The organism is Comamonas sp. w2-DMI, from assembly GCF_040187735.1.
Taxonomy (GTDB): Bacteria; Pseudomonadota; Gammaproteobacteria; order Burkholderiales; family Burkholderiaceae_C; genus Comamonas; species Comamonas terrae.
The window spans coordinates 1-112,569 of record NZ_JBANEL010000018.1 but is presented as its reverse complement, the minus strand read 5'-3'; the positions used below and the strand labels follow the sequence as shown (position 1 = coordinate 112,569).

Here is a 112,569-nt window from a genome sequence, read left to right as displayed (position 1 = left end):
GGCTGGCGCCTTTGAACCTGCGCATCGAGGCGGGCGAGCATGTGGCGTTGTGGAGTCCCAGCGGCAGCGGCAAATCGGTGCTGCTTGCGCAACTGGCAGGCATGCTGCCTGTACTGCAGGGCCGGGTGGAGATCGATGGCCGGCCGCTGAATGCCGAGAATGCGCCCGCGTTGCGCGCGCGCATGGCCTGGATGGGCCAGCAGCGCCATGTGTTCGCCGGATCGGTGCAACGCAATGTGGCGCTGGGCCGCGCACAGGTGAGCGCAGCAGACGTGCAGGCTGCTGGCGAGCAGGCGGCGCTGGGCGCCGTGCTGCAGGCCCGTGCGGGCATGAGCCTGGGCGAGGGCGGCAGCGGATTGTCGGGCGGGGAAGCAGTGCGCCTGGCGCTGGCGCGCCTGGCAGTGAACCGGCAGGCCGGGCTGCTGCTGGTCGACGAGCCGACGGCACACCTGGATCCGGACACCGCAGCACAGGTCGCCGAAGCCCTGCTGCGCATCGCCGGGGACCGTACGCTGATCGTGGCCACCCATGATGCGCAACTGGCGCGGCGCATGGGCCGCATCATCGATTTGCCGCTGCAGGGCGATGCCGGGCCTGCCGGGGCCTTGCCAGTGCTGCAGGAAAGGACTGCTGATGCGTGAAGGCCTGGATCGCCATCCGCGCTCCGGCAAGGGGGCATGGACCCTGCTGCGCGCGCTCGATGCCATGGCGGGGCGCAGGCTCTGGCTGGGCGGAGCGTTGCTGGCGGCGCTGACCGTGCTCATGGGCATGGCCTTGCTGGGCCTGTCCGGCTGGTTCATCACGGCCACGGCGCTGGCCGGGCTGGTGCCGGCCACGGCCCTGGTGTTCGATGTATTCATGCCCTCGGCAGGCATCCGCCTGCTCGCCGTGGGCCGGACCGGCGCACGCTATGCGGAGCGCCTGGTCACGCACGATGCCACGCTGGCCGTGCTGGCCGCGCTGCGCGAAAAGCTGTTTCGCCACTGGTCCCGGCCCCAGGCGGCGCGCCTGCTGATGCTGCGTCCCGCGCGCCTGCTGCAGCGGCTGACCAGCGATGTGGATGCGCTGGACAGCCTGTATCTGCGCCTGCTGGTGCCCGGCATGGCGGCGCTTGGCGCCGCGCTATTGGCCGGGCTGTCGTTCGGCCTGATGCGCTGGTGGCTGGGACTGCTGGCATTGGCATGGCTGCTGCTGGCGGGCTGGGGCATTGCGCTGTGGCACGGGCTGCGCACCCGCCAGGCGGCCGTGCGCCGCGCCATGGCGCTGGAGGCGCTGCGGCTGCAGAGCGTCGACCTTGCTGCCGGGCAGGCGGAACTTCTGATGGCGGGGCAGCTGCCGGCCCAGGTGGCTGCCGTACTGGCCTGCGATGCGCGCGCTGCGGTGGCCGACGACCGCCTCTATCGTGCCGAAGCCCGCGCCGCGCAGGCCTATGGCGTGGCCGGCGCGCTGACCCTGAGCGCCGCGCTGCTGGCCATGGGCAGTCTGGTGGAGCGCGGACAGATCGGCGTGGCCGTGGCCGCGCTGGGCATTTTGCTGGCGCTTTCGGCCATGGAGCCGTTTGCCGCGCTGCGCCGCGGTGCAGCGGAGGCCGGCCGCACCTGGCTGGCGGTGCGCCGCATCGGCAAGGCGGCAGTGGAGGAGGGGCCGCAGCAGGCCGGGCGCCAGCCGACGCCCGGGGCCGGGCTGGCAGTGCAGCTCGACAGCGCATGCGCGGCCCATCCGGGGCAGATGGCGGCTCTGGGGCCGCTGGATCTGCATATCCGCGAAGGCGAGCGTGTGGCACTGATAGGCCGCAGCGGTGCAGGCAAGAGCAGCCTGCTGTCGCTGATCGCGGGCGAGCTGCCTCTGGTGTCGGGACGCGCCGCAGCCGGCTTCTGCTGCTGGATGACACAGCGCACAGAACTGTTCCAGGACAGCCTGCGCGACAACCTGCGCCTGGCCGCGCCCGAGGCGGACGACGACGTACTGTGGCAGGCGCTGGAGGCAGCCGGGCTGGCGCAGGATGTCCGTGCCATGCCGCACGAGCTCGATACGGTGCTGGGCGAAGGGGGGCTGGGACTGTCGGGCGGGCAGGCAAGGCGGCTGGCGCTGGCGCGGCTGCTGCTGCATCCGGCCCGTTGCTGGCTGCTGGACGAGCCCACCGAAGGGCTGGATGCGGCCACGGCCGGCGATGTGCTGCAGCGGCTGGCCGTGGCGGCCCGGGGGCGCACCCTGGTGCTGGCTTCCCACTGGCAGCGCGAGGCGCGGCTGGCGGACCGGTTGCTGTGGCTCGAAAACGGGCGCATCTGCGGCCAGGCGCTGCGCGGTACGCCGCAGTTCGATGAAGCCATCGGGCGGCTGAGGCCCGATGCCGGGAATTGAAGATCAATGTTTGAAAGTCCAAGAGAAAGGAATTCGTCATGGACCTCGATATCGTCGATTTGTCGCGGCTGCAGTTCGCGATAACGGCGCTCTACCACTTCCTGTTCGTGCCGCTGACGCTGGGCCTGTCCATACTCGTCGCCATCATGGAGACGGTGTACGTGATGACGGGCCGGGCGATCTGGCGCGACATGACCAAGTTCTGGGGCGTGCTGTTCGGCATCAACTTCGCCATGGGCGTGGCCACGGGCGTGGTGATGGAGTTCCAGTTCGGCATGAACTGGAGCTACTACAGCCACTATGTGGGCGACATCTTCGGTGCGCCGCTGGCCATCGAAGGACTGATGGCCTTCTTCCTGGAAGCGACCTTCGTGGGCCTGTTCTTCTTCGGCTGGGACCGGCTGAGCAAGGTCAAGCACCTGGTCGTGACCTGCCTGATGGCCATCGGCACCAATTTCTCGGCGCTGTGGATTCTGGTGGCCAATGGCTGGATGCAGAACCCCGTGGGCGCTGCGTTCAATCCGCAGACCATGCGCATGGAGGTGACCGATTTCTTTGCCGTCATCACCAATCCCGTGGCCCAGGCCAAGTTCGTGCACACGGTGTCGGCCGGTTATGTGATGGCTTCGCTGTTCGTGCTCGGCGTCTCGGCCTGGTATGTGCTCAAGGGGCGCCATCTGCACCTGGCCAAGCGCTCGATGACCGTGGCCGCCTCCTTTGGCCTGGCCGCCTCGCTGTCGGTGGTGGTGCTGGGCGACGAGAGCGGCTATCTGTCTTCGGAGCACCAGAAGATGAAGCTCGCGTCGATCGAAGCCATGTGGAACACCGAAAAGGCTCCGGCCTCGTTCACGGCCTTCGGCTTTCCCGACCGCCAGGCGCGCGAGACGCACTTTGCCGTGCATATTCCCTGGGTCATGGGCCTGATCGGCACGCGCTCGCTGACGACCGAGATTCCCGGCATCAACCAGCTGGTGCAGAACGCCGAGGGCCACATCCGCAGCGGCATCGATGCCTATGACGCGCTGCAGAGCATACGTGCCGCCAAATCGGAAGCCCAGATTCCCGCCGAGGCGCGCCAGCGCTTCGAGGACAAGGGTGCGAACCTGGGCTATGCACTGCTGCTGATGCGCTATGTGGACGATCCGCGCAAGGCCACCGATGCGCAGATCCGCCAGGCCGCCATGGACACCGTGCCTCCTGTGGGGCCGCTGTTCTGGACCTTCCGCATCATGGTGGGGCTGGGCATGTTCTTCATCGTGCTGACGGCCACCTTCTTCTGGCTGTCCGTGCGCCACCGGCTGGACGCCTATCCGTGGCTTCTCAAGCTGGCCGTGCTGTCCATCCCCTTGCCCTGGATTGCTGCCGAATGCGGCTGGATCGTGGCCGAACTGGGCCGCCAGCCGTGGATCATCGAAGGCGTGCTGCCCACGGCCATGGCCGTATCGAATCTGGGCGCGACCACGCTGCTGCTGACCATCATCGGCTTTGTGCTGATCTACACCGTGCTGCTGCTGATCGAGATGAAGCTCATGCTGCGCGCCATCCGCAAGGGGCCCGAGCACGAGAGCGAGCCTCACCTGAGCTTTTACGAACCCATGATCGAAAAGCTGGCCGGCGCCCGCGGCTGACGGACAAGGAGTACGAAAAATGATCCTGCATGAATTGATTGCATATGACGTGCTGCGCGTCATCTGGTGGCTGCTGCTGGGCGTGCTGCTCGTGGGCTTTGCCGTGACCGACGGTTTCGACCTGGGCTCCATGGGCCTGCTGCGCGCCACGGCCCGCACCGATGTGGAGCGCCGCGTGGTCATCAACTCCGTGGGCCCGGTCTGGGAAGGCAACCAGGTCTGGCTGATCCTGGGCGGCGGCGCCATCTTCGCGGCCTGGCCCCAGCTGTACGCCGTGTCGTTCTCGGGCTTTTACCTGGCCATGTTCGCCGTGCTGGTGCCGCTGATCCTGCGTCCCGTGGCCTTCAAGTTCCGCAGCAAGCGCGAGGACGCGGCATGGCGCAACCGCTGGGACTGGGTGCTGTGCATCACGGGCCTGGCACCCGCGCTGCTGTTCGGCGTGGCCGTGGGCAATGTGATCCTGGGCGTGCCCTTCCGCCTGGGCGAGGACATGCGCATCTACTACGAGGGCTCTTTCTTCGGCCTGCTGACACCGTTCGCGCTGCTGTGCGGGCTGGTGTCGCTGTCCATGCTGCTCATGCACGGCGCGGCTTGGCTGGTATTCAAGACGGAAGGCGAAGTCTCGGCCCGCGCCGCGCGCTATGGCTGCATTGCCGCCGTGGCAACCACGCTGCTGTTCGCCGTGGCCGGCATCTGGCTGGCCACCGGCATCAACGGCTATGCCATCACCAGCGAGATCCAACCGGCCGGCCCCTCCAACCCGCTGAACAAGACCGCCGTGGTGGCCGCCGGCGCCTGGATGTCCAACTTCAAGGCCCAGCCGCTGCTGTGGCTGGTGCCGGGCCTGGGCCTGGTCATGCCGCTGATCGTGGCCCTGGGCTTGCGCGGGCGCCGCGAGTGGCTGGCGCTGCTGGGCAGCGGCCTGGCCGTGGCCGGCATCATCCTCACCGTGGGCGCGGCCATGTTCCCCATGATCCTGCCCTCGACCATCGATCCGCGCTTCAGCCTGACGGTCTGGGATTCGTCCTCCAGCCATGTGACGCTGTTCATCATGCTGGTGTGCGTGCTGATCTTCCTGCCGCTGATCCTGGCCTACACCAGCTGGGTGTACTCGGTGCTGCGCGGCAAGGTGGATCCGGTGGCCATTGCCACGGGCCAGGGACATTCGTACTGATTCGGGGAAAGGAGAAAACTATGTGGTACTTCGCCTGGCTGCTGGGCCTGCCGCTGGCCGCGGCATTTGCGGTGCTCAATGCGATGTGGTTCGAACTGATGGATGACGAGGCAACGCGCCGCCGCATCCTGCAGCGCACCGGTTCGGCGCCCGACGCCTGACCGGATTCCGGCCCTTATGTGAAAGCCCGGCCTGCCTGTGCAGGCCGGGCTTTTTGCCGGCTGCAGTTGCATTGCGTTGCAACAAAGAAACCGTGCGCGCCGCAGATGGCCGCTCCCGCATGGCAAATGCCTTTAAGGTAGGCGGCGTCTGCTGTTTCTGGAGGAAAACCGATGGAAGAGGAAAACGGGTCCATGGAACCCATTTCCCGTCAATATCAGCGCGAGCGCAGAAGCGGGGGCAAGGGCAGGGCGGCCGTGCTGGTGCTGCTCGTGGCCGTGGCGGGTTATGGCGCATGGCGCTACGTGCATCGTGCCCAGGCGCCGGCACCTGCGGCTGTGCCTTCGGCCGAGCCGGCATCTCCCGCAGTGATGCCGCCCCAACCGGCCGACAAGGCGGCGCCGGCGCAGCCCGGGGAAGAGCACCATCCTCTGCAACCCGAGGCCGACAGCAAGGGCAATCCTCCGCTGGCTCCCGGTGCCGATGCGGCGCTGGAGGATGCGGTGACGCAGTGGCTGGGCAAGGAGCGCAGCCTGCGCTTCGTGGCGACGGACGGGCTTTCGCGCCGCATCGTTGCCACCATCGACAACCTGCCGCGCAGCCAGGCCGCTTCGCGCCTGTGGCCGCTGTTCCCGGTGGGTGGGCGCCTGGCCGTGCAGGAGACCGGCGCCGGCCTGCAGATCTCGCCGGACAATGCCGCGCGCTACGACGCCGTGGTCGGCTTTGTCAGCGGCATCGATCCGGTGCAGGCTGCAGCACTATACAAGCGCATCTACCCGGTGCTGCAGCACAGCTACGAAGAACTCGGCTATCCGGGCAGGCAGTTCAACGACCGGCTGGTCGCCGTGATCGACCATCTGCTGCAGACGCCGGAACCGGACCGGCCGCTGGCCCTGAAACTGGTGCAGGTGCAGGGCCAGGTGGCGCCACAGCAGCCCTGGCTGCGCTATGAATTCGCCGACCCCCAGCTGCAGTCGCTGTCGGCGGGGCAGAAGATTCTGCTGCGCATGGGGCGCGAGCATGCGCATCGCGTCAAGGCCGTGCTGCAGGCCGTACGCGCGCAGATCGCCGCGCCAGGGCAGCCTTCGAGCTGAGGAAAAAAGTGCGCGGCGCACAAAAAAAGGCTTGCATCTGCAAGCCTTCTGGCGGGGCGCGGCGGAAAAGGGGCGGGATGGCTCAGGAGGCCGCGGGCTCTCGCGGTTCCCTGCTGCGCGAGGCGCCCGTGATCTTGTCCTTGAGATCGAGCAGCCGCGTGACGGCCGTGCCCATGCCCATGAGCTGCATGGCGGTCTCGGGCGAGAGGCGCTGCACGTCGTCGAACCAGCTCATCAGCCGGTCGATGAGCTCGTGCATCTCGCGCATGCGCTGCTGGGCATAGCGGTCCTCGTCGGTGGTCGCTTCTTCGAGCATGGCCGCGCGCAGCATGGATTGCGTGGGCTCGATTTCGCGGCGGCGGCGCTCCTCGGCCAGCCGCTTGAAGATCTCCCAGACTTCCTGCGGTGCCTGGAAGTATTCGCGCCGGTCGCCGGGCTGATGGCGCAGCTGCACCAGCCGCCATGCCTGCAATTCCTTGAGGCCCATGCTCACATTGGAGCGCGAGAACTCCAGCGTCTCGGCAATCTGATCGGCATTGAGCGGCTCTGGCGACAGGAACAGCAGCGCGTAGATCTGCCCTACGGTGCGGTTGATGCCCCAGCGGCTGCCCATTTCCCCGAAATGTGAAACAAACTGCCGGCTCAGCTCCGAAAGTGGTTTGGCTTGCGTCATGGCCTCCATTGTGCCTTTGCCCGGCGGCGCGGCCGGATGCGCCACGTCAAGCGCAGGCTTGCCGGCCAGGGGTGGATCGCTGTTGCAATGAAATCACCGGCTGCCGGTTTGATTTACAAAAAGTTTAATGCTCGTCAGCAAATTGTTGGCAATAGGCGCAAAATCGCGTCCTTGCTGCATTTTTACCGCCGGGCATGACATGCATCCTGGGTCCGGCCTTGCCGCTGGAGCTGTTGCAGGCGCCGCGGCCACGATTACATGGCAAACAGTTCAACCTCCTCCGCGTCCCGCAGTGCGCTGATCGACTGCACCAAGGGCCTGGCCTGCGCGGCCATCGTCTGGCACCACCTGGCTTTCTACGGCCCTATGTCCGATGTGGCCCACCCCGCCATGCCCGAAGTGCTGGACTGGCTCTATGAATATGCGCGCATGGCCGTGCAGGTCTTCCTGGTGCTGGGCGGCTATCTGGCCGCCGCCAGCTTGGCACCCATGGGGTCGGCCAAGTTCGATGCGCCTTTTCCCAAGATCGGCAAGCGCTTTGTGCGCTTGGTCGTGCCCTATGCGGTGGCCCTGGTGGTGACCATCATCGTTTCCGCCGCCATCCGTCCCTGGTTCGACCACGAATCGGTCTCGGCCGATCCCGGCCTGTGGCAGCTGCTGGCCCATGCACTGCTGCTGCAGAACATCGTAGGCGAGGAATCGCTGTCGGCCGGCGTCTGGTATGTGTCCATCGATTTCCAGCTGTTTGCGCTGAGCACCTTGCTGCTGGCCGGCGTGCGCTGGGCCGGCAGGGCCGCATCCCGGCGCTGGGGCCGGCAGGCCGTTGCCGCCTGGTGGCCCTGGGCGCTGACGGGCGCGCAGGCCCTGGTGGTGCTGGGCGTGGCCGCATCGCTGTACGGCTTCAATCGCGATGCCGACTGGGACGTCTGGGCCGTGTACTTCTTCGGTGCCTACGGCCTGGGCATGATGGCCTTCTGGGCCGTGCAGGCCGACAGGCGTTCCACGGCCTGGAGCTGGGCCATGCTGATCGCGGCCCTGGTGATCTCGGCGCTGGTGCTGGAGTGGCGCGATCGCATTGCGCTGGCCGGCGCCACGGCGCTGCTGCTCATCGTCGCCATGCGCACCCCGGCGCTCGCCCGGTGGCCGGGGCTGGCGCTGCTGCGCCGCCTGGGCCAGATTTCCTATTCGGTGTTCCTGATCCATTTTTCGGTCTGCCTGCTGGTCAATGCCGTGGAAAGCCATTTCTGGCCGACCTCGATTCCCGCTGCGCTGGTCGGCATGGTGTCGGCATTCGTGCTGTCGATTGCGGCCGGCTACCTGCTCTACCAGAAGATCGAGCGCCATGTGCCGTCCTGGCACGAGGCGCTGCGCTGGCAGGCCGGCCTGATCGGCGCGGGCCTGCTGACGGCCGTGGTGGCAGGCTTGCGCTGAAGGCGCAGGCTTGTTGCCTGATGCACAAAAAAAGCAGCTTTCAAAGCTGCTTTTTTTGTTGAGAGGCGGGGTGCAGGCCTTCAGCGGTGCAGCTCGCCGGCGCTCTCGGGCTGGAAGTCGATGCCGTCCACGCGCACCGTGACCTGGCCCGTGGGGCTGGGCATCTGGAACTGGTCGCCCACCGACAGGCCCAGCAGCGCAATGCCCACCGGTGCGAACACGGACACCTTGTCGGGACTGCCGTCCATGTCCTTGGGGTAGACCAGGGTCAGCGTGTTGGTCTTGCCGGACTCCAGCAGCGTGAAGCGCACGGTGGAGTTCATGGTCACCAGATTGGCCGGAATTTCCGCCGGTTCCAGCACGTCGGCGCGGTCCAGCTCGGCCTCCAGCGCGGCGCGGCCCGGAAAACTGCCGGCCTGCTTTTCCAGCAGGGCTTCGATGCGCTCCAGATCCAAGGACGACAAAGTGATGTGGGGCTTGCGCTCCATGATGTGACTCCCTTGCAAGGTGGTGTGATCCTGCGGGCGCGGAGAAAACAGCTTGCGCCAACGGAAAAAAGCCCGGGCAACGGGGTTGTCCGGGCCAAGGCATTTGAAAAGCACCAAGTTGGTGCATTGCAGCCATTGTGTGGGCAGCGGCCATGAAAGCCAAGGCTTCTCGCACGGCGCCAGTGCGGATTGCTTGCCATTTTGGCGGTTTTGCTCTAGTTAAGTGAGCTGGCTTCGCTTGACCGGTGGGCGCTGGCGTGGAATTCGGTACGTGGCCGCAAAAATGTTTGCCATGGTTGGCGCGGCAGTGTTTGCAGATTTAACTGTATTTATATACAGTTGAATTATGCAAAGCCCCTATTCATCCGCTCGCCCAGGGCGCCATGCCGAGTGCTTGCCGGACGAAGGGCAGGGCGAGCCCGTGCGTCTGCTTCAGCCCTTGCAGGCGCTCAAGGGCAGGGGCTCGGCCAGTTTCATCGCGCACCGTTTTGCCCGGGATGCCCGGGAGGCCTTCGACGACGGCTGGGAGGAGGCAGGCAGCGAAGAGGCGCTGGCAGCGCTGCAGACCACGCTGGAATGGGAGCAGGCCCGCTCGGCGCTGAGCCGCCATGATTCGCCCGACCTCCCCTTCCATTTCGGGCTCAATCCCTACAGGGGGTGCGAGCACGGCTGCATCTACTGCTACGCCCGGCCCACGCACAGCTACCTGGGCTATTCGCCGGGTCTGGATTTCGAGACCCGGCTGATCGCCAAGGAAAACCTGCCCCAGCTGCTGCGCACGGAACTCTCGCGCCCCAGCCATGTGGCGGAACCCGTCATGCTGGGTTCGGTCACCGACTGCTACCAGCCCATAGAGCGCGAGGTCGGGCTCACGCGCCGGCTGATCGAGGTGCTGGCCGAGGCGCGGCATCCGTTTTCCATCGTCACCAAGGGCAGCGGCGTCGAGCGCGACCTGGACCTGCTGGCGCCGCTGGCCAGGCAAGGGCTGGTGGCCGTGTATGTCACCATCACCACCTTGCAGCCCGAGCTGGCGCGCCGGCTGGAGCCGCGCGCGGCCGCGCCCCATCGGCGATTGCGCACCGTGCGAACGCTGGCCCAGGCCGGTATTCCCGTAGGCGTGAGTCTGGCGCCGCAGATCCCGTTCCTCAACGACGATATGGAACAGGTGCTGGCTGCCGCTGCCGAGGCCGGCGCGCGCCAGGCGTTCTACACCGTGCTGCGCCTGCCCTGGGAAGTGGCGCCGCTGTTCGAGCAGTGGCTGCAGCTGCACTATCCCGACCGCGCCGCACGCGTGATGGAGCGCGTACGCGATCTGCACGGCATGGACGCGCAGGACAGGGCGCAGGGCAGAAGCTACCAGAGCCGCTTCGGCCAGCGCATGAAAGGCACGGGCCTCTGGTCCGACATGCTGGCCCAGCGCTTTGCCCTGGCCTGCCGCCGGCTGGGCCTGAACCGGGAGCGCGTGCAGCTGGACTGCGGCCAGTACCATCCGTCGCTGCTGCAGGCCCAGCGCAGCCTGTTCTAGATCCTCGGATCGCCGACACGCTTCTGCAAGGCGTCCATGAACGAGCGAACCAGCAGGCTGTCGCCGCGTTCGCGCATGCAATACACATAAGTGGTGGTGCTGGCCGGATCGCCCGCGATGCGCACGGGGCGAAAGCGCGGGTCGGGCACGAACTCGGCCTCGCAGATCACGCCCAGGCCCAGGCCGCGTGCCACGGCCTCGCGTATCGCCTCGCGGCTGCCGATTTCCAGCGTGGTCACGGGCTGAACGCGGGCGGCCGCGAGCACGGCCTCCAGAGCCGAACGCGTGGTGGATCCCTGTTCGCGCAGGATCAGGGGCTGGCCATGCAACTCCTGCAGCGCCACGCTGGCACGGCGCGCGAACGGGTGGTCCACATGAGCGAACAGGATGATGGGATGGCAGGCATACTCGCGCGCCAGCAGCCCGGACTTGTCGTGCAGGCCGGCCAGCACGGCGACATCGGTGCTGTAGTTCTCCAGGTCCTGCAGCACCTGCTGGGAATTGCCCATGCGGATCGACAGCTTCATGCCCGGATGGCGGGCACGATAGGCGGCAACCATCTCGATCACATGGAACGGCCCCACGGCGCCGATCTGCAGCTCGCCCTGGTTGAGCTCGCCCGCGTCACGCAGGAAGAAGGCGACTTCCGATTCGAGGGATAGCAGCTTCTGCGCAAGTGGCAGCAGCCGGGTGCCCGCCTGGGTCAGCGACATGCGGTAGCCGCGGCGGTGGAACAGCTCCACGCGGCTTTGCTGCTCCAGCGCCGCGATCTGCGTGGAAACCGTGGGCTGGCTCAGGCCCAGTGCCCGCGCCCCTGCGCTCAGGCTGCCGTGGTGGGCCACGGCGACGAAGGCGCGGTAGCGGGAAGTGCTCATGCGGAAGAAAGACGGGAGGCCGCTGGCGGCATCTCAAGCCATGGACTATGGAAGCTGACGCAATCCATTGTGGATCTTTCACATGACAGAAATATGTCGTCCCTAGCATGGAGAACAGTGCATGGCGCATTGCACAGCGTCGCGGCAGCTATGGATAAATGAGCTGCCTGCGCTGGATGTGTGGGCGCCAGAGCATGATTCGACTGTTGAAACCTGTGGAGGGGCGCGTATCCAGGGCGCGGCTTTCCATGCAACCCATCCGCATTGCCATGACCTCGTTCGATACCACTCCCGCCCGCCTGTCACCCCTGCAAGCCGTCATCTTCGACTGGGCTGGCACGCTGGTGGACTTCGGCTCGCTGGCGCCCACGCAGATCTTCGTGGAGGCCTTTGCCACCTTCGGCATCACCATCACGCTGGCACAGGCGCGCGGACCCATGGGCCTGTCCAAGTGGGACCATATCCATCAGCTGCTGAAGGAAGAGAGCATTGCCGCGCAATGGCAGCAGGCCTTTGGCCGCGCGCCGGCCGATGCCGACGTGGACGCCATCTACGCGCGCTTCATGCCCATGCAGATCGCCAAGGTGGGCGAGTTTTCCGCACCCATTGCCGGTGCCGTGGAAACGCTGCAGTGGCTGCGCGCCAACGGCCTGAAAGTGGGATCGTGCTCCGGCTACCCGCGCGAAGTGCTGGACCAACTGCTGCCCCGGGCTGCGGCGGCAGGCATTGCGCCCGACCATGTGGTGGCCGGCGACGAACTGCCCGCCGGCGGACGTCCCGGTCCCTTCATGGCGCTGGCCAATGTGCTGGCGCTGGGCATTGGCGACGTGCGCGCCTGCGTGAAGGTGGACGACACCGTGCCCGGTATCGCGGAGGGCCGCAATGCCGGCATGTGGACCGTGGGCCTGAGCCTGTCGGGCAACGAGGTCGGCTATTCGCCCGAGGAATTCGCCAAGGCGCCGCAGCAGGAGGTCGAGGACCGCGTAGCCGCTGCCCAAGCCCGGTTGAAGAACGCCGGTGCGCACCATGTGGTGCGCAGCGTGGCCGAATTGCCCCGCGTGCTGGCGCAGATCGCGGCCGGCATGCGCGCGGGCCGCATGCCCGGATAGGCGGGGCAGCGGCCCGCGCGGGACCGGATTCCGTTCCTGGCGCCATGGTGTCCGTTGATGCTGCCGGTACCTCGTGCGCCTGGTGGTTTCGGCGCCATGGGGTGCAGGATATTTGCATTTGCCACACCGTGGGCGGGCTGCCCGGCCGCTAGCATGGGAGCCTGCCTGCCGGTGGCCGGCAGGCGTTTCATTCCAGAAGGACCCATCCCATGCTGCTGATCGTCGGAACCGTGCGCCTGCCCGCCGAAAACCTGGAGCGCGCCAGGCCTGCCATGCGGGCCATGGTGCAGGCCTCGCGTGCCGAGCCGGGCTGCCTGGAATACGGCTATGCCGAGGATGTGCTGGTGCCGGGCCTGATCCATGTGAAGGAGCTGTGGCAGGACCAGGCCGCGCTCGATGCGCATTTTGCTTCCGCCCATATCGCAGCCTGGCGTGCCGCCTGGCCCGGCCTGGGAATTGGCGAGCGTGATCTGCGCGTGTACGAAGTGGGCGCGCCGCGCAAGACCTGAGCGCCTAGGCGCCCGGGCCGCCGTCCTGTGCAAATTCGGCCAGTACCTGCAGCACGCTCTCCAAGGCCTTGCCAGGAGCGGGCGAATTCCGGTGCGCCACGGCCATGGGGCGCATCAGCGCGGGCTGCAGATGGCGTATCTGGACGTGGGGCGAATCCCGCAGCTCTTCCACCTCCTCCAGCGGCAGCAGGGCCGCGCTCTGGCTGGCCGCCGCCAGGCTCTTGAGCGCGCCGGGATAGGTCAGCGTCAAAAACGGGCGCGGGTGAAAGCCCGCCTGGCCGAACCAGGCCGAGATCAGCCCATGCATCTGCGTGGCCGGCGCGAACGAAGCCCAGCGGCGGCTGGCCAGCCATTCGGGTGTCACCCGCTGCGGCGCTTGCCACGATGAAGGCAGCAGTGCCACCATGGGGTCGTTGCGCCAGGGCGTGAGGCGGATTTCGGCGACGGCGGGTTGCGGGCTGGCGACGATGGCCATATCCAGCGTGCCGGCCTTCAGGCGCAGCATGGCATCGGCCGAGCCCACGGCTTCGAGCTTGACCTCGACCCCTGGGCTTTGCCGGCTCAGCGTCTCCAGCATCAGGGGCAGCAGCCGGGTGCTGACACCGGCCGAAACGCCCACGCGGACCCGGCCCTCGAGTCCGCTGGCGCAGCGGCGCACCCGCTCGATCAGATCGTCGCTGGCCGCCAGCAGCTTGCGGCCTTCCTGCACCAGGGCTTCGCCGGCCGGCGTCAGCTCGGCCTGGCGCCGGCCGCGCACCACCAGCTCGGCGTGCAGGCGCGACTCCAGCTCCTTGATATGCAGGCTGACGGTGGGCGGCGCCAGGTGCAGCGCCTGCGCGGCCGCGGCAAAAGTGCCGAGGTCCGCAATGGCGATCAGCGTCTGCAGCTGGTCGAGGTTCAGGTTGCGCATCAGGATTTATGAATTTGATGGTCAGTTAATTCAACTTTACAGATGTCTGGCCAGGCACGAGCATCGCCGTGCAATGTCCCATCCACTCCATTCCATCGAACCCCCTAGCTCCGCGCAAGTGCAGCAGCACAAAGGCCTTGTGGCCGCCGCATCGAAGAAAAAAGGCTGGCTGCTGCGCTGGCTGGAGCGGGCGGGAGATGCCCTTGAACGGGCCGAGCAGCGCATCACCGCCAGTTTCCGCGTGCCGCCCGGTGGCGGCTGAGCGTGGGTCTATCCCCGGCCCACGAAAGGCATCTTGGTCGCCATCACCGTATGGAACAGCACATTGGCCTCCAGCGGCAGATTGGCCATGTGGAGCACGGATTGCGCCACGATGCCGGTATCGATCAGGGGCTCTGCCGCAATCGTTCCATTGGCCTGGGGCACGCCTTTGGCCATGCGGTCGGCCAGTTCGGTGGAGGCGTTGCCGATGTCGATCTGGCCCACGGCGATGTTCCAGGCGCGTCCGTCCAGGGCGGCGGTCTTGGTCAGTCCCATCACCGCATGCTTGGTGGCGGTATAGGCTGCGGAATTGGGACGCGGCGCATGGGCCGAGATGCTGCCGTTGTTGATGATGCGGCCGCCCTGGGGCGTCTGGTCGCGCATCGCGCGAAAGGCTTGCTGCAGGCAATAGAACATGCCATTGAGATTGGTGTTGACCACGTCCTGCCAGTCCGACGGCGACCAGTCCAGGAAGGACCCAGGCGGATTGCCGCGCCCGGCATTGTTGAACAGCAAATCCAGCCGGCCGAAATGCTTCACCGTCCGGGCAAACAGCTGCTGCACGGCAGCAGGGTCGGTCACGTCGGTGGGGATGGGCAACAGGCGTGGCCCCGCGCTCCAGCGCTGCTCTGCGATATCCCGCACCTCGTCAAGCAACTGGCTGCGGCGGCCGGCCAGCGCCACGCACCAGCCGTCCTGCGCCAATGCCAGTGCCACGGCCTTGCCGATGCCCGAGCCGGCCCCGGTCACGATGGCTACTTTGGGGGTGTGCATGCGTTCTCCTTGGACTGCAATCGATGCAGGGCATTGTAGAAAGCAGCGCTCCGAAGCCATGTCGCGGACATCGATGCCGCAGCCGCGCAGCTGCATGGCCGGAGCAACCGGGTTGCAGGCATGCAAAAAACCGCCTCATGGCGGTTGCTCAGGCGGTCGTGGATGGCCGGTCAATGTGCTGTGACAGCGATCGGGTTTCCATGCGCAATGCCGCATCCCGTTTTGCCAGCGCCTGCACAAGATATTTGTCGAAGAGCGCCTATCCGTTGCAGTCTTTGGATTTCGCGCGAAGGGAAAACAGGGCCGCCGGCATAGCCGGCGGCATCCGATGCCCACGGCTTGAGAGAGCCCAAGCCGTGGGCATTCAATTACCGCTCCTGGCGGTTGCCTTCATTGCGGTTGCTGTTCTGGCCGCGGTTGGAGGATTGCTCCTGTTGACGCTGCTGCCCGCTTTCCTGCTTCTGCGAGCCGGCATTCTGCTGTTTTTCCTGTGCAGTGCTGTCTTGCTTCTTCTGGCTAGCATCATTGCGATTTTGCTGTGTCATGGTGAACTCCGAGAAAGATAAGCCGACAACAGTGTCGACACATGGCATGAGCAATCAGCGTTCCAGGCCGGCCGACCTCCATGCCGGAAATCGCGGTGCTTTCAGCGGAAAAAAATACAGCACTTTTTTCGCCGCTGCTCCATGAAAACCATCGACCGGAAATATCCCTGCAGCTGCGCAAGGAACGCAGGTTGCCGCGTTGCGCCCGTCTTGTCGAATTCTTTCGGTGAACGCATAAAAAGGAGCATTTATGCAAACCACGACTGCGGAAAACCGGACGGGCGAGCAAGCCTGCCTGGTGGGAACAAAGGCCATGGAAGAGGCGGTGCAGCAACTCAGTCCACCTTCCATCATCGATACGGCGCTGGCCGACCAGCTGCGGGAAACCTGCGCGATCGAAGCAGACCCCCTGGGCAGCATTCTGGCGCCCAGGGACGCCAGGGGGCTGCCGAAGCCGGGCCTGGAAAAGCGCAAGGGCAACGACCCCGAAACCTTCGTCGACAAGATGGGCGAGCGCATTGCCTTCGAGCGCGGCGGGGTGCGGCTTTACGACGCACTGATGGTCAAGTATCTGGCCATGGTGGAAAAGGGCATTCTTCTTCCCAATGCGGCCGAATGCCTGCAGTCGATGAAGGAGGAGAGCGCCGGCATCGATGCCGATGAAACAGCGCTGTCCACGATGCAGCGCATCCGCAGCGAGGAGCTGGCCCACTTCCAGATGCTGTGCGAGGCCGCCAAGGAGATGGGGGCCGATCCCAGCGCCCAGACACCCTGTGCAGATGCGACGGCAGTCGCGGCATTCGGGCTGGCCCAGGTGGTCAGCGATGCGCGCACTACGCTCGCGCAGGCCCTCAATGCCATGCTGACGGCGGAACTCACCGACAACGCGGGCTGGGAGCTGCTGATCCAGCTGGCCGAGCAGTCGGGCAAAAAAGAGCTTGCCGAGCGCTTTCGCCTTGCGCTGGGCGAAGAGGCAGAGCACCTGCGGATCGTCCGCGCCTGGCATTGCGCTCTGGTCACCATGGCGGACGGCGTTTGAGCGGCCCCTGCATCAACGGGAGAAGAATATGAGCATCAATCTCTTTCATGACAAGGGCCTGCCCCTGGAACGCCAGCGCATGAGCTGGAAAGACATGGTGGGCAAGCCCATCAGCAAGCTGGACGACGACGCCTTCACGCGGGTCAGGGTCATTCTGATGAACGGCCTGGAGCTGGACTCGCTGCGCACCAAGCAGGTGGCGCTGCGCTGCAATGCCAGGCTGCGCGAGCCTCTGGCCCAGCTCATGCGGGTCGAGCAGCATCAGGCCACCACCATCAACTGGCTGCTGGGCGCGGACCATTCGCCCATAGAGACCACCATCGGCTATGAGCAGACCGCCATCGAGGTGACCGCATCGGTGGCCAAGCTGGAACCCGATCCCTATCTGGCGCAAGGCTACCGTTATGCCCTGCTGGAGGACTTCGACCACCTCTACCGCTACAGCGCGCTGCTGGACCGCCTGGAAGGCAAGGACGCCAACAACATCACGCAAGGCTATACGGACATCGTGCCCGCGCGCGAGACCTGGTTCCACCACCGTGCGCCCGAACATGACCTGCTGCGGCCCTACGCAGCGGATGCGGCGCTGGCCACCAAGCTGCATGCGCTGACGCTCACGGGCGGCGAATACCAGACCCATGACTACTACATGAACATCGGGCCGATCTTCGCGGACCCGCTGGCGCGCCAGCTCTATGCCGAGATTGCGTCGGTGGAGTCGCAGCACATCACGCACTATGGCTCGATGATCAATCCCGGCGAATCGCCGCTGGAAAAGCTGCTCATCAGCGAAGCCTGCGAGGTCTGGAACTATGCCGGCTGCGCCAGCCAGGAAGGCAACCCCCGCGTGCGCGCGATCTGGGAGCGTTTTCTCGATTACGAACTCGGGCATTTCCAGATCGCCCTGAACCTGTTCAAGGAAATCGAGCGCCGAGACCCCGCGGAAGTATTGGGCAACGGATCGCTGCCTGAATTCATCCAGTTCGAAAGCCACCGGGACTTCGTGCGCAAGGTCATCGAGGAAGAAACCGAATTGCGGAAAAACGGCACGGAATTCACCATCGACGAAGGCAAGACCTCGTTCGACTACAGAAAGGCCGTCAATGCCGACGGTTCGCCGTCCCAGGCGGTGTCCGAGACCTATTCCTGGGCCAGCGGTACGGAGCTGATGCGCGTATCGCCCGAGGCAGCGCGCTGACGTCCGGGGCGCGTTGCAGGCAACGGCAGCAGGTCAGGGAGCGCGGAAGCATGGCGGTGCCATGCCTTCGGGAAACGGCGCCATGGCCTGTTTGCGCGCCGCCTGGCAAACGCATGGCTTCATGAGGCGGGCAATGGCAGATTCTTCGACGGCACGGCTCAGGCGCGCGGGATTTTTCCTCGGGTTTGCGCTGGGCGGGTTCTTCGACGGCATTTTGCTGCACCAGATCCTCCAGTGGCACCACCTGCTTTCCAATGTGGAGGGCGTGGACGACATGCGGCTGCAGATACTGGCCGACGGCCTTTTCCATGCCCTGATGTACCTGATTGCGGCGCTGGCGCTGGTCCAGCTCTGGAGGGCGCGCAAGGCCGCGCTGCAGCCGGGTGCCGGCCCTGCCCTTTGGGGGTGCGCCTGCATGGGCTTTGGCTCCTGGCATATTGCGGACGGCCTTTTGTCGCACTGGCTACTGGGCATTCATCGGATCAAGGTCGATTCGCCCACCCCTTTGGTCTGGGACCTGGCCTGGTTTGCCGTGTTCGGCCTGCTGCCTTTGGCCATCGGCTGGCGCATGGCGCGAAACCATGGCGGCCGCGGTGGAGAGGGAGGCGGTGGTGGAGAGGGAGGCGGTGGTGCGGCCGCGGCGGCCGTGCTGTCCCTTGCGGCGTTGCTGGCCGGCCTGTTGGCCGCCTTGCCGGCCGCAGGCGGTTCGACACAGGTGGCGGTGCTGTTTGCCCCGGGCGTCGGCAGCGGCCGGGCGTTCGACGCCCTGTCCCGGGTGGATGCCCGGGTACTGTGGGCGGACCGCTCGGGAAGCCTGTGGATCGTGGACATGGCCGATCCGGTCATCGCCTGGCAGCTGTACCGCCAGGGCGCGCTGCTGGTGGGCAACAGCGCGGTGGCGGCCGGGTGTTTCTCGTGGATCAAGGCGCCTGCAGACCGGCGCACCTGAACCTGGCGTCTTTTTATCCGGGGCGGCAATGCCGGCCGGACCGCGGCATCCCGGTTCGGAAGCCGTCAGCAAAACGCCAGCCCGGCTGACAGGGTGTTACAGCCGTGCCGCTCTTCGCTGATAGATTGTCCAGGCCTGTAATTTCACCGATAGCGAGATGAAGCCAAAAATCAACTTTATAGAGAGGGAGCGCCTGTTCAGGCGCGAGCTGAAGCGGCGCCGGGTGAAGTTCCTGCCCATGCAGGTGCTGCGCCGCCTCTTCAGGGAGGCGGGCATCTGAGCCGGGCTGGCCTTTGCCTCAGCCCTGCAGCTGCTGCGCATGCCAGCGCAGATGGTCGTCGACAAAGCTCTGGATGAAGTAGTAGCCGTGGTCGTAGCCCGCGTGGCGGCGCAGCGTGAGGGGCTGGCCGGCCTTTTGGCAGGCGGCCTCGAAGGCTTCGGGCAATAGCTGCTTTTCGATCAGGAACTTGTCGGCCAGGCCCTGGTCGACGAGGATGCCGGCGGGATACGGTGCCTGCTTTTGTGCCGCCATCAATTCACTGGCGTCGTGGCCGGCCCAGGCGGCCTTGTCCTCGCCCAGGTAGCCGGCGAAGGCCTTCCGGCCCCAGGGGCAGTTGACGGGGTTGGCGATGGGCGCAAAGGCCGAGAGGCTCTTGAACTGGCCCGGATGGCGCAGCGCCAGCGTGAGCGCGCCGTGGCCGCCCATGCTGTGGCCGAAGATGCCCAGGCGCTCCATGTCCACGGGCAGCCGGGCGCGGACCAGCGGCAGCAGGTCATTCAGGATGTAGCTTTCCATGCGCCAGTGCAGCGCCCAGGGTTTGGCCGTGGCGTCGAGGTAAAAGCCCGCGCCCACGCCGAAGTCCCAGGCGTCCGCCTCGCCGGGCAGTTTGGCACCGCGCGGGCTGGTGTCGGGGCAGAGGAGGGCGATGCCCAGCTCGGCTGCCAGGCGCTGGGCGCCGGCCTTGACCATGAAGGTTTCCTCGGTGCAGGTCAGGCCTGCCAGGTACAGCAGGGCAGGCACCTTTTCGCCTGCCACGGCCTTCGGCGGCAGGTAGACCGAGAACTTCATGGGCAGGCCGATCTCGCTGGAGAAGTGCTCGTAGTAGCGCTGCGCGCCGCCAAAGCAGGCGTGGGCGTTCTTGAGTTCCAGGGTGGGCTGGTCGGTCATGGATGCTCCAAAATCGGAAGCTGCAAGCGCTTTCCGAGCAAGCGCTTGCAAATTGTTTCTTAATGAAAATGGCGCCTGTCCGGCGCCATCAGCTCTCTTGTTGATAGCTTCGGATGCCGAAGAATCACGCTTGGGCGTAGTTCACCACGCTGCGGATGGACTTGCCTTCGTGCATCAGGTCAAAGGCCTCGTTGATGTCCTTCAGGCCCATGGTGTGGGTCACGAAGGGTGCGAGCTGGATGCGGCCGGCCATGGCGTCTTCCACCATGCCGGGCAGTTCGCTGCGGCCCTTGACGCCGCCGAAGGCCGTGCCCAGCCACTTGCGGCCGGTCACCAACTGGAATGGGCGGGTGCTGATCTCCTGGCCCGCGCCGGCCACGCCGATGATCACGCTCTGGCCCCAGCCGCGGTGCGCGCATTCCAGCGCAGCGCGCATGACGTTGACATTGCCTATGCACTCGAAGCTGTGGTCTACACCCCAGTCCGTCATCTCGACGATGACCTGCTGGATCGGCTTGTCGAAATCCTTGGGGTTCACGCAGTCGGTGGCGCCGAAGGTGCGGGCCAGGTCGAACTTGCCGGGGTTGGTGTCGATGGCGATGATGCGGCCGGCCTTGGCCAGCTTGGCGCCCTGGATCACGGCGAGACCAATGCCGCCCAGGCCGAACACGGCAACCGTGTCGCCTTCCTGCACCTTGGCGGTGTTCTTGACGGCGCCCAGGCCCGTGGTCACGCCGCAGCCCAGCAGGCAGACCTGCTCGGGGTTGGCGTCGGGGCTGATCTTGGCTAGCGAGACCTCGGCCACCACGGTGTACTCGCTGAAGGTGGAGCAACCCATGTAGTGGTAGACGGGCTGGCCGTTGTACGAGAAGCGCGTGGTGCCGTCGGGCATCACGCCCTTGCCCTGGGTGGCACGCACGGCCACGCACAAGTTGGTCTTGCCGCTCTTGCAGAACAGGCATTCGCCGCATTCGGCGGTGTACAGCGGGATCACGTGGTCGCCGGGCTTGACGCTGGTCACGCCTTCGCCGACCTCGACCACGATGCCCGCGCCTTCATGGCCCAGCACGGCGGGGAAGATGCCCTCGGGGTCATCGCCGCTCAGGGTGAAGGCGTCGGTATGGCACACGCCGGTGTGGGTGATCTTGACCAGCACTTCGCCCTTTTGGGGCGGTGCCACGTCGATCTCGACGATCTGCAGGGGTTCTCCGGCCTTGAAGGCCACGGCGGCGCGTGATTTCATGTGGGTCTTTCTGGATTTCTGGAAGAGGGGGCGAGGCCTGGCCTTCGCTTTGCGAAACCATGAATGTAGGCCAGGCGGGCGGTGAAAAGGGGCGGTTTGGCCGCTGCCCGAGGGGCTTTGGCCGAATATCGATGTAATTGAGTGCTTCGGCCATGGCCTGTGCTTCAGCCCCTGGCCATGTCGCCGGTCGGGGGCTGGTGCTGCGCACGGATCTGCGCGGCAGTTTCCCTGAACCACCGGGCAATGGCCACGTTCTGCTCGAACAGCGAATACCGGGTGCCGCCGCCGTAGTCGGGCATGTCGATCATGTCGGTGGTGATGTAGCGCAGCGGGCTGCCCGGCGTGCGGTAGTGGTGATGCAGCGCGCGCCGCACGATCTCCTTGCAGGGCTCGACGCGCCAGGCCGTCCAGGGGGCGTGCCACTGGCCCGGGGGCGGGCGCGTGAACGGGTACTGGCAGGCGCGGCCGTAGTGGCCGTTGTCGGTGAGCTGCCAGACGTTGCGCGGGCCGTTGGGCGAGACCGGGCGGATCTGCAGCCAGTGCACCATGTTCTGGGCGATCCAGTCGTCGATGAGGTTGCCGCTTTCGTAGGGGTCGATGACGACCTCGCCCGATTCGACCTGCGCGCGCATGCCGACCACATCCTGCTCCTCGGGGTTGTCCAGCTTGAGCAGCACATGGCTGTGGTCGAGCACGAACTGGAACGGCAGGCCTTGCGCGCGCACGCGCTGTGCAATCGGCGTGATGCGGCGCGGGTCTTCGCTCCACATATAGATGTGGTTCTCCATGCCGATCTCCATGCCTATGCGCTGGCCCAGTTCCCAGGCGTGCAGGGAGAAGGCCACGATGTCGTCGTCGGTGACCACGTGGCCGGCGGCGTGGCGCGTATAGAGCATGATGTTGTGGAACTCGGCGCCGGCCTCCTTGCACACGCGCAGGTTCTGCTCGAGCGCGGCTTCGTCGCGCCCCGCGGTGTACGACCACAGGCCGGTGCGCAGCGGCATGCCGTACTTGTTGGCCAGCCTTATGTATTCGCGCTCCTCGCCCGGCTGGGGCATGCGGTCGAAATGGTCGAAGACCTGGCTGTCGCGCAGCATCCTGAATTGGTCTTCGAGCGGCAGCGCCTCGCAGTGGCGTATGCCGCGGCCGTTGCAGCCCAGGGAAAAATCTTGCATGGATGGCCTTGTGTGTGGTTGGTGGTTGGTTGGGGAGTCAGGCGGCGGCCTGCTCGGCCTCTTGCGCTTGCTGGCGCGCGATCAGCCGGCGGATGCGCGCGGGTGCGTTGTCTATGCCCAGGCGCACGAACTCGCGCACGCCGGTGCGCTCCTGCTCGCGCTGCACCCGCGCGAGGAGGGCGGCGTCCTCGAGGAAGGTGTCGGTCATCAGCCGCGCCACCCGGGCGCCGGCCTCGGCGCTGTCCACGTGGTAGTTGCGCAGGTGCAGCCAGAAGTAGTGGGTGGTGGTCTCGGTCTCGGGCGTGAGGAAGTTGTACGAGAACGAGCGCAGGCCCGCGTCCATCTCGTGCTCGCTGTGCTCGCGGCCCGCGGCGATGCTGCCGAAATCCACGCAGGACACCGAGGGCAGGTGCAGGTGGTAGTACTGCCAGCGGTCCACCGGCCCCGCGAAGCTGCCCATGGCCTGGACCAGCGGCACGGGCTCGGAGTCGTTGACCCAGCGGTAGGCCAGCACGTGGTTGTCGCCTTGCTCGACCTTCACGCCCACATCCTCGGCCGCCGCGTTGCCTATGGTGTTCCTATGCACATAGGTGGTGTGCGCCGGATCGACCAGGTTGTCGGTGATGTTGAGGTAGTTGCAGGCAAAGTGCAGGTACTGCCCGTCCACCAGCGCCCAGCCGGGCTCGCCATGGCGGCGCACTTCGACGATGCGCGCGGCATCGGCCAGGGCCGGGTCGCCCATCCAGATCCAGACCGCCCCATAGCGCTCGGCCAGCGGAAAGGCGCGCGCGCAGGCCGACGGCGGAATGGCCGCCTGGCCGGGGATGCGCACGCACTGGCCGCTGCCGTTGAAGGTCATGCCGTGGTAGCCGCACTGCAGGTCGTCGCCTACCAGCGTGCCCAGGGACAGCGGCGCCAGCTTGTGCGGGCAGCGGTCGACGAGCACGGCGGGCGTGCCGTCCTCGCGGCGCCAGAACACGAGGTTCTCTCCGAGGATGGTGCGGGCGGTCAGCTGGCGGCCGATCTCGCGGCTCCACGCGGCCACGTACCACGCGTTCCTGACAAAGCTGCTCATGGGTGTCTCCTTCCGATTTTTGTGGGTGGGGCTCAAAGGTCTAGCGTGATGCTCGGGCTGCGGGCGCGCGAAACGCAGAGGCAGACCATGCCTTCGGCATGCTCCTCGTCGGACAGCGCGTAGTCGCGGTGCTCGATCTCGCCGTCCAGCATGCGTACCGCGCACACGCCGCATTCACCGCGCCGGCAGTCGAACAGGGGATCGCAGCCTGCGGCGATCAGGGCGTCGAGGATGGAGGTGCCGGCAGGCACCTCGAGCTGGCGGCCGCTGCGCGCCAGGTGCAGGGTGACGCCGCGGTCCGCCGCGGTGGCGGCGGGCGCCGCGAAAAGCTCGAAGTGGATGTGGCTGCGCGGCCAGCCCAGCCGCTGGGCCTGGTCCAGCGTAGCGTCGATCAGGGCGCGCGGGCCGCAGACATAGACATGGCGCGAGGCCTGCGGTGCGCCGAGCATGCTGGCCAGCTGCATGCCGCGCGAGGGATCGCCGCCGTCGAAATACAGATGGGCCTGGGCGCCGGCCACGGCTTCGATCTCGGTGCGATAGGGCATGAGCTCTTCGCTGCGGGCGCCGTAGTGCAGGGCATAGGGCCTGCCCGCCGCCTGCAACTGCCGGGCCATGGACAGAATGGGCGTGATGCCTATGCCGCCGGCGATCAGCAAGGCCTCATGCGGCTCGGCGTGCAGCGCGAAGTCGTTCTTCGGCGGATCGGCCGCAAGGCGGTCGCCCGCCGCCAGCTGGTGCATGAAGCGCGAGCCGCCGCGGCCGGTGGCTTCCAGCTTGACGGCAATCTCGTAGGTCCGGCCGTCGCTATCGCTGTTGACCAGCGAATAGCAGCGCGTGGGCTCGCCGCCGGCGCCCGGCGTGTGCACGCGGATATGGGCGCCGGCAGAAAAAGCGGGAAGTTGCCGGCCGTCCGGGCTGCGCAGGCGCAGGCGGCGCACTTCAGGCGTCAGCGCCTCGGCCGAAGCCAGCTCCAGCACCAGGGTGCCGGTCGTGGGGATGGGTGATTTAGAGGATGGCATGGGCCCATGCTAGGACCCGGTGCCGTTGTTGGAAATGGCTGAATTTGCACAGTCCCGTGGCCGAAAATGCAGCGGCTTGGCACGACGGAACTACCGCCGCTTTGGCCGCGTTTCCTGCGCGGCCAGGCGCTGGATGACCTGGCTTGCGCATTCGACGAAGGCCGCCGTGGCCGGCGGCAGGCTGCGCCCGCTGCGCACGTGGATGCCCAGCGTGCCCAGGATGGGAACGCCTTGCGCGGATTCCAGCGGCACGAACCTAGCGGCAGGTGTGGCGGCCGATGCCGTGGCTTCCAGCCCCAGCCGGGTCTGGAAGGCGATGCCGTGGCCCGCAGCGGCGAGCCGCTTCATCAGCTCGACCGAGGTGGCGCGCACCACGGCCCGGGGCGGCGCCGGCAGGGCGCCCAGCTCGCCCTGGATGAGGGCATACGAGGCCAGGTCCTCGGTGCCGAGGATGAAGGGCCAGGGCGTGCATTGCGCCAGCGTCACGCTGCGCCTGCGGGCCAGCGGATGCCCGGCGGCGACCAGCGCGCCCAGGCGAAAGCGCCCGCTGGCCGCATGCGCCACGTCTTCGTGCTGCGGCATGTCGAATGCCATGCCCACGTCCGCGCGGCCGCTGGCCACGTAGTCGGCGATGTGGCCCGAACTGGCGGAGCTGACCTGCAGCGAGATGCCCGGGTGGCGCTCCAGCATGGTGCCGATCACCTCGGGCAGCAGCGCGCCGTGCAGGCTCTCCACGCCCACCACATGCACCTTGCCGCGCTGCAGGCCGCGCAGCATGTCCAGCTCGTTCTCCAGCCATTCGGCATCCTGCAGCACATGGGTGGCGTGGCGGGCGAACAGCTCGCCGGCCGGCGTGAGCTGCAGGCCGCTGCCCAGGCGCTCGAACAGGGGCAAGCCCAGCTCCTGCTCCAGCTGTATCAGCTGGCGGTTGACGGCCGAGGCATCGATGAACAGCTGGCGCGCCGCGCCGCGTATCGAGCCGTTGCGGCGGATGGCGTCGAAATAAAGCAGGCCGCGGGCATGGATGTGCATGGAGGCTTATTGTGAGCGCTGCATGCCGTGGCGGCACGTATAGTCGGCGCAATCGCCTGCCTTTCCCGCCTGCCTGCCCGATGGAACACCGCCACGCCCACCCCCACCGCATCGATCTGGTCGTCTACCCCGGCTTCAAGTCGCTGGAGGCCATAGGGCCCATGTCGGTATTCGACTACGCCAATGTGCACCTGCGCGCACGCGGGCAGAGCGACGGCTACGAGGTGCGCATCACGGCCGCGCGCAAGGGCCTGGTGAAATCGGACACGCTGATGGCATTGGAGGCCACGCAGTCGCTGGCCGGGCTGCGCGAACAGGGCACGGGCTGCACGGTGATCGTGGTCGGCTCGCGCCATATCGAGCAGGTGCTGGGCGCCTCGCAGGAGCTGGTGCAGTGGCTGCAGGCCGTGGCGCCCTCGGTGGCGCGGCTGATCGCGCTGTGCTCGGGCAGCTTCTTCCTGGCCGAGGCCGGCCTGCTCGACGGCCGCCGCGCCGCCACGCACTGGAGCGTGGCCGGTGCGCTGGCCCAGCGCTACCCGCGCGTGCAGGTGGATGCCGACGCCATCTATGTGCATGACGAAGTCGTGGACGATGCTGGCACACGGCAGCTGTGGACCTCGGCCGGCGTGACGGCCGGCATCGACCTGGCGCTGGCCGTGGTGGAGCAGGACTTCGGCCACGCGCTGGCGCTGGAGGTGGCGCGCGACCTGGTCATGTACCTCAAGCGGCCCGGCGGCCAGTCCCAGTTCAGCGTGCCGCTGGCGGCACAGGCCACGCGGCACAGCGGCGTGCAGGCCGTGCAGCAGTGGGTGCTGGCGCACCTGGCCGAGCCGGTGACGCTGGCCCGGATGGCCGAGCAGGCGGCCATGAGCGAGCGGCACTTTCGCCGCGTCTTCCAGCAGGAGACGGGGCAGAGCCCTTCGGCCTTCGTGGAGCACGCGCGGCTCGAAGCCGCCAAGCAACTGCTGGAAAGCCGCGGCCACTGGCCGCTCAAGACCGTGGCTGCGCACGTGGGCCTGGGCTCGGAGCAGGCGCTGCGCCATCTGTTCGTGAAAAAGCTGGGCATCACGCCCGTGGCCTACCGCGAGCGCTTCGGGGATTGAGCTGCGCCGTTCATCTGCATCTCCGGAACAATGCCTCCCGCATCGCCCTGCGGCGGCCAGCGGTCCGCCGCGGCGCCTAGGGCGTCGTACGCTGCGAAGTGCGGTCGGAAAAAGCCTGAACGGCGCGCCCAAAGGCCTGCGCCTTCGGCTGGCCTCCCCAATGAATATTCACCTCTGTCCCCATTCCGATATGACCCACTTTCCGCTGGAAGAAGTCAGCTGTCTGCTACGCCAAAAGGCAAAAGAGCTGATCGTGCCAAGATGGCAGCAATTGAGGGATGAAGACATTCAGCTGAAGGCGCCAGGCGAATGGGTGACTGCGGTCGATCGAGAGGTCGAGGAGGAACTCACTTTCGGGCTGTGCCGGCTGGTTCCCGGATCGACGGTGATAGGCGAAGAGCAGTGCGCAACCAAGCCGCAACTGTTGGACGGCCTCGGCGAGGGCATTGTGTGGCTGCTTGATCCGGTGGATGGAACGCGGAATCTGGTCGACGGCATGGGACCTGTCTCTGTCATGGTGGCGCTGCTCAAGGAGGGCGAAACGCTGGCGAGCTGGATGCTCAATCCTTTGACGGATGTGATGTGCCGCGCGGTCAAGGGGGCAGGCGCCTGGGTCGATTCCCGGCGCGTCGCCATCGACACCCATGCCATACCGAAAGGGCAGGGCATTGTCCGAAAGCGCTTTTTGCCCGAAGCCGTCAAAGCAGCGCTCGAAAGCGCAGCGGGGAATTTTGTGCTGCAGCCTGGTAGCAACTGTGCAGGGGACGACTATCCCGGCATGGTGCTCGAAGACCATGAGTTTGCGCTTTACTGGCGGGCACTGCCGTGGGACCATGCGCCCGGTGCGTTGTTCATCAGCGAGGCGGGAGGCGTGGTTGCACGTCTTGATGGAACTCCCTACCAGCCAGGGCAGCAGATGAAGGGCCTGCTTGCTGCCCGCAGTCAGGCGATCTGGAACACGGTTCGGAGTTTGCTTCCTGACGTTTGTTCGCCTCCCTAGGGAGGCCCAGGCTCGCCTGTCCGCGAACGATGGCGAAGGGCCGCTGTCTGCGGGGGCGAAGCCGAATCTGTCGTGAAAGGCTTCTGATGTTCGGCGCCTGCCGCCGATAGCCTCTCGGGTCCATGCCAGTTCTGGGGCGCGCGCCCAACGGGCCGAGGCATCTGGAACAGCGAGCCCGTTGCCTGCGCATCGTTCCGCCACACCACGGCCTTGGGCGATCGGTCCGCACCCTTGCCGGGATGCCGGCATTCCAGCGTCGACAAGGAGTGCCATAGCGTCAGGCGCAAGGCCCAGCGGACGTTGTGCTGTTCAGTTCGAAACCTTCATCGAGCCAGCCGGTGACACCGCCGGCCATGATCTTCACGGGCCTGCCCAATCTCGCCAGGCGCAACGCCCCGCGTGCCGCACCGTTGCAGTGAGGGCCGGCGCAGTAGGTGACGAAAAGCGTCTCCTTCGGCCAGGCCGCCAGCTTGCTTTCCACGATCTTGCCGTGAGGCAGATTGATGGCTCCGGGCACATGGCCCTGGGCGAACAGCTGCGGGGAGCGTACGTCGATGAGCACGAAATCCGGGCCCTTGCGGAGTCCGTCATGCACATCCCAGCAATCGGTCTCGAAACTGAAGCCGGCCGCGAAATGGGATTCAGCGGCGGAAGGCCGGGCGGCAGGAATTGCGGTCACGTGGGTGCGGGAGGAATGCATGGCAAAAAGAATGTGTTTGTGGCAACGAAGCTGATCTTGCCGGGGGAGCGGCCGGGTCACAATTGGCGCATATGACATCTATCGACAAGATTACGCCAATCGCCGAAGCCACCTGCGGCCCGCTGGTTGTGGCCCCGGTCTACGACGGTCTGTGCACTTTCGAGTTCTCCATCGTGGCCGAAATCTTCGGATTGGCCCGGCCGGAGATGGGGCCGGGCTGGTACCGCTTCGCCAGCGCCGCGGTCGAGCCCGGCCTGCTGCGCGCCCATGGAGGCCTGCGGGTCATTGCCGACGGCCAGGCCGATTTGCTGGAGCGGGCCGACCTGATTGTGGTGGCCGGGTGGAAAGGCGCGCATGTACCCGTGCCCGGGGAGCTGGCGCTACGCCTGCGTCTGGCGTGGGAGCGCGGCGCCCGCCTGGCGTCGATCTGCTCCGGGGCCTTCGTGCTGGCTGCCACGGGTTTGCTGGACGGACGGCGGGCTGCCACGCACTGGCGCTACGCCGAGACGCTGAGCCAGCGGCACCCCGCGATCGAGGTCGATGCCAGCGTGCTCTATGTCGAGGAGGACCGTATCCTGACTTCGGCGGGAAGTGCCGCCGGCATAGACCTGATGCTGCATCTCGTACGCAGCGATTTCGGCGTGGAAGCCGCCAACAGCGTTGCCCGGCGTCTGGTGATGCCACCCCATCGCAGCGGCGGCCAGGCCCAGTTCATCGAGCGCCCCGTGCAGCCGGATCGACTCAACCGGCTATCGGACGTGCTGGAGCAGATGCGGGCGGATCTTCAAGGCGACTGGACGGTCGATCGCATGGCGCAGAGCGTGCTGATGAGCCCCAGAACCTTTCTGCGCCGTTTCATCGCGGCGACAGGCGTTCCGCCGGGGCAATGGCTGATCGCCGAACGCGTGGCGGAGGCCCGGCGCCTGCTTGAGAGCAGCGCAATGCCGGTCGAGGACATCGCGGCGCGTGCGGGATTCGGCAGTGTCCAGGTACTGAGACATCACTTTCGCGCCAAACTGGGCTTGTCCCCTCGGGACTATCGCGCTACGTTCGGCGCTGTACGGGCGAACGCCAGCGGAACCTCGGCCCGGCCTGGAGGATGATGTTCCTGGACCGGCAGCAGCCGGTCCGGATCGTCGGCCTGCTGCGGCCCGTCATTCCTGCCTTGCTGTGCGCCGCTCTGGATGCCGTGGGCGGCCTGCGCCAGATCTGCCGGGGCGCTGACCGCATAGCCAGAACCTTTTCCTCCGCCACGCAGCCCTCCACCTCGTCATTGATGAGTCCCGGCACGGGCAGGCAAGTGTGCGTACCGCCCCGGCTGGGGCGCCCGCCCATGGCTGCTCTCTCAGGCGGCAATGGTCTGGCCGCCTCCCCTGGGCTGCGTTCTTTGCTGCCCGATCCGGAAGCTGCCGGGCATGAGCATGCTGGGCAACAGGCGGGTTTCCCGCTCACGAGCTAGCGTTTCACCTCAAGGGAAAGCACCAAGAAAAAGTACGGCTTTCTTTCTTGAGTTGGTTATGAAAAATAACCAAAATCCACTGCTAGGTTGATTATGAGAAATAACGAAAAACGTGCCAGAAGAAAGCAGCTCATGACAAGTACAGACATCCGGTTCCGGCCATTTCCTGACCGGCAAAAGTTTTCGCCCGGCCCGAACCAGGGCGCGTCAGGTCGAATGCCGCGATAGCTTCCGGCAGAGATCTTCTCCATAGGTTTTCCGACACACGCTTTAACTGTGCCCGATGGCACGGCAGGGAGGTGCTGCGCCTGAAAAAAACATCCATCACTCCACGACATGAGACGGGAGCTGCCTCTTCGCGCACTGCGGCGCGGCAGCCTTCCACATACGGTCCGCCCACAGGTTTCAAGCACAACAAAAGGAGACATCGTGTACATGCATCGCCGCAATTTCATTCACGCATCAGGCTGCGCTGCCGTTGCTGGATGGCTAGCCCCTTCAATGGTCCTGGCCCAGACACTGGAGCAAGTCAAAGTCCTCTATGGTTTTCCGGCCGGCAGCGCCGGAGATAGCGTTGCGCGCCGGGTCGCGGAAAAGCTGGGAGGCACGTCCTATACCAAGAATCCTGGCTACGTCGAAAACAAGCCCGGCGCAGGCGGGCGCATTGCGGTGGAGACGCTGAAAAACTCTGCCCCCGACGGCTCCGTGCTGGCGCTCGCCCCCGTCTCGGCGTTCTCGGTCTACCCGCACATCTATCCCAAGCTCACCTACAAGCCCGAGGACGCGGTCCCGGTGTCTATCGGCGCCATCATGATCCACGGCCTGGCAGTGGGACCCATGGTGCCGCCGGAAGTCAGGACCCTGAAGGATTTCCTGGCATGGGCCAAAGCCAATCCCGGCAAGGCCAGCTATGGCTCCCCCGGTTCGGGGTCGCTGCCGCACCTGCTCGGCGCGCTGCTGGGCTTGCGGGCCAATGTGGAGCTCAAGCACGTGCCCTATCGCGGCGTGGTTCCCAGCATCACCGACCTGGTGGGTGGGCAGGTCGCTGCCACCGTGAACCCGAGCGGGGACTATCTGCAATACGTGAAAAACGGCCGCCTTCGCGTATTGGCCACATCAGGGAAACGGCGCTCTCCGTTCCTGCCCGATGTCCCAACGTTCACGGAACTGGGCTATCCCGATGTCACGGCGGAAGAATGGTTTGGGTTCTACGCCCCCGCCAAGGCCACGGCGGCCACGGTCGCCAGCGCCAACGCCGCGATTACCGCAGCGCTGAAGGACAAGTCGGTCATCGACTCCCTGGCCGTCACCGGCCTTGTGGCCCACGGCAGCACGCCTCAGGAGATGGCGGCCGATCAGAAGGCCGAATACGAGCGCTGGGGGCCTCTGGTCAGGCAAATCGGCTTCACGGCCGAGTCCTGAACCGCCACCGGCAGGTATTTCGGTAGGCCAGGAACGGCAATCGGCGGTCGGCCGACATTCCGGGGCCGGCGATTGCAGCATTCGCCGCTGGCGGCTGTCCCGTTGCATGGCAACGGTTTATTGCCACCGGGCGGCAGGGCGCGCGGCTGTTTTGCGCACTGCCGCCTGCCTGTACCCAATGAAGCCGCAAGAGAGGAGTGCGTCACCACGAATACCACCGCATGAAGACTTCCTGAAATCCAAAAATTCATAACGGAGACAAAGTTGTTTAAAAAAATAGCAAGCACCATTGCATTGATGGGCCTGGGAGGGCTCGCACAGGCTCAGTCATCTGTCCAGATCTACGGGATCATGGATACGGCTGTTGAAACCATGAACAACGTGGGCGCGAGCAAGTCCAGCCTCACGCGCATGCCCAATCTGTCGGGCAGCGTTCCTTCGCGCCTGGGTTTTCGCGGACGCGAGGATCTGGGCGGCGGATTGAGCGCCGCCTTCACGCTGGAAATGGGGATCGGCCCCGATACCGGTGCGTTCAACCAGGGCGGCCGCGGCTTTGGCCGGCAGTCTTTCATCAGCCTCAACGGCTCCTGGGGCTCGCTGGGCCTGGGCCGCCAATACACCATGCTGTTCTGGTCCGTGCTCGATGCCGATGTGATCGGCCCCAGCCTGCACAGCATGGCCAGCCTGGACAACTACTTCCCCAATGCACGTGCCGACAATGCCATCTCCTACAAGGGGACGTTCTCGGGCCTGACGGTGGGCGCAACCTATAGCTTCGGCCGCGATGCCGTCAATGCCGGACCCAGCCCGGCCGGCACCAACTGCGCGGGCGAAAGCAGCACGGATGCCAAGACCTGCCGCGAGTGGTCGGCCATGCTCAAGTACGATGCGGCCTCCTGGGGCGCGGCGCTGGCGCATGACGAACTGCGTGGCGGCCCGGGTGCGTTCGCCGGTCTGACCAGCAGCGACAAGGTTGACAAACGTACCATGCTCAACGGCTACGTCAGGCTCGGCGGCGCAAAGATCGGCGGTGGCTACATGCGCCGCAAGAATGATGGCTACGCCGCCTCGCCACGCAACGACCTGTGGTTTTTGGGAGTCACCTACCCGATGGGCCCGTGGACGCTGGATGCCCAGTACAACCAGCTCAAGTACAAGGACAACGCGGACAAGGGGCAGATGGTGGTTCTGCGCGGGACCTACAACCTGTCCAAGCGCACAGCGGCATACGCTTCGCTGGGTTACATGAAGAACAGCGGCAACGCGGCTTTCGGCGCCAGCAGCGCCCAGGCGGGAGGGACTCCGATGCCCGGTGTCAACCAGACAGGCTTTGGAGTGGGCTTGCGCCATACGTTCTGACACCGGCGCCAATACGGCGAGCGCGGGCAGCCTGGTGGCCCGTCTCGCCTGTTGCGGGGGCGCCGGCTTTCCGGCGCCTCTCTTGTGCAGAGGCATCGTCATGGGATATACGGTGCAGCGCGCTGGCGCCGCCATCGGAGCAGGCTGCTGCGCCATGCGTTGCAGGCATTCATCGCCAAAGCCCGAATGGCCGCAACGGATTTCGGGATGCTGAAAGCCAGGCAGATCCAGGGCACAACGGCCTGCCAGGCGCCATGGCCGCCCATGGTGCGTGGATCGCATGCAGCTGCTCTTGCGGCACACTGGGGCGATGACTGCCGCCAAATCCGCCACCGCACCCGACACCGCCCCGATGTTGTTCAGGAGCGCCAAGGCTTTCGAGGCCTGGCTGAAGAAGCATCACGCCACGTCCGGCGGCCTGTGGCTCAAGATCGCCAAGCGGGGCGCCGCTGAGCCCAGCGTCAGCTATCCCGAGGCGGTGGAGATCGCGCTCTGCTGGGGCTGGATCGACGGCCAGAAGAAAGGCCTGGACGAGCAGCACTTTCTGCAGCGCTTCACGCCGCGGCGTGCGCGCAGCATCTGGTCGAAGATCAATGTCGACAAGGCCGAGGCGCTCATTGCGGCAGGCCGCATGCAGGCGCCGGGGCTCGCGCAGGTCGACGCCGCCAAGGCCGACGGGCGCTGGGCCCGGGCCTACGACGGCGCGCGCACCTCCACGGTGCCCGGGGACCTGACGGCGGCGCTGGAGGCCGAGCCCCGGGCCAAGGCCTTTTTTGCAGCGCTCAATGCGTCCAATCGCTATGCGGTGCTGTGGCGCATCCAGACGGCCGTGAAAGCCGAGACGCGTGCCAGGCGTATCGCCCAGTTGGTGCAGATGCTCGCGCGCGGCGAAGCCATCCATCTCTTCAAGCCCCGGGACAAGGGCTGACGGCCGGGTGGCAGGATCAATGGGGGGCCTCGGACCCCGGGCCGCGAAGAGCCGCTGCGAAAGGCCGGCTCAGAGCAGCGGACTTTTGAAAAAATCCAGTGCGGCCTTGGCGCTGGCGAAATTGCGCTCGATCTGTGCCTGCTGTTCCGGGGTGGCGGCCATCTTGATGCCGAGATCCAGCGGGGCCTTCGAACTCTTTGATTCGCCGGCCGGGCGGGCGGCCACCGCATCGCTGCCCGCCGCCTGCTGGGGAGGCGGCGCAGCTGCGAGCAGCCGGGTCAGATCCAGCGCGGGATTGAGCTGCCACAGGCAGGACACATAGGTGGCCATGGCCACGGCCGGATCGCCGCGCTCTATGCGCGCCATGGTGGGCTGGGAAATGCCCAGCCTGGCGGCCCACTGCGCCTGGGTCTCGCCCCGGCTCTTGCGTTGCTGGACGATGCGCTGTGCCAGTTGCTCGATCTGCGCAAGAATGGCGGGCGGAAACTCTGCGGGACTGGTGTTCTGACGGGGCATGGCGCCAATGGTAGTGGCGCGGCAATGCGGCAGCCCGCGCATTGCCGCAATTTCCGAGGTTTTCCGCCGGTTGCCGGCCGAATCGGCGCCGTCTGCCCAATCAGCCCGGCAGCCGGTACAGCGTGCCGTTGAAGTCCACGGCGGCGCTGGCATGCAGGGCATCGAGCTGGGCCAGCACCAGCTCGCGCACCGGGGCCGTCACGGCGTTCAGGCCCAGCAGCCGGGCCACGGCGGCGGGCAGCTCGTCGCGCTGGCCGCCCAGGCTGGCCTTGAGCGCCTGCACAATGGCCTGGCGGATTTCGGATGGCGGCAGGCAGTCGGGGCGGCGCAGATGGGCCGAGGCCGCTGCGGCCCGGTTGCGCACCCGCACCGTGCGGCCGGGCAGGTCCAGGAACCCGTTCTCTGCGGTGATGGTCCGGTCGGCCAGCAGGGCATCGCGGGCCTGCTCCAGCGCCTCGCGGATGCGGCTGCCCGCGCGTTGCAGGCCCCAGAGCGTGCGCATGCGGGTGACCAGCTCGTCGAAGTGCACCGGCCCTTCCTGCTCCACCACCTGCAGTGCCAGCTGGGCCAGGCGCGAGGTCGGCACGCTGTGCAGCTCCTGATCGGGGGCCTCGAAATAGGCCTCCGTGTACGGCATGCCGGCAGGGGCAGGCGACGCGGCCTCGGCCAGAGGTGTGCGCTCTATTGTTTCGATAGCGGCTGGCGCCGGTGCAATGGGGGCTGGCGGCGGATCCTGTTCAAATTCCAGCCTCGCGGCCTGTACCGCGGCCAGCACTTTCTCGGTCTCGGCTTGCGGCTGGCGGAACCAGTCGCAGCTCCAGATGCGGTGCAGCTTCCAGCCATGGCCTTCGAGCACGGCCTGGCGCAGGCGGTCGCGGTCACGGGCCGAGCGGCTGCTGTGGTAGCTGGCGCCGTCGCACTCGATGCCCAGCAGATAGCGGCCCGGCCGCTGCGGATCAACCACGGCCAGGTCGATGAAGAAGCCGGCAATGCCGATCTGGGGCTCGACCTGGAGTCCGTGCGCAGTCAAGGCCTGGAGCACGTCTTCCTCGAGCGGCGACTCCGGCGCGCGCCCGCTGCGGCCGGCCAGCGCCAGCTGGCCGGTGGCCGCGTATTGCAGAAAGACCTTGAGCGCCGCCACGCCCTTGCCCTTGCCGCGCTCCAGGTCGATATCGTCGGCCGTGATGGACGAAAACACCTCGCAGCGCTGCTTGGCGCGCGAGATCAGCACGTTCAGGCGGCGCTCGCCGCCATCGGCGCTCACCGGGCCGAAGCGCATGGGCAGATAGCCCTGGGCATTGCGCGCATAGGCGACCGAGATGAAGATCACGTCGCGCTCGTCGCCCTGCACGTTCTCGAGGTTCTTGATGAAGAAGGCTCATTGGGATGAGCCACGAAGAAAGGCTCGGCCTCGGGCTGCTGGCGGCGCAGCAGCTCCAGCTCGTCCTGGATGGCGATTTTCTGCTGCAGCGAGAACGCGGCCACGCCCAGGCTCAGCTGTGGCGTGAGCAGCGCATGCTGCATGATGGCGCGGGCAATGGTCCGGGCCTCGACGCGGTTGACGCGCGTGCCGCCGCTGTCGAATCGCCCTTCGGGCAGATGGTTGAAGCGCAGCCCCATGCCGGCGCGGGCCGTGTAGGGGCTGGGCACGATGAACAGCGCGCTGTTGTAGAACTGCTGGTTGGACACGGCGATCAGCGACTGGTGGCGGCTGCGGTAGTGCCAGCGCAGCATGAGCTGGGGCATGCCCTTGGCCAGGCACAGGCTCAGAATGCTCTCGACATCGGCGGCGCCGGCGACCGGCGAATCGCCTTCCTCGTCGTCGAATTCGTCCTGCTCGCTGGTCATGCGCGAGAAAAAGCGCGTGGGCGGCAGCTGGCGGTCGTCGCCCACCACCACGAGCTGCCTGCAGCGGGCCATCGCACCCAGCGCATCCACGGGCTCGATCTGGCTGGCTTCGTCGATCACCAGCAGGTCGAACTCCACGGCGCCGGGCTCCAGGAACTGGGCCACGGACAACGGGCTCATCATGAACACGGGCTTGATGGCCTGGACGGCCTCGCCCGCATGCTTGAACAGCTTGCGCAGCGGCATGTGGCCGCGCTTGCGCGCTATTTCTCCGTTGAGCACGCCCATGGGACCCATGCCGCCGGCCCCGCGCGGCACCTGCTCGTAATGGGCGAGGGCGGACTGGGCGCGCGCCAGCTCTATGCGTTCGATGTCCAGGGCGCGGAAGCGGCGCACCTTCTGGCTGTGCTGATCGCCGTTGAAACCCACGAGCTGCGGCGCGCTCTGCGTGGCCTGGCGCAGCAGGGCCTCGTAGTAGGAGCGCTCGAAAGCGGGGGCGAGCGCATCCGGCGCCAGGGCCTGCTGCTCCAGCTGCTCCACCAGGGGCGCCAGACCGGCCTGGCGCGCCTGGACGCGGATGGCATGGTATGAGGTCCAGTCCAGCAGCGCTGCCGGCCGGGCCAGCCATTGTTCCAGGCGCTCCTCCAGTGCTTGCAAAGGGATAGCGCTCAGCGCTGGTGCGCCAAAGGATTCCTCGATGTCCAACTGGTAATTTGCAAGTACGGTCTGCGCAATAAGCTCTAGTTTCTGTAGCGATGTGGCGGCCGTCGCGGCCAGCTCGGCGCAATGCGCGGGCGACGGCAATCGGGCATAGAGCTGGCGGAAGGCCTCGCTGCGGCCCTGGCCGTCGGTCCCCTCCATCCAGCGCAGCACGGTGCGCAGCTGCTCCCAGTCGCTTTGCTCGCCGTGCCAGAGCTGGCCGAAGGCGGCGGCGCCATCCGCGTCCTGCCGGGCCAGAGCCTGGCGCAGGGCCTGGGCCTGCATCAGGCTGTCCAGCAGCTGCAGGCGCTCGGTTCTTGCCGCAGGCAGCGCCGCCTTGAGGTGGGCCTTGACGCTGGCGACCGCCTGGCGGTAGCTGCCGTTGAAGATGCGAAACAACGAATCGCCATGGGCGGCAATGCGCTGGCGGGCGCCATTCCAGTCTTGCTGCCAGGCCGATGCCGCAAAGCGGCTGTCAATCTCGGCGGCCAGGCTGCCCAGCTGCGTGCCGCATTCCAGCAGCTTTTGCAGCTGGCCCAGGCCGTGGCTCCAGATCCCATGGGCGACGGCCTGCCGGTCCAGCGCCGGGGCCGAAGCCAGTTGCCGCGCCAGGGCGATCTGCTCGTGGATCGCCTGCATGTCTTCGGGCGGTGGCGCCTGCAGCGATTGCGCCAGCTGCCTGCTGTCTTGCAGCAGCTGCTGCAACGCCTGCCGCAGCGCCGGCAGCTGCTGCTGGAAGCGCTCTGCATCGAGCTTGAGCAGGGCCGGGTGGGCCACGCCGCGCCAGGGGTGGCGGGCAACGGGCGCCACCTTGGCGGCGGCCTGGTGCAGGGCCTGCACGGTCTGGCGGCGGTCCTGGAATTGCTGGGGCGTCCAGCCGGCGGCGCCTTGCAGCAGGTCGGGCAGATGGGCGATCTGCACCGCATCCAGCCGGGCCAGCTGGCCGAGGATCTGGTAGGGCGTGAGTGCGCAGGGCGCCAGCGGAGCATGCATGGTCTCGCTGTGCGCATTGAGCTGCTGCTGCACGCTGGTGAGCTCGCCGATGATCTGGTCGCGATGCTCCACGCGGGGGCGGCCCAGGTCGCGCGTGGCCTTGAGCTCCTCGAGCACCTTGCGCTTGTTGGCATGGTGGCTGTGCAGCTCCAGGCAGGCCGGGCCCAGGCCCACGGACCCGAGGCGGCGATTGACCACTTCCAGCGCCGCCATCTTTTCGGAGATGAACAGCACCTTCTTGCCGTCGGCAATCGCGGCGGCGATCACATTCGTGATGGTCTGGGACTTGCCGGTGCCCGGCGGACCCTGGATCACCAGGTTCTCGCCGCGGCGCACGGCCTCGATGGCCAGGGACTGCGAGCTGTCCGCATCGACCACATGGCGCTGGCTGTCCACGGGAACCAGGCGGTCCACGTCGGCATCCTCGGGAAAGATGCGTTCGCGGGCCTCGAAGCCGTCATGCAAGGCCGCGGCAATCAGCGAGTGCCGGTCGAGGCGCTTGCCGTCAGGCCAGGTGCCCGCGTCCAGGTCGCGGTACATGAGGAACTTGGCAAAGCTGAAAAAGCCCAGCGTCATGGCATGGGGCAGTACCTGCCATCCGGGCTGGGAGGCGGCCACGGCGGCGACCTGTTCCAGGTACCCAGCCGGATCGAAGTCTTCGCCTGCCTTGAATTCGGGCAGTTCCAGGCCGAAGTCGGCCTTGAGCTTGGCGGCCAGCGACAGGTTCTCGGCCGCGTCCTCCTGCAGCCAGGAAAGGGTGAAGCGCTGGGCCGCGCTTTGGCGCTCCAGGGCCACGGGCAGCAGGATCAACGGGGCAAGGCGCGGCTTGTCGGGCGCGTTGCGGTCGAACCACTGCAACTGGCCCAGGGCCAGGAACAGGATGTTGACGCCTTGCTCCTCGATGAAGGTGCGGGCGTCGTAGTACATGTCCAGCAGGCGGCGCTGCAGCTTGTCCGTGGTCAGCCGTGTCTGCAGCCCCAGGTCGCGGTGGCGCTGGGCTATGCCGCGCTCGTCGGGCATGTCGCCCGCGCCGTCGGCACCGTCTTCAGGCTGGGGCAGGGCAAGCGACGCCAGGCCTGCCGCATCGGCATCGGCATCGGCATCGGCATCGGCATCGGCATCGGCATCGGCATCGGCATCGGCATCGGCATCGGGGGCCTGGGCCGGCTCGTCCGCCTTGGCGGGCACAAAGCGCATGGCCCTGTTTTCTTCGACCATCAGCCGATAGATTTCGGGTGTGAGCTCGTCGGCGAAATGCAGCAGCCTGGCGCTGCCGGACTGGGGCAGGCTCAGCAGCCGGTTGCGGGTGGACAGGTCCAGCAGCGTCTTGCGGCTTTTTTCGAGCTGGCGGGCGACGGGGCAAGCGGGCGCAGCGGCGCCGGCAGGCTCCGCGCCTGAAAGCGCTGGCGCGGAGCTGTCGTCGGCGCCGTGATTCAGATTCACATGGGCGGACATGGATTTTCCGGGTCAATCAGTTGGCACTGACTGTACTGGGAAATCCGGCCCGCCCTCAGCTCTGGCCAGGCTTGGCGGAAGGCAAAAGCCCCGCGGCCCGCAGCTTGTCCTTTTTGCTGGGGCGGCGGCCCTTGATGCCGCCGTTGCCGTCCTGCGCAACAGGTGGCGGCGGAGCTTCTTCGGTGGGCTCGAACCCGGGAAGCTGCTCCAGCGCGATATCGAGCTGGTTGCGCTTGCAGATCAGCTTCCAGTGCGCGGTGTCGGCCGGCGTGACGAAGCTGATGGCTGTCCCCGCATGGCCGGCGCGGCCCGTGCGGCCGATCCGGTGGATATAGTCGGCCGGCGAGCGGGGCAGGTCGTAGTTGACGACAGCGGGCAGCTGCGCAATGTCGATGCCGCGCGCGGCCAGGTCGGTGGTGATGAGCAGCTGCCAGCGCTTGGCCTTGAACTGCTCCAGCACCTCCTTGCGTGCGCCCTGGCTCATGTCGCCGTGGAAGGTGGTGGCATAGATGCCGGCGCGGTACAGCTTGTTGGCCAGCATCTCGGCCGTGTGGCGCTTGGCGACAAAGACCAGCGCGCGCTCCCAGTCCGGGCTGTCCTTGCCGTCCTCCAGCAGCTGGCGCAGCAGTTGCATGCGGCGGCTGCCGTCGACGGCGATCGCGCGCTGGACGATGTTCTCGGGGCTGCTGGCGCGCTCTGCGCCGGCATCCGAATCCACCTGGACTCGCACGGGTTCGTGCAGCAGCCCGTCGGCCAGGGCTTCCACGTGCTGGGGATAGGTGGCGGAGAACAGCAGGGTCTGGCGCTGGCGCGGCAGCAGGGCCAGCACGCGGTTCAGCTCCTCGGCAAAGCCCAGGTCCAGCAGGCGGTCGGCCTCGTCCAGCACCAGGTGCTGTACGGCACTGAGGCGTATGGCGTTATGCGCCGCCAGATCCAGCAGGCGGCCGGGCGTGGCCACGAGGAAATCGGCACTGCCGCGCAGCTGCATCATCTGCGGATTGATGGACACGCCGCCGTAGACGACGCGGCAGCGCGGGCTGTGCGGCAGGTGGCGCACCAGATCGCTCAGTGTCTCGTGCACCTGCAGGGCCAGCTCGCGCGTGGGCACCAGGATCAGCGTGCCCAGCGTGCGCACAAAGCCGGTGCGGGCCCGGGCGGCGCCTGATGCCTGCCATTGCTGCAACAGCGGCAGCAGATAGGCCGCTGTCTTGCCCGAGCCCGTGGGCGCGCAGGCCCGGAGGTTGCGCCCGGCCAGAACGGCCGGCACGGCCTGCTGCTGGATGGGCGTGGGCTCGGCCAGCCCCAGGTCTTGGGCCGCATTCACAAGTTCGGAGCGCAGGCCGAGGGTGGCAAAGGACATGGTGGACAAGAGAAAAAGAAGAAGAGGGGGCACGCCGGCGCGCGCAAGGAATGCGGCGGCAGGGCAGGTGGCGCATTGTGCGTGAATTGCGGCATCGCAGTGCCGCACAAGGGAAAAGCCGTGGACGCTACATTCGCAGCAGGCGGGCATGTGCCCGATGCACAGCAAGGAGACGTTCATGGCACAGGCCATTGTGATCACGGAATACGGCGGCCCCGAAGTGCTGCAGATCGCCACGGTGGAGCCCCGGCCTGTCGCGCGCGGCCAGGTGCGCGTGCGGCACACGCGCATCGGGGTGAATTTCCACGACATCTATGTGCGTTCGGGCCTGTACAAGACGCTGGCGCTGCCGGGCACGCCCGGCATCGAGGCCGTGGGCGTGGTGGCCGAGGTGGGCGAGGGCGTGGCCCGCTGGAAGGCGGGCGACCGCGTGGCCTATGTGTCGTCGGCCTACGCCATCTATGCCACCGAGCGCGTGATCGACGCCGAGGAACTGATCGCGGTGCCCGACGACCTCGGCGACGATCTCGTGGCGTCCAGCCTGCTGCGCGGCCTCACGGCCGATGTGCTGCTGCACCGCGTGGCGCAGGTGGCCGAGGGGTCGCGCATTCTGGTGCAGGCCGCGGGCGGCGGCATGGGCCAGATCCTGAGCCAGTGGGCCACGCAGCTGGGCGCCATGGTCATCGGTACGGCGGGCAGCGATGCCACGGCCAGGAAGGCCGATCAGGCCGGCTGCGTGGAGGTGATCCGCTACCGCGGCGAGGGTGCGCAGGACGTGGCCGCGCGCGTGATGGCGCTCACCCGGGGCCATGGCGTGGACGTGGCCTACGACGGCGTGGGCCGCGACAGCTTCGACGGTTCGCTGGCCAGCCTGGCCTTCGGCGGCCAGCTGGTGATGTACGGCCAGTCTTCGGGGCCCGTGCCGCCGCTGGAGATCGCGCGCCTGGCGGCCCGCTCTGCCAGCGTGTGCCGGCCCATGGTGTTCCATTTCGTGCGGAGCCCCGCAGAGCGCGAGGCCATGGCCGCGCGCGTGTTCGAGGCGCTGCGCAAAAAGCATTTCCGCATGGCCGAGCCAAGGGCCTTTGCGCTGGCCGATGCGGCGGCCGCGCACCGCGAGCTCGAGGCCCATGGCGCCGTGGTACCCATTGTGCTGGTGCCTTGAGATGCTATGAAAACAGGGGCTGCTGGCGCCTGCCGGCCAAAGATTTGGACGCGAAATCAGCTTGAAATCATGGCAAGACGCGCGTGAAATGCTCCTTTTTTTGCAAGCGCCATGGCTTGCATGGCCGCAGGCATGCGGCCACGGCCCGTAAAAAAAAAAGCCCGCAGGACTGGCGTCCTGCGGGCTTTTTCATTCAGGTCCGGCGAGCCGGGCCTGGCCGGGCGATCAACGCTGGGCGATGGGCTTGACGTCGCGCGACACGGAGCCGGTGAACAGCTGGCGGGGGCGGCCGATCTTGTATTCGGGGTCGGCCATCTGCTCGTTGAGCTGGGCGATCCAGCCCACGGTGCGGGCCAGCGCGAAGATGCCGGTGAACAGGTTCACGGGGATGCCGATGGCGCGCTGCACGATGCCCGAGTAGAAGTCCACGTTCGGGTAGAGCTTGCGCTGAACGAAGTAGTCGTCTTCCAGGGCGATCTTTTCCAGCTTCTTGGCCAGGGCGAACAGGGGGTCGTTCTCCAGGCCCAGCTCGGCCAGGATCTCGTTGCAGGTTTCCTGCATGAGCTTGGCGCGGGGGTCGTAGTTCTTGTAGACGCGGTGGCCAAAGCCCATCAGCTTGACGCCGCTGGTCTTGTCCTTGACCTGTTCCATGAACTCGCCGACCTTCTCGATGCCGCCGTTGGCCTGGATGCTTTCCAGCATGTTCAGGCAGGCTTCGTTGGCGCCGCCGTGGGCAGGGCCCCACAGGCAGGCCACGCCGGCGGAGATGGCGGCAAACGGGTTGGTGCCCGACGAGCCGCACAGGCGCACGGTGGAAGTGGAGGCGTTCTGCTCGTGGTCGGCGTGCAGGATGAAGATGCGGTCCAGCGCGCGCTCGACCACGGGGTTGACCTTGTATTCCTCGCAGGGGTTGCCGAACATCATGCGCATGAAGTTGCCGGCGTACGACAGGTCGTTCTTGGGATACATGTAGGGCTGGCCCATGCCGTACTTGTAGGCCATGGCGACCAGCGTGGGCATCTTGGCGATCAGGCGGATCGCGGCGATGTTGCGGTGCTCGGGATTGTTGATGTCGGTGCTGTCGTGGTAGAAGGCCGACATGCCGCCCACCAGGCCGGTCAGCACGGCCATGGGGTGAGCGTCGCGGCGGAAGCCGCGCAGGAAGAACTGCATCTGCTCGTTGACCATCGTGTGCTTGGTCACGGTGTCTTCGAATTCGGCCTTCTGCTTCTCGTTGGGCAGCTCGCCGTACAGCAGCAGGTAACAGGTTTCCAGGAAGTTGCAGTTCTTGGCCAGCTGCTCGATGGGGTAGCCGCGGTACAGCAGCTCGCCCTTGTCGCCATCGATGTAGGTGATGGCCGATTGGCAGGCAGCGGTAGAGAGGAAGCCCGGGTCATAGGTGAACATGCCCGTCTGGGCATAGAGCTTGCGGATGTCGATCACATCCGGGCCGATGCTGCCCTGGTAAACGGGCATCTCGACACTGGGAGCACCGTTGCTGAAAGACAGCGTTGCTTTGTTGTCAGCGAGTTTCATTTCCAAACTTCCTTCTCTAGTTTGCCTAACCTACCGGGATTGGGCGCCGGGCTGGCGCTTGCGCACCATCTCCAGCACTTCCCTGACTTCTTGGGTATCGAGTTGGCCTTCAGGTTCCTTGCGGCGCAGGAAAAGATCCATCAGGTCGTTGTCTGCCAGATCCATCAAGGCAGACAGGCCGGCTGCATGCTGCTGCGTGAGCCGGTTTCCGTAGGTGGCGAAGAACTGCTCGATGAACAGATCGTTCTCGACCAGGCCGCGGCGGCAGCGCCACCGCAGCAGGTCGCGCTCACGTTCTTCGAGCAGGGCATTCGTCATACGCATCAGATGGTTCGACGAACCATCAGCTCCTTGATCTTGCCGATGGCTGCAGTGGGGTTCAGGTGCTTGGGGCACACGTCCACGCAGTTCATGATGGTGTGGCAGCGGAAGAGGCGGTACGGATCTTCCAGGTTGTCAAGGCGCTCGCCGGTGGCCGTGTCGCGGCTGTCCGCGATGAAGCGGTAGGCCTGCAGCAGGCCGGCCGGGCCCACGAACTTGTCGGGATTCCACCAGAAGCTGGGGCAGCTGGTGGAGCAGCTGGCGCACAGAATGCACTCGTACAGGCCGTTGAGCTCTTCGCGCTCTTCGGGCGACTGCAGGCGCTCCTTGCTCGGCGATGCATACAGATCGCTTTGCAGGTAGGGCTTGATCGAGTGGTACTGCTTGAAGAACTGCGTCATGTCCACGATCAGGTCGCGGATCACCGGCAGGCCGGGCAGGGGCTTGAGAACGATCTCACCCTTGAGGGTGTTCATGTTCGTCAGGCAGGCCAGGCCGTTCTTGCCATTGATGTTCATGGCGTCGGAGCCGCACACGCCCTCGCGGCAGGAGCGGCGGAAGGCGATGGACGGGTCCATCTTCTTGAGCTTGACCAGCGCATCCAGCAGCATGCGCTCATGGCCGTCCAGCTCGACTTCCACGGTCTGCATGTAGGGCTTGGCATCCTTGTCCGGATCGTAGCGGTAGATTTTGAAAGTACGCTTCATTTTGATCTTCTCTCGTGGGCTGCTGGATTAGAACGTGCGGACCTTGGGCGGCACGCTGTCAACGGTCAGGGGCTTCAAGTTCACCGGCTTGTAGGACAGGCTGTTGGTGGCGCTGTCCCACAGGGTGTGCTTGAGCCATTCCTTGTCGTTGCGGCCCAGCGGGAAATCGGGGTGGTCGGCAGGGTGCTCGTAGTCGTACACGGTGTGTGCGCCGCGGCACTCGTGGCGGGCGGCCGCCGAGGTCATGGTGGCCTGGGCGACTTCGATCAGGTTGTCCACTTCCAGCGCTTCCATGCGCGCGGTATTCCAGACCATGGACTTGTCCTTCAGGGTCACGGAGCCCACGCGTTCGCGGATGGCGTTGATCTTCTCCACGCCCTCGTCCATGCCCTTTTGCGTGCGGAACACGCCGGCGTGCTGCTGCATCGAGGAGCGGATGTCGTTGGCGATGTCCTGGGCATAGATGCCGTCCTTGGATTCCTGCAGCTGGTTCAGGCGTGCCAGGGTGCGGTCGGCGCCGTCGGCCGGCACGGCATGGTGGTCGCCGAAGTCCCTGACGAACTGCACGATGTGCTTGCCGGCGGACTTGCCGAACACCAGCAGGTCCAGCAGCGAGTTTGTGCCCAGGCGGTTGGCGCCGTGCACCGACACGCAGGAGCATTCGCCCACGGCGTAGAGGCCGTTGACCACGCGGTTCTGCTGGCCGTCCCAGGTCACGACCTGGCCGTTGATGTTGGTGGGGATGCCGCCCATCTGGTAGTGGATGGTGGGCACCACGGGGATCGGCTCCTTGGTGATGTCCACGTTGGCGAAGTTGTGGCCGATTTCTTCCACGGAGGGCAGGCGCTTGCGGATGGTGTCGGCGCCCAGGTGGTCCAGCTTCATCAGGATGTAGTCCTTGTTGGGACCGCAGCCGCGACCTTCCTTGATTTCCTGGTCCATGGAGCGGGACACGAAGTCGCGCGGTGCCAGGTCCTTCAGCGTGGGCGCGTAGCGCTCCATGAAGCGCTCGCCTTCGCTGTTGAGCAGGATGGCGCCTTCGCCACGGCAGCCTTCGGTCAGCAGCACGCCCGCGCCTGCCACGCCGGTGGGGTGGAACTGCCAGAACTCCATGTCCTGCAGCGGGATGCCAGCACGGGCTGCCATGCCCAGGCCGTCGCCGGTGTTGATGAAGGCATTGGTCGATGCCTGGAAGATGCGGCCGGCGCCGCCCGTGGCCAGCAGCACGGCCTTGGCGTGCAGCTCGTACAGGTCGCCGGTCTCCAGTTCGATGGCGGTCACGCCGACCACGTCGCCCTGGGTGTTGCGGATCAGGTCCAGGGCCATCCATTCCACGAAGAAGTTGGTCTTGGACTTGACGTTCTGCTGGTACAGCGTGTGCAGCATGGCGTGGCCGGTACGGTCGGCCGCGGCGCAGGCGCGCTGCACGGGCTTTTCGCCGTAGTTGGCCGTGTGGCCGCCGAAGGGACGCTGGTAAATCGTGCCGTCGGGATTGCGGTCGAAGGGCATGCCGAAGTGCTCGAGCTCGATCACGACGTTCGGCGCTTCGCGGCACATGAATTCGATGGCGTCCTGGTCGCCCAGCCAGTCGGAGCCCTTGATGGTGTCGTAGAAGTGGTAGTGCCAGTTGTCCTCGCTCATGTTGCCCAGCGAGGCGGACACGCCGCCCTGCGCAGCCACGGTGTGCGAGCGGGTGGGGAAGACCTTGGACAGCGAGGCGACCGACAGGCCGGCGCGCGACAGTTCCAGCGCGGCGCGCAGGCCGGAGCCGCCGGCACCGACGATGACGACGTCAAACTTGCGCTTGGTGATGTTTGCTTTGGTATAGCTCATTCTTAACCTTCAATCGTGGAGACTGTGTCTCGATCAGAGACGCCACAGAACCTGAACGCCCCAGCCGACGCAGCCGACCAGCCAGACAATGGTGAAGACCTGGAGCAGGAAGCGCAGGCCCGCGGGCTTGACGTAGTCCATCCAGATGTCGCGCACGCCGATCCAGGCGTGCCAGCCCAGCGCCACGAAGACGGTCAGGGTCAGGAATTTCATCCACTGGGGCGCGAAGATGCCGGCCCATTGCTCGTAGCCGATGGGGCCGCTGGTGGTGAGAAAGCGCACCAGCAGGACCACGGTGTAGATGGCGATCAGCAGGGCGGTGGCGCGCTGGGCGAGGAAGTCGCGGGTACCGTAGTGCGCGCCGACGACGATGCGCTTGGAGCCGTAGTTCACGGACATGGTTTTTCCTTATCGTGAGGTGTTATCGACTGGCGGCTGTATCTCAGTACAGGCCAAACAGCTTGGCGCCCAGCACCACGGTCAGGACCAGGCTGATCGCCAGCACGGTCAGCGCCGTGCTCTTGCCGGTCTGCTTGTTGACGGCGTGATGGTTCACATCCATGACCAGGTGGCGGATGCCGGCGCAGAAGTGGTGCAGGTAGGCCCAGATCAGCGCCAGGCACACCAGCTTGGCGAACCAGCCAAAGCTGCCGCCGAACACGGCGGTGAATCCGTCATACGAAATCTCCGAGGACACCGACCTGTCGAACATCCAGATGATGAACGGCAGCAGCAGGAACATCAGCAGGCCGCTGACGCGGTGCAGGATGGACACGATGCCTGCGGGCGGCAGGCGGTAGGTCGTCAAGTCCTTGAAGAGATGGATGTTGCGGAACTCGGGCCGCTGTTTGGCTTGTTGCTCTGTCATGGCAGGGTACTTTCGTGGATGTAACTGCGTTGTAATCGCTAGTGCGAAGCGATACAAAATTCTATTGCAATGCAGCACAAGTGGTTTACCGGGAAATGCGTACCGGGCACGTAGGTTTCGGTGCAATGGGTTATTTTCCCAGGAGATTCAGCTCAATGCATTGCGGTAATGATGGGTATCGGTGCGGTAGAGGCCGCGGCGTAACTCCATGGGAACATCGTTGTAGGTGAAAGCCGTGCGCTCCACGCTGAGCAGGGGGGTGCTGCAGGGGACATTGAGCAGCTGGGCCTGTTCGGCGTCGGGCAGGACGGCGCGGATTTTTTCATCGGCACGAACCATGCGAACCCCGTAGTCGAGTTCGAACATGGCGTAGGTCGGCCCCTGGTAGCTGGACATCTGCTCGACCGTGAGCCCCTTGAAGGCGTGGCCGGGCAGCCAGATGTCCTCGAGAATCGTGGGCACGCCGGCAAAGGACAGGATGCGGCGCACATGCATGACCGCATCGCCCGTGCGCAGCGCCAGGGCGCGGGCCACTTCGGCGGGGGCGCGCAGGCGGCGGCAGTCGAGGATGTGGCGCTCGGCACGGCCCTCGCCCTGCAGGTCGCCGGCATCGGGGTGCAGTTTCAGGAAGCGGTACTGGACCTGCTGGGCCGCATGGGTGGCCACGAAGGTGCCCTTGCCCTGGCGGCGCATGACGAGGTTTTCGGAAGCGAGCTCGTCGATGGCCTTGCGCACCGTGCCCTGGCTGACCTTGAAGCGGGCAGCCAACTCCATTTCACTGGGGATCAGCTCTCCAGGGCGCCATTCGCCGGCTTCCAGGCTTTGCAGGATGAGCCCCTTGATCTGCTGGTACAGGGGGCTGAATGCCGGAGTGGAGACGCCAGTACCGCCAGTCGTGGTGGCAGGGGATTCTGGGGCTGTGCTGTGAAGGGTCGGCATAGGGGTGGTGAAGGGGTGCCTCCGCGGTGCGACGCGTAAAGTCTGTCGTGTTTTTGCTAGTGTAGCTCTTTGCCGATCATATCTTATATAAGACATAAGACAAATTGACCGAGCTTTCAAATCGGCAGTACACTTTCGCCATGTTTGCGGAGCACGGGCTGCTGGTGATGGACGCTGGTGCAACCTGGCGCCGGTAACATCTCAATTTTTTCCAAAACTGGAGTTTCACCATGAGCAAGAAGCCCATTCGTGTCGCCGTCACCGGCGCCGCTGGCCAAATCGGTTACGCCCTGCTGTTTCGCATCGCCTCCGGCGAAATGCTGGGTAAGGATCAACCCGTCATTCTGCAACTGCTCGAGATTCCCGACGAGAAGGCACAGAACGCCCTGAAGGGCGTGATCATGGAACTGGAAGACTGCGCCTTCCCCCTGCTGGCCGGCATCGAAGCCCACAGCGACCCCCTGCAGGCCTTCAAGGATACCGACTACGCCCTGCTGGTCGGTGCCCGCCCCCGTGGCCCCGGCATGGAGCGCGCCGACCTGCTGGCCGCCAACGCCCAGATCTTCACCGCCCAGGGCAAGGCCCTGAACGCCGTGGCTTCGCGCAACGTGAAGGTGCTGGTCGTGGGCAACCCCGCCAACACCAACGCCTACATCGCCATGAAGTCGGCTCCCGACCTGCCGGCCAAGAACTTCACCGCCATGCTGCGCCTGGACCACAACCGCGCTGCCTCGCAACTGGCAGCCAAGGGCGGCTTCAAGGTCGGCGACATCAAGAAGCTGACCGTCTGGGGCAACCACTCGCCCACGATGTACGCCGACTACCGCTTCGCCACCGTGGACGGCAAGTCGGTCAAGGACATGATCAACGACCAGGAGTGGAACAAGGACGTGTTCCTGCCCACCGTGGGCAAGCGCGGCGCCGCCATCATCGCGGCCCGCGGCCTGTCGTCGGCTGCCTCGGCTGCCAACGCCGCCATCGACCACATGCGCGACTGGGCCCTGGGCTCCAACGGCGAGTGGGTCACCATGGGCGTGCCTTCCAACGGTGAATACGGCATTCCCGCCGGCATCGTGTTCGGCTTCCCCGTGACCACCGAAAACGGCGAATACAAGATCGTCGAGGGCCTGGAAATCGATGCCTTCTCGCAGGAATGCATCGACAAGACCCTGGCCGAGCTGCAAGGCGAGCAGGACGGCGTCAAGCACCTGCTGTAAGCAAGCATCATGCAAGACTGGAACCCCGCGCTGTATCTGCGCTTTGCCAATGAGCGTACGCGCCCGGCCGCGGAGCTGCTGGCGCGGGTGCCTCTGGTCGCGCAACCGGACCGCAGCCTCCACGTCGTGGACCTGGGCTGCGGGCCCGGCAACTCCACCGAGTTGCTGGTCGAACGTTTCGCCGGTGCCCAGGTCCTGGGCATCGACAATTCCGAAGCCATGCTGGAGGCGGCGCGCCAGCTGCTGCCCCAGGCCCGCTTCGCATACGGCGATATCGCCACCTGGGCGCCTGAAGCAGGCCAGCCCGCCCCCGACCTGATCTATGCCAACGCTTCCCTGCAGTGGGTGGGCGGGCATGAGCAGCTGATTCCCCGTCTGCTGTCGACGCTGGCCCCTGGCGGCGTGCTGGCCGTGCAGATGCCCGACAACCGCGAGGAACCGACGCACCGGCTGATGCGCGAGGTCGCCAGCCTGCCGCAGTTCGCGCCCCATATCGGCGAAGCGGACAAGGTGCGCACCGAGATCCTGCCCATACGTGCTTATTACGATCTGCTGGCCGCGCCCGGGCGCGGGGTGCAGAGCGTGGATGTGTGGCACACCGTCTACCAGCACCCCATGGACTCGGCCGCCGCCATCGTGCAATGGCTGCGCGGCACCGGACTCAAGCCTTTTGTAGAAGGCCTGCCCGCCGGGCTGCAGGCCGAGTTCCTGGCCGAATACGAGCGCCGCGTGGACGCCGCCTATCCCGCGCGTGCGGACGGCAAGCGCCTGCTGGCATTTCCCCGTCTCTTTCTGGTGGCGCAGCGCAAGCCATGACTGCCCAACTCGTACATCCCGCCCGGGTCCTGCTCGATGCGCAGGGCGGCGCCCGGCGCCTGCCCGTCTGCGATCACTACAGCGGCGTGGAAGCGCGCATGCGCAAAAGCCTGCAACTGCAGGCCGAGATGCTGCAGGAGTTCGGTGCCTGCGTGTTCGACGTCACGCTGGACTGCGAGGACGGCGCTCCCGTGGGACAGGAACTGGCACATGCCCGCTTGGTGGCCTCGCTGGCCAATGGCGCCGTGGCCGCCACACCCGGCGTGCGCGTGGCAGCCCGCGTGCATGCGGCCGACCATGCGGCCTTCCAGCAGGACATGGACATCATCGCCGGCGAGTCCGGTGAGAGCCTGTGCCACATCATGGTCCCCAAGGTGGAAAGCGTGGACGATGTGCTGGCTGCCGAAAAAGCCCTGCAGCGCGCATCCGGAAAGCGCATACCGCTCCATGTTTTGATTGAATCGCCGGCGGCCGTGCACCGTGCCTTCGACATTGCCGCGCATCCGCTGGTGCAGAGCATCTCGTTCGGACTGATGGACTTCGTCTCGGCCCACGGCGGCGCGATTCCCGCGTCGGCCATGACGGCCCAGGGCCAGTTCGAGCACCCGCTGGTGGTGCGCGCCAAGCTGGAGATCGCCGCGGCCTGCCATGCCCACGGCAAGGTGCCTTCGCATTGCGTGGTCACCGAATTCAGGAATCCCCAGGCCCTGGAGGCCTGTGCGCAGAAAGCCGCGCGCGAACTGGGATACACGCGCATGTGGAGCATCCACCCGGACCAGATCCGTCCCATATTGCGCGCTTTTGCGCCTGCCGCTGACGAGGTGCGACAGGCGGCACAAATTCTTACCTCTGCGGCAGTGCAGAATTGGGCCCCCATCAGTTTGGATGGGGTATTACATGATCGCGCGAGCTATCGCTATTTCTGGCAGTTGCTGGAGCGCGCTCACCAGACAGGGCAGGCCTTACCGGATGCGGTGCAGCCGTGGTTTGCTCCTGAACCAACCCATTGAACCTCAAGCAAAGTCTGCAGGAGCCTTTCCTATGAAGACCCTCATCGCCACTCTTTTGATCGCAGCCCCCCTGGTTGCAGCCAGCTCCTTCGCCCAGGCCCAGGGCACGACCCCGGCCAAGGCCACTGCCGCAAAGAAGACGGTTCAAAAGACGGCCAAGAAGCCTGCTGCCAAGAAGGGCGCCAAGGCTGCGGCCGGCGCTGCAGCCGCCGGCACAGCAGCCGCTGCCGTGGCTGCGGCTCCTGCCGCCCCGCTGTCCACCGAGGAGCTGGCCGTATCCGAACGCGTGTTCAAGGGCCGCATTCCCTGCGAACTCGGCGCCTATGTGAACGTGACGGCCGACAGCACCAATCCCGGCTACTTCTTCGTGGACGGCCGCGGCTTCAAGTACCACATGTCGCCCGTGAAGACCACCACGGGCACGGTGCGCCTGGAGGACAAGGCCGCCGGCGCCGTGTGGCTGCAGATCGCCAACAAGTCCATGCTCATGAACCAGAAGGCCGGCCAGCGCCTGGCCGACGAATGCATGAGCCCCGAGCAGCAGCAGGTGGCAGAAGCCATCAAGAAGAACCCGCCTCCCAGCCTGCTGGACGCGCCCAAGCCCGCCCAGTAAGGCGATAGAGCGCAACGCGCGCAGCCGCAGAGCCGCCATGCCCGCCCGTGGCGGTTCTGTGTAGCGTGCCTGGCGCACAGCCTTTTTCTAAAAACCATTGGAGAGAACCCATGTTGAAAGCCTACCGTGACCATGTGGCCGAACGCGCCGCATTAGGCATCCCCCCGCTGCCTCTGGATGCCAAGCAGGTCGCCGAGCTGATCGAGCTGATCAAGAACCCGCCCGCCGGCGAGGAAGCGTTCCTGCTCGACCTGCTGACCCACCGCGTGCCTCCGGGCGTGGACGACGCGGCCAAGGTCAAGGCTTCCTTCCTGGCCGCCGTCGCCCACGGCGACATCCAGGTGGGCCTGATCTCCAAGGCCAAGGCCACCGAGCTGCTGGGCACCATGGTCGGCGGCTACAACGTGCATCCGCTGATCGAGCTGCTGGACGACGCCGAAGTCGCCGCCATCGCCGCCGAGGGCCTGAAGAAGACCCTGCTGATGTTCGACTACTTCAATGACGTGGCCGCCAAGGCCAAGGCCGGCAATGCCAAGGCCCAGGAAGTGATGCAGTCGTGGGCCGACGCCGAGTGGTTCACCTCGCGCCCCGAAGTCGAGAAGAAGATCACCGTCACCGTGTTCAAGGTGCCCGGCGAGACCAACACCGACGACCTGTCGCCTGCGCCCGATGCCTGGAGCCGTCCCGACATCCCGCTGCACTACCTGGCGATGCTCAAGAACACCCGTCCCGATGCGGCCTTCAAGCCCGAGGAAGACGGCAAGCGCGGCCCCATCCAGTTCATCGAGGACCTGAAGAAGAAGGGCCACCTGGTCGCCTACGTGGGCGACGTGGTCGGCACCGGTTCCAGCCGCAAGTCGGCCACCAACAGCGTGATCTGGGCCACGGGCGCCGACATCCCCTTCGTGCCCAACAAGCGCTTCGGCGGCGTGACGCTGGGCGGCAAGATCGCTCCCATCTTCTTCAACACGCAGGAAGACTCGGGCTCGCTGCCCATCGAAGTCGATGTGTCGAAGATGGAAATGGGCGACGTGCTCGACATCTTCCCCTATGACGGCAAGATCGAGAAGAACGGCGAGAAGATTGCCGACTTCGCGCTCAAGAGCGACGTGCTGCTGGACGAAGTGCGCGCCGGCGGCCGCATCAACCTGATCATCGGCCGCTCGCTGACCGCCAAGGCCCGCGAAGCCCTGGGCTTGCCCGCATCGACCGCCTTCCGCCTGCCCCAGGCGCCTGCCGAGTCCAAGGCCGGCTTCACGCTGGCCCAGAAGATGGTCGGCCGCGCCTGCGGCCTGCCCGAAGGCTTCGGCGTGCGCCCCGGCACCTACTGCGAGCCGCGCATGACCACCGTGGGCTCGCAGGACACCACCGGCCCCATGACCCGCGACGAACTCAAGGATCTGGCCTGCCTGGGCTTCAGCGCCGACATGGTGATGCAGTCCTTCTGCCACACCGCGGCCTATCCCAAGCCCGTGGACGTCAAGACCCACCGCGAGCTGCCCGCCTTCATCTCCAACCGCGGCGGCGTGGCCCTGCGTCCCGGCGACGGCGTGATCCACAGCTGGCTCAACCGCCTGCTGCTGCCCGACACCGTGGGCACCGGCGGCGACTCGCACACGCGCTTTCCCATCGGCATCTCCTTCCCCGCGGGCTCGGGCCTGGTGGCCTTCGGCGCCGCCACCGGCGTGATGCCGCTGGACATGCCGGAGTCCGTGCTGGTGCGCTTCAAGGGCGAAATGCAGCCCGGCGTGACCCTGCGCGATCTGGTGCATGCGATTCCGCTGTACGCGATCAAGGCCGGCCTGCTGACCGTGGCCAAGGCCGGCAAGAAGAACATCTTCTCCGGCAAGATCCTGGAAATCGAAGGCCTGCCCGACCTGAAGGTGGAACAGGCATTTGAACTCTCGGACGCCTCGGCCGAGCGCTCGGCCGCCGGCTGCACGATCAAGCTCAACAAGGAGCCGATCATCGAGTACCTGAAGTCCAACGTCGTGCTGATGAAGAACATGATCGCCGACGGCTATCAGGACGCGAAGACGCTGCAGCGCCGCATCGAGAAGGTCGAGGCCTGGCTGGCCAAGCCCGACCTGCTCGAGGCCGACAAGGACGCCGAGTACGCCGCCGTGATCGAGATCGACCTGGCCGACATCAAGGAACCCATCGTCTGCTGCCCCAACGACCCCGACGATGCCAAGTTCCTGTCCGAAGTGGCCGGCACCAAGATCGACGAAGCCTTCATCGGCTCGTGCATGACCAACATCGGCCACTTCCGCGCCGCGGCCAAGCTGCTGGGCGGCCAGCGCGACATCCCCGTCAAGCTGTGGGTGGCGCCGCCGACCAAGATGGACCAGAGCGAGCTGATCAAGGAAGGCCACTACGCGGCCTTCGGCACGGCCGGTGCGCGCACCGAAATGCCGGGCTGCTCGCTGTGCATGGGCAACCAGGCCCAGGTGCATGAAGGTGCGACGGTGATCTCCACCTCGACCCGCAACTTCCCCAACCGCCTGGGCAAGAACACCAATGTGTTCCTGGGCTCGGCCGAGCTGGCCGCCATCGCCTCGCGCCTGGGCAAGTTGCCCACCAAGGAGGAATATCTCCAGGAAATGGGCGTGATCGATGCCGACAAGGCCAGCGTCTACCGCTACATGAACTTCGACCAGATCGAGGAATACGCGGACGTCGCCAAGGGGGTGACCGCCTAAGCTGCCGGGGCCCTTCGGGGCCCGCCGCTAAAAGCCCGCGGGATGCGAGTCCCGCGGGCTTTTTTCTTGTGCGCCCAGCATGGGCGCACTCCTACGGGGGCAAGTCCCGTCGTAAGTTAGTCACAACGAACGAAGCGAAGCGCAACTGCATCAGGGCGCCTGAGCCTTAGGATGCGGGCCCTGCCTCGTGGCGGATCGGGGCGCCGAGGAAGCGCAACTGCTCCCCCAGGGCTTGCAGATCCGCAGCGCTGAGGCAGCCCTGCGGATCACGCACCACAAAACCCTGATCGTCATCGAAGCGCACCTGGGGGCTGGCAGACAGGGGTATGGCCTTGCGCTGCAGCAGCGTGGCAAGCTCCGCTTCCAGATAACGCTGCCTGGCCAGGTTGCGCAGCTCGGGCTTGAAGACCTTGCCCACAGTGGTGAGGGGCAGAGCCGGCAGGATTTCCACATACCGTGGTCTTGCCGGTGGCTCGTCCACATGCCGGGCCGCGTAGTCGCGCAGCGCTTGCGCATCCGCATGCCGGCCTTCCACCAGGGTGACAAAGGCGACCGGGACTTCACCCGCATAGGGGTCGGGTGCGCCTACCGCAGCGCAGGCCTTGACGGCCGGGTGGCTTTCCAGAACCTGTTCGATCGCCTGCGGGTCGATGTTGTGGCCGCTGCGGATGATGAGATCCTTGGCGCGGCCATTGAGCCTGAGCAGGCCGCCGGGCGACAGCGAACCCAGGTCGCCCGAGATCAGCCAGCCGTCGTCCGTGAGGTAGCTGGCCTTGTCGATATTGCCCAGATAGCCCTGGAAGAGATTTGGCGATTTGAAGAGAACCATGCCGGTTTCCCCCGGCGCGGCCTCGGCAGCCGTGGGCTTGCCGTCGGCGTCCAGCTGGGCGATGCGGATCTGGGCGTGGGGCGTTCTGAAGCCTACATGGCCGACGCCGGCATGCACGCCCAGGGGCGTGATGGTGGAGATGCCGGTCATCTCGGTCATGCCCAGGCTTTCGTGGACATGCAGGCCGGTGCGGGCCTTGAAGCGCCGCGCCGTTTCCTCGCTCAGGGGCGCGGCGCCGGTTCTGAAGTAGCGGATGGAAGAAATATCCGCATCGCCCAGCTCCAGGTCCGCCAGCGATGACAGCACCGTGGGCACGGCGGACATCACCGTGGGCCGGTAGCGGTCCACCAGTTGCCAGAAGCGGGAGATGACTTGCTTGTTCCTGAACAGCTCCGTGGTCGGAACAATGACTTGCGCACCCGCCGAAAAGCAGGCCAGGGCACCCGGCAGCACGCCGGCCACGTGGAACAGCGGATAGCCGTTGATCGTGCGGTCATCGCGGGTCAGGCCCTGCATCTGCACGCTGGCCCAGGCCGTATAGACCTGGGCGCCATGGGTCTGGGCCGCCAGCTTGGGGGCGCCGGTGGTGCCGCCGGTATGGAAGTAGGCGGCGGTGTCGCTGGAGCGTATGGTTCGCGCGGAGACCAGCCGGTCTGCGGGCTGGGCTGCCATCAGAGTGGCAAGGCTGTGAACCTCTGCCCGCATGCCTGCCTGCCTGCCCGCGGTATCGGGCACCATCCCCGCATGGCTGACATACAGCACATGCCGGACTCCGGTGTCCAGCCTGGCGATCTTGCGCCAGATGCCCGCGCTGTCCTCGTCGGCCCAGGCGATCAGCACCTTGGCCTGGGTGGCGTTGAGAAGGGAAGAAATCTTCTCGTCCGACAGCAGCGGGTTGATGGGCTGCGCAATGCCCGCGGCCTCGGCGCCCCACAGCGCAAAGTGGTACTCGGCGCAGCCCGGCAGCAATATCCCCACCGCGTCCCGGGGGCCGACCCCCAGGCTGTGCAGCGCGTTGGCCACCTGGTTGATGTGGCCCAGCAGTTGGGCATAGGTGTGGTGTACGGGTTGGCAGCCGGCATCGGGCGTGGCGAAGAAGCTCAGCGCAATGCCTTGGCCATGCAGCCGCGCCGAGGATTCGAACAAGGCGTGGGTGGACTGGGGCTCGATCAACTGATCGAGCGGTGTCCGCTCTATGGCTTCGATGTCGGCAAGGCTTTGCAGAGGGCGTATGGGCTGGAACATGGGATGTGGCCCGTGAGGGCGGGCCAGGTGCAGGGCTGAGAGCGGAGAGGGCTGTTATTCGGTGCCGATGCGGTTGTCCTTGACCACCTTGCCCCAGCGCGTGAAGTCGGACTGGATCAGCTCCTGTGTTTTCGCGGGGTTCAGGTAGGCGGGGACGACACCGATCTGCTCGAAGCGCCTGGCCAGTTCGTCGCTGGCAAGAATCTGCTGCGATTCCGCGCTGACGCGGTCGATGATGTCCTGCGGCGTGTTTTTGGGCGCGACCAGGCCGCCCCAGGATGAGGCTTCATAGCCGTCAAAGCCTTGCTCGGCCATGGTCGGCACGTCCGGCAGCACCTTCACCCGCGATGGCGTGCCGACGGCCACCGCCGCCAGGCGGCCGCTTTTGATCTGCGGCAGCGCCGTGACCATGTCGGCATAGATGACGGGCACCACGCCGCCCAGCGTGTCGTTCATGGCCGGGGCGCTGCCCTTGTAGGCCACATGCTGCATATTGGTCAGGTGGTTGGTCTTCATCAGCTCCATGCTCAGGTGCCCGGAGCTGCCCGTGCCCGAGCTGGTGTACATCAGCGGCTGGGCGGCGGCCTTGGATTTGGCGAACAGGGATTTCAAGTTGCTCACGTCCGGCAGCGAGTTTTTGTTGACGGCAATGACGTTGGGCAGGTCGTAGATCTTGGTGACCGAGGCGAAGTCGGTGGCGGGGTTGAACCTGGCCGTCTTGAAGAAATGCGGGGCCAGGATGGTCGGCGTGACCATCATCATGAAGGTGTAGCCATCGGCCGGCGTGTTCATGAACTGGCCGGCGGCAATGGCGCCCGATGCGCCGGGCCGGTTGTCCACCACGATGGCCTGTCCCAGCCGCCGGCCCAGGGCCTCGGCATAGACGCGCGCCGCCGAATCGGTGGGGCCTCCGGCGGGAAAGGGCACGACCAGCTTGACCGGGTGGTCGGGCCAGCCGGCCGCCGAGGCGTTCTGGGCGCACACAGCCGCGATCAGTCCCATGGCGGCCAGCGCCGGGATGCGCAGAATCTTTGAACATGCCAATGCCATTTTGTCTCCTGGTTTGTCGGTTGCCAGCGAAGCTCTGCTTTCTTTATGCTGCCATTTTGCGAACAAAATCCGTCTTGACAATGGCAGGGCTGGTTTACATAATGGTCAAGAATATTTGACATGAACTTGACGTGAGCGAGCGGCGACATGGATTTGCAGGCCTTGAGCATCCTGGTGGAAATCGTGGAGGGCGGAAATCTCAGCCAGGCCGCGCGCACGCTGAACATGTCCAGGGCCAACGTTAGCTATCACGTGGCCCAACTGGAAAAATCCCTGGGTGCCGAGCTGCTGCGGCGCACGCCGCAGGGCGTGGAGCTGACCGGCATAGGGCGCGAGATCTACGAGCACGCGAGAAACATCGTGCAGCAGTCCGTGCTCATGCGCGAAGCGGTCAGCGCCAGCGAAGAGCGCCTGGTCGGAAAGATCAGCCTGAGCGCGCCAACGGGCTACGGGCAACTGGTCATGGGGCCGTGGCTGATCGAGTTCAAGAAGCTCTATCCTGGCATCGTTCTGGACGTGCGGCTGGAGAACTTCATCGACAACCTGGTCAAGGACGGCGTGGACGTGGCCATCCGTGTCACTGCGGAGCCGCCGCCGATGATGGTGGCGCGGGACCTGGGGCCGCTGAGCTACACGCTTTGCGCCTCGGCCGCCTGGGTCGCCAAGCACGGCCTGCCCAGGACGCTGCCCGAGCTGCGCGGCACGCCCATCATCACTTCGGGCGGCGTCAGCGGACGGGTGCGCCTGCATGTGCGTGCCCTGGCCTCGGAAGGCGGGGCGGAGGAAGAGATGGAGTTCGTGCCCACGCTCATGTCGCGCAGCTATCCCTTTTTGCGCGACTGCATCCTGAGCGGCACGGGCCTCGGCCTGGTGCCCGATTACGTGATCCGGCCGCATATCGAATCGGGCGAGGCGGTGCAGGCCCTGGCCGGCCATCGGTTCAGCATAGACCGCAATCACATGTACCTGATGTACACGCCCAACCGCCACCAGTCGCGGGCCATGGTGACTTTCATCGACTTTCTCACCGACAAAATGGGGCTGCCGCGAATGGTCAGAGGCGAACTCATGGAGCGGGGCGCAGCCTGAAGCCCGGGGCGCATCTCCATGCTTATCAAAAATGAGAGCTGCTGCCGCTTATCCATCCGAAAATCTGAATGCTTTCAACGGCAGATTTGTTGCTGGATGCGCGGTGCAAGCTATGTTTTTTCTTATACCCGCTATCCGTTTCCAGGCATGAATCTTTGCCTGCAGGCAGGACAATAGGCCCGCCGCTTAAAATCAGCGGTTGCGCCGAACTGGCGCATCCTCCGCAACCATGGGTTCCCTCGCCCCCATCGACCAAAAAGGACTGTCATGACATCCGCTCATGCCGTGCAGACGCCATCGTCGCGCGTGCCCTTCTACCTCTCTGTGCTCGTGGCGTTCCACATCGCCATCGTCATCGCCAGCAACTATCTGGTGCAGCTGCCGATCACGCTTTTCGGCTTTCACAGCACCTGGGGCGCCTTCAGCTTCCCGTTCATCTTCCTGGCCACCGACCTGACGGTGCGCCTGATCGGCAAGGCCGAGGCGCGGCGCGTGATCACGCGCGCCATGCTGCCCGCGCTTCTCGTGTCCTATGTGGTGGGCGTGCTGTTCCATGAAGGCCGCTTCAACGGCTGGGACGCGCTGCAGAGCTTCAACAGCTTCGTGTTCCGCATTGCGCTGGCCAGCTTTGCCGCCTATGTGCTGGGCCAGCTGCTGGACATCCAGGTCTTCGACCGCATCCGCCAGAAAAGCCATGCCTGGTGGCTGGCGCCGGCAGCCGCCTCGGTGTTCGGCCAGGTGCTGGACACGGCGGCTTTCTTCTCGATCGCCTTCTGGCACAGCAGCGATGCCTTCATGGCCGCCCACTGGGTGGAGATCGCCATGGTCGACTACGTGATCAAGCTGGCCGTGAGCCTGCTGCTGTTCGTGCCCGCCTATGGCGTGGTGCTGGCCACCATCGTGCGTGCCATGCGCATGCCGGCGGCGCCGGCGACGGCAGCGTCCTGAACGCAGCCTGTGCTTGCACCGTCGCAGCCCCTCTCCGCAGGGGCGTTTTTTTTGGAGGCTGCCGTGGCCATGAAAAAGGCCGCCTGCAGGGGCGGCCTTCGAAGAGCAGGGCACCTGCGCGTTCAGGCTTGGCTCTGCAGATAGTTCTCCAGCCCCACTTTGTCGATCAGCCCCAGCTGCTTTTCCAGCCAGTAGGCATGGTCTTCCTCGGTGTCGCGCAGCTGGGCCAGCAGGAGGTCGCGGCTCACGTAGTCGCGGTGCTGCTCGCACAGCGCCATGCCTTGCTGGAGGCCGGCGCGCACCTCGTATTCGGTGTCCAGGTCCTTGCGCAGCATCTCGGGCACGGTCTCGCCGGGCGTGAATTCCTTGGGGCGCATGTCGGGGCGGCCGCCCAGCATCAGGATGCGGCGCAGCAGCGCGTCGGCATGCTGGGTCTCTTCCTGCATCTCGTGGTCCAGGCGCGTGAAGAGCCTGGTGAAGCCCTGGTCTTCGTAGATGCGCGAATGCACGAAGTACTGGTCGCGCGCCGCCAGCTCGCCGCGCAGCAGGTCCTTGAGGTAGTCGACGACTTCGGGATGGCCTTGCATGTTTGTTGTTCTCGGTGAATGGGAAAGCCTGGAGTATCCGGTACCTGCCTCCCGAAGCCGCCGGCAGCTATCAATTCCCGAGCGCGCATGCTCTGGATGCGGGCCGTAAGCAGATGCATTCGCATTGCTTGGGCAGGTCTTCTGGTGGGCCGGACGGCTGGCGATGAGCGGTGGTATGTGGGCAGGAGCTAAATTGCGGCTGGGCGACGTCGGCGTCAGGCTGCTGGGAGCATTGATGGCAGCCGTGGCGCTGCCGAGCATTTGTAGCAGGCAATGCCGGCATGCCACAATCCACACCTGCCTGAACTGCGCCTTCGCCGTGCCTTTGCGTTCAACCTGCCTGTCGTCCCCCTACCTGCGCTGGCTAGCCTGTCTGCTGGCGTTGCTGCTGCTTTTCGGCGAACAAGGGGAACTGCGCCACGTGCTCTCGCACCTGCCGCAAACTGGCGTGGCATTTTCCGACGCCGGCCGCGGTACCGAGCAGCCGCCTGCGTCGGACCATGCCGTTTGCCCCGAATGTGCGGCGTTTGCCGCGCTGGATCTGGATTTGGCCTTGCCCGTGCTGGTGCTCTGGGCCCTGGGTCTGGCCCTGCGCTGGCATTTCCCTCCTGTCTGGCCCTGCGCCGGCACTCCGGTATTCGCGGTGGCCGTGCGAGCGCGCGATCCCCCATCCAAGCCTTGAATCCTGTTTTTGCCCTCCGGCCCTTGCACTAATGGAAATGCACGGGTCGGCGCTCATTACATCCGCTCGATTCAAAGGTTTGCCATGACTCCTTTCCCGCCCCGTACGCTGGTGGCGGCGCTTACTGCCGTCCTGCCCGCCCTGGCTTCCGTTTCTGCGCTTGCGCAGCAAGCCGCCAGGCCTTCCCCATCTTCCGAAGTGCCGGACGACACCGTCACAGTACAGCCCAGTGCCTCAGCGGGCAGCCTGGGTGAGGTGCGCGTGAGCGCCAAACGCCTGGATGCGGCGCGCAACGCGCTCTCGCCAGACACCGGTAGCTCCCTCTACAATTTCAACAGCGATGACATCGCCCGCCTGCCGCAGGGCGCGGCCACACCGCTGAACCAGGTGCTGCTGCAGGCGCCAGGCGTGGTACAGGACTCGTATGGCCAACTGCACGTGCGTGGCGACCATTCCAACCTGCAGTACCGCATCAACGGCGTCGTGATCCCGGAGCCGATCAGCGGCTTCGGCCAGATCCTGGACACGCGATTTGCCAATCAGATCAACGTGCTCACGGGGGCGTTGCCCGCGCAGTATGGATATCGCACGGCAGGCGTGATCGATATCCAGACGAAGGGCGCAGCCTCCGACGAGGACGGGCCGACCAAGCCCTTTGGAGGCGAAATCGGCACGGTACTGGGCAGCAACGGCCGGCGCGAATTCAATGCCCAGGTACAAGGCGCGCAGGGGCCATGGAGCTATTACCTGAGCGGCACGCTGGCCGAAAGCAACCTGGGCATCGAAAACCCCACGCGCAACCGCAGCGCCACCCATGACCACACCACGCAGAACAAGTCCTTTGGCATGCTGTCGTACATGATCGATGCCGACAGCCGTGTGGGCCTGATGTTCGGCACGTCGAACGGGCGGTTCCAGATTCCCGCGAGGCCAGGCCTGGCGCCCCAGTTCACGCTCGACGGGGCAGTGCCTCCGGCCTCGCAGGATCTGAACGCCAATCAGCGCGAGCAGACGGATTTCCAGATCCTGTCGTACCAGCACAAGGTGTCGTCGCAGCTCGATTACCAGGTCTCGTTGTTCCGTCGTTCGAGCCGGACCGACTACATGCCCGATCCGGTGGGCGACCTGGTCTACAACGGCGTGGCCGCCAACATCACGCGCAGCAACAGCGCCTACGGCCTGCAAAGCGATGCCAGCTACCGGCTGAACGACCGCCACACGCTGCGTGGCGGCCTGTTCCTGCAGCGCGAGCGCTACGGGGTAGACAACAGCTCACAGGTCTTCCCGGCCGACGACAGCGGTGCGCAGACCAGCGGCGTACCGATGGCCATCGCCGACAACGCGCGTGGCTCGGGCTCCACGGTCGGCGTATATCTGCAGGACGAGTGGAAGCCGACGGACAAGCTCACCGTCAATTACGGTGCGCGCTACGACCATGTGAACACCATCGTCAGCGAGCAGCAGATCAGCTCGCGCCTGGGCGTGACCTACGACTGGTCGAGCCGCACGCGCCTGCACGCCGGCTACGCGCGCTATTTCACGCCGCCCCCGACCGAGAAATTCGACGCCACGACAGTAGCCAAATTCCTGGGTACGACGAATGCGCTGCCATCGGACGCCAACACCGCCGTGCGTTCAGAGCGTTCCAACTACTTTGACGTCGGCGTTTCGCACCAACTGACGCCGAACCTGACACTCGGGCTCGACGCCTACTACCGCGACGTGCGCCATCTGCAGGACGAAGGCCAGTTCGGCAACGCGCTGCTGTACTCGGCGTTCAACTACGAGCGCGGCCGCATCTACGGCATCGAGGGCTCGGCCAACTACCGCCAGGGCAATTTCGGCGCCTACCTGAACGTGGCCATTTCGCGGGCCATGGGCAAGGGCATCGAGACCGGGCAGTTCAACTTCGATGCCGAAGAGCAGGCCTACATCAACAGCCACTGGGTGCATCTGGACCATGACCAGCAGCTGACGGCTTCGGGCGGCGTGTCCTACCTGCAGGCGGGCACCACCTGGACGGCGAGCGCGCTGTTCGGCTCGGGCCTGCGCAACGGCTTTGCCAATACCGAGCATTTGCCCACCTACTGGCAGGTGAACGTGGGAGCCGCGCGCGACTTCGATTTGCCCATGGTGGGCAAGCTGAAAACGCGTGTGTCGGTACTGAACCTGTTCGACCGCAGCTACGAACTGCGCGATGGCACCGGCATCGGAGTGGGCGCACCGCAGTTCGCTCCGCGCCGCACCTTGCTGGTATCGGTCAGCAAGCCGTTCTGACCGTCATTCCTCTTCGTGCAGCCGACCCAGGCCGGCTATCCGGAAGGTGCGCCATGCGTCCGCATATGGCATTCCTGGTGGCCATCGTCGGCTGCACAACGACAACCCGTCATTGGACAGCCGCTGGCGCAGATGCTCGGAGTCCGCCATGGTGCGGTAGCCGACGCGGCCGGGTGGCCATATCAAACAGGCCGGCGGTTCAAGGCAGCACGTTGGTCAATGAGGAACAGTCTTCATGAGAGGCCGTGACCGGGCCTCCTCAAAGCTCGGCCGCGGCCTGCTGCAGGCAGGCCAGCAGCGCCTGCACCAGCGGATTGTCCGGTGTGCGGCGCCACATGGCCAGCATCTCCGACGAAGGGTGCGAGCCCTGCAGCGGGCGGAACGCCAGGCGCGGCATGCCCACGCGCTCCAGCGCCGCGGGCACCAGGGCCACGCCCTGGCCCAGCGAGACCAGCGAGATCACGGACAGCCAGTGCCGCACCTCGTGCCGCACCTCGGGCGCGAAGCCGTGCGCCAGGCACATCTCGTAGATGCGCTGGTGGTAGGCCGGCGAGACCAGGCTGGAAAACAGGATCAGCCGGTCGTTCCTGAGCTCGGCCAGGTCGACGGCCGCGCTGGCATGCAGGGCATGGTGCGCGGGCAGGCAGACCACGAAAGGCTCTTCCACGATGAGCTGGCTGGCAATGCCTTCGGGCGGCTGGATGGAGTGGACCAGGGCCATGTCCAGCCGCATCTGCTGCAGGTCCAGGATCTGCTCGGCGCTGTTGGCCTCCAGCATGTCCACGCGTACCTGCGGATGGCTTTGCTGGAATTGCTCCAGCGCCTGGGGCAGGCCGCGGTACAGGCTGGAGCCGACAAAGCCCAGGCGCAGATGGCCGCGCGTGCCCTGGGCCACGTCGCGGGTTTCCTGCGCGGCCTGCCGGCTCAGCGCCAGCAGCTGGCGCGCCTTGCCCAGCAGATGCTCTCCGGCGGCCGTGAGCCGCACGCCCTTGCTGCTGCGCTCGAACAACTGGGCCTGCAGCTCTTGCTCCAGCTGCCTGATCGCCACGGACAGCGGCGGCTGCGAGATCGACAGCCGCTGGGCCGCGCGGCTGAAGTGAAGCTCTTCGGCCAGGGTGACGAAGTAGTGCAGCAGCCGCAGTTCCATGGTGCTTATTGATATTCAAAAAATATTGAGAAAGATTTTAATAATATTTGACGCGAATACATGAGGGTGCTGAAATTTGCGGCAAATGATTCCGGCAGGAGACCCGATGTCCGTCAATGCAGCCCACCCGGTGCCAGACCGCCACGGCGCCAATTTCTATACCACCGACACCGAGCTGCAATTGCTGCTCGAGCTCTACCTGCCGGCCGACCTGCTGGCCCACCTGCAGCCCTACCTGCGGCGCATGGGCGAGCTGGCCGGTGGGCGCATCGACGAGCTGGCCGGCATTGCCGACAAGAACCCGCCCACGCTGGAGCACCGCACCCGCTCGGGCCTGGACCGGCAGCGCATCGTCAAGCACCCGGCCTACGAGGAACTGGAGCGCATCGCCTACGGCGAGTTCGGCCTGCAGGCCATCTCGCACCGCGATGACATGCTGGGCTGGCAGGGCAGGATGCCGCCGGCCGTCAAATACGCACTGACCTACCTGTTCGTGCAGTCGGAATTCGGCCTGTGCTGCCCGCTGTCGATGACCGATTCGCTCACGCGCACGCTCAAGAAGTTCGGCGCGCCCGAACTGGTGAACAAGTACCTGCCGCAGTTGCTGTCGCTGGACTGGGACGAGCAGGCGCAAGGCGCCATGTTCATGACCGAGCAGGCTGCCGGCTCCGACATCGCCAACACGCTGACCATGGCCTATCCCCAGGCCGACGACTCGTGGCGATTGACCGGCGACAAGTGGTTCTGCTCCAACCCCGATGCCGAGTTCGCCATGGTGCTGGCGCGCGTAGAAGGCGGGGCGCCGGGCATGAAGGGCATTTCGCTGTTCCTGCTGCCGCGCACCCTGGACGACGGCAGCGCCAACCACTACCGCATCATCCGCCTCAAGGACAAGCTGGGCACCAAGTCCATGGCCAGCGGCGAGATCCGCATGGACGGCGCCGTGGCCTATCTCGTGGGCGAGCAGGGCCGCGGCTTCGTGCAGATGGCCGACATGGTCAACAACTCGCGCCTGTCCAACGGCGTGCGCTCGGCCGGCATGATGCGCCGCGCCGTGGCCGAGGCCGAGTTCATCGCCCATGAGCGCATCGCCTTCGGCAAGAGTCTGGAAGACATGCCGCTGATGCAGCGCCAGCTCGACAAGCTGCGCGTGCCCGCCGAGCAGGCGCGCACCATGGTGTTCCAGACCGCGCAGACGCTGATGCGCTCGGACGCCGGCGAGGAGGGCGCCTATGCGCTGCTGCGCATCCTCACGCCCATGATCAAGTTCCGCGCCTGCCGCGATGCGCGCAAGGTGACCGGCGACGCCATGGAAGTGCGCGGCGGCTGCGGCTACATCGAGGAGTGGAGCGACCCGCGCCTGGTGCGCGATGCCCACCTGGGCTCGATCTGGGAAGGCACGAGCAACATCGTGGCGCTGGACGTGATCCGCGCCATCAGGCGCGAAGGCTCGCTGCCGGTGCTGCAGCAGCACCTGCGCGGCCTGCTCGAACAGGCCAGGCTGGTGCCCGGCTACCGCCAGGCGCTGGAAGCCGCGCTGGCCCGCGCCAGCGCGCTGGCCGAGAAGGCGGCGCAAGAGGGCGGCGATGTGCTGGCCCGCCAGGCCGCCACGGGCCTGTACAACTGCACCACGGCCATCGCCATGGCCTGGGAGGCCGCGCAGACCGGCTCGGCCGAGCGCCTGCGCCTGTCGCAGCTGGTGCTGCTGCACCGCGTGTTGCCGCGCGATCCGCTGGAGGCGGCCGAGATGCCGCCTGCTTGGCAAGAGTGAATCAATGAATAAAACGGCTCTGGCGCAATACAGACAAGCGCCATCAGCTATGTATTTTGAAAGCCGACACCGATCGGCGTACCCACCAAGGAGACAAGAGATGAACATCAGCCGCCGCCTGCTGGCCGCAACCGTTGCAGCCGCCAGCGCCGCCCTGTGCATGGGCGTATCTTTGAATGCCGTGGCCGCGGAGAAATTCCCCGAGCGGCCCATCATGTTCATCGTGCCGTTCCCGCCCGGCGGCCCCACCGATGCCATGGCCCGCATCCTGGCCACCGAGCTGACCAGGGAACTGGGCCAGAGCGTGATCGTGGAGAACAAGGCCGGCGCCGGCGGCAACATCGGCGCGGACTACGTGGCCCGTGCCAAGCCGGACGGCTACACGCTGATGTTCGGCACCTCGGGCCCGCTGGCCATCAACAAGCCGCTGTATAAGTCCATCAGCTACGACCCGCGCACCAGCTTCACGCCCATCATCTACGTGGGCTACCTGCCCAATGTGCTGGTGGTGCGGCCGGACCTGGGCGTGGGCAACGTCAAGGAGCTGATCGCACTGGAAAAGAGCAAGCCCGGCAAGCTCAACTTCGCGTCTTCGGGCAACGGCGCCTCGTCCCATCTGGCGGGCGTGCTGTTCAACGGCATGGCCGGCACCCAGCTGCAGCACGTGCCCTACAAGGGCACGGGGCCGGCGCTCAACGACCTGCTGGCCGGCCAGGTGGACATGACCTTCACCGACATTCTCACGGCCATGCCCTATATCAAGGCCGGCAGGGTTTTGGCCCTGGGCGTGGCCACGGCGAAGCGCTCAAGCGCCATGCCGCAGATCCCCACGATCGCCGAACAGGGCCTGGCCGGCTATGACGTGAGCGTGTTCTTCGGCGTGGTCGGTCCCAAGGGCATGCCGGCGGACCGGGTGGAGCTGCTCAACCAGGCCTATGCCAAGGCGCTGGACTCCGAGAACGTGAAGAAGGCATTTGCAGCCCAGGGCCTGGAGCGCGGCGCGGACACCAAGCCCGCCTATCTGGCCAGCTTCGTGAAGACCGAACTCGACAAATGGAGCGAGGTGGTGCAAAAGGCCGGCGTAAAGCTGGATTGATGCAGCCGTGCCCCGTCCACATGGAGAAATTCCTCGCATGAACACACCTCTTTCCCCTGGCGCGCTGCAAGGCGTCAAGGTGCTGGACCTCTCGCGCATCCTCGGCGGCCCGTTCTGCGGGCAGATCCTCGGCGACCATGGCGCCGACGTGCTCAAGGTGGAGCCGCCGCAGGGCGACGACACGCGCACCTGGGGGCCGCCGTTCAAGGATGGCGTGGCCTCGTACTACTTCGGCCTGAACCGCAACAAGCGCATCCAGTTCCTCGACCTGTCCGCGCCCGCAGGCCAGCAGCGCGTGCGCGAGCTGATGGCCGAGGCCGATGTGGTGCTGGAGAACTTCAAGGTCGGCACCATGGAGAAGTGGGGCATAGGCTACGAGCAGATGCGCGAAGAGCTGCCGCACCTGGTCTGGTGCCGCGTCACGGGCTTTGGCGCCGACGGTCCGCTGGGCAGCCTGCCCGGCTACGACGCCGCCATCCAGGCCATGGCCGGCATCATGAGCATCAACGGCGAGGCCGGCGGCGATCCGCTGCGCGTGGGCCTGCCGGTGGTGGACATGGTGACGGGGCTGAACGCCACCATCGGCGTGCTGCTGGCGCTGCACGAGCGCGGGCGCAGCGGCCAGGGCCAGCTGGTGGACGCGTCGCTGTACGACTCCGGCCTGTCGCTGCTGCATCCGCATGCGGCCAACTGGTTCATGGGGCGCAAGGTGCCGCAGCGCTCGGGCAATGCCCATCCCAACATCTACCCCTATGACGTGGTGAGCACGGGCGGCGCCCCCATCTTCCTGGCCGTGGGCAACGACCGGCAGTTCCGGCTGCTGTGCGGCCATGTCGGCCAGGAGGCTCTGGCGCAGGACGAGCGCTTTGCCACGGCGGGCCAGCGCTCCGTCCACCGCGCCGAGCTCAAGGCCTTGCTGCAGCAGGCCTTTGCCGGATTCGACGGCGTGAAGCTCGCCGACGAGCTGATGGCCATCGGCGTGCCCGCCGCGCCAGTGCTGGACGTGCAGCAGGCCCTGGAGCATCCGCATACCGCGCACCGCGAGATGGTGGTGAAGATGGGCGAATACCAGGGGCTGGGCGCGCCGGTCAAGCTCGGCCGCACGCCGGCCAGCTATCGTTTCGCGCCCTTGAGCGAAGGGACGGATTTCCTGCCGGATTCCGGAGTTTGAACTTTGGCTCCTGCCACCCGGGCCCGCCGCGTGCGGGCTTTCTTGCTCCTGAAAACGAACATGGCCAAGGTGGATAGTGTGGCGTCCCACACCCTGGCGGGGCAGTTGTGTGCACAATGGAATGCGAAAGCGTTACCCCCTGTGTTCTGTCGATGGAGAGTCTCACGATGTCGCATGCTTTTGCCAAAACCCTGAAGTCCTTTGAGCTTGCCGATGGCAAGAAAGGCCGGTTCTACTCCCTGCCGGCCCTGGCCAAGCAGTTTCCCGAGATCAATCGCCTGCCGGTGTCCATCCGCATCGTGCTGGAATCGGTGCTGCGCAATTGCGACGGCAAGAAGATCACGACCGGGCATGTGGAGCAACTGGCGCGCTGGCAGCCCAATGCCGAGCGCGTGGACGAGATTCCCTTCGTGGTCTCGCGCGTGGTGCTGCAGGACTTCACGGGCGTGCCGCTGCTGGCCGACCTGGCCGCCATGCGCAGCACGGCCGCCAGGCTGGGCAAAAAGCCCAAGGCCATCGAGCCCCTGGTGCCTGTGGACCTGGTGGTCGACCACTCCATCATGGTCGACTACTTCGGCACCAAGCAGGCGCTGGACCTGAATATGAAGCTGGAGTTCCAGCGCAACCAGGAGCGCTACCAGTTCATGAAGTGGGGCATGCAGGCCTTCGACACCTTCGGCGTGGTGCCGCCGGGCTTCGGCATCGTGCACCAGGTCAATCTCGAATACCTGGCGCGCGGCGTGCACAAGGCCAGGAACGGCAAGGGCGAAGGGCCTGTGTACTACCCCGACACCCTGGTCGGCACCGACAGCCACACCACCATGATCAACGGCATCGGCGTCGTGGCCTGGGGCGTGGGCGGCATCGAGGCCGAGGCGGCCATGCTGGGCCAGCCGGTGTACTTCCTCACGCCCGACGTGGTGGGCTTCGAACTGACGGGCAAGCTGCGCGAAGGGGTGACGGCCACCGACCTGGTGCTGACGGTGACCGAAATCCTGCGCCGGGAAAAGGTGGTGGGCAAGTTCGTCGAATTCTTCGGCGAGGGCACGCGCAGCCTGGCCGTGCCGGACCGCGCGACGATCGGCAACATGGCGCCCGAATACGGCGCGACCATGGGCTTTTTCCCGGTGGACGACAAGACCATCGACTACTTCAAGGGCACCGGCCGCACCAAGAGCGAAATCGATGCCTTCGAGCGCTACTTCAAGGCGCAGGGCCTGTTCGGCGTGCCCAAGGCCGGCCAGATCGACTATTCGCATGTGGTGAGGCTGGACCTGTCCACCGTCGCTCCCAGCCTGGCGGGCCCCAAGCGGCCGCAGGACCGCATCGAGATCGGCAACGTGGCCGACACCTTCCGCACGCTGTTTTCCAAGCCGGTGGCCGACAACGGCTTCAACCAGGCGCCGGAGCTGCTGCTGACCCGTCATCTGCTGGAGGCGCCGCACCAGGAGCGCGGCGTGCGCATGCGCGACAACCCGCCCACACCCATGGCCGCGCCGCGCTTCGAAGTGGAGATGGAGGCCAACAAGCCGACGCCGATGTCGGCGCATCCGCTGTCCGGGGCACCGGTCGAGGCCGGGCCGGTCACCATCGGCAACGGCGACGTGCTGATTGCCGCCATCACCAGCTGCACCAACACCTCGAACCCCAGCGTCATGCTGGCAGCGGGCCTGCTGGCCAAGAAGGCCGTGGAAGCGGGGCTCAAGGTCAAGCCGCACATCAAGACCTCGCTGGCTCCCGGCTCGCGCCTGGTCACGCGCTACCTGACCGAGGCCGGCCTGCTGCCCTACCTGGAGAAGCTGGGCTTTGCGCTGGCCGGCTATGGCTGCACCACCTGCATCGGCAATGCGGGCGACCTCACGCCCGAGATCAATGCCTCCATCCAGCAGAACAACCTGGTCTGCGCGGCCGTGCTCTCGGGCAACCGCAATTTCGAGGCGCGCATCCATCCCAACATCAAGGCCAATTTCCTGGCCAGCCCGCCGCTGGTCGTGGCCTATGCGATCGCGGGCACCGTGCTCAAGGACCTGATGACCGAGCCCGTAGGCCAGGGCAAGGGCGGCAAGGACGTGTACCTGGGCGACATCTGGCCCAGCAGCGAGGAAGTGCATGCGCTGCTCAAGTATGCGATGAACGGCAAGGCCTTCCGCAGCAACTACGAGCAGGTGGCCAGCGACCCCGGCAAGCTCTGGGAGAAGATCCAGGGCGTGACCGGCGCCACCTACACCTGGCCCGAGAGCACCTATATCGCGGAGCCGCCGTTCTTCGAGAAATTCACTCTCGAACTGGAAGCTCCTGCCGCAGATGCGCAAAGCCCTGCAGGGCAAAAGGCTGCAAGGAATGGCAATCCCTACGCGGTGCACGGCGCGCGCATCATGGCGCTGTTCGGCGACTCCATCACCACCGACCACATCTCGCCGGCCGGCTCCATCAAGGAAAGCTCTCCCGCGGGCCAATGGCTGCTCGCGCATGGCGTCCAGAAGACCGACTTCAACAGCTACGGATCGCGCCGCGGCAACCATGAGGTGATGATGCGCGGCACCTTTGCCAACGTGCGCATCAAGAACCTCATGATTCCGCCGCTGGCCGACGGCTCGCGCGAGGAGGGCGGAGTCACGCTGTACCGCGACGACCATGGCGTGACCGAGAAGCTGTCCATCTACGATGCGGCCATGAAGTACCAGACCGCAGGCCGCGCCACCGTGGTGCTGGCCGGCGAGGAGTACGGCACGGGCTCCAGCCGCGACTGGGCGGCCAAGGGCACGCAGCTGCTGGGTATCAAGGCCGTGGTGGCCCGCAGCTTCGAGCGCATCCACCGCTCCAACCTGGTGGGCATGGGCGTGCTGCCGCTGCAGTTCAAGGGCAGCGACAGCTGGCAGACCCTGGGCCTGACGGGCGAGGAGTTCATCGACGTGATCCCTGCCCCCGACCTGGCGCCCCAGAGCGATGCCCAGCTCGTGATCACGCGCGCCGATGGCAGCAAGCAGACGGTGATCGTGAAGCTGCGCATCGATACGCCCATCGAGGTCGACTACTACCGCCATGGCGGCATCCTGCCCTACGTGCTGCGGCAGCTGCTGGGCGAGTGACAGCCCGCTCAAACCGCAAAGGGCCGGGTGCATGCCCGGCCCTTTTGCATTGCCGAGGCTCTGTCAGATATGGAGCATCGCCAGCCCGCCCACGCCCAGGCCGAGCACGGCCACGCCGAGCATGGCGTATTCCAGCCATTTCTTCTTGGTCAGCAGTGCGATGGCAGCCAGCGCAATGGCCACCTGCAGCGCGGTGGTGGCCTGGGCCCAGCGATGGTGCAGGTGCATCTGCATCTCGGACTGTTCGTCCCAGTGCTTGGCCTCGCGTTCCAGCCGGTCGGCGTCGCGCTTGATATCGTCCTTTTCCTTCTCATAGCGGTCCACCTTGGCCTGGTAGGCTGCACGCCTGTCATCCGTGGCGGCCAGGTCGCGCGCGAACTCGGCCAGCGACTGCTTGGTGCTCTTGGCCTGGTAGAAGGCCCACTGGTTGGCGGCCTCGGTCTTCTTGATGGCCGCATCGTTTTTATAGAGTCCGGCATTCGCCTGGGTGGCGCCGCCCATGTACGAGAAGATGGCGCCCACCGTGGCGATGACCGCCGTGCACATGGCGATCTGGTTGGTCAGGCTGCCGCCGCCGATGCCATGGTGGGCGGTTGCGCCATGCTCGCCTTCGGCGGCGTGCTCGAGCTCGTGATCGTGTGGGCCATGGACGTGAAAGCCGTCGGAAGACATGTATGCCAAATCCTTGATTGAGGGGTGGCGCGGATTATGAGCCCTGCAGGACCGTACTCCAGGGAGACCCTTGGGCTGAGTGCTGCCCGTATCGCTTGGCGGCGCCATGCGCAGCAGGTCGAGGCAGGCTCCGGCAAGAGGTCTCCCCGCCAGAAAAAAACCGGTTCTCCAACCGGTTTTTTTCTGGGTGCAGGAGGCTCAGGACTTCTTGCGCTGGCACATGCCCAGGGAGTTTGCTGCCTCGCGCTCCACCGTGAAGAGGGCTGTGGCAATGCAATGCCTGCCACAGTAACCTCGGAACGCGCTACAGCCGGCGCAGGCGAGGGCGCCCAACTGGCGCGTAGACGGGGAGGGATGCACGGGTGAAATTATGTTTTTTTTGCAACAAGGCGAAATTATCTCGAATGCGCGCGCAGCCTACTGGAGGCCGAAAGCGATCGCCTCGTGCGCTGGCTTGCAGAGGGTGGCAAGGTAAAACGCCAATATCCAGCAGCAGGCCGGAAGGTTATTTTTCATAAACATTGCGGCGCGGCTTGCGTGGGGTACATGCCTGCACAAGCTGCGCCGCATCCGGCGCTTTCCCGCATCCCCGGTTTGTTCCGCCTTGTCCCTTGCCTGCCGCCGAGCCTGCCTTTCATGAACGATTCCCGATCTTCCGACTCCCGCGCCACCCCTGGCAGCACGCAGGCCTCTTCCGGTTCCGGCACGCCATCCGGTGCCGTCCCTGCGTTTCGCTCCGCCACGGTGCACCGCGGCACGCTCCGCGCCAGCGCGCGCAGCTTTCTGCATGCGCTGGGCCAGGACGACGAGGAGATCGCGCGCCCGCATGTGGGCGTGTTCCATACGGGCGGGGAGATGAGCCCCTGCAACATGAACCTGCGCGAGCAGGCCCAGCATGCCAAGACCGGCATCTACGCGGGCGGCGGCATGCCCCACGAGTGTCCCGTGGTCTCGGTCAGCGACGGCCTGACCATGGCGCACTCGGGCATGCGCTTTTCGCTGATCTCGCGCGAGCTGATCGCCGACAGCGTGGAGGCCTCGGTGCGCGGCCACCAGTGGGACGGCATCTTTGCCGTGGGCGCCTGCGACAAGAACCTGCCGGGGCTGATGATGGCCATGGTGCGTTGCAATGTGCCCAGCGTCTTCGTGCACGGCGGCTCGGCGCTGCCCGGGCAGATGCCGGGCAGCGCCTCGGGGCGTGACCTCAACGTGGTCGACACCTACGAAACCATAGGCAAGGTGCTGGCCGGCACCTCCACGCTGCAGGAACTGGACACCGTCACGCGCGCCTGCCTGCCCTCGGCCGGGGCCTGCGCCGGGCAGTTCACGGCCAACACCATGGGCATGGTGAGCGAGGCCCTGGGCCTGGCGCCGATCGGCTCCAGCATGGTGCCGGCCGTGTTCAGCGAACGCGCGCCGCTGATGCGCCGCGCGGGCCGCCAGCTCATGGACATGGTCTGGGCCGGCGCCCGGGGCGAGGCCGTGCTGCCGCGCGACATCGTCACGCGCAAGGCCCTGGAAAACGCCTGCGCGGTGGTCTGCGCCACGGGCGGCTCCACGAATGCGGCCCTGCACCTGCCGGCGATCGCACACGAGGCCGGCATACGCTTTCATCTCGACGACGTGGCCGAGATCTTCGCGCGCACGCCGCTGATCGCCGACCTCAAGCCCGGCGGCCGCTACCTGGCGCGCGACGTGTACTACATCGGAGGCGCGGCCGTCATCCTGCGCGCCCTGCTGGAGCAGGGCCTGCTGCACGGCGACGCGCTGACCTTCACGGGCCGCACGCTGGCCCAGGAAGTGGCCGATGCCGCCGAGCCCGACGGCGAAGTGGTGCGCAAGGCCGGCCATCCGATCTCGCCCGACGGCGGGCTCACGGTGCTCAAGGGCAATCTGTGCCCGGACGGTGCCCTGCTCAAGACCGCGGGGCTGCATACCCTGGTGCACCGCGGGCCGGCGCGCGTGTTCGAATCGGAAGAGCAAGCCCAGGACGCCGTGCAGGCCATGGCCTATGCGCCTGGCGATGTGCTGGTGATCCGCAACGAAGGGCCCCGGGGCAGCCCCGGCATGCGCGAGATGCTGGGCATCACGGCCTTGCTCTACGGCCAGGGCATGGGCGACAAGGTGGCCCTGCTCACCGACGGGCGCTTCTCGGGCGCCACGCGCGGCCTGTGCATAGGCTATGCGGGCCCGGAGGCGGCTGACAACGGGCCGATTGCCGCGCTGCAGGACGGCGACATCATCGCCATCGATGCGCGGGCCGGTGCGCGCAGCATCACGGTGGAGCTGGCGCCCGAAGTCATTGCGACGCGACTGGAGGCCGCCAGGGCCGCCCGTGCGCAGCAGCGGCCGCTGGGCGGCCTGCTGGAGAAATATGCGCTGACCGTGCGCCCCGCCCACCAGGGCGCGGTCACCCACTCGGGCGCCGTCACCTGGCTGCGCGACAAGAAGTGACAGCCCTCGCCTGGCTGACCCTGCATTCACCCAAAACACCAAGGAGACAACCATGAACTTCAACCGCCGCCAATGGCTGCAGGCCGCAGGTGCCGGCAGCGCGGGTGCGCTGCTGTCCGGCATAGCCATGCAGGCACGGGCCCAGGCCCAGCTCGAGAATTTGAACATCATCACCGGCTTCGCGGCGGGCGGCACGTCGGACGCCATCTGCCGCCGTGTGGGCACCAAGCTCGGCGGCTATGCCAAGGCCGTGGTGGTGGAAAACCGCACGGGCGCGGGCGGGCAGATCGCCATCAACTACGTCAAGGGCCGCCCGGCCGACGGCTCGGTGATGCTGCAGACGCCGACTTCCATGCTGACGATCTACCCGCACATCTACAAGAAGCTGGGCTACGACCCGGTGGCCGACCTCACGCCCGTCACCGTGGGCTGCATCTTCGACTTCGGTTTCGCGGTCGGCCCCATGGTGCCGGCCAGCGTGACCACCGTGCCCGAGTTCTTCGCCTGGGTTAAGGCCAATCCCAACGGCGGCAGCTTCGGATCGCCCGCTGCGGGCTCCACGCCGCATTTCATTGGTGCCCTGCTGGGGCACCAAGCCGGCGTGGAGTTCAAGCATGTGGGCTATCGCGGCTCGCAGCCCGCGCTGATGGACATGATGGGCGGCAATGTCGCGGCGGTGAGCTGCCCGGTCGGCGATGCCATGCAGCATGTGGCCAGCGGCAAGCTCCGCGTGCTGGGCGTGAGCGGCGCCAAGCGCAGCCGCTTCATGCCCAAGGTACCGACGTTCACCGAGCAGGGCTACAGGAACATGGCCCACAGCGAATGGTTCGGCTTCTTCCTGCCCGCCAAGGCCAAGCCGGAGCTGGTGGAGAGGCTCAACGCCCAGATGCGCCAGGCCCTGGCCAGCGCCGATGTGGTCGACAGCCTGGGCGTGTTCGGCCTGGAGGCCATGTCGTCGAGCCCGGCGGAGCTGGCCGCTCTGGTCAGGGAGGACCTGGCCAAGTGGGGGCCCATCGTCAAGCAGATCGGCTTCACGGCCGAGGTCTGATTCCCCGAGGCCTGCATCCTTTTGTAAGGCTTTATCCCGTCCGGCTCCGGGTGCGCTGCCTGCGCAAAGCAGGCATCTAGAATGGCTGCTCTCTTCACCAAAGCGTTCTGCCTGCGGGCAGGAACATTCATAACAAATGAGTGATGTGACACAGCCATCCGCCCAGCCTGCCGGCACTGCCATCCAGGCGGCCCAGCCGCCTGGCGCATTGCAGATTCCCCAGAATTTCCCGACCGCGCTGCCAGCCGCCGAAATGGCAGCCGTGCTGGGCCGTGTGCAGAACTTCGAGCTGATGGCGCTGGCCCCCGCGGAGATTGCCAAGCTGGGCTTCGAGGCCGAACTGGCGCTCAACCAGGTCTTCGACCGCTTCCTGGCCGAAGTCGACAAGCACAAGGCGCCCGTGGTGTTCGGCCTGCTGGACCGGCTCAGCACGGCCGTCGAATCCGAGAAGCTGGACCAGCTGGCCGACCGCATCCTCAGCGGCGAGAAGCCCTCGCTGATGACGCGCCTTGCCGGGCTGCTCAGTGCCCAGGCCATGCGCAGCGCCATCAGCAAGGCGCTGGCAGAGACCGCGCAGCTGGTCTCGTTCAAGACCAAGCGCCTGTCCGACGAAGTCAACAAGCTCGAGCGTGAACTCAGCGGCGAGATGCGCAGGCTCGAATCGGACATGCAAGGCCTGGACAGCGTGCTGCAGGAATACCACCGCTTTCGCAAGCTGTTCGCGGTCGAGGCGCTGTTCCTGTACAACGCCCACCTGTACGCCCGCCAGCAGGTGCAGGCGCTGGAGCCGGCGATGGCACAGGACCAACTGCTGCGCATGCAGGCCACGCAGAAGCTGCAGGCGCTGGAGTCGCGTGCGCTGGCCGTCGAAGGCTGCATGACGCGCCTGCCCGCGGACCAACTGGTGCTGGCGCAGATCCAGGACTCGGGCCTGAGCACGCTGCAGGAGCTGGCGACCACGGCTTCGGTGCGCTTTGCCTCCATCAAGTCCAGCCTGCTGGGCCTGTACAGCGCCTACCGCGTGCTGGAGACGCAGCAGCTCAGCCAGAAGGGCAAGGACCTCGACGAGAACCTCAGCCGCATGCGCGGCAAGCTCATGCAGCAGGTGGCAGGCACCGCGGCCCATGCGCCCGGCGACAACCGCCTGAGCCAGGCCCAGCAGATCCAATCCGTGGTGGCGGGCACGCGCGAGCTGATGGAGATCGCCGGCCAGGCCCGCATTGCCAACCAGCAGAAATTCGCGCAGGCGCGCGAGCTGATGGCCGCCTCGCGCCAGGAAATGCTGGCACTGGGCCAGACCGTGCTGGCCAGCGCCCAGGCGCGCCGCGCCTGAATTCCGATCCATGGCACAGGGCCGCGACCAGCCGCCGGCCCGGCTGCCTGTTTTTCCATACTTTCCCCACGATTAGACGGAGTGCTTCATGTCCTTGTCGGTGAATCTCGCCAAACCTTCGGATGCGCCCAGAAAGCTCACGCTGAATCTCAAGAAGAACGAATCCTTTTTCGTGCGCCTGGCCTGGGATTGCCCATCGGACCTGGACCTGCATGCGCTGGTGGCGGTCAACCGGGGCGAGGGCGCCCGGATCTCGGAGTTCGAGGACATTCTGTCCGTCTACAACGTGCAGCGCACGGTGCGCGGCCAGCAGGAGGGCTACCTGCCGCTGGCGGCCGACAAGACCTTTTCCGTCCATGGCGGCGCGCTGGTGCACAGCCCCGATGCCACCGACGGCCAGCTCAGCGATGACGACGACGAGTGGATCCGCGTGTTTCCGTCCAGGCTGCGCCTGCCGGCCAGCGGCTATATCGAAGTCGTGCTTGTGGCCATGATCCACGGCCCCGGCAAGCCGGTGTTCCGTCACGTGAAGAATGCGCATGTCGTCGTGGAGAACGAGGACCGCGAACAACTGCTGGTGGTCAGCCTGAGCGATCACTTCGCCGATTTTTCGGGCGTGCAGATGGGCTCCATCATCATCGACGGCAGCGGCCCGGCCTTCTCGCCCGTGGGCGTGGGCTTTGTCGGCGACTTCAACGACGTGCTGGCGCAATTTTCCTGAGCGCTGCGGCGATGAAACGCGCGCCCTCCATCGTCCGAGGCGCGGACGGCAACACCCCGGCGCAGCCCGGTCCCACGCGCATCAGCATCGGCGCTGCGCCATCGGTGCCGCCCGCCGCGCCGCAGTGCCCGCCACAGCCCGGGCCTCAGTCCCTGAGCTCGCGCCCGGCACCGACACGGCTGGCTCTGCCCGGGGCTGCGCAGGCCGAGGCGGCCGGGCTCCGGCGCCCGGTCCTCAAGCCGTCCGTGCTGGCCGGCGTGCAGCAACGCCCGTTTGCGGCCGCGGCCGAAGAGCTGCTGCAGCTGTTTCCCGACGCACAGCCGCAGGCCGTGCAGCTGGCGCAGCAGCAGATCGGTGCGGCGCCGCTGCCCACGGCCGGGGCCCCGGACTGGATGCGCTTTGGCGAGCCGCAGCAGCAGCGCCTGGCGCAGCTGGTCAGGCAGCGCCTGCAACTGGCCGAGGAGCCGTTGCTGCGCCAGGTGCCGCTGTTGCTGCGCCAGCTGCACGCGCGCATGAGCGATCTGCTGGAGGCCTTGCAGGGCGGCGTGTTCAGGCGCGCGCCGGCCAGGATATGGAGCGAGGCGGCGCCCGAAGTGCGGCTGGCGGAGACACGCCTGCAGCAGGCCTTGCCCCAGCTCCAGTCGCACCAGGCGCTGCTGGCCGAGCTGGCGCTGCAGACCGGGGCGGCCCACCGGCAATTGCAGGCGCTGGACATGGCGGCCGCCTGGCTGCTGGAGCGCACGGGCGACGACATCCACACCACCTTGAGCGCCAGGGCCGCGGCCATCCTGGCTTCGCAGGCGCTGGCCCTGGAGCAGCTGCAGCTGCTGCAGCTCGACCAGGACCATCTGCAGGCACTGACGGCCATGGTGCAGGAAGGCGTGCTGGTCAGGCTGCCCGCCGTGCTGGCCCAGCTGGCGCCATGGGGGCCGCGGCTCAGCGAGACGCAGCGCCTGCTGCTGGCCGATGTGGTCGCTGAATTCAAGGCCTTTATCGAACGGAAACTTCCCTCATGATCCAACTCAATCTCGCCAAGTCGACCACTGCGCTCAAGCTGTCGCTGGAAAAGAAGGGCATCGTCCAGCCGCCGGTGATCGACGTCGCCATCGCCCTGGACGTTTCGGGCTCCTTCGAGGATGAGCACGAGCAGGGCGTGACCAACGACCTGCTGCTGCGCCTGGCGCCCTGGGGACTGGCTTTCGATCCCGACCGCAAGCTGGATGTGTTCACCTTCTCGGATGGCCCCCGCCATGCCCACCATGTGGGGGCGCTCACCGCCACCAACTACGAGAACTTCGTGCGCCGGCAGATCATCGGCAAGGTGCCGGGCTGGGCGCGGGGCACGGACTATTCCTATGTGCTGCAGAAGATCTTCCAGAGCTTTGGCTGGGCCGCTGAGGAAGGCCGGACCGGCTTTCTGCAGCGCCTCTTCGGCGCCCGCAGCGCGCCTGCGGCCGAGGCGCAGGGGCCGCGCAAGCGCTCGGTGGTGTTCTTCATCACCGACGGTGAAAACAGCGACCAGGCCCAGACGCGCAAGGTGCTGGCCCAGGCCCAGCGCGAGGCCTACGATGTCTATGTGATGTTCCTCGGCATCTCCAACCAGCCCGGCGAGTTCGCCTTCATCGAACGGCTGGGCGAGGAGTTCGGCAACACGGGTTTTCTGCCCATCCGGAACCTGAAGGCCTTTGTCTCGCAAAGCGACGAGGCCCTGAACGAGGCGCTGCTGGTGCCCGAGCTGCTCCACTGGCTCAAGCCCTGAGCACGGCCGGCGCACCGCCCGCGCGGCAGGGCCGGCGGCGGCTTACTGCTGCTCGGCCAGCAGATCCTGCAGCGCCTTGACCTGCTGGCGCAGGCGCTCGTTCTCGGCTTCGAGTTCGGCCACGCGGGCCTGCAGTTCCTCGGGCGAGGCGGCAGGGGCCGCGGCCTGTTCGTCGCCGGCCTCGGTTTCCTTGGCCGCCTTGGGCTTTTTCCTGGCATCGCGCACGCGCTTGGCGGCCTGCTTGAGGCCTTCGGCGCCTTCGGCGGCCACGGCCTGCTGTTCCTCCACGGGCAGGGTGGCGACCACGGCGGCTGCGTTGAGCGAGAGCTCGCCGGCCTTGACGGCGGCCACCACTTCGGGCGCGGCCTTTTCCTGGATGGTCTCGATCATCTTGACCTGGCCGGCCGACAGGCGCGCGGCACGGGCCAGGGCTTCGCGCGTGTCCAGCGCCTCGTCGGGCACCTTGGCCACGCTGGCCAGGGCCTTGGCGACCACGGGGTCCGTGTCGCCTTCCCAGGGCGCTTCCTCGCCGTTGGCCGCCTCTGCGGCTTCTGCCTTGGCGGCCTGCACGGCGGCGGCGGCTTCGGCGCGGCGCGCGGCAATGATCTCGCGCTTGCGCAGCGCCAGCACGCCGCGCTGGAAGTCCGAGACGCTGCGGCGGCCCAGGTGCTGGTCGATCATCCACAGGTGCACGTCGTCCATGTTCTTGAACTGCGTGGCCTGCACGGTGTTGAAGGGCAGGCCGTGCTTGAGGCAGATGCCGTAGCGGTTGTGGCCGTCGATGAGCAGGTCGCCCCACAGCACCAGGGCATCGCGGCAGCCTTCGGCCAGAATGCTGCGCTCCAGCGCCTCGTGTTCGTCGGGGGTGAGCGGGTCGATATAGGCCTTCAGGCCTTCGTCAATTCGGATGTCCATGGTCGGGGTTCTCTGGAATCAGGAGCTGCCAGCGCAGGATTTGCATAGGTTTCAATGCAAAAACCACCTTGCATCTAGGCATTGCAAGCGCAGGCAGCTATGGAAAAAAGAGTGACGCCCCTGCATGCGGGGCGTCATGGGGCAGCGCCGGACGGTGGGCGCGCGCGGGCCTACAGCAGGCGCGAAATCAGCGCGCCGTCCACCGGGCCTTCGAGCGGGATGCGCACGCGCACGGGGTTGCCCTGGGCGACCTGCACGGGCTCGCCTTCGAGGTTGAACATCTTCTCCAGCAGCACCTTGCGGTTGCCCCGGGGATGGATGATCTCCAGCGTGTCGCCTACCTGGAAGCGGTTCTTGGTCTCGATCTCGGCCAGGCCGTCGGCCCAGCCGCGCACCTCGCCCACGAAGTGGCTGCGCTGCAGCACGCTGTGGCCGGTCTCGTAGTTCTGGTAGTCCTGCGAGGGGCGGCGCTCCAGCAGGCCGCCGGTGTAGCCGCGGTTGGCCAGGCCTTCGAGCTCGGTGATCAGCTCGGGGTTGAACGGGCGGCCGGCCACGGCATCGTCGATGGCGCGGCGGTAGACCTGGGCCGTGCGGGCCACGTAGTACAGGCTCTTGGTGCGGCCCTCGATCTTGAGCGAGTCCACGCCGATCTTCACCAGGCGCTCCACATGCTCCACGGCGCGCAGGTCCTTGGAGTTCATGATGTAGGTGCCGTGCTCGTCTTCCATGATGGGCATGAGCTCACCGGGGCGGCCCATTTCCTCGATCAGGTAGACCTGGTCGGCCTTGGGGTGGCGCTCGCCGTTGCCGCAGGTGCTGAACTGCGAGTCGGCCTCCTCGCGGGCCTTCTCGAAGCTGAAGCCGTTTTCCATGGTCTGGGCCAGGGCCTCGCCGGTGTTGGGGTCCACGGCCGCGTCGTGCGTCTTGTATTCCCAGCGGCAGGCATTGGTGCAGGTGCCCTGGTTGGGGTCGCGGCGGTTGAAATAGCCCGACAGCAGGCAGCGGCCCGAATAGGCGATGCACAGCGCGCCGTGCACGAAGACCTCGATCTCCATGTCCGGGCATTCCTGGCGGATCTTCTCGATCTCGTCCAGGCTCAGCTCGCGCGAGAGGATGATGCGCGAGACGCCGGCCTTCTGCCAGAACTTCACCGTGGCCCAGTTGGTGGTGTTGGCCTGCACCGACAGGTGCAGTTCGGCCTCGGGCCACTTTTCCTTGACCATCATCATCAGGCCGGGGTCGGCCATGATCAGCGCGTCGGGCTTGAGCGCCATCACGGGCTCGATGTCGCGGATATAGGTGCGCACCTTGTCGTTGTGGGCGATCAGGTTGCTGGTGACGAAGAACTTCTTGCCCCGGGCATGGGCTTCCTGAATGCCCTGGGCGATCTGCTCCAGGCGGAATTCGTTGTTGCGCGCGCGCAGCGAGTAGCGCGGCTGGCCGGCGTAGATGGCGTCGGCGCCGAAGTCATAGGCGGCGCGCATCTTGTCGAGCGAGCCGGCAGGCAGCAGCAGTTCAGGGGCTTTGAGGGTCATGATGGGCCGTATTGTCCCGCAAACCGTTTGCCATTGCGTGGCATGGGGGGGGCGTGAAACGGAGTCTGCGGTCGCCGAGGCTGGGCGGATTTAGGCCTGTTTTTCGGCCGATGGCCTCGGGCTGCGGCCAGCACAATCGTCCCGGCACTTTGCCCGCCGCACCATGGCCGGGGGAAAAGTGGTCGTTCACAACGGGAGTTTTTCGATGTTCCGATATCTGAGTATCCGCAGGGGCCTGATCCTCGTGCTGGTCCTGATGCTGCTGGCCCTGGCCGTGGCCATTGGCGAAGGCCTGCACAGCACCGTCAAGGGCGCCACCGGCACCCAGGCGCAGTACGATTTTTTCCATGGCCGGCTGATGGCCATCAAGCAGATGCAGATCCATATCGTGGAAAACCGGCTGGAGTTCTCCACGGGCTACCGCGAGCTGCTGCGCGGCGACAAGGCCGCGCTGGAGGAAGCCGTGGGCGATGCGGAAAAGGCCCTGGCCAATGCCGGCAAGCAGGCCCAGGCCTTCCTGGCCGAAACCGAGGGCAAGGCCCGGCCCGACGAGCAGGAGCGCGCGCGCGCCGTGGCCAAGGCCTTCGAGGTGTACAAGGACATGGCCCAGCGCAGCGCCCAGGCCTTGCGCAGCGGCAACGAGGAAGGCTACTACGGCTCGGCCATGCGCGCCGAGCGGCGCAATGCGCTGCAAGGCCTGACGGCAGCCATCCGCACCTATCTGGAAGCCGCGGACCAGCGTTCGCAGGCCCTGATCGCCGAGGCGCGCGCTTCGGAAGCCCAGGCCATGGCCGGCAGCACGGCACTGATGGTGCTGGGCCTGGTGCTGGCCGTGGGCTGCTGGCTGTTCATCCGCAACCAGGTGCTGCGCCCCATCGACGAAGCCAACACCGTGCTGGAAACCGTGGCCCGGGGCGACCTGACCGGACGCATCCCCCAGGCCCACCACGAGATCGGCCGCCTCATGGCCTCGCTGCAGCGCATGCAGGACAGCCTGAGCGGCATGGTGACCGAAGTGCGCCAGGGCGTGAACGAGATCGGCGTGGCCGCGCAGGAGATCGCCCTGGGCAACTCCAACCTGAGCAGCCGTACCGAGCAGCAGGCCTCGGCCCTGCAGGAAACGGCGGCCAGCATGGAGCAGCTGTCCTCCACCGTGCGCCAGAACGCCGACAACGCGCGCCAGGCCAACCAGCTGGCCGTCAGCAGCCTGGAGGTTGCCGTGCGCGGCGGCCAGGCCGGCACCGAGGCGGTGACCACCATCGGCGCGCTGGCCGACAGCTCCAGGCGCATGGCGGAAATCGTCACCGTCATCGACAGCATCGCCTTCCAGACGAATATCCTGGCGCTCAATGCCGCCGTGGAAGCGGCGCGTGCCGGCGAACAGGGCAAGGGCTTTGCCGTGGTGGCCTCCGAGGTGCGGGCGCTGGCTCAGCGCTCGGCCACGGCGGCCAAGGAGATCAAGGGCCTGATCGAGGACTCCGTGACCAAGGTGGACGCGGGCTCGGCCCAGGTGGCGCACGCGGGCGAGCTCATGCAGCAGATCGTCGCTTCGGTGCAGCGCGTGACCGACATCATGGGCGAGATCTCGGCCGCCTCCCAGGAACAGGCCTCGGGCATTGCCCAGGTCAACCAGGCCGTGACCCAGATGGACCAGAACACGCAGCAGAACGCGGCGCTGGTGGAAGAGGCGGCTGCGGCCGCCGGTTCGCAGGAAGCGCAGACCCGCCGCCTGCAGGAAGCCGTTTCGCGCTTTCGCCTGCCCGGCGACACCGGCAGCGCCGGGGGGGGCGCGGCGCCGGCCCGAGGGCATGCCCGCCAGGGCGCAACCGGTAACTGCAGCGCAGTCCGCGGTATCCAAGCCCGTTGCGGCCAAGCCGGGGGGCGCCGTTGCCGCCACGGCACGCCCTGCAGCCCCCAAGCGTGCTCCGGCACTGGCTTCGGCCGCGGTGGCCGCCACTTCGGTCGCTGCGTCGGCAGGCTCTTCCCGCAACGACGAAGGCGATTGGGAAACCTTCTGAAGCTTCGCTAGCCATCCGGGCCCGGCCATGCCGGCCCGGATGGCTAGCGAAAGCTCAGGCCGACGCCTCGGCGCGGAGCACCACCTCGGTCTCCAAGCCCAGCACATCCACGGCCCGTATGCACACCTGGCGCGGGCCGTGCTTTCGGGGCAGGCGCAGTACGGCCAGGGTGCTCACACGCAGCGCTTGGCCTGCATGTGCAGGCCCGCTGCGATGGCTCTGCCATATCGAGCGGAACAACTTGCCGTCATAGTCGGGGTCCACGGCCCAGTATTCGATCAGGGCCAGAGGGTCCGCATCCGCCACGGCATGCAACCTGCTGCGGTCATCGGCGTCGAGTTCGTTGGCCTGAGGCGAAGGCAGCACATAGTTCTTCAGGCGCACCTGCAGCGTTTCCTGCCCGCTGTTGATGCGCCGATCGACGGGATGGAGCAGCAGGTGCTGCCGCGATGCAGCCTGCGGCAGGCGGTGGCCGCGAGTGCCGGAAGAAGACTGGTCCGTGGGCGCTGGATGGCTGCGGGCCGTCTGGTAAAGAAATGGCCTGGCGCCATGTCCTGCCAGGCGCTTGCGCGCGGTCAGGCATGCGGCGGCGCCGATGTCGACACTGATCCAGTTGCGTGACAGTCTTTCGGCGTTGTACGCAAATGCACCCGAGCCGCCGAAGAAGTCCGCCACCAGGGCGCCGGGCCCGGAGGATGCCTGGATGATCCGCTCCAGCAGCGCATTGGGCTTTTCGGTGGCATAGCCGGTCCGGCGGATACCGTCGACGCGCAAGCGGGCCGCCACGGCCATCTCCCACCAGTCCTCGGGAATCTTGCCGCGCTGCGCAAGCGCCGCCCTGTCGATTCCTGCCCAGCCGCCGCCCAGCGGGCCGGAGAGCGGCATGCGGACATCATCGGCGTTGAAGGTCCAGGCGTCGGACTTGGAATACCAGTAGATATGGTCATGCTTGCGGTTGAACTGGCGCATCCTGGGAGAGCCGGGGCCGTGGTAGCACCAGACAATCTCGTTGCGCAGGTTCTGCCGGCCCATGATGTCGTCCAGGATCACCTTGACATAGTGGCCCGCATGCCAGTCCAGATGCACGTAGATCGAACCGGTATCGGCCAGCAGTTCCCGCATCAGGATGAGGCGGGGCACGAGCATGGCCAGATAGGAGGCGGTACCGCCGCGCCAGACGTCCGAGTAGGCCTGCCGCCTGATCTGTGTGGTGCGCGCAGGCCGCATCGGGTCCGGTAGGGCCACCTTCATGTGGTAGTCGCTGCGGCTGTCGAATGGCGGATCGATATAGATCAGGTCCAGCTTGCCGCGCAGGCTGGGCATTTGCTCATCGCCCGCCAGCAGCGCAGCCATGGCTGCGAGGTTGTCGCCATGGATCAGCCGGCCCGTCCAGCCGGTCTCCAGGTCCTGGGTGGCGCCCGCTGCAACGCCATTGGCCGGCATGACCATTTCACGTGTCTGGAGCACGGTCCCGCCGTACGCCTCCAGGTTCCGGAGGATGTGCGCGGCCTGCTTGCGACCTGCGGCGATGATTTCGGGCAATTGTTCGAGCAGGGATGGTGGCATTGCGCAGCTGACCGCCGTGCCAGCCTCCCGCTGTACGACGGTTGTAGGATGGATTCAACCGATAATTCAATGAATGATAAAACACAAAGTTTAACTTTCATTCCACAGGAATTTAATTTCCAGGAATGGACAACAAGCTCGAATTTGCCCAGCGGCTGCGCGACGCCATGGTTGCCGCTGGCTTGGAGCCGCGGCCTGGCGTATTGCTCAATCTGTTCAACACCCACTACTGGGGAAGGTCCGTCACCTTCCAGGCGGTATCGCGCTGGCTCAAGGGCGAGGCCGTGCCCGCGCAGGACAAGCTGGTCGTGCTGGCCAGCCTGCTGAAAATCGAACCCGAGGTGCTGCGCTTTGGCGAGGCCGTGCGCAATTCGGTGCAGGAGCACCGCCAGCGCTGGACTGAAGGCGTGGGCTATCTGGAGCGCGAGGCCTTCGATGCCTTTCTTCAACTGCCTGCGCCCCAGCGCAAGATCGTGCGCGAAGTGATCCTCACCTTTGCCAAGGTGCATGGCAAGGAGCAGGAGACGATCTCCTGACACCCCGTGTCCGGCCCGGCCTGTGAAGGCCCGGACCGCTAGTCAGCCTGCCGGCGCAGATGGGCCAGCAGCTGGCCTGCCGGGCCGGAGAGGGAAGCGCCCCTGGCCGTGCACAGCCACAGCTGGCGCCGTGCCCAGGCATCGCTGAGCGGCACGGCCACGATCCCGGTGGCCGCGGCATGGCGCCGTACCGCGGCGGCGGGCAGCACGCAGATGCCGACGCTTTGCCCCACCAGCTGGCACAGGCCTTCGGGATGGGGCAGCTGCACACGCATGCGCAGCGCGCTGCCCATGAAATCAGGCCTGCCTGCGGCAGCGGCCTTTTCCAGCCGCAGGGCCTGCTTCAGCAGCAGTTGCTGCAATGCCGAATCGCGCGGCAGGCCCACCCAGTTTTCATGGACGAGATCGGCCAGCGCCAGGCTGGCATGCGTGGCCAGCGGATGGCCGGCCGCCAGCACGGCCACCAGCTGGTCGGTGCGCCACATGCTGCATTCGAGGCCGGACAGCAGCGGCGGCTCTTCGGCATCCCAGGCGGCCACGCCCAGGTCGCACAGGCCCTGGCGCAGGCCGTCCAGAACCTCGGCGCTGGGGCATTCCTGCAGCTCCAGCGCGAGCTGCGGGTGCTGCTGCAGAAAACCGCTGATGGCCAGAGGCAGGTGCTCGCGTATGGCCGAAGTGTTGCCGCGCAGGCGCACCTGTGCGGCCAGGCCCGAGCCGAAGTCGCCCATGGCGCCGCGCAGGCTCTGCATCTGCCGCAGTACCTGGCGCGCATGCTGGCCCAGCGTATGGCCGGCCGCCGTGGGCTGCACGCCGCGTGCCTGGCGCGTGAGCAGCGCACAGCCCAGCTGGCTTTCCATGCCGCGCACGCGCTCGCTGGCCGAAGCCAGCGTGATGTGCGACAGCGCGGCGGCCGCGGTCATGGTGCCGCTGTCCAGGATGTGGACGAACAGCTGCAGGTCGGTGAGGTCGAAGCGCAGGCCCATGGGGTGACATTCAGGAATTTCCAAAGCCTTGGTTTGAAATTTCCCGCTTGTGGATGCTTGTAACGCCGGACAGTATTGCGCTGTATCGATGTACCGGGCAATGAAGGATAAAAAAAAATAGTTTGGATTTTCCTGATGCATGGCAGCGATGGATGGCAGCTACAGGAGGGACAGATGGCAGAGCGGGAATGGGTTTTCGTGGCGGCGCTGGCCGTGTTCGCGCTGGCGGGCGTGGTCAAGGGCGTGGTCGGGCTGGGCCTGCCCACGGTATCCATGGCATTGCTGGCCTTGCTGATGCCCGCAGGGCAGGCGGCGGCCTGGCTGCTGCTGCCTTCCCTGGTGACCAATGTGGTGCAGATGCGCCCCGTGGCTGCGCTCATGCCGGTGCTGCGCCGGCTGTGGCCCATGCAGGCCGGCATTGTGCTGGGCACGCTGGGCGGCATGGGGTGCTGGGGCCCTGTGGGTGCCTTGCCCGTGGCGCGCATGGCGCTGGGTCTGGCGCTGGTGGCTTATGCGGCCTGGGGCCTGTGGGGCCGCAGTGCCGCAATCCCGGTCAGGCACCAGGCATGGCTGGGGCTGGCGTGCGGCCTGGCAACCGGCGGCATTGCCGCGCTGACCGGTGTTTTCGTCGTGCCTGCCGTGGCCTTTCTGCAGGCGCTGAATCTCCCGCGCCAGGCCTTGATGCAGGCCATGGGTCTGAGCTTTACGGTTTCCACCGTGGCGCTGGGGCTGGGCATGGCAGGGGCTGCGCCTGCCGTCCCCCGGGGCGGCGGCTTTGCCTGGGGCCAGGCCGTGCTGGTCTCTGCCCTGATGCTGCTGCCCGCACTGGCCGGCATGGCATGGGGCGCGCGGCTGCGCGAGCGCCTGTCGCCTCCGCTCTTCAAGCGTGTGCTGATGCTGAGCCTGCTGGTGCTGGGCGCCTATATGTGCCTCGCCGGGTAGCGCGGCAGGAGTGCAGCCGGGGGCTGCGCGGTTTGCTCAAGGCATGAAAAAGCCCCGCAGGCCGGGCCGGCGGGGCTTGATTTGCACAATACGGGAGGGCCCTGCGTCAGTCCTGCGGCCTGAAGCCGATGACGAGGTCGGACGGCACCTTGCCGTCGATGTCCCGCGGCAGCTTGTCGGTCTTTTGCAGGGCGCGCACCACGGCTTCGTCCCAGGCGGCATTGCCGCTGGACTTGCTGATCGTGGCACTGGTGATGGTGCCGTCGGGTGCGGTGCGCACACGCACCTCGGCGCGCGGATTGCCGCTGATGGCGTCCGGATAGACGATGTTGGGCTTGACGCGCGCCGCCACCTTGGCCGCGTAGCCGGCCGACGGACCGCCGCTGGCGCTGCTGCCCGCTCCGCCGCTGCGGCTGCCGCCGGTGCCGCTGGCATCGGAGCCGCCGCTGCCGGCCATGCCCTGCATGCGGCGTATGTTCTCCTGGCGGCGTGCCTCGGCTTCCTTGGCTTCCTTCGCCTCCTTGGCGGCCTGCTCCTTCTTGCGCTTGTCTTCGGCGGCCTTCCTGGCCGCTTCGGCCTTTTCCTTCTCGGCTTTCTCCCTGGCTGCCTTTTCCTTTTCCGCCTTTTCGGCCTTTTCCTTTTCCGCCTTTTCGCGCGCGGCCTTCTCCGCCTTTTCCTTGGCAGCCTTCTCTTTCTTTTCCTGCTCCAGCTTTTCCTGGCGTTCCTTCTCCGCCTTCTCGGCCTTTTGCTTTTCCAGCTTCTCCTGGTGTGCCTTTTCCAGCTTCTCGGCCTTTTCCTTCGCCAGCTTTTCCTGGTGCTGCTTTTCCCGTTCCTTCTCCCGCTGCTCGCGCGCTTCCTGCTCGGCCTTTTCCTTCTTCAGCTGTTCGGCCTTGCGCTTTTTCTCGAGCGCAATCTCGGCCTCGCGGTCATCGTCCTGGACCTTGGGCGCGGGCGGCGTCACCGGGGCCACCACCACAGGGGCGGGGGGCGGCGGCGGGGGCTCGGGCTGCGGCTCGGGGGCCGGCGGCGGAGGCGGGGGCGTTTCCACGGGCGCGGGCGCTGGTGCGGAGCTGCTCCAGACTTCGGCCTCGACCATGGGTTCGTCGGCTTGTCGGGGAGGGCGCACTGTCCACAGCAGGGCGGCGATCAGCAGCCCGTGCGCGGCCAGGGCCAGCGTCCAGGCGCGCGCCCGGCCCCGGGGGCGGGGCGGGGCAAACTGGTCGCGGTCTTGCTGGTGAGGCATGGTGTAGGGTGTCTGCCTTGTCGGTCTTGACTGTCTGGAATGGAGGGCGTGGCCGGTGCGGCGCCTTCAGTGCGAGGAAGTGACCACGCCGAAGGCCACGCGCTTGACGCCGGCATCCTGCAGCACGGAGCGCACCTTCATCACGGCTTCGAAAGTCAGGTTCTTGTCGGCCTGGATCTGCATGGCGCTTTCCTCGGGCTGGCCTTGCTGCCAGGACTGGGCCGCGGCCTTGAGATCCTCGAGGCCGAGCTTTTGTTCCTGGCTGCCGGTGCGCAGGCGGATGTCGCCGTTCTTGTCCAGCAGCACATAGGCGATGTTCTTGCTCGGCGGACGCGAGGACTTGCCGGCCGTGGGCACGTTGATGGAGCCCGGCGTGAGCATGGGGGCCGTCACCATGAAGATGATGAGCAGCACCAGCATCACGTCGATGAAGGGCACCATGTTGATTTCGTTGACGGTGCGGCGGTTGCGCCCGCCGCGTGAGGCCACTGAGGGCATAGCGTCACTCCTTGCCGTTCATGCGGGCGGCGTTCAATGGCCGGATGCGCTGTGGGTGGCGGTGGCGCCCACGTTGCGCTGCAGGATGTTGGAGAACTCCTCGATGAAGGTCTCCTGCTGGCTGGCCAGGCGGTCGATGTTGTGGGCGTAGCGGTTGTAGGCGGTCACGGCGGGAATGGCGGCGAACAGGCCCATGGCCGTGGCCACCAGGGCTTCGGCGATGCCGGGGGCCACGGTGGCCAGCGTGATCTGTTCCATGTTGGCAAATCCCGTGAAGGCGTGCATCACGCCCCAGACGGTGCCGAACAGGCCCACGTAGGGTGAGACCGAGCCCACGGTGCCCAGGAAGGACAGGCCCGATTCGATCTCGTCGAGCTCGCGCTGGAAGCTGGCGCGCATGGCGCGGCGCGTGCCGTCCATGAGCGTGGCCACGTCGGTGATGCGGCGCTCGCGCAGCTTCTGGTATTCGCGCATGCCGCTGGCGAAGATGCGTTCCATGGGGCCGCCCTGCTTGGCATGGTGGGCCGCCGCGGCGTAGAGGTCGTTGAGGCTGGTGCCGGACCAGAAGTCCTGCTCGAAGTTGTCGTTGAGCGTGCGCACGCGCTTCAAGGTCTGGGCCTTGCGGAAGATGGTGGCCCAGCTGGCGATGGATGCGCCCACCAGGATCAGCATCACCAGTTGCACCACCCAGCTGGCCTGCATCACGAGGCTCAGGATGGACATGTCTTGGGAGTTCATGAAAGTTGCTCCAGGATATGGTTTGGAATTCTCGCGGGGCGCATGGCCGTGCCATCCACCCACCCAATGCGGATCAGCCCCTCGCACAGCGGCACGGGGCCTGTCGGTTGATTGTCTGTGTTCACCAGTAAAGCCTGCTGCTGTATTGTGAGCGAAGCGCGGCCGGCGCTTTGCAGGCGGGCGGTAACAATCAGTTGGTCGTCCAGCCGTGCCGGCCGCAGGTACTGCAGCTGTGCAGACGTTACGACAAAGATGCCGCCGGTTTGTTCCCGCAGGCTTTGCTGGGCGATGCCCAGCGAGCGCAGCCATTCGGTGCGCGCGCGCTCGAAGAACTTCAGGTAATTGGCATAGAACACGATGCCGCCCGCATCGGTGTCCTCCCAGTAGACGCGGACGGGGAACGCGAATCCCCCCGCGGCGACCGCGTTGCTTCCCCCCGCCGGCCCCCCCCCCCAGCGGGGCAGTGCCTTCGCTGGGGCCGTCCATGCTGCGAGGCGGCTCCTGCCTGGCTTCACCGGCTTGCGCAGCGTCCGCTTCCGGCGCCAGAGATTCCTGCTTGCTCTGTGTCATCGCTGTGTCTTAGGCAAGAAGCCTCTTCAGGCGTGCAATGGCTTCCTGCAATTGCTCCATGGAGTTGGCCGTGGAAAAGCGCACGAAGTCGGCCGTCTCGAAGGCGCCGAAATCGCGGCCCGGCGTGATGGCCAGGTGGGCACGGTCCATGAGCGCGTAGGCAAAGTCCCAGCTGCCTTGCACACCCAGCCTGTCGGCAGCCGCACGGCAGTCGGCCCAGGCGTAGAAGGCGCCGTCGGGCTTGACGGGCACGGACAGTCCCAGTGCATCGAGCGCGGGAATGAAATAGTCGCGGCGGGCCTTGAACTCGGCGCGCCGGCGTTCGTACTCGGCATTGCTTTCGGGTTCGAAGCAGGCCAGCGCCGCGTATTGCGATACGGTGCTGGCGCAGATGAACAGGTGCTGGGCCAGCATCTCGATGGGCTTGACCAGGGCCTCGGGCACCACCATCCAGCCCAGGCGCCAGCCCGTCATGTTGAAGTACTTGCTGAAGCTGTTGATGGAGATGATGTCCTCGCCCAGCTGCAGCGCCGTATGGCCGAACTGCTCTTCGTAGGACAGGCCCAGGTAGATCTCGTCGATGAGGGTCAGCCCCCCCCTTGGAGCGCACCACTTCATGGATGCGGCGCAGCTCGTCGGGCGCGATCGAGGTGCCCGTGGGGTTGGAGGGCGAGGCCAGCATCACGCCGCGCGTGCGCTCGCTCCAGGCGGCCTGCACCTTGCCGGCGCTGAGCTGGAAGCGCTCGGCCGCGGAAGAGGGAATCAGCACCGGCTTGCCCTCGGCCGCCGAGACGAAATGGCGGTTGCAGGGGTAGCTGGGGTCGGGCATCAGCACCTCGTCGCCCTCGTTGATCAGCGCCAGGCAGGCCAGCTGCAGCGCGGCCGAGGCGCCGGCGGTGACGATGATGCGCCGCGCCGGCACATCCACGCCGAAGCGCTGCGCATACCAGCCGCTGATGCGCTCGCGCAGCTCGGGCAGGCCGGGCGCCTGGGTGTACTGGGTGCGGCCCGCACGGATGGCGCGCTCGGCGGCCTCCTGGACCAGCGGCGGGGCGCCGAAGTCGGGTTCGCCGATGTTCAGGTAGATCATGGGCGTGCCGCTGTCCTTGGACTGGCGCGCGACTTCCTGGGCGCGCTTGGCCATCTCCATGACGTAAAAGGGTTCGATGCGCTGGGCGCGGCGGGAAAGCTGCATGTCGGGCAAACGATCTATCGGGGTGAGAAGGGGCGGCGCTTGAAACCGGCGCGGCCCGGCTCAGAAGTATGGAAAGGGCGAAGGCTTGAAACCGGCGCGGCCCAACCCAAGGACGCCGAGCAAGAGCCGTCTCGCGGTGAAGGCGTCGTCCCCCTCCCTTAGCGCGCAGCGCGTAGAGAGAGGGGGAAGCGGCAAAGCCGCTCAGGGGGTGTGGTTCCGATCTTTTTCCACTTCGGCGCTGCGCAGCTGGGGCGCCAGGCCGTTGAGCACGGCGTTCACGTACTTGTGGCCGTCCGTGCCGCCGAATTCCTTGGCCAGCTCGATACATTCGTTGAGCACCACGCGCCAGGGCACGTCGGGGCAGTGCTGGAACTCGTAGACGCCGATCCACATGCAGGCATGCTCGATGGGCGAGATCTCGGCCAGCGTGCGGTCCAGCTGGGGCGCGATCAGCGTGTCCAGCTGCTCCTCGGTTTCCACGCAGCCGCGCAGCAGCGCATCGTAGTGCACCGCGTCGGCCTTGTGGAAACCCGCCAGGTCGCGCGTGAAGCGGTCGATATCGAGCACGTCGTTGCGGCTCACGATGTGCTGGTACAGGCCCTGCAGCGCGAATTCGCGCGCACGGCTGCGGTTGGACTTGGAGCCCGCCTTGCGCGCGCCGGTGCTGGTCAGTCCGGTGCGGCTTTGGCGAGGGGGCCGGCGCGATGCCGGGCTGCTGGGTTGGTCGTCACTCATGGTCGTCGCTGTCATCAGCGTAGTTGTCGTAGGCGTTGAGCAGGTTGGCCATCTCCACGGCCACGCGGGCCGCGTCGCGGCCCTTGTCGACCTGGCGGGCAATGGCCTGCTCGGTGTTTTCGGTGGTGATGATCGCGTTGGCGATCGGCAGGTGGTAGTCCAGGGCCAGGCGCGTCACGCCCGCGCCCGATTCGTTGGCCACCAGCTCGAAGTGGTATGTCTCCCCGCGGATGATGCAGCCCAGCGCCACGAGGGCGTCGTACGCATCGGTCTCGGCCAGCGCCTGCAGGGCCACGGGCACTTCCAGGGCGCCGGGCACGGTGACGTGGTCGATGTTCTCGGTCTTCACACCCAGGGCCAGCAGCTCGTCGCGGCAGGCGTTGAACAGGGTGTTGGTGATGCTTTCGTTGAAGCGTGCCTGGACGATGCCGATCTTCAGATCGGCGCCATCGAGGTTCTGGCCTTGGCCTTTTTCTGCATTCAGCATGCGGGGTCCTTTTATTGCTTGGTGATGTAGCCGCTGATTTCCAGGCCGTAGCCCGCCATGCTGGGCAGACGGCGCGGCTGGCCCATGAGCTGCATCCTGGAGACGCCGAGGTCGCGCAGGATCTGCGCGCCCACGCCGTAGGTGCGCAGATCCATGCGGCCGCGCTCGGGCGCCTGGGCCGAGCGGGCGCTGCCGTCGAACTGGGCCAGCAGCTGCTCGCCCGATTCGCCGCAGTTGAGCAGCACGGCCACGCCCTGGCCCTTGTCGGCGATGTACTGCAGGCTTTCATCCAGGCACCAGGAGTGCTGGCTGCGGCCCACTTCGAGCGCGTCCAGCACGGACAGGGGCTCGTGCACGCGCACGGGCACCGGCGTGCCGGCATCCCACTGCCCTTTGGTCAGCGCCAGGTGCACGGAACCGCTGGGCACGTCGCGGAAGGCATGGGCGATGAACTCGCCATGGGCGGTCTGCAGGGGGCGGGTGCCCACCTTGCGCAGCAGCGATTCGGTGCGGCTGCGGTATTCGATGAGGTCGGCAATGGTGCCGATCTTGATGCCGTGCTCGGCGCAGAACAGCTGCAGGTCCGGCAGGCGGGCCATGGTGCCGTCGTCCTTCATGATCTCGCAGATCACGGCCGAGGGCGTGCAGCCGGCCAGGGCCGCCAGGTCGCAGCCGGCTTCGGTGTGGCCGGCGCGCATGAGCACGCCGCCGTCCACGGCCTGCAGCGGGAAGATGTGGCCGGGCTGCACCAGGTCCGTGGGCTGGCTGTTCCTGTCGACGGCCACCTGCACGGTGCGTGCGCGGTCGGCGGCCGAGATGCCGGTGGTCACGCCTTCGGCCGCTTCGATGGAGACGGTGAAGGCCGTGCTGTACACCGTGCCGTTGCGTGCGGCCATGGGCGGCAGCTTGAGGAATTCGCAGCGCTCGCGCGTGAGCGTCAGGCAGATCAGGCCACGGCCGAAGCGGGCCATGAAGTTGATGGCCTCGGGCGTGACGTGGTCGGATGCCAGAACCAGATCGCCTTCGTTTTCGCGGTCTTCCTCGTCGACGAGAACGACCATGCGGCCGGCACGGATCTCGGCCACGATGTCTTCCACCGGCGAAATCGGCACGGGGGTGAGGGAGCTGTTCATGAAAGTGCCTTCTTGGACTTGCTGCATGCGGTGCCCGGCTGTCAGCAGCTGGCGCCGCGCACGCACCAGTGTCCGGGAATGCGGAGCGGGGCTCCGGCAGGACTTTCAAAGAACGTGTGAGGCGCCAGGGCCGCTTTCCAGCCAGGCAGGGCCTTGCGGAAAGCGCTCATTCTATGCCAGCCGAGGTCGGCACCCTGGCGCTTTGGCGCTATACCAATTGGCAATATTCCAGTTATCCGCGCTACCGGTGCAGCCGTTGCACAGCCACAGCCGTACAAAAACCTGCGCTGCGAAAACATGTGGACAAGCCCAGATACGCCGAGCAAGAGCCGCCTCGCGGCGGGGCCCTGGCCGAGGTCGGCGCCCCGTTGCACGTCGCTCCTAGGGGAAGGCGCGCAGCGCCTCAGGAGGGATCTCTGAGCACCACGTCGCTGTCGGGATAGGCGCAGCAGGGCAGCACATAGCCGTCGGCCTTTTCCTCGGCGCTCAGCCCCGGCCATTCGATTTTGTAGTGCACCCGGCCCGCGACCAGCTGGCCCAGGCAGGTGCGGCAGGTGCCGTTGCGGCAGGAGCTGGGCCATTTCACGCCGCCGCCTTCCAGGGAGTCGAGCAGGGACTGGTCGGCCCAGGCGTCCACCTGCTGTTCGCTGGGCGTGCATCGGGCGATGAAAAAGGGCGGGGCAAAGGGCGAGAGATCGGAAGAGTCGCTGGACATGGCGCGGAAAACGCGAACGGCGCAAAAGCGCGAAAGACGGTGGGACAGGCTGCGGCTGCGCGAAGCCAATCCGCCTTTTTACCGTGTTTTGCACCATGTCTGCCCCTGCCAGGGAGGTATAGGGCTGCCTCATTTTTGGGCGGCCGCTGCAATCCCATTGTGAATCAATGACTTGCATCATCTTTGCGAGGATTTTTAGGGCTTGTCCACATGCTTGTCCTGCATTTATGGGGGTAATTCGGGGCCATGGCCTTGCGGGTGAGGCTGTGGCGACCGGCCGGAGGGCCGTGCCTGGAATTTCAGCAACAGTCGATGGAGCTAATGAAATCAAGGACTTGGCGTGGTTATCCAGCGTGCAGGTGTATTTGTTCACACCATTGTTCAGGCCAATGCGGGATAAGTCGGAAGGGCGACGCAATGATTTGCCCAAATTTTGTGCATTTTGATTTTTCATTGAAAAATCAACGGCTTGCTGGATTGTTGCAAAGGCTATTCAGGCTTTTCCACAGCCTTGTTGCGCCCCATTGGGGAAAAGCCCGAAGTGGTCGCCGGGTTGAGGCATGCTATTGAAAAAGAAGCTAATGACGCAGTCTCATCAACTATCCTGATATTGATGGGTTTTGAAATTTATGCATGGCCTGCGCCATATGCTTCTTAATTAATAGCAAAAACGGTGATGCCTACTGGATAACCCGAGCCGTGGTGTCCGAAGTCGCATCGGTAACGCTGCAGTGCAGCAAGCTGCCGCTACATTGCTGCCAAGCCCTGGCAGAAAGGGCGTTGATGCAAGGAGCAAGAAATATGGCAGTGGATTTTCAAGGCCGTGTGGCCATCGTGACCGGTGCAGGCGGCGGCCTGGGGCGCCTGCATGCGCTGGCCCTGGCGCGGCGCGGCGCCAAGGTGGTGGTCAACGACCTGGGCGGCGCGGTCGATGGCTCGGGCGGCTCGGCCACCGCGGCGCAGAAGGTGGTGGACGAGATTCGCGCGGCAGGCGGCGAGGCCATTGCGAATGCAGCCTCGGTCACGGACTTCGAGGCCGTGCAGGCCATGGTGCAGCAGGCCATCGATGCCTGGGGCCGCGTGGACATCCTGGTCAACAACGCAGGCATCCTGCGCGACAAGAGCTTTGCCAAGATGGACCTGGCCGACTTCCGCCTGGTGGTGGACGTACACCTGATGGGCGCCGCCAACTGCTGCAAGGCCGTGTGGCCGCACATGCAGGCGCAGAACTACGGCCGCATCGTGATGACGACCTCGTCCACGGGCCTGTACGGCAACTTCGGCCAGGCCAACTACGGCGCGGCCAAGCTGGCCCAGGTGGGGCTGATGCAGACCCTGGCCATCGAGGGCGCCAAGCACGACATCCGCGTCAACGCGCTGGCGCCCACTGCGGCCACGCGCATGACCGAGGGCCTGCTGCCCGAGCCCGTGCTGGAAGCGCTCAGGCCCGAAGCCGTGGTGCCCGCCATGCTGGTGCTGGCCCATGAGGGCGCGCCCACGCGCACCATTTTGTGCGCCGGCGCGGGCGGTTTCGAGGCCGCGCACATCACGCTGACGCAGGGCCTGTACCTGGGCATCGGCGGCGACGTGCCCGAGGCACTGGCTGAGCGCCTGGCCGAAGTCACGGCCAGCGAAGGCCAGCAGGTGCCGGGCAGCGGCTCGGTACAGGGCCAGGTGGAAGTGGGCAAGGCCATGGCTGCGCACGGCCATTGAGCCTCCGCGGCCTGCCGCCGCCGCTTCAAAGCCCTGGCAAGGATTCCAGTCCCGCCAGGGCTTTGTTGCATCCGGGCGGCCGGTGCACGCAGGCTCCATGCGGCTTTGGTGAAACAGTAACAACCTGAACATCGCCAGCAGGCGGCGGTTTCCGGCGCATGATGCGCACCCGCCAAGGCCCATGCATGCCGATGCCCGTCCAGGGGCGCAGCGTGCCCGGGCCTTGCCTTGTCCCTCCGATTTCCGTCCCCGGCCAGTCCCATGGCCTCTGGTTCCCGGCCATGCATAGGGCATGGCCGTTTTTCTGCATGAAACGTCTTTCCGCTCTCGCGCTGCTCTCCCTTGCCGTCCTGTCGGGCTGCAACCCGTCCGCCAACCCGCCCCAGGCCGGGGCCCCGCTGCCTCAGGCAGCTGCCAAGGAACCCACCATTTATTTCCGCAACGGTTTCGAAATCAAGGTGGGCGGCGAAGCCGTGGCCGTGCGCGGCCTGGAGGAATGCCCGTTCGGCCTGGCCGTGCCGGCCGGCGCGGTCTCCAGCGTGGACCAGGGCAAGTGCATCAAGCTGGCCGACGAGACCCAGACCATCACCGTGGTGCTGGACCTGCCGGAAGGCGAGACGCAGGAGGAGTGGAAGGTCTCGCGCGACGCGCCGAGCACCTCGCGCGAGGCCGCATTCCGCCATGTGTCGCTCTACCGCCCCGACGGCGAGCGCATCACCATCACCGAAAACGCCGAGAAGCTGCTGGACAAATGCTATGTGTACCAGGCGGCCCATGTCTGCTACCAGTGATTGCCCCGGGGCTTGGGGCGGTCGCTAGCACCAATGCAAAAATCCCTGCACCGAAAGCCTTTTGCGGCCGAAAAGTGGGCAGTGGCTCAGGCGCCAGCGCCTGCCAAATCTGACATTTTGCTTGCGCTGTCTTGAGTCTGGCGCATTGCGGCAGGCCGAAATGCGAGGTTAAACGGCCGGCCTCCATCGCGGCCCGCCTCATTTCTCTATCATTCGCCGTCTGGGCGCGGTCTGGCAGACAGGGTTTGTCATCAGCGTCTTCACCCACAAACGGTAAACAAGAATGAAGACATCGCAGACCGCCGTGACCATGCCGAGCACCGACAGGCTGCTGGGCATCCGTCGTGGCATTGAGAAAGAGGGATTGCGGGTGCTGCCCACGGGCTCGCTGGCCCTGACTCCCCACCCTGAAGTGCTGGGGTCGGCGCTGACCCATCCGCACATCACCACGGATTACAGCGAGTCGCAGCTGGAGCTCATCACGGGCGCACGGCTGGGCGTGCAGGAGTGCCTGGACGAGCTGACCGAGGTCCATCAGTTCGTGCTGCGCAATCTCAGCGAAAGCGGCGAGCTGATGTGGAACGCGAGCATGCCCTGCCGCCTGCCCATCGACGAGACGATTCCGCTGGGCCGCTACGGCTCCTCGCACTCGGGCCGCTCCAAGAGCGTGTACCGCATGGGCCTGGGCCACCGCTACGGCCGGCGCATGCAGACGATCTCGGGCATCCACTACAACTGGTCGCTGCCCGGCGTGAGCAGCGACGAATACTTTGCGCTGATCCGCAATTTCCGCCGCCATGCCTTTGTGCTGCTGTACCTGTACGGCGCATCGCCGGCGCTGTGCCCCTGCTTCGTCGAAGGCCGCGAGCACCGCCTGCAGCCGCTGGGCGACGGCAAGGATGCGCTGTACCTGCCTTATGCCACCTCGCTGCGCATGGGGCGCCTGGGCTACCAGAGCGATGCCCAGGCCAGCATCAACGTGAGCTACAACGGGCTGGACGGCTATGCCGATTCGCTGCACGACGCGCTGGTGCGCCCCTATCCGCCCTATGAGCAGCTGGGCGTGCGCAACCCCGGCGGCGACTACAACCAGCTGGGCACCGGGCTGCTGCAGATCGAGAACGAGTTCTACGGCACCATCCGCCCCAAGCGCACCGTGAAAAGTGGCGAACGCCCGCTGCACGCACTGCGCGAGCGCGGCGTGGAGTATGTGGAAGTGCGGCTCATGGACATCGATCCGTTCGAGACCGTGGGCATTGCGCCGGCCACCATGCGCATGCTCGACGTCTTCCTGCTGCACTGCCTCTACAGCGACAGCCCGCCCGACACGCCCCAGGAGATCTGCGATCTCAAGCGCAACCAGCACCTGACGGCCGAGCAGGGCCGCGAGCCCGGCCTGATGCTGACGCGCAATGGCCGGCAGGTGCTGCTGACCGAATGGGCTCTGGAAGTGCTGCAGCAGTGCCGCCCCTATGCCCAGGCGCTGGATGCGGCCCATGCCTGCAGCGACTACAGCGCGGCGCTGGAGCAGGCGCTGGCGCGTGTCGAAGGCCGCGCAACCACGCCTTCTGCCCATCTGCTGCAGGAGCTGACCGGCCGCTACGGCAACCGCTACATCGACTTCATGACCGCGCAATCCGCCCAGGCCCGCGATGCATTGTTGGCCCTGCCCTGGACGGCGCAGCAGCAGCAGCGCTACGAGCAGCTGACGGCCGAATCCGTGGCCGAGCAGGCGCGCATCGAGGCGGCCGATACGCTGTCCTTCGAGGAATGGCGGCTCCGCTACATGGACCCCGAGAGCCTGCGCTGACGTCGGCTTCTGTGGAGCAAGGCGCCTGCAGCTTGCCGCAGGCGCTTTTTTTCATCCAGCTTTGCCAGCAGTCGGAAGGTTTTGTCATGTAGATGACATTTAAGTTGCATATCGTTACATCAGCCGCCGTGGGCGGCCGGCCGGGAATGGTCCGCGGCCGGCGCAGGTCCGGCGGCGCAGGTTGGTGCAACGTGTCCCTATTCCGATTCCAGAATCTTTCCGTCGCCCGCAAGATGTGGGTGCTTTTTCTTGGCCTGCTGCTGAGCTGCGTGCTGGTGGCCGGCGGTCTGCTCGCGCATCTGCAGAGCGTGGAGCAGCAGGTCAGCGCGACGGTGCAGGCCACCGACAAGCGCATCAACCTGGCGCTGCGCTGGCAGGCGCTGACGCTGCAGAGCGTGGAGGCGGCACTGGCCAGCGTGCTTTCTTCCGAGGAGCATCTGATCACCCAGCTGTCGCAAAAGGCCAGGACGTTGATGGCCCGGGCCCAGGACCTGCAGCAGCAGGTGCAGGCAGGCGCCCAGAGCCAGGCCGACCAGCAGGGACTGGCCGGCGTGGAAAAGGAACGGAAGACCGTTCTGGCCATCTACGAGCAGGCCTACCAGGCCCGCGATCTGGGCAAGGCCTGGGAAGCGCAGAAGCTGGTGGACGAGCAACTGGTGCCGGCCGCGCAGCGCTATGTGAAAGCCCAGGATGCCTTCATCGCCCTGCAGCAGGGCCAGCGCCAGGAGGCCGAGCAGCAGGGCCGCGGGCGCAGCGCCTGGGCCAAGACCGTGGCCGTGGCCGTGGGCCTGTGCATGGGCCTGGCCGGCGCGCTGCTGTCCCTGGCCACGATCCGCTCCATCACGGCGCCGCTGGGCCAGGCCGTGCAGCTGGCACAGACGATTGCGGCCGGCGACCTGTCCTATGCGCAAAGCAGCGGGCGCAAGGATGAGCTGGGCGAACTCATGCGCGCCCTGGCCCAGATGACCGAGCGCCTGCGGGCCCTGGTGGGCGAAGTGCAGGGCGGCGTGGTGGCGGTGGCCGCGGCCTCCAGCCAGATGGCGCAGGACAACACCGATCTGTCGCAGCGCACGGCCCAGGCGGCCGAGCAGCTCAAGGCCACGGTCGGCAGCATCGAGAGCATGGTGACGCTGGTCACCCACTCGGCGGAAAGCGCCCACCATGCCGACCGCAGCGCGCGCAGCGCGGCCGCGGCGGCCGAAAGCGGGGGCGCCGTGGTGCAGGAAGTGGTGCGCAACATGCAGCACATGGCGCAAAGCAGCCAGCAGGTGGCGGCCATCGTGGGCGTGATCGACGGCATTGCGTTCCAGACCAATATCCTGGCGCTCAACGCCGCGGTGGAGGCCGCGCGCGCCGGCCCGCAGGGGCGGGGCTTTGCCGTGGTGGCTTCCGAAGTGCGCGAACTGGCCCAGCGCTCCGCTTCCGCGGCCAAGCAGATCCGCGCGCTGATCGAAAGCTCGGGCCAGCAGATGCGCTCGGGCACGGCCCTGGCGCAGCAGGCCGGCCAGCGCATGGAGCATATCGTGCAGGACGTGCACAAGGTCAGCAGCCTGATCGCCTCGATCACCGAGGCGGCGCAGGCACAGAACCAGGGCATTGCACAGATCAGCCAGGCCGTGCAGATGCTGGACGACATGACGACGCAGAATGCAGGCCTTGTGGCGGAATCGAGTGCCGCCGCGCACGAGCTCTTCAGCCAGGCCCAGCGCCTGGAAAGCGGCGCGGCACGATTCAGGCTCGCGGCGCAGGAGCAGGAGCATGGTTCGGGCGCTGCGCACCGCCGGCTGGCTTTGCCTGCCTGAGGCTCAACCGCCCGTGGATGTCAATCCCGCCGGGCCCCTGACAGCTGGGCTTCGGCATCCTCGCACCAGAACTGCAGCGCGCCGTAGAAGCCTTCCCACACGCAGCCGTTGCAGCCGCGTCCGCAGCAGGTCGTGGGTTCGGGCGGCGGCTGGCGCAGGCGTGCGCCAGCGGCCTCGGCGCGTCGCGTCCACAGTGCGATCCGTGCCCGTGCCTGCTCCAGCGGGGCCTGCAGTTCGGCCATTCTTCAGTCTTTCCTTTTTTTGCTCAGCAGGAACTGGGCGATGAAGGCCAGGCCCAGCACCAGCGCAAACCAGCCCACCAGATAGGATTGGGCGAACAGCTGGCCGATGCCGCTGTCGGGCTTGATGAGGGGGGCGACGAGAATGATCAGCCCGATCAGCGCAATCGTCATGCCCTTGATCAGGATTTCGTTGCGGGACTTGCGCGAAGCGCCGGATTTTTGGGGGGCGGAGGGCAGGGGCATAAGTGAGCGCGCCGGTCAGAAAAGCAGGAGCCGATTATCCTCGGGATGCTCCGCACGGATCGCCGCGCCGTGTGCATCTGCGCCCCGGGCGGCCTGCCGCGTTGCAAATGCTCGCAATAGCTGCAGCGATTGCTGCGCCTTGCATTCCATCCCGGTCTGCAGTGTCCATTTGCCGCTCGACCCGCGCGAAGCATTCATTGCCCGTCTGATTCCCTATCCATAAAAGAAAGATAACCCACCATGGCCATCCAGTGGTTCCCCGGTCACATGCATCTGACGCGCCAGGCCATCATGGAGCGCGTCAAGGAAATCGATGTGGTCATCGAGGTGCTGGACGCGCGTCTGCCGGGCTCCAGCGCCAATCCCTTGCTGCAGGAGATGACCGGCCACAAGCCGCGGCTGAAGATTCTCAACAAGCAGGATCTGGCCGATGCCGCGCAGACCAGGGCCTGGCTGGACTGGTACAACGCCCAGAGCGAAACCCGCGCCATCGCGCTCGATGCCTCCGAACCCGCGCCCACCAAGCGTCTCATCGAGCAGTGCAAGCTGCTGGCGCCGTCGCGCGGCGGCATGGCCAAGCCCATGCGCGTGCTGATCTGCGGCGTGCCCAACGTGGGCAAGTCCACGCTGATCAATTCCATGAGCGGCAAGAGCCAGGCCAAGACCGGCAACGAGGCCGGCGTGACCAAGCTCGAACAGCGCATCGTGCTGGCCGACGACTTCTACCTGTGGGACACGCCCGGCATGCTGTGGCCGCGCATCATCGTGGAAAAAAGCGGCTTCAACCTGGCGGCCAGCGGTGCAGTGGGTCGCAACGCCTACGACGAGGAGCTGGTGGCGCTGGAGCTGCTGCTGTACCTGCAAAAGCACTATGCGGCCATGCTGGAGCAGCGCTACAAGCTGGGCCTGGGAGATGCGGAAATTGCGGCGCTGCACGACGACGAGCTGCTGGCCCTGATCGGCAAGAAGCGCGGTGCCGTGATGAGCGGCGGGCGCGTGAACCTGCAAAAGGCGGCCGAGCTGGTGCTCACCGATTTCCGCGATGCGACGATAGGCCGCATCACGCTGGAAACGCCGGCCGAATTCGAGGCCTGGCTGGCCGAAGGCCGGCTCAAGGATGCCGAGCGCCAGGCCAAGAAGGACGCGCGCGCGGCCCAGCGCAAGCGCCCGAGCCGGCCGCCCAGGACCGAAGAAGGCGCCGTTGCCCGGGCTGGGCAGACCAGGGCCGCCGGCAGGCCCAAGGCGGCAGCCAAGGCTCCGAAGAAACCGCGCTGAAGTCCGCTGCCGGTGCCGCAAGGCCTGCCATGAAAAAGCCCGCACATGATGCGGGCTTTTTTGGGGGCGGGGATGCCGGATGGCGACCGGCTTCAGTCCTGAGCGGGCTGCTCGAACCAACGGCGCGCCAGCAGGTCCCAGAACTTCGCGCCGCGACCCAGGTTGTCGTCGTTGAAGTCGTAGGCCGGGTTGTGCAGGCTCACGCCGGCCTTGCCGCCGGGGCCGTTGCCGATCCAGCCGTAGGCGCCGGGCACGGCTTCGAGCATGAAGCCGAAGTCCTCGGCCGTCATGGCCGGCAGCACATCGTCGAAGGTGTTGTCGTCGCCGACCGCTTCGCGCATCACCGAGGCCATGAAGCGCGCCTCCCTGGCGTGGTTGGTGGTGTTGGGATAAGCGCCGGGGCGCAACGTGAATTCGGCCGTGCACTGGTGGGCGGCGGCCACATGGTGGCTGATGCGCTTCATGCCTTCGATGAACATTTCGCGCGTTTCCTTCTTCAGGGTGCGCACCGTGCCGGCAATGATGGCGTCATCGGGAATGATGTTTTCCACCGTGCCACCGGTGATCTGGCCCACGGTGAGCACGGCCGAGTCCAGCGGATCGGTATTGCGCGAGACCAGGGTCTGCAACTGGGTCACGATGGCGCAGGCCACGGGAATCGGGTCCAGCGTGGTGTGGGGCATGGCTGCGTGACCGCCCTTGCCGCTGACCTTGATCTGGAAGCGCAGCGTGGAGGCCATGATGGGGCCCACGCGCACGGCCATCTGGCCCGCGGGGAGCGAAGGCCAGTTGTGCAGCGCAAACACCGCTTCGCAGGGGAATTTCTCGAACAGGCCGTCGTCCATCATGGCCTTGGCGCCGGCGCCGCCTTCCTCGCCGGGCTGGAAGATCAGGTGCACCGAACCGTCGAAGTCCGGCTGCTGCGCCAGCAGGGTGGCCGCGCCCAGCAGCATGGTGGTGTGGCCGTCGTGGCCGCAGGCATGCATGCAGCCCTGGTTACGGCTGGCGTAGTCGAAGCTGTTGATCTCGGTGACGGGCAGGGCATCCATGTCGGCGCGGATCCCGATGCAGCGGCCGGGATTGTCCTTGCTGCGGCCCTTGCCGTGGATGGTGGCCACGAGGCCGGTCTGGCCCAGGCCGCGGTGCACGGTCAGGCCCAGGGCGGTCAGGTAGGCGGCGACCTTGTCGCCGGTGCGGTGCTCTTCATAGCGCAACTCGGGGTTGGCATGCAGGTCGCGCCGGAATTTGAGCAGCTGACCGAGGTGAGGTGTGATATCGGGTGTAGATCGCATACAGGGGCCGCGGAGCACCCAGCGCGCTGTGACTGTCTTGGCAAGCGGGCCTGCCGGTGAACCGCAGCATTTCAATAGCAAGACCTCCATCATAGGCGTATGCGTGCTGTGGGGCTTTAGGTAGATACCGAAGTGCAGGGCTTTCGGCTGCGGCATGCCATGGCGCGGGCCGACCCATGCGCAACCGGCGACAATGCAGGCCATCATGACCCCACAAAACTCCAAGCTTCCCCTGTTCCAGCAACTGCTGGTGCGCCCCGAGCGCAGCGACCCCCGGCCGCTGATCCTGTTCCACGGCCGCCGCTGCCCCGACGGCTTCGGCGCTGCGCTGGCGGCCTGGCTGTTCTATGAGGGCCAGGCCGAATTCCGCGGCCTGGACCATGGCGAGATCCAGAGCGCCGACGACCTGGGCGACCTGGCGGGCCGTGCCGTCTATGTGCTCGATTTCGCGTTCGAGCCCGAGCTGCTGGCGCAGGTCGAGGCGCGCGTGTCCAAGCTGGTGGTGCTGGACCACCACAAGAGCGCGGCCGAAAAGCTGCAGGGCTACCAGTGCCGCTGCGGCGTGGTGCATTTCGACATGAACAAGTCGGGTGCGCGCCTGGCCTGGGAGTTCTTCCACCCCGACAAGCCGGTGCCGGGCCTGATCCGCTACATCGAGGACCGCGACATCTGGAAGTGGGAATTCAAGGAAAGCGCGCCCTTCCTGGCCGCGCTGGACATGGAGCCGCGCAGCTTCGAGCGCTGGGCCGAGATCGCGGCCTTCACGCCCGAGCAGGAGCAGGCCTTCATGGCGCGCGGCGGCGCGATGGACGAAAAATTCCAGAAGCTGTGCGCCGACATTGCCGACGGCGCGCAAGTGCTGGTCTTCAACGGCTTTCAGGGCCTGATGGTCAACTGCCCCGGCATGTTCCACAGCCAGGTGGGCGACCTGCTGTCGCGCCAGAGCGGCAGCTTCGCCTTCATGTGGCATGCCAACCGCAAGGGCGTGAAGGTGGGCCTGCGCTCGCGCTCGGAGTTCAACTGCATCCCGCTGGCCGAAAGCTTTGGCGGCGGTGGCCATGCCCAGGCCTGCGGCTTCAAGATGGGCAACGAGCGCCTGGCCGAGCTGCTTGCGGGCGAGCTCAAGGCCGATCCGGCCGCCGACTATCCGTTCGTGGCCGCGCCCAGCCTGCAGTTCGACGAAGAGGGCGACTGGGTGCGTGCAACGCCCAAGTCGATGTGATCCAGGATTGCAATGAAAAAGTGAGCTGACAACGTTTTCTGTATAAGAGATACAGCCATTTTTTGATGAGAAAGGCGCCTTCGAGGCGCCTTTTCTCTTTGCCTCACTGCGGCCAGGACAGAGGCATGGCTGTGCCGCAAGGCTGCCATTGCGGCAGTTGCAGCAGCTGCTGCCAGTCTTGCACTTCGGGTACCTGGGGCAAGGCACTCCAGTCGGCTTCGAAGCGCATGCGTTCGCCCGTGGCCGGATGGGGAATTTCCAACGCCTTGGCATGCAGCCACAGGCGCTGCTGCCCCAGCCGCTCGGCCCACCAGCGGTTGAGGGGCCCCTTGCCATGCGTGGCGTCGCCGATGATGGGATGGGCCACATGCTTGAGGTGGCGGCGTATCTGGTGGCGCCGGCCCGTGGTCGGCAGCGCCTGCACCAGGCTCAGGCGGGTTTGCGGGTGGCGGGGGTCATAGCTTTCGGGCCAGGACAGGCGCGCCAGGCAGTGCAAGGTGGTGTGAGCCTCCTGCACCACGGCGTCCTGCGGCGCATCGTCGGGCTTGAGGGGGTGGTCCACCTCCAGGGTGTCGGGCAGCCAGCCGCGCACCACGGCCAGATATTCCTTGCGCGTGGCATGCCCGGCAAAGCTCTTTGCCAGCGCCTGCGCCGCCTGCCGGTGCAGGCCCATCACCAGCACGCCGCAGGTACCCTTGTCCAGCCGGTGCACGGGCCAGACATGGCGGCCCAGCTGGTCGCGCAGCGCCTGCATGACAAAGCGGGTCTCCTGTGCGTCCAGTCCGGTGCGGTGCACCAGCCAGCCCGCAGGCTTGTAGACCGCCACCATGTGTTCGTCCTGCCACAGCACGGTCAGCGGCGCGGTTTCGGAGGCGGGGTCAGCAGGCGGAGAGGAGGAAATGGACATGGGCCAGGCGGTGATCGTGCGAGGTTGCCGATGGTAGCCGTCAAGCCAAGGGAGGGTGTGTCGCTGGACTTTGCCGCTGCCACGGGCGCGGGCGCGGTGCCTGTCAGACAATGCCAGGCTGCGGTGCTTTCTTCGACCGTTGCCGCATATCGTTTTCCGCGCGCAAGGCGTTTGCTATGGAGATAGGAGCAAACGGACCCTTGTACGTGCGCATTCGCTTTCTTTTTTCTGTTATTCCCGTGTCCCTTGTCTTCAAAGGCGTGGCGGTATCCGTGCTCGCATCGGTATTGTTCGGCGCCATCTACTACCTGTCTCCGTTGCTGGTGCCCCTCGACGGCGAGCAGATCTTTGGCTGGCGCGTGCTGATGACGCTGCCGTTCACCACGCTGCTGCTGCTCGCGCGCAGGGAATTGCCGGCGGTCGGGGCATTGCTGGCGAGGGCGCGCCGGATGCCGGCCTTCGGTGCCTGCCTGCTGCTCAGCGCCGCGCTGCTGGGGGTGCAGCTGTGGCTGTTCATGTGGGCGCCGCTGCATGGCCGGGCGCTGCCGGTGTCGCTGGGCTATTTCCTGCTGCCGCTGGTCATGGTGCTGGTCGGGCGGTGGCTGTTCGGCGAGCGGCTGACCCGCGGCCAGGCACTGGCGGCCACGCTGGCCGGCATCGGGGTGGCCTGGGAGCTGTGGCGTGCGGGCGGCATGTCCTGGGAAACCTGGCTGGTGGCGCTGGGCTACACCGCCTATTTCTCGCTGCGCCGTCGCATGCATACCGACACGCTGGCCGGCCACTGGGTGGACATGGTGCTGCTGGTGCCGGTTGCCATTGCCTTCACCTTGCGTGCGCCGTCCAGCTGGGGCCTGGTGGCGGAGCATGCTTCCCTGTGGGCGTTGTTGCCGCTGCTGGGCATTCTGAGCGCCGTGGCCTTGGCCTTCTACATGATTGCCAGCCGCTGGCTGCCCATGGGGCTGTTCGGCCTGCTGTCCTATGTGGAGCCGGTGCTGCTGGTGGCCGTGGCTTGGCTGCTGGGCGAGAGCCTGCCGCGCGAGCAGTGGCCGGCCCATGCGCTGATCTTCGCGGCCGTGGCCATGCTGGTGCTCGATGGCGCCTTGCATTTGTGGGGTGCACGTTCCAAGAGAACTCACTGAAGCACATGCAGGCCGGCCGCGCAGGCGGCTGCGGCGGGCCAATAATCGGACTCCGGTTTTTTACAACGAAAAGGTAGACATACGCATGGAATCGCAGACATCCCCCATCCGCATCGGCATCATCGGCTACGGCAACCTGGGCCGTGGCGTGGAGGCCGCCATGGCCAGGAATCCTGACATGGTGCTCACGGGGATCTATACGCGCCGCGACCCTTCGCAGCTCAAGCCTTCCCATGCGGGTACGCCCGTCCATGCCATGGACAGCCTGCTGGCGCACAAGGGCCAGCTCGACGTGCTGATCCTGTGCGGCGGCTCCAAGGACGATCTGCCGCGCCAGGCGCCCGAGCTGGCCGCGCACTTCAACCTGGTGGACAGCTTCGACACCCATGCCCGCATTCCCGAGCATTTCGCCAATGTGGACAGGGCCGCGCAGGCCGGCCAGACCACGGCGCTGATTTCGGCCGGCTGGGACCCCGGCATGTTTTCCATCAACCGCGTGATGGGCGAGGCCCTGCTGCCCGACGGCGCCACCTATACCTTCTGGGGCAAGGGCCTGAGCCAGGGCCATTCGGACGCGATCCGACGTGTGCCCGGCGTGGCCGGCGGCGTGCAGTACACCGTTCCCGTCGAGGCGGCCGTGGACAAGGTGCGCTCGGGCGTGCGCCCCGAACTGTCCACGCGTGAGAAGCACACGCGCGAATGCTTTGTGGTGCTTGCCGAGGGCGCCGATGCCGAGGCCGTGCGCCAGACCATCGTCGGGATGCCGCATTATTTCGACCAGTACGACACCACGGTGCACTTCATCAGTGCCGAGGAGCTGGCGCGCGAGCATGGCGCCATGCCCCACGGCGGTTTCGTGATTCGCAGCGGCAATACTTCCGACGCCTGCAAGCAGGTCGTCGAATACCGTCTTCAGCTCGACAGCAACCCCGAGTTCACGTCCAGCGTGCTGGTGGCCTATGCACGCGCCGTGCACCGCCTGCGCCAGATGGGGCAGACCGGCTGCAAGACGGTGTTCGATGTGGCGCCGGGCCTGCTTTCGCCCAAGAGCGCCGCTGCACTGCGTGAAGAGCTGCTGTAAGCATTCGCTTTCGGCTCGGCCATGAAAAAGCCCGTCGGCAATGTCGACGGGCTTTTTGCATAAAAACTGTCCCGGAACCAATATCCTCAGGCGCTGGGTGCTATAGATATTGGTTTTACGCCAGAGGGAGGGCTTCGTCGCCAAAGCCCAGCCGCAATGCATGCTCGCGCACATCCTGCGGCCAGTCGGCCAGCAGCGCCTGGAAGCGGTCCGCATCATGGGTGAACAGCGCGCGCGTGGCTTCCTCGAATCCCGGCAGATCCCCGGCAATGGCCTGCATGAAGTGGTAGGCGCGCTCATGCGCGCGGCGCAGCCTGTCCTGCCTTTCGCTGGCGCGCCGGGCATCCTCGACCAGCTTGCGCAGGGCCACGGAGGCTCCGCCGGGCTGCGCGGCAAGCCACTCCCAGTGGCGTGGCAGCAGCGTGACTTCACGGGCCACGACGCCAAGCCTGGGTCGCCCGCGGCCCCTGGGCATGTCCGCGGCAGCTCCGGTTTCGGGCTGAGGGGCATCGGGCGTGGCCTGGAGCGCTTGCTGTTGCGCGAGCCGTGCAGTCACCTCTTCCTCGCTGCCGCGCATGTCCACGTCGATGGCCTGTCCCGTGGCGTCGTCGAAGATCCAGACAGAGCCCGCGTTGGCGCGGGCATGCGCCTGCTTCGCAGCCAGCACATTGGCGAGCAGCGGACCGCTGGCAATGCGCCGATGGCCGTCAAAGCTGGTATAGGTGGAAAGGTTGGCTTGGTTCATGGTCAATATTTTACCCGGACATAAATTTGCGCGCAATATAACCCGGGTAAAAATTTGTAGAGGATGATGCGCAAACCGGCCGCATGCGTGAAAAGGACGCAAAAAAGCCCATGGGCGCGCCAACGGGCTGGAAGTGGATGAAGCTGGGGAAGCGGATCAGGCGTTGCTGTTGGCACCGCTGACCGCGGCGGCGTCCTCCAGCCGGTCCACATCGCGCAGCGGCTTGAACCAAGCCATCCAGCCGCCGACCACGCCCAGCGTGCACAGGCTGCCTACGATGGCGGCCGGCACGGCCCCCATCCAGGAGGCGCTGGTGCCCGCGCGGAACTCGCCGAGCTCGTTGGACGAGCCGATGAACAGCATGTTGACGGCATTCACGCGGCCGCGCATGGAGTCCGGGGTGGAGAACTGCACCAGGGCCGAGCGTATGTACACGCTCACCATGTCGGCCGCGCCCGCGACCGCCAGCGCCAGCATGGACAGCGCAAACCAGTGCGATAGCGCAAAGACCAGATTGGCCAGCCCGAACACGGCCACGGCGCCGAACATCACCTTGCCCACGCGGCGGTTGAAGGGCCGGGCCGACAGCCACAGGCCCATGCCGACTTCCCCCATGGCCATGGACGAGCGCAGCAGGCCTAGTCCCTCGGGGCCGACCTTGAGCACCTCGTGCGCATACACGGGCAGCAACGCGACCACGCCGCCCAGCAGCACGGCAAACAGATCCAGCGAGATGGTCCCCAGGATGATCGGGCGTGTGCGGATGAAATGCACGCCCTCCGAAAAGCGCTGCCACATGGACCCCACGGCCGGTGCGATCGCATCGGCATAGCGCACGGGCACGCCTGCCAGCAGCACCGCCGATGCAGCCAGGGCCAGGCCGCTGACCGCATAAGTGAGCACTCCGCCGCCCCAGGCATAGAGCAGGCCGCCCAGCACGGGCGCCGCGATGGAGGCCGTGCGCATCAGCATGCTGTTGGTAGCCAGTGCCTTGGCAAGCTGCTCGCGCGCCACGATCTGCGGCAACAGGCTTTGCAGGGCCGGGCCGCTGAAGGCCCGGCTGCAGCCGAACAGCACCAGCACGGCATAGATCCAGTGCACGTTGTGGGCCCCGCTGCGCGTCAGCACCAGCAGCAGGGCGGAGCAGACGGCCGCCACGCTCCAGCTGAAAGTGAGCAGGCGCTTGCGGCTCATGCGGTCGCTCAGGTCGCCTGCGGGGATGAGCAGACCCATCATGGGAATGAACTGGGCCAGGCCCACATAGGCCAGGGCAAGCGGCTCGCGCGTGATGTCGTATACCTGCCAGGCCACGACCACGGCCTGCATCTGCTGGGCGAACATGGCCAGCATGCGGGCCAATACGAAGGAGATGAAGGCGCTGTCGCGCAGCGGTGCGGCAGCGCTTGCCGAAGAGGCTCCGCTGGAAGAGGATGGGGCTGAAGATGGCAAGGTGAAATCCGTGGTCGCTGGCGCCGCCAGCCGGCATGCGAAAGGCCTGCGGCAGCAGATCGCTGTGAACCGGCACCTGCCGGCGAGGGCTGCAGCGGTCGGCGGCAGGCAGGCCGCCAAGTATCGTTGATTGGTGAACTTTCTGCACAGGGGCTGCTTCCGCGCATGCGTCGCTGCGATGGCGCAGCAGGTGAAAGAAGGTGCGCAAGGCCGGTATCGGCATGGCCTTTTTCCCCTTTTTTGCGGGCATCGCAGCGCAGGTGCGGGAGGTTGCGCGCGCGCCTTGAGCCGCCGCAAACCGCTGCCGACGATGGCATGCGGCGCGCTCCCACAAAAGCCTGTCCGGGACAGGGCCAACATGCAAGACAGAGATTGAAAAAGGCTCTACAGCCCCTTGTCGAGATGGTGTTGTGCGGTGTTTTGAAGGAGTCTCCATCATGTTGATGTCCATCCAGTACGCGGGCACCCTGCTGGGTCGCAAAGCCGAGATCTTTTTCCCGGACAGCCGGGCACAGGTGCAGTACACCCCGAGCGGACAGATGCGTTGGAGCGTGGTCGATTCGCAGGGCCATGTGTCCGAGGGCTGCGAGCAGCTCAGCTATCTGCAGCTGAGCGACAGCCTGCACTTTCTCAACTGGATAGAAAAGAACGGCTTCACCGTGAGCCAGGTCATCGACTCGGCCAGCGGCACCGTCCAGGCTTTCTGGTCCTATGCCGATGCCCATTCCGAAACCGGCCACCGTTCCTCCATGTTTGTCGAAGGGCGCTTCCGGCTGTGCTGAGCGCCGCCACAGTGCCTGCGCGCTGAATGCGGCGGGTAGCCGATTTCTGTTTGTGTCTCCTCCTCTGAAGGTACTGTTGCAGGTACCGTTTTTTTTTTGCAGCCGCCTCCAAGGAATGCCGCCTGCAGGCGTGAAACATTTTGGTGCTGCCCGACGCTGCCGGATGGCTGCCTGTTTTTTCATCAACCAAGACGGAGCCAGCAACGATGCGGCCTTGCGGGGTTGTTCCGCGACTTTTCCACAGGCGGGCCCACAGTCCCTGGGAATAACCCGGCCGTTCCATGGGAGAGGGCCCTTGAAGCCCGTGGCGAGCCAGCATGCAGTGTCAACTAGTTGTCATAACTGGGTTTTTACAGAGGTTCGCCGGGTGGGGCTGTCCGCTGGGCCGCTGGCGACCGGCCAGGGCAGGGCGTGAAACATTCTGCTGGAATGAAAAAAGCCAGCGTCTGCAGGCAATGCAGACACTGGCTCTGGCAGGCGAGGCGTCGAGGCTTTACTTCTTACCTTTTTCGATGGCGCTTTCCACCACCATGTCCAGCACGTAGGCGTAGCTGGAGGCATCGGCCGGAACGTTCTGCAGCTTGTAGCGGTTGATGCGCAGCACGTTGCCCACTCCGGGCTCATGCTTGTAGCCTTCGATCTCGCTGTAGAAGTTCTCCCACTGGCCGGTGAAGGTCTTCACGCCATTGTCGCCATAGCGGATCTCGCGCACCTTCAGGCACTGGTAGTCCTTGATCACGCCGTGGCTGCAGGCCACGCGCTGGGGCGCGACTTCCAGGAAGATGCGTTCGGGCGCGCTGCCGTACTTGGTGTCGGAGGTGGGCGTGCCGTCCAGCTGCCACTTGGTGCCGTCGATGAATTGCAGCGTCAGGCGCGGAGCTTCCTGGCCCACGCCGAGCTGCACCGCCCATTGCTTGGCCTGGGGCAGGATGCGCGAGACCTTCTGTTCCAGCTGCATGAGCTGGTTGTCGTTGCAGGCGCGCAGGGTGCTCATGGCGCGCTGCATGTTGATGCGCTGGCCTTCGATGGAATAACCGGAGGACATCACATTGCACAGGTTCTTGACGACGACGCGCTGCTCGACAAAGTCCAGCTCCAGCGGAGCCTTGCCCGAACCCGGCGTCAGGAACCAGGTCTGGTCTTCGCCGCCGGCGGGCGTGAAGGCCTGCTGCAGCTTCCAGTGGTAGGCCGTCAGTGTTTTCGCATCACCTGCGGGGCCGCTAGGCTGAATCGACATTCAGAGCGATGCGCATGGGAGATGAGACGATACAGGCAGGAGGAAACCAGCCTAAATGTCTCGTCCCAGCCGCTACGAACTG

At 66.2% G+C, this 112,569-nt stretch carries 101 protein-coding genes and 3 pseudogenes (1 of these 104 only partly in view); 56 read left to right on the top strand and 48 right to left on the bottom strand.

Features of this window, described 5'->3' with window-relative positions:
* From cydD to V8Z74_RS18195, 6 genes are all read left to right on the top strand, one after another.
* Positions 1-641: the 3' portion of a thiol reductant ABC exporter subunit CydD gene (cydD, locus tag V8Z74_RS18220; RefSeq protein WP_349710518.1), read on the top strand. It extends 1,084 nt beyond the left edge of the window; only the last 641 of its 1,725 coding nucleotides appear in the window; its start codon lies beyond the left edge, outside the window; the stop codon is at positions 639-641.
* The gene (gene cydC / locus V8Z74_RS18215; protein ID WP_502879577.1) at positions 634-2,361 is read left to right on the top strand and encodes a thiol reductant ABC exporter subunit CydC; all 1,728 of its coding nucleotides are present in this window, start codon (positions 634-636) and stop codon (positions 2,359-2,361) included. The genes cydD and cydC overlap by 8 nt, the downstream gene beginning before the upstream one ends.
* 38 nt (positions 2,362-2,399) lie before the next feature.
* Positions 2,400-3,989: a cytochrome ubiquinol oxidase subunit I gene (locus V8Z74_RS18210; protein ID WP_349710516.1), complete on the top strand. Its 1,590-nt coding sequence runs from the start codon at positions 2,400-2,402 to the stop codon at positions 3,987-3,989.
* A gap of 19 nt (positions 3,990-4,008) precedes the next feature.
* A complete protein-coding gene (gene cydB / locus V8Z74_RS18205; RefSeq protein WP_349710515.1) occupies positions 4,009-5,163 on the top strand; it encodes a cytochrome d ubiquinol oxidase subunit II in 1,155 nt (384 codons plus the stop codon).
* A 20-nt stretch (positions 5,164-5,183) separates the two neighbouring features.
* Positions 5,184-5,324: a cytochrome bd-I oxidase subunit CydX gene (gene cydX, locus V8Z74_RS18200; RefSeq protein WP_349710514.1), complete on the top strand. Its 141-nt coding sequence runs from the start codon at positions 5,184-5,186 to the stop codon at positions 5,322-5,324.
* Between the two features lie 192 nt (positions 5,325-5,516).
* Positions 5,517-6,416, top strand: coding sequence for a DUF3014 domain-containing protein (locus tag V8Z74_RS18195; protein ID WP_349710513.1), 900 nt, complete (start codon positions 5,517-5,519; stop codon positions 6,414-6,416).
* 82 nt (positions 6,417-6,498) lie between these two features.
* Here V8Z74_RS18195 and V8Z74_RS18190 read toward each other — a convergent pair whose 3' ends face one another.
* Complete coding sequence (locus V8Z74_RS18190) at positions 6,499-7,098, bottom strand: GbsR/MarR family transcriptional regulator (protein WP_066481327.1); 600 nt, start codon at positions 7,096-7,098, stop codon at positions 6,499-6,501.
* 27 nt (positions 7,099-7,125) lie between these two features.
* Between V8Z74_RS18190 and V8Z74_RS18185 the strand changes: the two genes are divergently transcribed.
* Positions 7,126-7,287: a hypothetical protein gene (locus V8Z74_RS18185; RefSeq protein WP_349710512.1), complete on the top strand. Its 162-nt coding sequence runs from the start codon at positions 7,126-7,128 to the stop codon at positions 7,285-7,287.
* A 60-nt stretch (positions 7,288-7,347) separates the two neighbouring features.
* Complete coding sequence (locus V8Z74_RS18180) at positions 7,348-8,520, top strand: acyltransferase family protein (RefSeq protein WP_066481071.1); 1,173 nt, start codon at positions 7,348-7,350, stop codon at positions 8,518-8,520.
* An 80-nt stretch (positions 8,521-8,600) separates the two neighbouring features.
* Here the strand turns inward: V8Z74_RS18180 and rnk are convergent, their stop codons facing one another.
* Complete coding sequence (gene rnk / locus V8Z74_RS18175; protein WP_066481075.1) at positions 8,601-9,008, bottom strand: nucleoside diphosphate kinase regulator; 408 nt, start codon at positions 9,006-9,008, stop codon at positions 8,601-8,603.
* Between the two features lie 421 nt (positions 9,009-9,429).
* On the opposite strand from rnk, the gene V8Z74_RS18170 reads away from it, so the two are divergent.
* On the top strand, positions 9,430-10,533 hold the full coding sequence (locus tag V8Z74_RS18170) for a PA0069 family radical SAM protein (RefSeq protein ID WP_349710510.1): 1,104 nt from the start codon (positions 9,430-9,432) through the stop codon (positions 10,531-10,533).
* Here V8Z74_RS18170 and V8Z74_RS18165 read toward each other — a convergent pair.
* Positions 10,530-11,408 carry a LysR substrate-binding domain-containing protein gene (locus tag V8Z74_RS18165; RefSeq protein WP_349710508.1) on the bottom strand — a complete coding sequence of 293 codons (879 nt, stop codon included), beginning with the start codon at positions 11,406-11,408 and terminating at the stop codon, positions 10,530-10,532. The genes V8Z74_RS18170 and V8Z74_RS18165 overlap by 4 nt on opposite strands.
* Positions 11,409-11,656: 248 nt before the next feature.
* Between V8Z74_RS18165 and phnX the strand changes: the two genes are divergently transcribed.
* Together phnX and V8Z74_RS18155 are read left to right on the top strand one after the other, a co-directional pair.
* On the top strand, positions 11,657-12,517 hold the full coding sequence (phnX, locus tag V8Z74_RS18160; RefSeq protein WP_349710507.1) for a phosphonoacetaldehyde hydrolase: 861 nt from the start codon (positions 11,657-11,659) through the stop codon (positions 12,515-12,517).
* Between the two features lie 209 nt (positions 12,518-12,726).
* Positions 12,727-13,026, top strand: a complete 300-nt coding sequence (locus V8Z74_RS18155) for a putative quinol monooxygenase (protein ID WP_349710505.1) — start codon at positions 12,727-12,729, stop codon at positions 13,024-13,026.
* A 4-nt stretch (positions 13,027-13,030) separates the two neighbouring features.
* Here the strand turns inward: V8Z74_RS18155 and V8Z74_RS18150 are convergent, their stop codons facing one another.
* Positions 13,031-13,936, bottom strand: a complete 906-nt coding sequence (locus V8Z74_RS18150; protein ID WP_349710503.1) for a LysR family transcriptional regulator — start codon at positions 13,934-13,936, stop codon at positions 13,031-13,033.
* Between the two features lie 73 nt (positions 13,937-14,009).
* On the opposite strand from V8Z74_RS18150, the gene V8Z74_RS18145 reads away from it, so the two are divergent.
* Positions 14,010-14,198 (top strand): hypothetical protein, encoded by a 189-nt coding sequence (locus V8Z74_RS18145; RefSeq protein ID WP_349710502.1) that lies wholly within the window; start codon positions 14,010-14,012, stop codon positions 14,196-14,198.
* A gap of 8 nt (positions 14,199-14,206) precedes the next feature.
* Here the strand turns inward: V8Z74_RS18145 and V8Z74_RS18140 are convergent, their stop codons facing one another.
* Positions 14,207-14,971, bottom strand: a complete 765-nt coding sequence (locus V8Z74_RS18140) for an SDR family oxidoreductase (RefSeq protein WP_349710500.1) — start codon at positions 14,969-14,971, stop codon at positions 14,207-14,209.
* A gap of 137 nt (positions 14,972-15,108) precedes the next feature.
* On the opposite strand from V8Z74_RS18140, the gene V8Z74_RS18135 reads away from it, so the two are divergent.
* The 5 genes from V8Z74_RS18135 (at position 15,109) to V8Z74_RS18115 (ending at position 18,982) form a co-directional block, all read left to right on the top strand.
* Positions 15,109-15,537 (top strand): hypothetical protein, encoded by a 429-nt coding sequence (locus V8Z74_RS18135; protein ID WP_349710498.1) that lies wholly within the window; start codon positions 15,109-15,111, stop codon positions 15,535-15,537.
* 229 nt (positions 15,538-15,766) lie between these two features.
* Positions 15,767-16,555: a ferritin-like domain-containing protein gene (locus V8Z74_RS18130; protein ID WP_349710496.1), complete on the top strand. Its 789-nt coding sequence runs from the start codon at positions 15,767-15,769 to the stop codon at positions 16,553-16,555.
* Positions 16,556-16,583: 28 nt separating this feature from the next.
* Positions 16,584-17,753, top strand: a complete 1,170-nt coding sequence (locus V8Z74_RS18125) for a hypothetical protein (protein WP_349710495.1) — start codon at positions 16,584-16,586, stop codon at positions 17,751-17,753.
* A 133-nt stretch (positions 17,754-17,886) separates the two neighbouring features.
* On the top strand, positions 17,887-18,702 hold the full coding sequence (locus tag V8Z74_RS18120; protein ID WP_349710494.1) for a DUF2243 domain-containing protein: 816 nt from the start codon (positions 17,887-17,889) through the stop codon (positions 18,700-18,702).
* Between the two features lie 157 nt (positions 18,703-18,859).
* Complete coding sequence (locus tag V8Z74_RS18115; protein WP_281178783.1) at positions 18,860-18,982, top strand: hypothetical protein; 123 nt, start codon at positions 18,860-18,862, stop codon at positions 18,980-18,982.
* Between the two features lie 18 nt (positions 18,983-19,000).
* On the opposite strand, the gene fghA is transcribed toward V8Z74_RS18115, so the two are convergent.
* The 6 genes from fghA to V8Z74_RS18085 form a co-directional block, all read right to left on the bottom strand.
* The gene (gene fghA / locus V8Z74_RS18110; protein ID WP_349710493.1) at positions 19,001-19,870 is read right to left on the bottom strand and encodes an S-formylglutathione hydrolase; all 870 of its coding nucleotides are present in this window, start codon (positions 19,868-19,870) and stop codon (positions 19,001-19,003) included.
* A 124-nt stretch (positions 19,871-19,994) separates the two neighbouring features.
* Positions 19,995-21,113 carry an S-(hydroxymethyl)glutathione dehydrogenase/class III alcohol dehydrogenase gene (locus V8Z74_RS18105; protein WP_349710492.1) on the bottom strand — a complete coding sequence of 373 codons (1,119 nt, stop codon included), beginning with the start codon at positions 21,111-21,113 and terminating at the stop codon, positions 19,995-19,997.
* 164 nt (positions 21,114-21,277) lie between these two features.
* On the bottom strand, positions 21,278-22,288 hold the full coding sequence (locus V8Z74_RS18100) for a xylose isomerase (RefSeq protein ID WP_349710491.1): 1,011 nt from the start codon (positions 22,286-22,288) through the stop codon (positions 21,278-21,280).
* A gap of 37 nt (positions 22,289-22,325) precedes the next feature.
* Positions 22,326-23,363 carry an aromatic ring-hydroxylating dioxygenase subunit alpha gene (locus V8Z74_RS18095; protein WP_349710490.1) on the bottom strand — a complete coding sequence of 346 codons (1,038 nt, stop codon included), beginning with the start codon at positions 23,361-23,363 and terminating at the stop codon, positions 22,326-22,328.
* Positions 23,364-23,395: 32 nt separating this feature from the next.
* Complete coding sequence (locus tag V8Z74_RS18090; protein ID WP_349710489.1) at positions 23,396-24,382, bottom strand: PDR/VanB family oxidoreductase; 987 nt, start codon at positions 24,380-24,382, stop codon at positions 23,396-23,398.
* A gap of 90 nt (positions 24,383-24,472) precedes the next feature.
* The gene (locus V8Z74_RS18085) at positions 24,473-25,414 is read right to left on the bottom strand and encodes a LysR family transcriptional regulator (protein ID WP_349710488.1); all 942 of its coding nucleotides are present in this window, start codon (positions 25,412-25,414) and stop codon (positions 24,473-24,475) included.
* An 80-nt stretch (positions 25,415-25,494) separates the two neighbouring features.
* Here V8Z74_RS18085 and V8Z74_RS18080 point away from each other — a divergent pair, with 80 nt between their 5' ends.
* The gene (locus tag V8Z74_RS18080; RefSeq protein ID WP_349710487.1) at positions 25,495-26,517 is read left to right on the top strand and encodes a GlxA family transcriptional regulator; all 1,023 of its coding nucleotides are present in this window, start codon (positions 25,495-25,497) and stop codon (positions 26,515-26,517) included.
* Positions 26,518-26,677: 160 nt separating this feature from the next.
* Positions 26,678-27,517, top strand: coding sequence for an inositol monophosphatase family protein (locus V8Z74_RS18075; RefSeq protein ID WP_349710484.1), 840 nt, complete (start codon positions 26,678-26,680; stop codon positions 27,515-27,517).
* 277 nt (positions 27,518-27,794) lie between these two features.
* On the opposite strand, the gene V8Z74_RS18070 is transcribed toward V8Z74_RS18075, so the two are convergent.
* Positions 27,795-28,217, bottom strand: a complete 423-nt coding sequence (locus tag V8Z74_RS18070; protein ID WP_349710483.1) for a rhodanese-like domain-containing protein — start codon at positions 28,215-28,217, stop codon at positions 27,795-27,797.
* A 71-nt stretch (positions 28,218-28,288) separates the two neighbouring features.
* Here V8Z74_RS18070 and ftrA point away from each other — a divergent pair, with 71 nt between their 5' ends.
* From ftrA to V8Z74_RS18050, 4 genes are all read left to right on the top strand, one after another.
* Positions 28,289-29,320, top strand: a complete 1,032-nt coding sequence (gene ftrA, locus V8Z74_RS18065; RefSeq protein WP_349710481.1) for a transcriptional regulator FtrA — start codon at positions 28,289-28,291, stop codon at positions 29,318-29,320.
* Between the two features lie 791 nt (positions 29,321-30,111).
* Positions 30,112-31,098 carry a tripartite tricarboxylate transporter substrate-binding protein gene (locus V8Z74_RS18060; protein ID WP_502879578.1) on the top strand — a complete coding sequence of 329 codons (987 nt, stop codon included), beginning with the start codon at positions 30,112-30,114 and terminating at the stop codon, positions 31,096-31,098.
* A gap of 264 nt (positions 31,099-31,362) precedes the next feature.
* Positions 31,363-32,457, top strand: a complete 1,095-nt coding sequence (locus V8Z74_RS18055) for a porin (protein ID WP_349710479.1) — start codon at positions 31,363-31,365, stop codon at positions 32,455-32,457.
* A gap of 310 nt (positions 32,458-32,767) precedes the next feature.
* Positions 32,768-33,385: a YdeI/OmpD-associated family protein gene (locus V8Z74_RS18050; RefSeq protein WP_349710478.1), complete on the top strand. Its 618-nt coding sequence runs from the start codon at positions 32,768-32,770 to the stop codon at positions 33,383-33,385.
* A gap of 69 nt (positions 33,386-33,454) precedes the next feature.
* On the opposite strand, the gene V8Z74_RS18045 is transcribed toward V8Z74_RS18050, so the two are convergent.
* The 3 genes and pseudogenes from V8Z74_RS18045 to V8Z74_RS18030 form a co-directional block, all read right to left on the bottom strand.
* The gene (locus V8Z74_RS18045) at positions 33,455-33,901 is read right to left on the bottom strand and encodes a helix-turn-helix domain-containing protein (protein ID WP_349710476.1); all 447 of its coding nucleotides are present in this window, start codon (positions 33,899-33,901) and stop codon (positions 33,455-33,457) included.
* A gap of 100 nt (positions 33,902-34,001) precedes the next feature.
* A pseudogene (gene proA / locus V8Z74_RS18035) lies at positions 34,002-38,764 on the bottom strand (anti-phage protein ProA).
* Positions 38,765-38,951: 187 nt separating this feature from the next.
* Positions 38,952-40,256 (bottom strand): DEAD/DEAH box helicase, encoded by a 1,305-nt coding sequence (locus V8Z74_RS18030; RefSeq protein WP_349710470.1) that lies wholly within the window; start codon positions 40,254-40,256, stop codon positions 38,952-38,954.
* 178 nt (positions 40,257-40,434) lie between these two features.
* Between V8Z74_RS18030 and V8Z74_RS18025 the strand changes: the two genes are divergently transcribed.
* Positions 40,435-41,418, top strand: coding sequence for a quinone oxidoreductase family protein (locus V8Z74_RS18025; RefSeq protein WP_349710469.1), 984 nt, complete (start codon positions 40,435-40,437; stop codon positions 41,416-41,418).
* A 225-nt stretch (positions 41,419-41,643) separates the two neighbouring features.
* Here the strand turns inward: V8Z74_RS18025 and V8Z74_RS18020 are convergent, their stop codons facing one another.
* The 7 genes from V8Z74_RS18020 to V8Z74_RS17990 all read right to left on the bottom strand — a co-directional run bounded on the left by V8Z74_RS18020 (position 41,644) and on the right by V8Z74_RS17990 (position 47,622).
* Positions 41,644-42,954, bottom strand: a complete 1,311-nt coding sequence (locus tag V8Z74_RS18020) for a citrate synthase (protein WP_066481157.1) — start codon at positions 42,952-42,954, stop codon at positions 41,644-41,646.
* Positions 42,955-42,984: 30 nt separating this feature from the next.
* A complete protein-coding gene (locus V8Z74_RS18015; RefSeq protein ID WP_066481158.1) occupies positions 42,985-43,278 on the bottom strand; it encodes an FAD assembly factor SdhE in 294 nt (97 codons plus the stop codon).
* Positions 43,278-43,982, bottom strand: a complete 705-nt coding sequence (locus V8Z74_RS18010) for a succinate dehydrogenase iron-sulfur subunit (protein ID WP_066481159.1) — start codon at positions 43,980-43,982, stop codon at positions 43,278-43,280. The genes V8Z74_RS18015 and V8Z74_RS18010 overlap by 1 nt, the downstream gene beginning before the upstream one ends.
* 27 nt (positions 43,983-44,009) lie before the next feature.
* Positions 44,010-45,815, bottom strand: coding sequence for a succinate dehydrogenase flavoprotein subunit (sdhA, locus tag V8Z74_RS18005; RefSeq protein WP_066481161.1), 1,806 nt, complete (start codon positions 45,813-45,815; stop codon positions 44,010-44,012).
* A gap of 33 nt (positions 45,816-45,848) precedes the next feature.
* The gene (sdhD, locus tag V8Z74_RS18000) at positions 45,849-46,214 is read right to left on the bottom strand and encodes a succinate dehydrogenase, hydrophobic membrane anchor protein (protein WP_066481169.1); all 366 of its coding nucleotides are present in this window, start codon (positions 46,212-46,214) and stop codon (positions 45,849-45,851) included.
* A 43-nt stretch (positions 46,215-46,257) separates the two neighbouring features.
* Positions 46,258-46,683, bottom strand: coding sequence for a succinate dehydrogenase, cytochrome b556 subunit (gene sdhC, locus V8Z74_RS17995; protein WP_066481173.1), 426 nt, complete (start codon positions 46,681-46,683; stop codon positions 46,258-46,260).
* Between the two features lie 147 nt (positions 46,684-46,830).
* Complete coding sequence (locus tag V8Z74_RS17990; protein WP_066481179.1) at positions 46,831-47,622, bottom strand: GntR family transcriptional regulator; 792 nt, start codon at positions 47,620-47,622, stop codon at positions 46,831-46,833.
* Positions 47,623-47,852: 230 nt separating this feature from the next.
* Here V8Z74_RS17990 and V8Z74_RS17985 point away from each other — a divergent pair, with 230 nt between their 5' ends.
* The 5 genes from V8Z74_RS17985 (at position 47,853) to acnB (ending at position 53,980) form a co-directional block, all read left to right on the top strand.
* The gene (locus V8Z74_RS17985; protein WP_349710467.1) at positions 47,853-48,839 is read left to right on the top strand and encodes a malate dehydrogenase; all 987 of its coding nucleotides are present in this window, start codon (positions 47,853-47,855) and stop codon (positions 48,837-48,839) included.
* A 9-nt stretch (positions 48,840-48,848) separates the two neighbouring features.
* A complete protein-coding gene (gene tam, locus V8Z74_RS17980) occupies positions 48,849-49,655 on the top strand; it encodes a trans-aconitate 2-methyltransferase (protein WP_066481192.1) in 807 nt (268 codons plus the stop codon).
* Entirely contained in the window at positions 49,652-50,665 is a 1,014-nt protein-coding gene (locus V8Z74_RS17975; RefSeq protein WP_349710466.1) for an HpcH/HpaI aldolase/citrate lyase family protein, read from the top strand. The genes tam and V8Z74_RS17975 overlap by 4 nt, the downstream gene beginning before the upstream one ends.
* A 31-nt stretch (positions 50,666-50,696) precedes the next feature.
* Positions 50,697-51,278: a hypothetical protein gene (locus V8Z74_RS17970; RefSeq protein WP_066481202.1), complete on the top strand. Its 582-nt coding sequence runs from the start codon at positions 50,697-50,699 to the stop codon at positions 51,276-51,278.
* A gap of 110 nt (positions 51,279-51,388) precedes the next feature.
* On the top strand, positions 51,389-53,980 hold the full coding sequence (gene acnB / locus V8Z74_RS17965) for a bifunctional aconitate hydratase 2/2-methylisocitrate dehydratase (protein WP_349710465.1): 2,592 nt from the start codon (positions 51,389-51,391) through the stop codon (positions 53,978-53,980).
* A 166-nt stretch (positions 53,981-54,146) separates the two neighbouring features.
* Here the strand turns inward: acnB and V8Z74_RS17960 are convergent, their stop codons facing one another.
* Complete coding sequence (locus V8Z74_RS17960; protein ID WP_349710463.1) at positions 54,147-56,054, bottom strand: acyl-CoA synthetase; 1,908 nt, start codon at positions 56,052-56,054, stop codon at positions 54,147-54,149.
* A gap of 54 nt (positions 56,055-56,108) precedes the next feature.
* Positions 56,109-57,104, bottom strand: coding sequence for a Bug family tripartite tricarboxylate transporter substrate binding protein (locus V8Z74_RS17955; RefSeq protein ID WP_502879576.1), 996 nt, complete (start codon positions 57,102-57,104; stop codon positions 56,109-56,111).
* Between the two features lie 147 nt (positions 57,105-57,251).
* Here V8Z74_RS17955 and V8Z74_RS17950 point away from each other — a divergent pair, with 147 nt between their 5' ends.
* Both V8Z74_RS17950 and V8Z74_RS17945 read left to right on the top strand, forming a co-directional pair.
* The gene (locus tag V8Z74_RS17950; protein WP_349710462.1) at positions 57,252-58,193 is read left to right on the top strand and encodes a LysR family transcriptional regulator; all 942 of its coding nucleotides are present in this window, start codon (positions 57,252-57,254) and stop codon (positions 58,191-58,193) included.
* Between the two features lie 267 nt (positions 58,194-58,460).
* On the top strand, positions 58,461-59,141 hold the full coding sequence (locus V8Z74_RS17945) for a 7-cyano-7-deazaguanine/7-aminomethyl-7-deazaguanine transporter (protein WP_349710461.1): 681 nt from the start codon (positions 58,461-58,463) through the stop codon (positions 59,139-59,141).
* Between the two features lie 122 nt (positions 59,142-59,263).
* Here V8Z74_RS17945 and bfr read toward each other — a convergent pair whose 3' ends face one another.
* Positions 59,264-59,728 (bottom strand): bacterioferritin, encoded by a 465-nt coding sequence (bfr, locus tag V8Z74_RS17940; RefSeq protein WP_066481217.1) that lies wholly within the window; start codon positions 59,726-59,728, stop codon positions 59,264-59,266.
* Between the two features lie 319 nt (positions 59,729-60,047).
* On the opposite strand from bfr, the gene V8Z74_RS17935 reads away from it, so the two are divergent.
* A complete protein-coding gene (locus tag V8Z74_RS17935; RefSeq protein ID WP_349710460.1) occupies positions 60,048-60,410 on the top strand; it encodes a hypothetical protein in 363 nt (120 codons plus the stop codon).
* An 84-nt stretch (positions 60,411-60,494) separates the two neighbouring features.
* Positions 60,495-62,687 (top strand): TonB-dependent receptor, encoded by a 2,193-nt coding sequence (locus V8Z74_RS17930; RefSeq protein WP_349710459.1) that lies wholly within the window; start codon positions 60,495-60,497, stop codon positions 62,685-62,687.
* A 259-nt stretch (positions 62,688-62,946) separates the two neighbouring features.
* On the opposite strand, the gene V8Z74_RS17925 is transcribed toward V8Z74_RS17930, so the two are convergent.
* A complete protein-coding gene (locus V8Z74_RS17925; RefSeq protein ID WP_349710458.1) occupies positions 62,947-63,834 on the bottom strand; it encodes a LysR family transcriptional regulator in 888 nt (295 codons plus the stop codon).
* A 106-nt stretch (positions 63,835-63,940) separates the two neighbouring features.
* On the opposite strand from V8Z74_RS17925, the gene V8Z74_RS17920 reads away from it, so the two are divergent.
* From V8Z74_RS17920 to V8Z74_RS17905, 4 genes are all read left to right on the top strand, one after another.
* The gene (locus V8Z74_RS17920; protein ID WP_349710457.1) at positions 63,941-65,605 is read left to right on the top strand and encodes an acyl-CoA dehydrogenase family protein; all 1,665 of its coding nucleotides are present in this window, start codon (positions 63,941-63,943) and stop codon (positions 65,603-65,605) included.
* Positions 65,606-65,705: 100 nt separating this feature from the next.
* Positions 65,706-66,701 carry a Bug family tripartite tricarboxylate transporter substrate binding protein gene (locus V8Z74_RS17915; RefSeq protein WP_349710456.1) on the top strand — a complete coding sequence of 332 codons (996 nt, stop codon included), beginning with the start codon at positions 65,706-65,708 and terminating at the stop codon, positions 66,699-66,701.
* A gap of 37 nt (positions 66,702-66,738) precedes the next feature.
* On the top strand, positions 66,739-67,872 hold the full coding sequence (locus tag V8Z74_RS17910; protein ID WP_349710455.1) for a CaiB/BaiF CoA transferase family protein: 1,134 nt from the start codon (positions 66,739-66,741) through the stop codon (positions 67,870-67,872).
* A 167-nt stretch (positions 67,873-68,039) separates the two neighbouring features.
* Positions 68,040-70,961: an aconitate hydratase gene (locus V8Z74_RS17905; RefSeq protein ID WP_349710454.1), complete on the top strand. Its 2,922-nt coding sequence runs from the start codon at positions 68,040-68,042 to the stop codon at positions 70,959-70,961.
* Between the two features lie 63 nt (positions 70,962-71,024).
* On the opposite strand, the gene V8Z74_RS17900 is transcribed toward V8Z74_RS17905, so the two are convergent.
* Entirely contained in the window at positions 71,025-71,633 is a 609-nt protein-coding gene (locus tag V8Z74_RS17900) for a DUF4337 domain-containing protein (RefSeq protein WP_349710452.1), read from the bottom strand.
* A gap of 636 nt (positions 71,634-72,269) precedes the next feature.
* On the opposite strand from V8Z74_RS17900, the gene ilvD reads away from it, so the two are divergent.
* From ilvD to V8Z74_RS17870, 6 genes are all read left to right on the top strand, one after another.
* Positions 72,270-74,087 (top strand): dihydroxy-acid dehydratase, encoded by a 1,818-nt coding sequence (gene ilvD, locus V8Z74_RS17895; RefSeq protein ID WP_349710451.1) that lies wholly within the window; start codon positions 72,270-72,272, stop codon positions 74,085-74,087.
* Positions 74,088-74,139: 52 nt separating this feature from the next.
* Positions 74,140-75,135: a Bug family tripartite tricarboxylate transporter substrate binding protein gene (locus V8Z74_RS17890; protein ID WP_349710450.1), complete on the top strand. Its 996-nt coding sequence runs from the start codon at positions 74,140-74,142 to the stop codon at positions 75,133-75,135.
* A 145-nt stretch (positions 75,136-75,280) separates the two neighbouring features.
* On the top strand, positions 75,281-76,468 hold the full coding sequence (locus V8Z74_RS17885) for a hypothetical protein (RefSeq protein WP_349710449.1): 1,188 nt from the start codon (positions 75,281-75,283) through the stop codon (positions 76,466-76,468).
* 88 nt (positions 76,469-76,556) lie between these two features.
* Complete coding sequence (locus V8Z74_RS17880; RefSeq protein WP_349710447.1) at positions 76,557-77,189, top strand: TerD family protein; 633 nt, start codon at positions 76,557-76,559, stop codon at positions 77,187-77,189.
* An 11-nt stretch (positions 77,190-77,200) separates the two neighbouring features.
* Positions 77,201-78,205 carry a hypothetical protein gene (locus tag V8Z74_RS17875; RefSeq protein ID WP_349710446.1) on the top strand — a complete coding sequence of 335 codons (1,005 nt, stop codon included), beginning with the start codon at positions 77,201-77,203 and terminating at the stop codon, positions 78,203-78,205.
* Positions 78,202-78,948 (top strand): vWA domain-containing protein, encoded by a 747-nt coding sequence (locus V8Z74_RS17870; RefSeq protein ID WP_349710443.1) that lies wholly within the window; start codon positions 78,202-78,204, stop codon positions 78,946-78,948. Before V8Z74_RS17875 ends, V8Z74_RS17870 begins: the two co-directional genes overlap by 4 nt.
* A 42-nt stretch (positions 78,949-78,990) precedes the next feature.
* Here the strand turns inward: V8Z74_RS17870 and V8Z74_RS17865 are convergent, their stop codons facing one another.
* Complete coding sequence (locus V8Z74_RS17865) at positions 78,991-79,863, bottom strand: plasmid replication/partition related protein (RefSeq protein WP_349710441.1); 873 nt, start codon at positions 79,861-79,863, stop codon at positions 78,991-78,993.
* Between the two features lie 170 nt (positions 79,864-80,033).
* Positions 80,034-81,398 carry a prephenate-dependent tRNA uridine(34) hydroxylase TrhP gene (gene trhP / locus V8Z74_RS17860; protein WP_066481300.1) on the bottom strand — a complete coding sequence of 455 codons (1,365 nt, stop codon included), beginning with the start codon at positions 81,396-81,398 and terminating at the stop codon, positions 80,034-80,036.
* 205 nt (positions 81,399-81,603) lie between these two features.
* On the opposite strand from trhP, the gene V8Z74_RS17855 reads away from it, so the two are divergent.
* Positions 81,604-83,427, top strand: a complete 1,824-nt coding sequence (locus tag V8Z74_RS17855; RefSeq protein WP_349710440.1) for a methyl-accepting chemotaxis protein — start codon at positions 81,604-81,606, stop codon at positions 83,425-83,427.
* A 43-nt stretch (positions 83,428-83,470) separates the two neighbouring features.
* Here V8Z74_RS17855 and V8Z74_RS17850 read toward each other — a convergent pair whose 3' ends face one another.
* Positions 83,471-84,982 (bottom strand): DNA methyltransferase, encoded by a 1,512-nt coding sequence (locus V8Z74_RS17850; RefSeq protein ID WP_349710439.1) that lies wholly within the window; start codon positions 84,980-84,982, stop codon positions 83,471-83,473.
* A 125-nt stretch (positions 84,983-85,107) separates the two neighbouring features.
* On the opposite strand from V8Z74_RS17850, the gene V8Z74_RS17845 reads away from it, so the two are divergent.
* Positions 85,108-85,518: a transcriptional regulator gene (locus V8Z74_RS17845; protein ID WP_066481324.1), complete on the top strand. Its 411-nt coding sequence runs from the start codon at positions 85,108-85,110 to the stop codon at positions 85,516-85,518.
* A gap of 38 nt (positions 85,519-85,556) precedes the next feature.
* Here V8Z74_RS17845 and V8Z74_RS17840 read toward each other — a convergent pair whose 3' ends face one another.
* Entirely contained in the window at positions 85,557-86,495 is a 939-nt protein-coding gene (locus tag V8Z74_RS17840) for a LysR substrate-binding domain-containing protein (RefSeq protein ID WP_349710523.1), read from the bottom strand.
* A 180-nt stretch (positions 86,496-86,675) separates the two neighbouring features.
* Here V8Z74_RS17840 and V8Z74_RS17835 point away from each other — a divergent pair, with 180 nt between their 5' ends.
* The gene (locus tag V8Z74_RS17835) at positions 86,676-87,443 is read left to right on the top strand and encodes a TSUP family transporter (protein WP_349710438.1); all 768 of its coding nucleotides are present in this window, start codon (positions 86,676-86,678) and stop codon (positions 87,441-87,443) included.
* A 106-nt stretch (positions 87,444-87,549) separates the two neighbouring features.
* Here the strand turns inward: V8Z74_RS17835 and tolA are convergent, their stop codons facing one another.
* The 9 genes and pseudogenes from tolA to V8Z74_RS17790 form a co-directional block, all read right to left on the bottom strand.
* Positions 87,550-88,686, bottom strand: a complete 1,137-nt coding sequence (tolA, locus tag V8Z74_RS17830; RefSeq protein WP_349710437.1) for a cell envelope integrity protein TolA — start codon at positions 88,684-88,686, stop codon at positions 87,550-87,552.
* Positions 88,687-88,752: 66 nt separating this feature from the next.
* Positions 88,753-89,184, bottom strand: coding sequence for an ExbD/TolR family protein (locus V8Z74_RS17825; protein WP_066472028.1), 432 nt, complete (start codon positions 89,182-89,184; stop codon positions 88,753-88,755).
* 33 nt (positions 89,185-89,217) lie between these two features.
* A complete protein-coding gene (gene tolQ / locus V8Z74_RS17820; protein WP_066472025.1) occupies positions 89,218-89,922 on the bottom strand; it encodes a protein TolQ in 705 nt (234 codons plus the stop codon).
* On the bottom strand, positions 89,919-90,386 hold the full coding sequence (gene ybgC / locus V8Z74_RS17815) for a tol-pal system-associated acyl-CoA thioesterase (protein WP_349710522.1): 468 nt from the start codon (positions 90,384-90,386) through the stop codon (positions 89,919-89,921). The genes tolQ and ybgC overlap by 4 nt, the downstream gene beginning before the upstream one ends.
* 115 nt (positions 90,387-90,501) lie before the next feature.
* Positions 90,502-91,687: pseudogene (locus V8Z74_RS17810) on the bottom strand (pyridoxal phosphate-dependent aminotransferase).
* A 201-nt stretch (positions 91,688-91,888) separates the two neighbouring features.
* Positions 91,889-92,422: a transcription antitermination factor NusB gene (gene nusB / locus V8Z74_RS17805; protein ID WP_066472044.1), complete on the bottom strand. Its 534-nt coding sequence runs from the start codon at positions 92,420-92,422 to the stop codon at positions 91,889-91,891.
* A complete protein-coding gene (ribH, locus tag V8Z74_RS17800) occupies positions 92,415-92,909 on the bottom strand; it encodes a 6,7-dimethyl-8-ribityllumazine synthase (protein ID WP_066472024.1) in 495 nt (164 codons plus the stop codon). The genes nusB and ribH overlap by 8 nt, the downstream gene beginning before the upstream one ends.
* A gap of 11 nt (positions 92,910-92,920) precedes the next feature.
* Positions 92,921-94,042 carry a bifunctional 3,4-dihydroxy-2-butanone-4-phosphate synthase/GTP cyclohydrolase II gene (gene ribBA / locus V8Z74_RS17795; RefSeq protein WP_066472032.1) on the bottom strand — a complete coding sequence of 374 codons (1,122 nt, stop codon included), beginning with the start codon at positions 94,040-94,042 and terminating at the stop codon, positions 92,921-92,923.
* A gap of 403 nt (positions 94,043-94,445) precedes the next feature.
* A complete protein-coding gene (locus tag V8Z74_RS17790; RefSeq protein ID WP_349710521.1) occupies positions 94,446-94,757 on the bottom strand; it encodes a 2Fe-2S iron-sulfur cluster-binding protein in 312 nt (103 codons plus the stop codon).
* Positions 94,758-95,558: 801 nt separating this feature from the next.
* Between V8Z74_RS17790 and V8Z74_RS17785 the strand changes: the two genes are divergently transcribed.
* The 4 genes from V8Z74_RS17785 (at position 95,559) to V8Z74_RS17770 (ending at position 100,873) form a co-directional block, all read left to right on the top strand.
* Positions 95,559-96,470 carry an SDR family NAD(P)-dependent oxidoreductase gene (locus tag V8Z74_RS17785; protein ID WP_349710435.1) on the top strand — a complete coding sequence of 304 codons (912 nt, stop codon included), beginning with the start codon at positions 95,559-95,561 and terminating at the stop codon, positions 96,468-96,470.
* Between the two features lie 308 nt (positions 96,471-96,778).
* On the top strand, positions 96,779-97,261 hold the full coding sequence (locus tag V8Z74_RS17780; protein ID WP_066471641.1) for a hypothetical protein: 483 nt from the start codon (positions 96,779-96,781) through the stop codon (positions 97,259-97,261).
* 283 nt (positions 97,262-97,544) lie between these two features.
* On the top strand, positions 97,545-99,071 hold the full coding sequence (gene gshA, locus V8Z74_RS17775; protein WP_066471633.1) for a glutamate--cysteine ligase: 1,527 nt from the start codon (positions 97,545-97,547) through the stop codon (positions 99,069-99,071).
* Positions 99,072-99,262: 191 nt separating this feature from the next.
* Positions 99,263-100,873 (top strand): methyl-accepting chemotaxis protein, encoded by a 1,611-nt coding sequence (locus tag V8Z74_RS17770; RefSeq protein WP_349710433.1) that lies wholly within the window; start codon positions 99,263-99,265, stop codon positions 100,871-100,873.
* 20 nt (positions 100,874-100,893) lie between these two features.
* Here the strand turns inward: V8Z74_RS17770 and V8Z74_RS17765 are convergent, their stop codons facing one another.
* The 3 genes from V8Z74_RS17765 to V8Z74_RS17755 are packed head-to-tail and all read right to left on the bottom strand — an operon-like array spanning position 100,894 to position 101,556.
* The gene (locus V8Z74_RS17765; RefSeq protein ID WP_349710432.1) at positions 100,894-101,115 is read right to left on the bottom strand and encodes an oxidoreductase-like domain-containing protein; all 222 of its coding nucleotides are present in this window, start codon (positions 101,113-101,115) and stop codon (positions 100,894-100,896) included.
* A gap of 3 nt (positions 101,116-101,118) precedes the next feature.
* Positions 101,119-101,358, bottom strand: coding sequence for a hypothetical protein (locus V8Z74_RS17760; RefSeq protein ID WP_066471617.1), 240 nt, complete (start codon positions 101,356-101,358; stop codon positions 101,119-101,121).
* A gap of 15 nt (positions 101,359-101,373) precedes the next feature.
* Complete coding sequence (locus tag V8Z74_RS17755; RefSeq protein WP_349710430.1) at positions 101,374-101,556, bottom strand: hypothetical protein; 183 nt, start codon at positions 101,554-101,556, stop codon at positions 101,374-101,376.
* Positions 101,557-101,598: 42 nt separating this feature from the next.
* On the opposite strand from V8Z74_RS17755, the pseudogene ylqF reads away from it, so the two are divergent.
* Positions 101,599-102,534 (top strand): annotated as a pseudogene (gene ylqF, locus V8Z74_RS17750) (ribosome biogenesis GTPase YlqF); the annotation flags it as partial.
* Between the two features lie 191 nt (positions 102,535-102,725).
* On the opposite strand, the gene V8Z74_RS17745 reads toward ylqF, so the two are convergent.
* Positions 102,726-103,925, bottom strand: coding sequence for a M20 aminoacylase family protein (locus V8Z74_RS17745; protein ID WP_349710428.1), 1,200 nt, complete (start codon positions 103,923-103,925; stop codon positions 102,726-102,728).
* Positions 103,926-104,130: 205 nt separating this feature from the next.
* On the opposite strand from V8Z74_RS17745, the gene V8Z74_RS17740 reads away from it, so the two are divergent.
* Positions 104,131-105,147 (top strand): DHH family phosphoesterase, encoded by a 1,017-nt coding sequence (locus V8Z74_RS17740; protein ID WP_349710427.1) that lies wholly within the window; start codon positions 104,131-104,133, stop codon positions 105,145-105,147.
* 103 nt (positions 105,148-105,250) lie between these two features.
* Here V8Z74_RS17740 and V8Z74_RS17735 read toward each other — a convergent pair whose 3' ends face one another.
* Positions 105,251-106,054 (bottom strand): pseudouridine synthase, encoded by an 804-nt coding sequence (locus tag V8Z74_RS17735; RefSeq protein ID WP_349710425.1) that lies wholly within the window; start codon positions 106,052-106,054, stop codon positions 105,251-105,253.
* 239 nt (positions 106,055-106,293) lie between these two features.
* Here V8Z74_RS17735 and rarD point away from each other — a divergent pair, with 239 nt between their 5' ends.
* The gene (gene rarD, locus V8Z74_RS17730) at positions 106,294-107,193 is read left to right on the top strand and encodes an EamA family transporter RarD (RefSeq protein ID WP_349710423.1); all 900 of its coding nucleotides are present in this window, start codon (positions 106,294-106,296) and stop codon (positions 107,191-107,193) included.
* 85 nt (positions 107,194-107,278) lie between these two features.
* Positions 107,279-108,274, top strand: coding sequence for a diaminopimelate dehydrogenase (locus V8Z74_RS17725; protein WP_349710421.1), 996 nt, complete (start codon positions 107,279-107,281; stop codon positions 108,272-108,274).
* Positions 108,275-108,389: 115 nt separating this feature from the next.
* Here V8Z74_RS17725 and V8Z74_RS17720 read toward each other — a convergent pair whose 3' ends face one another.
* Positions 108,390-109,019, bottom strand: a complete 630-nt coding sequence (locus V8Z74_RS17720; RefSeq protein WP_349710419.1) for a DUF2239 family protein — start codon at positions 109,017-109,019, stop codon at positions 108,390-108,392.
* Positions 109,020-109,175: 156 nt separating this feature from the next.
* Entirely contained in the window at positions 109,176-110,468 is a 1,293-nt protein-coding gene (locus V8Z74_RS17715) for an MFS transporter (protein WP_349710417.1), read from the bottom strand.
* On the opposite strand from V8Z74_RS17715, the gene V8Z74_RS17710 reads away from it, so the two are divergent.
* Positions 110,359-110,598, top strand: coding sequence for a hypothetical protein (locus V8Z74_RS17710; protein WP_349710526.1), 240 nt, complete (start codon positions 110,359-110,361; stop codon positions 110,596-110,598). The genes V8Z74_RS17715 and V8Z74_RS17710 overlap by 110 nt on opposite strands.
* A 307-nt stretch (positions 110,599-110,905) precedes the next feature.
* Complete coding sequence (locus V8Z74_RS17705) at positions 110,906-111,250, top strand: MoaF-related domain-containing protein (protein WP_349710415.1); 345 nt, start codon at positions 110,906-110,908, stop codon at positions 111,248-111,250.
* 493 nt (positions 111,251-111,743) lie between these two features.
* On the opposite strand, the gene V8Z74_RS17700 is transcribed toward V8Z74_RS17705, so the two are convergent.
* Positions 111,744-112,487, bottom strand: coding sequence for an META and DUF4377 domain-containing protein (locus tag V8Z74_RS17700; protein WP_349710413.1), 744 nt, complete (start codon positions 112,485-112,487; stop codon positions 111,744-111,746).
* Positions 112,488-112,569 lie beyond the last annotated feature (82 nt).

Coding starts and splice junctions, on each gene's coding strand:
- cydC (WP_502879577.1), top strand. CDS start 634: ATGCGTGAAGGCCTGGATCGCCATCCGCGCTCCGGCAAGGGGGCATGG.
- V8Z74_RS18210 (WP_349710516.1), top strand. CDS start 2,400: ATGGACCTCGATATCGTCGATTTGTCGCGGCTGCAGTTCGCGATAACG.
- cydB (WP_349710515.1), top strand. CDS start 4,009: ATGATCCTGCATGAATTGATTGCATATGACGTGCTGCGCGTCATCTGG.
- cydX (WP_349710514.1), top strand. CDS start 5,184: ATGTGGTACTTCGCCTGGCTGCTGGGCCTGCCGCTGGCCGCGGCATTT.
- V8Z74_RS18195 (WP_349710513.1), top strand. CDS start 5,517: ATGGAACCCATTTCCCGTCAATATCAGCGCGAGCGCAGAAGCGGGGGC.
- V8Z74_RS18190 (WP_066481327.1), bottom strand. CDS start 7,098: ATGGAGGCCATGACGCAAGCCAAACCACTTTCGGAGCTGAGCCGGCAG.
- V8Z74_RS18185 (WP_349710512.1), top strand. CDS start 7,126: ATGCGCCACGTCAAGCGCAGGCTTGCCGGCCAGGGGTGGATCGCTGTT.
- V8Z74_RS18180 (WP_066481071.1), top strand. CDS start 7,348: ATGGCAAACAGTTCAACCTCCTCCGCGTCCCGCAGTGCGCTGATCGAC.
- rnk (WP_066481075.1), bottom strand. CDS start 9,008: ATGGAGCGCAAGCCCCACATCACTTTGTCGTCCTTGGATCTGGAGCGC.
- V8Z74_RS18165 (WP_349710508.1), bottom strand. CDS start 11,408: ATGAGCACTTCCCGCTACCGCGCCTTCGTCGCCGTGGCCCACCACGGC.
- phnX (WP_349710507.1), top strand. CDS start 11,657: ATGCAACCCATCCGCATTGCCATGACCTCGTTCGATACCACTCCCGCC.
- V8Z74_RS18155 (WP_349710505.1), top strand. CDS start 12,727: ATGCTGCTGATCGTCGGAACCGTGCGCCTGCCCGCCGAAAACCTGGAG.
- V8Z74_RS18150 (WP_349710503.1), bottom strand. CDS start 13,936: ATGCGCAACCTGAACCTCGACCAGCTGCAGACGCTGATCGCCATTGCG.
- V8Z74_RS18145 (WP_349710502.1), top strand. CDS start 14,010: ATGTCCCATCCACTCCATTCCATCGAACCCCCTAGCTCCGCGCAAGTG.
- V8Z74_RS18140 (WP_349710500.1), bottom strand. CDS start 14,971: ATGCACACCCCCAAAGTAGCCATCGTGACCGGGGCCGGCTCGGGCATC.
- V8Z74_RS18135 (WP_349710498.1), top strand. CDS start 15,109: ATGGCGGTTGCTCAGGCGGTCGTGGATGGCCGGTCAATGTGCTGTGAC.
- V8Z74_RS18130 (WP_349710496.1), top strand. CDS start 15,767: ATGCAAACCACGACTGCGGAAAACCGGACGGGCGAGCAAGCCTGCCTG.
- V8Z74_RS18125 (WP_349710495.1), top strand. CDS start 16,584: ATGAGCATCAATCTCTTTCATGACAAGGGCCTGCCCCTGGAACGCCAG.
- V8Z74_RS18120 (WP_349710494.1), top strand. CDS start 17,887: ATGGCAGATTCTTCGACGGCACGGCTCAGGCGCGCGGGATTTTTCCTC.
- V8Z74_RS18115 (WP_281178783.1), top strand. CDS start 18,860: ATGAAGCCAAAAATCAACTTTATAGAGAGGGAGCGCCTGTTCAGGCGC.
- fghA (WP_349710493.1), bottom strand. CDS start 19,870: ATGACCGACCAGCCCACCCTGGAACTCAAGAACGCCCACGCCTGCTTT.
- V8Z74_RS18105 (WP_349710492.1), bottom strand. CDS start 21,113: ATGAAATCACGCGCCGCCGTGGCCTTCAAGGCCGGAGAACCCCTGCAG.
- V8Z74_RS18100 (WP_349710491.1), bottom strand. CDS start 22,288: ATGCAAGATTTTTCCCTGGGCTGCAACGGCCGCGGCATACGCCACTGC.
- V8Z74_RS18095 (WP_349710490.1), bottom strand. CDS start 23,363: ATGAGCAGCTTTGTCAGGAACGCGTGGTACGTGGCCGCGTGGAGCCGC.
- V8Z74_RS18090 (WP_349710489.1), bottom strand. CDS start 24,382: ATGCCATCCTCTAAATCACCCATCCCCACGACCGGCACCCTGGTGCTG.
- V8Z74_RS18085 (WP_349710488.1), bottom strand. CDS start 25,414: ATGCACATCCATGCCCGCGGCCTGCTTTATTTCGACGCCATCCGCCGC.
- V8Z74_RS18080 (WP_349710487.1), top strand. CDS start 25,495: ATGGAACACCGCCACGCCCACCCCCACCGCATCGATCTGGTCGTCTAC.
- V8Z74_RS18075 (WP_349710484.1), top strand. CDS start 26,678: ATGAATATTCACCTCTGTCCCCATTCCGATATGACCCACTTTCCGCTG.
- V8Z74_RS18070 (WP_349710483.1), bottom strand. CDS start 28,217: ATGCATTCCTCCCGCACCCACGTGACCGCAATTCCTGCCGCCCGGCCT.
- ftrA (WP_349710481.1), top strand. CDS start 28,289: ATGACATCTATCGACAAGATTACGCCAATCGCCGAAGCCACCTGCGGC.
- V8Z74_RS18060 (WP_502879578.1), top strand. CDS start 30,112: ATGCATCGCCGCAATTTCATTCACGCATCAGGCTGCGCTGCCGTTGCT.
- V8Z74_RS18050 (WP_349710478.1), top strand. CDS start 32,768: ATGACTGCCGCCAAATCCGCCACCGCACCCGACACCGCCCCGATGTTG.
- V8Z74_RS18045 (WP_349710476.1), bottom strand. CDS start 33,901: ATGCCCCGTCAGAACACCAGTCCCGCAGAGTTTCCGCCCGCCATTCTT.
- V8Z74_RS18030 (WP_349710470.1), bottom strand. CDS start 40,256: ATGTCCTTTGCCACCCTCGGCCTGCGCTCCGAACTTGTGAATGCGGCC.
- V8Z74_RS18025 (WP_349710469.1), top strand. CDS start 40,435: ATGGCACAGGCCATTGTGATCACGGAATACGGCGGCCCCGAAGTGCTG.
- V8Z74_RS18020 (WP_066481157.1), bottom strand. CDS start 42,954: ATGAAACTCGCTGACAACAAAGCAACGCTGTCTTTCAGCAACGGTGCT.
- V8Z74_RS18015 (WP_066481158.1), bottom strand. CDS start 43,278: ATGCGTATGACGAATGCCCTGCTCGAAGAACGTGAGCGCGACCTGCTG.
- V8Z74_RS18010 (WP_066481159.1), bottom strand. CDS start 43,982: ATGAAGCGTACTTTCAAAATCTACCGCTACGATCCGGACAAGGATGCC.
- sdhA (WP_066481161.1), bottom strand. CDS start 45,815: ATGAGCTATACCAAAGCAAACATCACCAAGCGCAAGTTTGACGTCGTC.
- sdhD (WP_066481169.1), bottom strand. CDS start 46,214: ATGTCCGTGAACTACGGCTCCAAGCGCATCGTCGTCGGCGCGCACTAC.
- sdhC (WP_066481173.1), bottom strand. CDS start 46,683: ATGACAGAGCAACAAGCCAAACAGCGGCCCGAGTTCCGCAACATCCAT.
- V8Z74_RS17990 (WP_066481179.1), bottom strand. CDS start 47,622: ATGCCGACCCTTCACAGCACAGCCCCAGAATCCCCTGCCACCACGACT.
- V8Z74_RS17985 (WP_349710467.1), top strand. CDS start 47,853: ATGAGCAAGAAGCCCATTCGTGTCGCCGTCACCGGCGCCGCTGGCCAA.
- tam (WP_066481192.1), top strand. CDS start 48,849: ATGCAAGACTGGAACCCCGCGCTGTATCTGCGCTTTGCCAATGAGCGT.
- V8Z74_RS17975 (WP_349710466.1), top strand. CDS start 49,652: ATGACTGCCCAACTCGTACATCCCGCCCGGGTCCTGCTCGATGCGCAG.
- V8Z74_RS17970 (WP_066481202.1), top strand. CDS start 50,697: ATGAAGACCCTCATCGCCACTCTTTTGATCGCAGCCCCCCTGGTTGCA.
- acnB (WP_349710465.1), top strand. CDS start 51,389: ATGTTGAAAGCCTACCGTGACCATGTGGCCGAACGCGCCGCATTAGGC.
- V8Z74_RS17960 (WP_349710463.1), bottom strand. CDS start 56,054: ATGTTCCAGCCCATACGCCCTCTGCAAAGCCTTGCCGACATCGAAGCC.
- V8Z74_RS17955 (WP_502879576.1), bottom strand. CDS start 57,104: ATGGCATTGGCATGTTCAAAGATTCTGCGCATCCCGGCGCTGGCCGCC.
- V8Z74_RS17950 (WP_349710462.1), top strand. CDS start 57,252: ATGGATTTGCAGGCCTTGAGCATCCTGGTGGAAATCGTGGAGGGCGGA.
- V8Z74_RS17945 (WP_349710461.1), top strand. CDS start 58,461: ATGACATCCGCTCATGCCGTGCAGACGCCATCGTCGCGCGTGCCCTTC.
- bfr (WP_066481217.1), bottom strand. CDS start 59,728: ATGCAAGGCCATCCCGAAGTCGTCGACTACCTCAAGGACCTGCTGCGC.
- V8Z74_RS17930 (WP_349710459.1), top strand. CDS start 60,495: ATGACTCCTTTCCCGCCCCGTACGCTGGTGGCGGCGCTTACTGCCGTC.
- V8Z74_RS17925 (WP_349710458.1), bottom strand. CDS start 63,834: ATGGAACTGCGGCTGCTGCACTACTTCGTCACCCTGGCCGAAGAGCTT.
- V8Z74_RS17920 (WP_349710457.1), top strand. CDS start 63,941: ATGTCCGTCAATGCAGCCCACCCGGTGCCAGACCGCCACGGCGCCAAT.
- V8Z74_RS17915 (WP_349710456.1), top strand. CDS start 65,706: ATGAACATCAGCCGCCGCCTGCTGGCCGCAACCGTTGCAGCCGCCAGC.
- V8Z74_RS17910 (WP_349710455.1), top strand. CDS start 66,739: ATGAACACACCTCTTTCCCCTGGCGCGCTGCAAGGCGTCAAGGTGCTG.
- V8Z74_RS17905 (WP_349710454.1), top strand. CDS start 68,040: ATGTCGCATGCTTTTGCCAAAACCCTGAAGTCCTTTGAGCTTGCCGAT.
- V8Z74_RS17900 (WP_349710452.1), bottom strand. CDS start 71,633: ATGTCTTCCGACGGCTTTCACGTCCATGGCCCACACGATCACGAGCTC.
- ilvD (WP_349710451.1), top strand. CDS start 72,270: ATGAACGATTCCCGATCTTCCGACTCCCGCGCCACCCCTGGCAGCACG.
- V8Z74_RS17890 (WP_349710450.1), top strand. CDS start 74,140: ATGAACTTCAACCGCCGCCAATGGCTGCAGGCCGCAGGTGCCGGCAGC.
- V8Z74_RS17880 (WP_349710447.1), top strand. CDS start 76,557: ATGTCCTTGTCGGTGAATCTCGCCAAACCTTCGGATGCGCCCAGAAAG.
- V8Z74_RS17875 (WP_349710446.1), top strand. CDS start 77,201: ATGAAACGCGCGCCCTCCATCGTCCGAGGCGCGGACGGCAACACCCCG.
- V8Z74_RS17870 (WP_349710443.1), top strand. CDS start 78,202: ATGATCCAACTCAATCTCGCCAAGTCGACCACTGCGCTCAAGCTGTCG.
- V8Z74_RS17865 (WP_349710441.1), bottom strand. CDS start 79,863: ATGGACATCCGAATTGACGAAGGCCTGAAGGCCTATATCGACCCGCTC.
- trhP (WP_066481300.1), bottom strand. CDS start 81,398: ATGACCCTCAAAGCCCCTGAACTGCTGCTGCCTGCCGGCTCGCTCGAC.
- V8Z74_RS17855 (WP_349710440.1), top strand. CDS start 81,604: ATGTTCCGATATCTGAGTATCCGCAGGGGCCTGATCCTCGTGCTGGTC.
- V8Z74_RS17850 (WP_349710439.1), bottom strand. CDS start 84,982: ATGCCACCATCCCTGCTCGAACAATTGCCCGAAATCATCGCCGCAGGT.
- V8Z74_RS17845 (WP_066481324.1), top strand. CDS start 85,108: ATGGACAACAAGCTCGAATTTGCCCAGCGGCTGCGCGACGCCATGGTT.
- V8Z74_RS17835 (WP_349710438.1), top strand. CDS start 86,676: ATGGCAGAGCGGGAATGGGTTTTCGTGGCGGCGCTGGCCGTGTTCGCG.
- tolA (WP_349710437.1), bottom strand. CDS start 88,686: ATGCCTCACCAGCAAGACCGCGACCAGTTTGCCCCGCCCCGCCCCCGG.
- V8Z74_RS17825 (WP_066472028.1), bottom strand. CDS start 89,184: ATGCCCTCAGTGGCCTCACGCGGCGGGCGCAACCGCCGCACCGTCAAC.
- tolQ (WP_066472025.1), bottom strand. CDS start 89,922: ATGAACTCCCAAGACATGTCCATCCTGAGCCTCGTGATGCAGGCCAGC.
- nusB (WP_066472044.1), bottom strand. CDS start 92,422: ATGAGTGACGACCAACCCAGCAGCCCGGCATCGCGCCGGCCCCCTCGC.
- ribH (WP_066472024.1), bottom strand. CDS start 92,909: ATGCTGAATGCAGAAAAAGGCCAAGGCCAGAACCTCGATGGCGCCGAT.
- ribBA (WP_066472032.1), bottom strand. CDS start 94,042: ATGAACAGCTCCCTCACCCCCGTGCCGATTTCGCCGGTGGAAGACATC.
- V8Z74_RS17790 (WP_349710521.1), bottom strand. CDS start 94,757: ATGTCCAGCGACTCTTCCGATCTCTCGCCCTTTGCCCCGCCCTTTTTC.
- V8Z74_RS17785 (WP_349710435.1), top strand. CDS start 95,559: ATGGCAGTGGATTTTCAAGGCCGTGTGGCCATCGTGACCGGTGCAGGC.
- V8Z74_RS17780 (WP_066471641.1), top strand. CDS start 96,779: ATGAAACGTCTTTCCGCTCTCGCGCTGCTCTCCCTTGCCGTCCTGTCG.
- gshA (WP_066471633.1), top strand. CDS start 97,545: ATGAAGACATCGCAGACCGCCGTGACCATGCCGAGCACCGACAGGCTG.
- V8Z74_RS17765 (WP_349710432.1), bottom strand. CDS start 101,115: ATGGCCGAACTGCAGGCCCCGCTGGAGCAGGCACGGGCACGGATCGCA.
- V8Z74_RS17760 (WP_066471617.1), bottom strand. CDS start 101,358: ATGCCCCTGCCCTCCGCCCCCCAAAAATCCGGCGCTTCGCGCAAGTCC.
- V8Z74_RS17755 (WP_349710430.1), bottom strand. CDS start 101,556: ATGAATGCTTCGCGCGGGTCGAGCGGCAAATGGACACTGCAGACCGGG.
- V8Z74_RS17745 (WP_349710428.1), bottom strand. CDS start 103,925: ATGCGATCTACACCCGATATCACACCTCACCTCGGTCAGCTGCTCAAA.
- V8Z74_RS17740 (WP_349710427.1), top strand. CDS start 104,131: ATGACCCCACAAAACTCCAAGCTTCCCCTGTTCCAGCAACTGCTGGTG.
- V8Z74_RS17735 (WP_349710425.1), bottom strand. CDS start 106,054: ATGTCCATTTCCTCCTCTCCGCCTGCTGACCCCGCCTCCGAAACCGCG.
- V8Z74_RS17725 (WP_349710421.1), top strand. CDS start 107,279: ATGGAATCGCAGACATCCCCCATCCGCATCGGCATCATCGGCTACGGC.
- V8Z74_RS17720 (WP_349710419.1), bottom strand. CDS start 109,019: ATGAACCAAGCCAACCTTTCCACCTATACCAGCTTTGACGGCCATCGG.
- V8Z74_RS17710 (WP_349710526.1), top strand. CDS start 110,359: ATGGCCAGCATGCGGGCCAATACGAAGGAGATGAAGGCGCTGTCGCGC.
- V8Z74_RS17705 (WP_349710415.1), top strand. CDS start 110,906: ATGTTGATGTCCATCCAGTACGCGGGCACCCTGCTGGGTCGCAAAGCC.
- V8Z74_RS17700 (WP_349710413.1), bottom strand. CDS start 112,487: ATGTCGATTCAGCCTAGCGGCCCCGCAGGTGATGCGAAAACACTGACG.